The organism is Streptomyces sp. NBC_01635 (assembly GCF_045209715.1).
Classification (GTDB): Bacteria; Actinomycetota; Actinomycetes; order Streptomycetales; family Streptomycetaceae; genus Streptomyces; species Streptomyces hirsutus.
On the sequence record NZ_CP109277.1, the window covers coordinates 8,677,872 to 8,793,214 of the forward strand.

98 protein-coding genes and 2 pseudogenes (2 of these 100 cut by a window edge) are annotated in these 115,343 nt (G+C 71.2%); 67 read left to right on the forward strand and 33 right to left on the reverse strand.

Annotated features, from left to right (window positions below):
- The 4 genes and pseudogenes from OHB56_RS39515 to OHB56_RS39530 form a co-directional block, all read right to left on the reverse strand.
- Positions 1-1,423: the 5' portion of a sugar ABC transporter ATP-binding protein gene (locus OHB56_RS39515; RefSeq protein ID WP_326750955.1), read on the reverse strand. Its footprint begins 149 nt before the window's first position; only the first 1,423 of its 1,572 coding nucleotides appear in the window; the start codon lies at positions 1,421-1,423; its stop codon lies beyond the left edge, outside the window.
- 80 nt (positions 1,424-1,503) lie between these two features.
- Complete coding sequence (locus OHB56_RS39520; protein ID WP_406358723.1) at positions 1,504-2,601, reverse strand: ABC transporter substrate-binding protein; 1,098 nt, start codon at positions 2,599-2,601, stop codon at positions 1,504-1,506.
- Between the two features lie 199 nt (positions 2,602-2,800).
- Positions 2,801-3,832, reverse strand: a complete 1,032-nt coding sequence (locus OHB56_RS39525) for a LacI family DNA-binding transcriptional regulator (protein WP_326750953.1) — start codon at positions 3,830-3,832, stop codon at positions 2,801-2,803.
- 211 nt (positions 3,833-4,043) lie between these two features.
- Positions 4,044-4,484, reverse strand: a pseudogene (locus OHB56_RS39530) (ATP-binding protein); the annotation flags it as partial.
- A gap of 208 nt (positions 4,485-4,692) precedes the next feature.
- Between OHB56_RS39530 and OHB56_RS39535 the strand changes: the two are divergent.
- The 3 genes from OHB56_RS39535 (at position 4,693) to OHB56_RS39545 (ending at position 7,334) form a co-directional block, all read left to right on the forward strand.
- Positions 4,693-5,580 (forward strand): helix-turn-helix domain-containing protein, encoded by an 888-nt coding sequence (locus OHB56_RS39535; protein ID WP_406358725.1) that lies wholly within the window; start codon positions 4,693-4,695, stop codon positions 5,578-5,580.
- Positions 5,577-5,768 carry a DUF397 domain-containing protein gene (locus OHB56_RS39540; protein WP_406358727.1) on the forward strand — a complete coding sequence of 64 codons (192 nt, stop codon included), beginning with the start codon at positions 5,577-5,579 and terminating at the stop codon, positions 5,766-5,768. Before OHB56_RS39535 ends, OHB56_RS39540 begins: the two co-directional genes overlap by 4 nt.
- A gap of 249 nt (positions 5,769-6,017) precedes the next feature.
- Positions 6,018-7,334 (forward strand): MFS transporter, encoded by a 1,317-nt coding sequence (locus OHB56_RS39545; protein WP_388219926.1) that lies wholly within the window; start codon positions 6,018-6,020, stop codon positions 7,332-7,334.
- 46 nt (positions 7,335-7,380) lie between these two features.
- Here OHB56_RS39545 and OHB56_RS39550 read toward each other — a convergent pair whose 3' ends face one another.
- The gene (locus tag OHB56_RS39550; protein WP_406358729.1) at positions 7,381-10,389 is read right to left on the reverse strand and encodes a family 16 glycoside hydrolase; all 3,009 of its coding nucleotides are present in this window, start codon (positions 10,387-10,389) and stop codon (positions 7,381-7,383) included.
- Between the two features lie 385 nt (positions 10,390-10,774).
- Here OHB56_RS39550 and OHB56_RS39555 point away from each other — a divergent pair, with 385 nt between their 5' ends.
- From OHB56_RS39555 to OHB56_RS39565, 3 genes are all read left to right on the forward strand, one after another.
- On the forward strand, positions 10,775-10,948 hold the full coding sequence (locus OHB56_RS39555) for an ATP-binding protein (RefSeq protein WP_326750948.1): 174 nt from the start codon (positions 10,775-10,777) through the stop codon (positions 10,946-10,948).
- 270 nt (positions 10,949-11,218) lie between these two features.
- The gene (locus OHB56_RS39560; RefSeq protein ID WP_406358731.1) at positions 11,219-13,147 is read left to right on the forward strand and encodes a lectin; all 1,929 of its coding nucleotides are present in this window, start codon (positions 11,219-11,221) and stop codon (positions 13,145-13,147) included.
- 93 nt (positions 13,148-13,240) lie between these two features.
- Entirely contained in the window at positions 13,241-13,813 is a 573-nt protein-coding gene (locus tag OHB56_RS39565; protein WP_326750944.1) for a phosphotransferase-like protein, read from the forward strand.
- Between the two features lie 10 nt (positions 13,814-13,823).
- Here OHB56_RS39565 and OHB56_RS39570 read toward each other — a convergent pair whose 3' ends face one another.
- Positions 13,824-14,837, reverse strand: a complete 1,014-nt coding sequence (locus OHB56_RS39570; RefSeq protein WP_326756880.1) for a LacI family DNA-binding transcriptional regulator — start codon at positions 14,835-14,837, stop codon at positions 13,824-13,826.
- A 304-nt stretch (positions 14,838-15,141) separates the two neighbouring features.
- Between OHB56_RS39570 and OHB56_RS39575 the strand changes: the two genes are divergently transcribed.
- The 4 genes from OHB56_RS39575 (at position 15,142) to OHB56_RS39590 (ending at position 20,000) form a co-directional block, all read left to right on the forward strand.
- Positions 15,142-16,452 carry an ABC transporter substrate-binding protein gene (locus OHB56_RS39575; RefSeq protein WP_326750943.1) on the forward strand — a complete coding sequence of 437 codons (1,311 nt, stop codon included), beginning with the start codon at positions 15,142-15,144 and terminating at the stop codon, positions 16,450-16,452.
- A gap of 92 nt (positions 16,453-16,544) precedes the next feature.
- The gene (locus OHB56_RS39580) at positions 16,545-17,540 is read left to right on the forward strand and encodes a sugar ABC transporter permease (RefSeq protein WP_326750942.1); all 996 of its coding nucleotides are present in this window, start codon (positions 16,545-16,547) and stop codon (positions 17,538-17,540) included.
- Positions 17,541-17,552: 12 nt separating this feature from the next.
- On the forward strand, positions 17,553-18,476 hold the full coding sequence (locus OHB56_RS39585) for a carbohydrate ABC transporter permease (protein WP_326750941.1): 924 nt from the start codon (positions 17,553-17,555) through the stop codon (positions 18,474-18,476).
- Between the two features lie 84 nt (positions 18,477-18,560).
- Complete coding sequence (locus OHB56_RS39590; protein ID WP_326750940.1) at positions 18,561-20,000, forward strand: GH1 family beta-glucosidase; 1,440 nt, start codon at positions 18,561-18,563, stop codon at positions 19,998-20,000.
- 149 nt (positions 20,001-20,149) lie between these two features.
- Here the strand turns inward: OHB56_RS39590 and OHB56_RS39595 are convergent, their stop codons facing one another.
- The 4 genes from OHB56_RS39595 to OHB56_RS39610 all read right to left on the reverse strand — a co-directional run bounded on the left by OHB56_RS39595 (position 20,150) and on the right by OHB56_RS39610 (position 25,906).
- Positions 20,150-21,493 (reverse strand): chloride channel protein, encoded by a 1,344-nt coding sequence (locus tag OHB56_RS39595; protein WP_406358734.1) that lies wholly within the window; start codon positions 21,491-21,493, stop codon positions 20,150-20,152.
- Positions 21,494-21,749: 256 nt separating this feature from the next.
- Positions 21,750-23,528: a cation:proton antiporter gene (locus tag OHB56_RS39600; RefSeq protein WP_406358736.1), complete on the reverse strand. Its 1,779-nt coding sequence runs from the start codon at positions 23,526-23,528 to the stop codon at positions 21,750-21,752.
- Positions 23,529-23,785: 257 nt separating this feature from the next.
- Positions 23,786-24,706 carry an aldose 1-epimerase family protein gene (locus OHB56_RS39605; RefSeq protein ID WP_406358738.1) on the reverse strand — a complete coding sequence of 307 codons (921 nt, stop codon included), beginning with the start codon at positions 24,704-24,706 and terminating at the stop codon, positions 23,786-23,788.
- 246 nt (positions 24,707-24,952) lie between these two features.
- Positions 24,953-25,906, reverse strand: a complete 954-nt coding sequence (locus OHB56_RS39610; RefSeq protein WP_326750936.1) for a DUF389 domain-containing protein — start codon at positions 25,904-25,906, stop codon at positions 24,953-24,955.
- A gap of 354 nt (positions 25,907-26,260) precedes the next feature.
- On the opposite strand from OHB56_RS39610, the gene OHB56_RS39615 reads away from it, so the two are divergent.
- The gene (locus OHB56_RS39615; RefSeq protein ID WP_406358740.1) at positions 26,261-28,081 is read left to right on the forward strand and encodes a glycoside hydrolase family 15 protein; all 1,821 of its coding nucleotides are present in this window, start codon (positions 26,261-26,263) and stop codon (positions 28,079-28,081) included.
- A gap of 39 nt (positions 28,082-28,120) precedes the next feature.
- Positions 28,121-29,029, forward strand: coding sequence for a cyclase family protein (locus tag OHB56_RS39620; protein WP_326750934.1), 909 nt, complete (start codon positions 28,121-28,123; stop codon positions 29,027-29,029).
- 22 nt (positions 29,030-29,051) lie between these two features.
- Here the strand turns inward: OHB56_RS39620 and OHB56_RS39625 are convergent, their stop codons facing one another.
- The gene (locus tag OHB56_RS39625; protein ID WP_406358742.1) at positions 29,052-29,255 is read right to left on the reverse strand and encodes a hypothetical protein; all 204 of its coding nucleotides are present in this window, start codon (positions 29,253-29,255) and stop codon (positions 29,052-29,054) included.
- Positions 29,256-29,360: 105 nt separating this feature from the next.
- Here OHB56_RS39625 and OHB56_RS39630 point away from each other — a divergent pair, with 105 nt between their 5' ends.
- Both OHB56_RS39630 and OHB56_RS39635 read left to right on the forward strand, forming a co-directional pair.
- Positions 29,361-29,843, forward strand: coding sequence for a gluconokinase (locus OHB56_RS39630; RefSeq protein ID WP_360032389.1), 483 nt, complete (start codon positions 29,361-29,363; stop codon positions 29,841-29,843).
- A gap of 174 nt (positions 29,844-30,017) precedes the next feature.
- Positions 30,018-31,598 carry a GMC oxidoreductase gene (locus tag OHB56_RS39635; RefSeq protein WP_406358744.1) on the forward strand — a complete coding sequence of 527 codons (1,581 nt, stop codon included), beginning with the start codon at positions 30,018-30,020 and terminating at the stop codon, positions 31,596-31,598.
- A gap of 95 nt (positions 31,599-31,693) precedes the next feature.
- On the opposite strand, the gene OHB56_RS39640 is transcribed toward OHB56_RS39635, so the two are convergent.
- The 6 genes and pseudogenes from OHB56_RS39640 to mftG form a co-directional block, all read right to left on the reverse strand.
- Positions 31,694-32,734 carry a cytochrome d ubiquinol oxidase subunit II gene (locus tag OHB56_RS39640; RefSeq protein ID WP_406358746.1) on the reverse strand — a complete coding sequence of 347 codons (1,041 nt, stop codon included), beginning with the start codon at positions 32,732-32,734 and terminating at the stop codon, positions 31,694-31,696.
- A gap of 2 nt (positions 32,735-32,736) precedes the next feature.
- Complete coding sequence (locus OHB56_RS39645; protein ID WP_406358748.1) at positions 32,737-34,215, reverse strand: cytochrome ubiquinol oxidase subunit I; 1,479 nt, start codon at positions 34,213-34,215, stop codon at positions 32,737-32,739.
- Between the two features lie 72 nt (positions 34,216-34,287).
- The gene (locus tag OHB56_RS39650; RefSeq protein WP_406358749.1) at positions 34,288-35,628 is read right to left on the reverse strand and encodes an NAD(P)/FAD-dependent oxidoreductase; all 1,341 of its coding nucleotides are present in this window, start codon (positions 35,626-35,628) and stop codon (positions 34,288-34,290) included.
- Between the two features lie 6 nt (positions 35,629-35,634).
- Positions 35,635-36,474: an SDR family oxidoreductase gene (locus tag OHB56_RS39655; protein WP_055631106.1), complete on the reverse strand. Its 840-nt coding sequence runs from the start codon at positions 36,472-36,474 to the stop codon at positions 35,635-35,637.
- 620 nt (positions 36,475-37,094) lie between these two features.
- Positions 37,095-37,277: pseudogene (locus OHB56_RS39660) on the reverse strand (VOC family protein); the annotation flags it as partial.
- 24 nt (positions 37,278-37,301) lie between these two features.
- Positions 37,302-38,930, reverse strand: coding sequence for a mycofactocin system GMC family oxidoreductase MftG (gene mftG, locus OHB56_RS39665; protein ID WP_326750928.1), 1,629 nt, complete (start codon positions 38,928-38,930; stop codon positions 37,302-37,304).
- Between the two features lie 429 nt (positions 38,931-39,359).
- Between mftG and mftA the strand changes: the two genes are divergently transcribed.
- From mftA to OHB56_RS39715, 10 genes are all read left to right on the forward strand, one after another.
- Positions 39,360-39,488, forward strand: coding sequence for a mycofactocin precursor MftA (gene mftA, locus OHB56_RS39670; protein ID WP_063793569.1), 129 nt, complete (start codon positions 39,360-39,362; stop codon positions 39,486-39,488).
- Positions 39,489-39,497: 9 nt separating this feature from the next.
- On the forward strand, positions 39,498-39,779 hold the full coding sequence (gene mftB / locus OHB56_RS39675) for a mycofactocin biosynthesis chaperone MftB (protein WP_055597778.1): 282 nt from the start codon (positions 39,498-39,500) through the stop codon (positions 39,777-39,779).
- Positions 39,776-41,038, forward strand: a complete 1,263-nt coding sequence (mftC, locus tag OHB56_RS39680; protein ID WP_406358751.1) for a mycofactocin radical SAM maturase — start codon at positions 39,776-39,778, stop codon at positions 41,036-41,038. Before mftB ends, mftC begins: the two co-directional genes overlap by 4 nt.
- Positions 41,039-41,112: 74 nt before the next feature.
- Positions 41,113-42,315, forward strand: coding sequence for a pre-mycofactocin synthase MftD (gene mftD / locus OHB56_RS39685; protein ID WP_406358753.1), 1,203 nt, complete (start codon positions 41,113-41,115; stop codon positions 42,313-42,315).
- Positions 42,315-43,172, forward strand: coding sequence for a mycofactocin biosynthesis peptidyl-dipeptidase MftE (gene mftE / locus OHB56_RS39690; protein WP_406359308.1), 858 nt, complete (start codon positions 42,315-42,317; stop codon positions 43,170-43,172). Before mftD ends, mftE begins: the two co-directional genes overlap by 1 nt.
- Positions 43,169-44,626 (forward strand): mycofactocin biosynthesis glycosyltransferase MftF, encoded by a 1,458-nt coding sequence (mftF, locus tag OHB56_RS39695; protein ID WP_406358755.1) that lies wholly within the window; start codon positions 43,169-43,171, stop codon positions 44,624-44,626. The genes mftE and mftF overlap by 4 nt, the downstream gene beginning before the upstream one ends.
- Before the next feature lie 120 nt (positions 44,627-44,746).
- Positions 44,747-45,364, forward strand: a complete 618-nt coding sequence (mftR, locus tag OHB56_RS39700) for a mycofactocin system transcriptional regulator (protein ID WP_406358757.1) — start codon at positions 44,747-44,749, stop codon at positions 45,362-45,364.
- Positions 45,365-45,523: 159 nt separating this feature from the next.
- Positions 45,524-46,297 (forward strand): enoyl-CoA hydratase-related protein, encoded by a 774-nt coding sequence (locus tag OHB56_RS39705; RefSeq protein ID WP_406358759.1) that lies wholly within the window; start codon positions 45,524-45,526, stop codon positions 46,295-46,297.
- Positions 46,298-46,305: 8 nt separating this feature from the next.
- Complete coding sequence (locus OHB56_RS39710) at positions 46,306-47,481, forward strand: acyl-CoA dehydrogenase family protein (RefSeq protein WP_406358760.1); 1,176 nt, start codon at positions 46,306-46,308, stop codon at positions 47,479-47,481.
- On the forward strand, positions 47,474-48,577 hold the full coding sequence (locus OHB56_RS39715) for an acyl-CoA dehydrogenase family protein (protein WP_326750922.1): 1,104 nt from the start codon (positions 47,474-47,476) through the stop codon (positions 48,575-48,577). Before OHB56_RS39710 ends, OHB56_RS39715 begins: the two co-directional genes overlap by 8 nt.
- Before the next feature lie 203 nt (positions 48,578-48,780).
- On the opposite strand, the gene OHB56_RS39720 is transcribed toward OHB56_RS39715, so the two are convergent.
- On the reverse strand, positions 48,781-49,416 hold the full coding sequence (locus OHB56_RS39720; protein ID WP_326750921.1) for a TetR/AcrR family transcriptional regulator: 636 nt from the start codon (positions 49,414-49,416) through the stop codon (positions 48,781-48,783).
- A gap of 140 nt (positions 49,417-49,556) precedes the next feature.
- On the opposite strand from OHB56_RS39720, the gene OHB56_RS39725 reads away from it, so the two are divergent.
- Positions 49,557-50,459, forward strand: a complete 903-nt coding sequence (locus tag OHB56_RS39725; RefSeq protein ID WP_326750920.1) for a crotonase/enoyl-CoA hydratase family protein — start codon at positions 49,557-49,559, stop codon at positions 50,457-50,459.
- Between the two features lie 81 nt (positions 50,460-50,540).
- Here OHB56_RS39725 and OHB56_RS39730 read toward each other — a convergent pair whose 3' ends face one another.
- Complete coding sequence (locus tag OHB56_RS39730) at positions 50,541-51,725, reverse strand: FAD-dependent oxidoreductase (protein ID WP_326750919.1); 1,185 nt, start codon at positions 51,723-51,725, stop codon at positions 50,541-50,543.
- Positions 51,726-51,913: 188 nt separating this feature from the next.
- On the opposite strand from OHB56_RS39730, the gene OHB56_RS39735 reads away from it, so the two are divergent.
- The 4 genes from OHB56_RS39735 to OHB56_RS39750 all read left to right on the forward strand — a co-directional run bounded on the left by OHB56_RS39735 (position 51,914) and on the right by OHB56_RS39750 (position 56,491).
- On the forward strand, positions 51,914-53,314 hold the full coding sequence (locus tag OHB56_RS39735) for an aldehyde dehydrogenase family protein (RefSeq protein ID WP_406358763.1): 1,401 nt from the start codon (positions 51,914-51,916) through the stop codon (positions 53,312-53,314).
- A 7-nt stretch (positions 53,315-53,321) separates the two neighbouring features.
- Positions 53,322-54,500, forward strand: a complete 1,179-nt coding sequence (locus tag OHB56_RS39740; protein WP_406358765.1) for an ABC transporter substrate-binding protein — start codon at positions 53,322-53,324, stop codon at positions 54,498-54,500.
- 66 nt (positions 54,501-54,566) lie between these two features.
- Positions 54,567-55,994, forward strand: coding sequence for an FAD-dependent oxidoreductase (locus tag OHB56_RS39745; protein WP_406358767.1), 1,428 nt, complete (start codon positions 54,567-54,569; stop codon positions 55,992-55,994).
- On the forward strand, positions 55,991-56,491 hold the full coding sequence (locus tag OHB56_RS39750; protein WP_326750915.1) for a nuclear transport factor 2 family protein: 501 nt from the start codon (positions 55,991-55,993) through the stop codon (positions 56,489-56,491). The genes OHB56_RS39745 and OHB56_RS39750 overlap by 4 nt, the downstream gene beginning before the upstream one ends.
- Positions 56,492-56,587: 96 nt before the next feature.
- On the opposite strand, the gene OHB56_RS39755 is transcribed toward OHB56_RS39750, so the two are convergent.
- From OHB56_RS39755 to OHB56_RS39765, 3 genes are all read right to left on the reverse strand, one after another.
- On the reverse strand, positions 56,588-57,784 hold the full coding sequence (locus tag OHB56_RS39755) for a cytochrome P450 (protein WP_406358769.1): 1,197 nt from the start codon (positions 57,782-57,784) through the stop codon (positions 56,588-56,590).
- Positions 57,785-57,887: 103 nt separating this feature from the next.
- On the reverse strand, positions 57,888-58,904 hold the full coding sequence (locus OHB56_RS39760; protein ID WP_326750913.1) for a TIGR03617 family F420-dependent LLM class oxidoreductase: 1,017 nt from the start codon (positions 58,902-58,904) through the stop codon (positions 57,888-57,890).
- Entirely contained in the window at positions 58,901-60,094 is a 1,194-nt protein-coding gene (locus OHB56_RS39765) for a flavin reductase (RefSeq protein ID WP_326750912.1), read from the reverse strand. The genes OHB56_RS39760 and OHB56_RS39765 overlap by 4 nt, the downstream gene beginning before the upstream one ends.
- A 197-nt stretch (positions 60,095-60,291) precedes the next feature.
- On the opposite strand from OHB56_RS39765, the gene OHB56_RS39770 reads away from it, so the two are divergent.
- On the forward strand, positions 60,292-61,335 hold the full coding sequence (locus tag OHB56_RS39770) for a nitronate monooxygenase family protein (protein WP_326750911.1): 1,044 nt from the start codon (positions 60,292-60,294) through the stop codon (positions 61,333-61,335).
- A gap of 192 nt (positions 61,336-61,527) precedes the next feature.
- Here OHB56_RS39770 and OHB56_RS39775 read toward each other — a convergent pair whose 3' ends face one another.
- Together OHB56_RS39775 and OHB56_RS39780 are read right to left on the reverse strand one after the other, a co-directional pair.
- A complete protein-coding gene (locus OHB56_RS39775) occupies positions 61,528-62,817 on the reverse strand; it encodes a cytochrome P450 (RefSeq protein ID WP_406358772.1) in 1,290 nt (429 codons plus the stop codon).
- A complete protein-coding gene (locus OHB56_RS39780; RefSeq protein WP_406358774.1) occupies positions 62,814-64,073 on the reverse strand; it encodes a cytochrome P450 in 1,260 nt (419 codons plus the stop codon). The genes OHB56_RS39775 and OHB56_RS39780 overlap by 4 nt, the downstream gene beginning before the upstream one ends.
- 46 nt (positions 64,074-64,119) lie before the next feature.
- On the opposite strand from OHB56_RS39780, the gene OHB56_RS39785 reads away from it, so the two are divergent.
- Together OHB56_RS39785 and OHB56_RS39790 are read left to right on the forward strand one after the other, a co-directional pair.
- Positions 64,120-64,935: an SDR family oxidoreductase gene (locus tag OHB56_RS39785; RefSeq protein WP_406358776.1), complete on the forward strand. Its 816-nt coding sequence runs from the start codon at positions 64,120-64,122 to the stop codon at positions 64,933-64,935.
- Positions 64,935-65,738: an enoyl-CoA hydratase-related protein gene (locus OHB56_RS39790; RefSeq protein WP_326750907.1), complete on the forward strand. Its 804-nt coding sequence runs from the start codon at positions 64,935-64,937 to the stop codon at positions 65,736-65,738. The genes OHB56_RS39785 and OHB56_RS39790 overlap by 1 nt, the downstream gene beginning before the upstream one ends.
- Positions 65,739-65,877: 139 nt before the next feature.
- Here the strand turns inward: OHB56_RS39790 and OHB56_RS39795 are convergent, their stop codons facing one another.
- From OHB56_RS39795 to OHB56_RS39805, 3 genes are read right to left on the reverse strand one after another with little or no spacing between them, the layout of a single operon-like run.
- Positions 65,878-66,762 (reverse strand): LLM class F420-dependent oxidoreductase, encoded by an 885-nt coding sequence (locus OHB56_RS39795; RefSeq protein ID WP_326750906.1) that lies wholly within the window; start codon positions 66,760-66,762, stop codon positions 65,878-65,880.
- The gene (locus OHB56_RS39800; protein WP_326750905.1) at positions 66,759-67,361 is read right to left on the reverse strand and encodes an NADPH-dependent FMN reductase; all 603 of its coding nucleotides are present in this window, start codon (positions 67,359-67,361) and stop codon (positions 66,759-66,761) included. The genes OHB56_RS39795 and OHB56_RS39800 overlap by 4 nt, the downstream gene beginning before the upstream one ends.
- A gap of 40 nt (positions 67,362-67,401) precedes the next feature.
- A complete protein-coding gene (locus tag OHB56_RS39805; protein ID WP_326750904.1) occupies positions 67,402-68,673 on the reverse strand; it encodes a multidrug effflux MFS transporter in 1,272 nt (423 codons plus the stop codon).
- Between the two features lie 185 nt (positions 68,674-68,858).
- Between OHB56_RS39805 and OHB56_RS39810 the strand changes: the two genes are divergently transcribed.
- Positions 68,859-69,506, forward strand: a complete 648-nt coding sequence (locus tag OHB56_RS39810) for a helix-turn-helix domain-containing protein (RefSeq protein WP_326750903.1) — start codon at positions 68,859-68,861, stop codon at positions 69,504-69,506.
- 118 nt (positions 69,507-69,624) lie between these two features.
- On the opposite strand, the gene OHB56_RS39815 is transcribed toward OHB56_RS39810, so the two are convergent.
- Both OHB56_RS39815 and OHB56_RS39820 read right to left on the reverse strand, forming a co-directional pair.
- Entirely contained in the window at positions 69,625-70,002 is a 378-nt protein-coding gene (locus OHB56_RS39815; RefSeq protein ID WP_326750902.1) for a hypothetical protein, read from the reverse strand.
- 198 nt (positions 70,003-70,200) lie between these two features.
- Positions 70,201-70,764 carry a VOC family protein gene (locus OHB56_RS39820; protein WP_206188816.1) on the reverse strand — a complete coding sequence of 188 codons (564 nt, stop codon included), beginning with the start codon at positions 70,762-70,764 and terminating at the stop codon, positions 70,201-70,203.
- A gap of 147 nt (positions 70,765-70,911) precedes the next feature.
- Between OHB56_RS39820 and OHB56_RS39825 the strand changes: the two genes are divergently transcribed.
- From OHB56_RS39825 to OHB56_RS39850, 6 genes are all read left to right on the forward strand, one after another.
- The gene (locus tag OHB56_RS39825; RefSeq protein ID WP_406358781.1) at positions 70,912-71,619 is read left to right on the forward strand and encodes an EthD domain-containing protein; all 708 of its coding nucleotides are present in this window, start codon (positions 70,912-70,914) and stop codon (positions 71,617-71,619) included.
- A gap of 153 nt (positions 71,620-71,772) precedes the next feature.
- Positions 71,773-73,293 carry an AMP-binding protein gene (locus tag OHB56_RS39830; protein ID WP_326750900.1) on the forward strand — a complete coding sequence of 507 codons (1,521 nt, stop codon included), beginning with the start codon at positions 71,773-71,775 and terminating at the stop codon, positions 73,291-73,293.
- A gap of 156 nt (positions 73,294-73,449) precedes the next feature.
- Complete coding sequence (locus tag OHB56_RS39835; RefSeq protein WP_406358783.1) at positions 73,450-75,510, forward strand: FAD-dependent oxidoreductase; 2,061 nt, start codon at positions 73,450-73,452, stop codon at positions 75,508-75,510.
- Between the two features lie 12 nt (positions 75,511-75,522).
- Positions 75,523-77,538 (forward strand): FAD-dependent oxidoreductase, encoded by a 2,016-nt coding sequence (locus OHB56_RS39840; protein ID WP_326750898.1) that lies wholly within the window; start codon positions 75,523-75,525, stop codon positions 77,536-77,538.
- Complete coding sequence (locus OHB56_RS39845) at positions 77,535-78,479, forward strand: hydroxymethylglutaryl-CoA lyase (protein ID WP_406358785.1); 945 nt, start codon at positions 77,535-77,537, stop codon at positions 78,477-78,479. Before OHB56_RS39840 ends, OHB56_RS39845 begins: the two co-directional genes overlap by 4 nt.
- Positions 78,476-78,892 carry a TIGR03618 family F420-dependent PPOX class oxidoreductase gene (locus OHB56_RS39850; protein ID WP_055630020.1) on the forward strand — a complete coding sequence of 139 codons (417 nt, stop codon included), beginning with the start codon at positions 78,476-78,478 and terminating at the stop codon, positions 78,890-78,892. Before OHB56_RS39845 ends, OHB56_RS39850 begins: the two co-directional genes overlap by 4 nt.
- Positions 78,893-79,135: 243 nt before the next feature.
- On the opposite strand, the gene OHB56_RS39855 is transcribed toward OHB56_RS39850, so the two are convergent.
- Positions 79,136-80,257 (reverse strand): NAD-dependent epimerase/dehydratase family protein, encoded by a 1,122-nt coding sequence (locus tag OHB56_RS39855; RefSeq protein ID WP_406358787.1) that lies wholly within the window; start codon positions 80,255-80,257, stop codon positions 79,136-79,138.
- A gap of 72 nt (positions 80,258-80,329) precedes the next feature.
- Here OHB56_RS39855 and OHB56_RS39860 point away from each other — a divergent pair, with 72 nt between their 5' ends.
- The 6 genes from OHB56_RS39860 (at position 80,330) to OHB56_RS39885 (ending at position 87,888) form a co-directional block, all read left to right on the forward strand.
- Positions 80,330-81,508 carry a CaiB/BaiF CoA-transferase family protein gene (locus OHB56_RS39860; protein ID WP_326750895.1) on the forward strand — a complete coding sequence of 393 codons (1,179 nt, stop codon included), beginning with the start codon at positions 80,330-80,332 and terminating at the stop codon, positions 81,506-81,508.
- Positions 81,505-81,699: a ferredoxin gene (locus OHB56_RS39865; protein ID WP_326750894.1), complete on the forward strand. Its 195-nt coding sequence runs from the start codon at positions 81,505-81,507 to the stop codon at positions 81,697-81,699. The genes OHB56_RS39860 and OHB56_RS39865 overlap by 4 nt, the downstream gene beginning before the upstream one ends.
- Before the next feature lie 21 nt (positions 81,700-81,720).
- Positions 81,721-82,230 (forward strand): MarR family transcriptional regulator, encoded by a 510-nt coding sequence (locus OHB56_RS39870; RefSeq protein WP_351127760.1) that lies wholly within the window; start codon positions 81,721-81,723, stop codon positions 82,228-82,230.
- A 276-nt stretch (positions 82,231-82,506) separates the two neighbouring features.
- Entirely contained in the window at positions 82,507-84,507 is a 2,001-nt protein-coding gene (locus OHB56_RS39875; RefSeq protein WP_351127759.1) for a dehydrogenase E1 component subunit alpha/beta, read from the forward strand.
- A 56-nt stretch (positions 84,508-84,563) separates the two neighbouring features.
- Positions 84,564-86,531: an NAD(P)-binding protein gene (locus OHB56_RS39880; protein WP_351127757.1), complete on the forward strand. Its 1,968-nt coding sequence runs from the start codon at positions 84,564-84,566 to the stop codon at positions 86,529-86,531.
- A 166-nt stretch (positions 86,532-86,697) separates the two neighbouring features.
- On the forward strand, positions 86,698-87,888 hold the full coding sequence (locus tag OHB56_RS39885; protein ID WP_326750890.1) for an ABC transporter substrate-binding protein: 1,191 nt from the start codon (positions 86,698-86,700) through the stop codon (positions 87,886-87,888).
- Positions 87,889-88,266: 378 nt separating this feature from the next.
- Here the strand turns inward: OHB56_RS39885 and OHB56_RS39890 are convergent, their stop codons facing one another.
- Positions 88,267-89,001, reverse strand: coding sequence for an SDR family NAD(P)-dependent oxidoreductase (locus OHB56_RS39890; protein ID WP_326750889.1), 735 nt, complete (start codon positions 88,999-89,001; stop codon positions 88,267-88,269).
- Positions 88,998-90,182, reverse strand: a complete 1,185-nt coding sequence (locus OHB56_RS39895) for an ABC transporter substrate-binding protein (protein WP_406358790.1) — start codon at positions 90,180-90,182, stop codon at positions 88,998-89,000. Before OHB56_RS39895 ends, OHB56_RS39890 begins: the two co-directional genes overlap by 4 nt.
- Before the next feature lie 245 nt (positions 90,183-90,427).
- On the opposite strand from OHB56_RS39895, the gene OHB56_RS39900 reads away from it, so the two are divergent.
- The 17 genes from OHB56_RS39900 (at position 90,428) to OHB56_RS39980 (ending at position 109,054) form a co-directional block, all read left to right on the forward strand.
- The gene (locus OHB56_RS39900) at positions 90,428-91,156 is read left to right on the forward strand and encodes an ATP-binding cassette domain-containing protein (protein ID WP_326750887.1); all 729 of its coding nucleotides are present in this window, start codon (positions 90,428-90,430) and stop codon (positions 91,154-91,156) included.
- 37 nt (positions 91,157-91,193) lie between these two features.
- Entirely contained in the window at positions 91,194-93,983 is a 2,790-nt protein-coding gene (locus OHB56_RS39905; RefSeq protein ID WP_326750886.1) for a branched-chain amino acid ABC transporter permease/ATP-binding protein, read from the forward strand.
- Positions 93,983-94,588 (forward strand): VOC family protein, encoded by a 606-nt coding sequence (locus tag OHB56_RS39910; RefSeq protein ID WP_326750885.1) that lies wholly within the window; start codon positions 93,983-93,985, stop codon positions 94,586-94,588. The genes OHB56_RS39905 and OHB56_RS39910 overlap by 1 nt, the downstream gene beginning before the upstream one ends.
- On the forward strand, positions 94,585-95,046 hold the full coding sequence (locus tag OHB56_RS39915; protein ID WP_326750884.1) for a limonene-1,2-epoxide hydrolase family protein: 462 nt from the start codon (positions 94,585-94,587) through the stop codon (positions 95,044-95,046). Before OHB56_RS39910 ends, OHB56_RS39915 begins: the two co-directional genes overlap by 4 nt.
- A gap of 75 nt (positions 95,047-95,121) precedes the next feature.
- Entirely contained in the window at positions 95,122-95,934 is an 813-nt protein-coding gene (locus OHB56_RS39920) for an SDR family NAD(P)-dependent oxidoreductase (protein ID WP_326750883.1), read from the forward strand.
- Positions 95,935-95,937: 3 nt separating this feature from the next.
- Entirely contained in the window at positions 95,938-97,056 is a 1,119-nt protein-coding gene (locus OHB56_RS39925; protein ID WP_406358793.1) for a hypothetical protein, read from the forward strand.
- Between the two features lie 15 nt (positions 97,057-97,071).
- A complete protein-coding gene (locus OHB56_RS39930; RefSeq protein ID WP_326750881.1) occupies positions 97,072-97,848 on the forward strand; it encodes an enoyl-CoA hydratase-related protein in 777 nt (258 codons plus the stop codon).
- A gap of 262 nt (positions 97,849-98,110) precedes the next feature.
- A complete protein-coding gene (locus OHB56_RS39935; RefSeq protein ID WP_326750880.1) occupies positions 98,111-99,280 on the forward strand; it encodes a hypothetical protein in 1,170 nt (389 codons plus the stop codon).
- Positions 99,277-100,476: a CoA transferase gene (locus tag OHB56_RS39940; protein ID WP_326750879.1), complete on the forward strand. Its 1,200-nt coding sequence runs from the start codon at positions 99,277-99,279 to the stop codon at positions 100,474-100,476. The genes OHB56_RS39935 and OHB56_RS39940 overlap by 4 nt, the downstream gene beginning before the upstream one ends.
- A 2-nt stretch (positions 100,477-100,478) precedes the next feature.
- The gene (locus tag OHB56_RS39945; protein ID WP_095534160.1) at positions 100,479-101,327 is read left to right on the forward strand and encodes an alpha/beta fold hydrolase; all 849 of its coding nucleotides are present in this window, start codon (positions 100,479-100,481) and stop codon (positions 101,325-101,327) included.
- An 81-nt stretch (positions 101,328-101,408) separates the two neighbouring features.
- Positions 101,409-102,455, forward strand: a complete 1,047-nt coding sequence (locus OHB56_RS39950) for an LLM class flavin-dependent oxidoreductase (protein ID WP_055626469.1) — start codon at positions 101,409-101,411, stop codon at positions 102,453-102,455.
- 61 nt (positions 102,456-102,516) lie between these two features.
- Positions 102,517-103,680 carry a thiolase family protein gene (locus OHB56_RS39955; protein WP_326756877.1) on the forward strand — a complete coding sequence of 388 codons (1,164 nt, stop codon included), beginning with the start codon at positions 102,517-102,519 and terminating at the stop codon, positions 103,678-103,680.
- The gene (locus tag OHB56_RS39960; protein ID WP_326750877.1) at positions 103,680-104,468 is read left to right on the forward strand and encodes a glucose 1-dehydrogenase; all 789 of its coding nucleotides are present in this window, start codon (positions 103,680-103,682) and stop codon (positions 104,466-104,468) included. The genes OHB56_RS39955 and OHB56_RS39960 overlap by 1 nt, the downstream gene beginning before the upstream one ends.
- A gap of 11 nt (positions 104,469-104,479) precedes the next feature.
- Positions 104,480-105,664 (forward strand): acyl-CoA dehydrogenase family protein, encoded by a 1,185-nt coding sequence (locus tag OHB56_RS39965; protein WP_351127738.1) that lies wholly within the window; start codon positions 104,480-104,482, stop codon positions 105,662-105,664.
- Between the two features lie 25 nt (positions 105,665-105,689).
- Positions 105,690-108,053, forward strand: a complete 2,364-nt coding sequence (locus OHB56_RS39970; RefSeq protein WP_406358797.1) for a transketolase-like TK C-terminal-containing protein — start codon at positions 105,690-105,692, stop codon at positions 108,051-108,053.
- Positions 108,054-108,069: 16 nt separating this feature from the next.
- Positions 108,070-108,555 carry a nuclear transport factor 2 family protein gene (locus OHB56_RS39975; RefSeq protein WP_326750875.1) on the forward strand — a complete coding sequence of 162 codons (486 nt, stop codon included), beginning with the start codon at positions 108,070-108,072 and terminating at the stop codon, positions 108,553-108,555.
- Between the two features lie 40 nt (positions 108,556-108,595).
- On the forward strand, positions 108,596-109,054 hold the full coding sequence (locus OHB56_RS39980; protein ID WP_326750874.1) for an SRPBCC family protein: 459 nt from the start codon (positions 108,596-108,598) through the stop codon (positions 109,052-109,054).
- Between the two features lie 82 nt (positions 109,055-109,136).
- On the opposite strand, the gene OHB56_RS39985 is transcribed toward OHB56_RS39980, so the two are convergent.
- A complete protein-coding gene (locus tag OHB56_RS39985; RefSeq protein WP_326750873.1) occupies positions 109,137-109,916 on the reverse strand; it encodes an enoyl-CoA hydratase in 780 nt (259 codons plus the stop codon).
- 122 nt (positions 109,917-110,038) lie between these two features.
- Between OHB56_RS39985 and OHB56_RS39990 the strand changes: the two genes are divergently transcribed.
- From OHB56_RS39990 to OHB56_RS40010, 5 genes are all read left to right on the forward strand, one after another.
- Positions 110,039-111,274 carry a cytochrome P450 gene (locus tag OHB56_RS39990; RefSeq protein WP_406358799.1) on the forward strand — a complete coding sequence of 412 codons (1,236 nt, stop codon included), beginning with the start codon at positions 110,039-110,041 and terminating at the stop codon, positions 111,272-111,274.
- Positions 111,267-112,193, forward strand: coding sequence for an SDR family NAD(P)-dependent oxidoreductase (locus OHB56_RS39995; protein ID WP_326750871.1), 927 nt, complete (start codon positions 111,267-111,269; stop codon positions 112,191-112,193). Before OHB56_RS39990 ends, OHB56_RS39995 begins: the two co-directional genes overlap by 8 nt.
- 115 nt (positions 112,194-112,308) lie before the next feature.
- Positions 112,309-112,623: a hypothetical protein gene (locus OHB56_RS40000; protein ID WP_406358801.1), complete on the forward strand. Its 315-nt coding sequence runs from the start codon at positions 112,309-112,311 to the stop codon at positions 112,621-112,623.
- The gene (locus OHB56_RS40005; protein WP_326750869.1) at positions 112,620-114,482 is read left to right on the forward strand and encodes a 2-oxoacid:acceptor oxidoreductase subunit alpha; all 1,863 of its coding nucleotides are present in this window, start codon (positions 112,620-112,622) and stop codon (positions 114,480-114,482) included. Before OHB56_RS40000 ends, OHB56_RS40005 begins: the two co-directional genes overlap by 4 nt.
- Positions 114,479-115,343 carry the 5' portion of a 2-oxoacid:ferredoxin oxidoreductase subunit beta gene (locus OHB56_RS40010; protein ID WP_326750868.1) on the forward strand. Its footprint extends 233 nt past the window's final position, so the window shows 865 of its 1,098 coding nt (coding positions 1-865); the start codon lies at positions 114,479-114,481; the stop codon falls past the right edge of the window. The genes OHB56_RS40005 and OHB56_RS40010 overlap by 4 nt, the downstream gene beginning before the upstream one ends.

Genomic DNA, 115,343 nt, shown 5'->3' on the forward strand with positions numbered 1-115,343 from the left:
GGTCGGACCCTTCGATCAGTTCCTCCAGATCGGAGGAGATGAGCAGGACGGCCAGGCCGTCCTCGGCCAGTTCGTCCACGAGCTTCTGCACCTCGGCCTTGGCCCCGACGTCGATGCCCCGGGTGGGCTCGTCCAGCAGCAGCACCTTGGGGTTCATCGCCAGCCAGCGGGCGAGCAGCACCTTCTGCTGGTTGCCGCCGGACAGTTCACCGACCTTCTGGTGCGGCGAGGACGCCTTGATGCGCAGCCGCTCGATGAACGTGTCGACGACACGGTCGACGCGTGCCTCGGAGACCAGACCGAAGCGGGACAGCCGGGGCAGCACGGCCAGCGCGATGTTCTCGCGGACCGAGAGACCGGGCACGATGCCCTCGCTCTTGCGGTCCTCGGGCAGCAGACTGACACCGGCCCGAATGGCGGCGGGCGTGGACCCGCCGCGCAGCGGCACACCGGCCACCACGACCCGGCCCGAACTCGTCGCCAGCGCACCCGAGATGGCCTTGGCCGTCTCGGTCCGCCCGGACCCGAGCAGCCCGCCGAGCCCCACGACCTCGCCGGGCCGGATCGTCACGGACACGCCCCGCAGGCGGTGCGGGACCGTCAGATCCCTTGCCTCCAGCACAGGTTGGGCGCCGGCGGCGTGGTGGTCGCCGGTGAACTTGGTCAGGCCCTCCTCGCGGACCTCGCCCAGCTCCCGGCCCAGCATGGTCGACACCAGGGAGAGACGGCCGAGGTCGGCGAGCCGGCCGTGATGGACCCGGCGCCCGTCGCGCAGCACGGTGACCGTGTCGCACACGGCGTACAGCTCGTCCAGCCGGTGACTGACGTAGACGACCGCGATGCCGTCGTCGCGCAGCCGCCGGATCACCGAGAACAGCGTCTCGACCTCGCGCGGTTCGAGGGAGGAGGTCGGTTCGTCCATGATGACCACGCGTGCCTCGGTGGCCACCGCACGGGCCAGGGCGACCATCTGCTGGGCGCCGACGCCGAGGGCGCGCAGCGGCAGACGGACGTCCACCCGGACGCCGTAGGCGCGCAGCGTCTCCTCCGCCTCCTGGTGCATGCGGGCGAAGTCCAGCAGGCCGAGGCGGGTGCGCGGCTCGCGGCCGAGGAAGAGGTTGCGGGCCACGCTCAGCAGCGGGATGAGGTTGACCTCTTGGTAGATGGTCGAGATCCCGGCCTTCTGCGCCTCCAGCGGAGTGGCGAACGAGACGTCACGGCCCTGGAAAACGATGTCACCGGCGTCGGGCCGGTGGACCCCGGTGAGCAGCTTGATGAGGGTCGACTTGCCGGCGCCGTTCTCGCCGATCAGGGCGTGGACCTCGCCCGGGTGCAGGGTCAGGTCCACGTCGTCCAGGGCCCGGACGCCGGGGAAGGTCTTGCTCAGTCCGCGGACGGCGAGGACTTCGGCGGGGGGAGCCACCTGTGCCTCCAGGAAGTGGGTCAGGAAGTGAGGGGTGACGTGGTGGCGGGGCCCGCCGGGCAGGCCGGGCCCCGCGGGGCTCAGTAGGCCCTGCCGAGGTCCTTCTCGGCGTTCGAGGGGTCGTAGGCGCCGTCCTCGATGATGATGTCCTGGGCCACTTCCTTGCCCTGCGTGAAGGTGTCCAGCGTCTCGAACGCCAGCGGGCCGAACCGCGGGTTGGACTCGACCACACCGGTGATCCAGCCGTCGACGATGCCCTGCACGGCGTTGCGGGTGCCGTCGACCGTGACGATCTCGACGTCGCCGGCCTTCTTGCCCGCGCCCTTGAGCGCGGCCACCGCGCCCAGGCCCATCTCGTCGTTCTCCGCGTAGATGCCCTTGATGCCGGGCTTGGACTGGATGAGCTGCTCGGTGACCTGCTGGCCCTTCTCCCGGGCGAAGTCGCCGGTCTGCTCGAAGACGACCTTCAGGCCGGGGGCCTTCTCGGCCACGCGGTCCTTGAAGCCCTTGGTGCGTTCGGTGGTGACGTTGTTCCCGGCCGCGCCCAGCAGGATCGCGACCTCACCCTTGCCTCCCGTGGCCTCGATCATCTGATCGGCGGCCCGCCGGCCCTGCTCGACGAAGTCCGAGGCGATGAAGGAGACGTAGTCCTTGCAGGCCGTCGCGTTGATCTTGCGGTCGATCGTGACGATCGGGACCTTCTTGGCGGCGGCGGCCTGCAGCACCGGGTCCCAGCCGTCGGAGTTGAGCGGCGCGATGACCAGCAGGTCGGCGCCCTTGGCGAGCAGGTCCTGGACGTCGCTGATCTGCTTGGAGAACTGCGACTGGGCGTTGGCCGTCAGCAGCTTGACGCCCCGCTTGGCCGCCTCGTCCTTGATGGACTGCGTCTCGGCGATGCGGAACGGGTTGGCCTCCTTCTCCGACTGGGAGAAGCCGACGGTCGCACCCTCGAGGTCGAGCTTCTCGCCGCCGTACGCGTCGATGGTGCAGGTCTTGCCGCCCGGCTTCGGCGAGGCGACCTTCTGGTCCGCGTCGGCCGCGGCGGACGGGGACTTCTTGCCGGCCGACGCGTCGTCCTCCGACTTCGCGCAGGAGGTGGCGGTGAGGGCCACCGCGGCGGCCATGGCCACGATCACGGGACGGGCGAGGAGAGGAGAGCGGTGGGTGGTGCGCTGCATGGTGACCCCGATCCGGGTGACGCTGAAAGGGAACTGGGGAGCTGTAGGGCGCGCGGAACTGGTGGTGCTCCCGGTGTGCGAGGCGGCGTCCGGTTCGCCGCCATCAGGTTTTTACATCGTTGGAAGGATGCTGTAAACCCCTTGCGCACAAGGCGGGACGGGAGGAATGCGGCGGAGGGAGGGGGCGGGTGAGCGGGAATCAGGTGCCCGTGCCGTCGACGCCCGAGGGCCGGCCCAGCGTGCTCTCCCGTTCGACCAGCCGGTAGTCCGCCCGGATGCGGCGCGGCTCCGGAGCCGCGTCGTGGAGCCGGGCGAGCACCGACTCGACGGCGAGCCGGCCGATGGCGGCCTTGTCCGGTGACACGGAGGTCAGCGTCACCGCGCTGAAGCGCCCTTCGAGCACGTCGTCGAATCCGACGACCGCGATGTCCTCGGGAACCCGCAGACCACGCTCGTGGAGGACCCGCATCGCCCCGATGGCCATCGGGTCGTTGTAGGCGAACACCGCGTCGGGGCGCTCCCCGGCGTCCAGGATGTGGGCCATCGCCGCGGCTCCGTCCGCGTGTCCCCAGCCGTCGGTGGCGGCGACCAGGCTCCCGTCGGCCGGGAGCCCGGCGGCGGTGAGCTCCTCGCGCCAGCCCTGCACGCGCAGTTGGGCGGGCTGGCTGCGTCCCCGGCGCGCTCCGATGAACGCCACCCTCCGGCGGCCCAGCGAGACCAGGTGCCGGACGGCGGCGCGCGCGGCGGCGACGTTGTCGATGGCGATGTGGTCGTACGGCAGGTCGTACTCCCGTTCGCCGAGCAGGACCAGCGGCACGGGCTCCTCGCGGTCCCGGAAGTCCTTGGCCTCCAGCTCGATCGGGCTGAGGATGAGTCCGTCGATGACCCTGGCCCGGAACCCCTGGCTGACCAGGATCTCCTGCTCGCGCCGACCCCCGGTGTGGTCGAGCAGCACGATGTAGTCGTGCTCGGCCGCGGTGTCGATGACGGCGGCGGCGAGTTCGGCGAAGTAGGGGTTGCCCAGCTCTGGCAGGGCGAGCGCGATGATGCCCGTACGCCCCTTGCGCAGGTGGCGGGCGGCCAGGTTGGGCCGGTAGCCCAGAGCGTCGATGGACCTCTGGACGCGCTCGCGCATGGCGGGGGTGACGTGCTGGTAGTTGTTCACCACGTTGGAGACGGTCTTGATGGAGACCCCCGCGTGCGCGGCGACGTCCTTGAGGCTGACCCGCACGGCAATCCCTTCGTGAGCGGCCCGAACCGGGAACCGGTGCAGATGCGGGTGCCGTCACCGTGAGCCGGGCGCCGAGCCGCCGGGCTCGAGTTTTACAACGTTATACATCCGTATCCGGGACACTGACAAGGCTATGAGCAGGGGTGGGCCGCGGGCATCCTCGCGGTGGCGCCGAAACCGCTTCCTTCCCCGGCGGCATCCTCGTGGACCGGGGCTCGTCCGTGACGGTCGCGCACTCGGCCCAGACGGTCTTGCCGGGGCCGGTACGGCCCGTCACGCCCCAGCGTGCGGCGAGCGCGTCGACGAGGGTCAGACCGCGGCCGTGTTCCTCGTCCGCCGCGGCCACCGTGAGGGCCGGACGGTCGGGGTGCGTGTCGGACGCCTCGACACGGATGACGCCCCGGCTCTCGTCGTGGGACAAGGACAGGGCGAAGTCCCGTCCGGGGACACGGCCGTGGAGGACGGCGTTCGCCGCGAGTTCGGCGACGACGAGAACGACGGTGTCGTGCGCCTCGGTGCCGTGCGGGTGGCCCCACTCGGTGAGCTGGTGCGCGGCGAGCAGCCGGGCGAGGCGGGCGCCACGGCGGGTGGCGGAGAAGCGCTGGGTGAACGTACGGGCCGGGGTTGGGCTCTGGGTGCGGGGGACTGACATGGCGGCCACCCTGCCGGGAAGTGACGGCCCCTCGGCAGGTCCGGCACCGATACAGATCGCGTTGTACTGGTCGACCCGCTGGATCGGGTCGGTCGCTGTAAGTGACGATGACTGTGCCGAGCGTGGCGCAGCGCGTGCGGCAGACGGTACGGCAAGCGTCCGGGCACGGCACTGCTACGGCTCGGCGGCACAGGGGAAGGTGGCTGCGATGACGACGGGCAACGGCGGCGGGACGGGCGGGAACGCCGGGCAGGGTGGAGGCGGAAGCGGTGGCGGCAACTGCGAGCCGGAACTCTCCGACAGCTTGAAGACCTTCGGCGCGGTCCTCAAGGCCCTGCGGGAGGAAGCCCGCCTGACGCAGGAGCAGTTCGCGCCGCGGGTGCGGTACTCGGTCGCGTACGTCGCCAAGATCGAACAAGGTAAGCGGTTCCCGCCACGGGACTTGCTGGAGCGGTCGGAGGAGGTGCTGGGGGCGGTTGCGGGGCGGGTACTGCGGGCGGCGGCGAAGAGTCTGACGCGGAAGGCGGGGCTGGCGTCGTGGTTCCGGCAGTGGGCGGGGATCGAGGAGGAGGCGGTCTCGCTTTACGCGTACGAGTGCGCGGTGATTCCGGGACTGCTCCAGCCCGAACCGTATATTCGCGCCCTCTTCGACCGGCGACTTCCGCCTCTGTCGGAGGACCAGTTCGAGCAGCAGGTTACGGCTCGCCTCGAACGCCAGCGCCTCCTGACCGAGCGGCCGAACAGCACGTTCAGCTTCATCATCGAGCAGGCCCTGCTGGATCGCCGCTTGGCCGGTGAGGGCGTCACGCACGCGCTGCTCAGCAGCCTGCTCGATGTGGGCCGTCTCCGGAACGTAGAGATTCAGATCATGCCTCGGATCCAGGAGGACCACTCTGGTTTCGAGGGCCCTCTCTACCTCGCCGAGACGGTAGAGAATCGGTGGGTGGGCTACGTCGAAGCGCACGACTGCAGCATGCTTGTCACCGACACAAAAGCCGCAAGCGCCATGCTTCAGCGCTATGGCAAGATGCGCTCGCAGGCTCTGAGTCATCAAGCCACCGCGAGCCTGCTGGAGCAGATGCGAGGAGCGCTATGAGCACCACCGAACTTGCTTGGTTCAAGAGCAGCTACAGCGGCGGTGGAGGCGGTAACTGCGTCGAGGTCGCCGTGCGTGCTGAGGCCGTCCACGTCCGGGACTCGAAGGACACCCGGCGTCCGGCGCTGGCCGTTTCCCGCCGCGCCTGGTCGGCGTTCACGGCGCTGGCGTCCGACGTGCGCGTCTGAACCACCGGAACGATCATTTGCGGTAATCGGGCCGTACGCTTACCGTACCGAAAGCAAAGGCAAGGCTTGCCTAAGTTCTTGCTTCTGGTGCGGTGCACAAACTCCATGACGGCATCCCGGGCTCCGGGCGTGGGTGGGCCGGCGCCTCCCTCATCCGGAACCGTGGAGTTCGACCATGTGCTCAACCCGCCTGCGACTGCTCATCGAGGCTGTCGCGTCCGCCTCCGAGCCAGTGGCGTGGAGCGGAACGTGACCTCCGGACTCTCCGCGATCCTGCCCGATCTCTCGCCCTGGCGGTCCTCCCGCGACTTCCGGCTCCTGTGGGTGCAGGGACTGGTCACGACCTTCGGCAGCTTCATGGCCCTGGTCGCCCTGCCGCTCCAGATCAAGGAACTGACCGGATCACCCCTCGCCGTGGGCGCCATGGGCGCGGTCGAACTCGTGCCCCTCGTGGTCTTCGGACTGTACGGCGGCGCCCTCGCCGACGCCGCGGACCGACGCAGGGTCATCCTGCTCACCGAGGCCGGGCTGGGTGTGCTCGCGGTCGTGCTCCTGGTCAACGCGATGCTGCCGGAACCGATGCTGTGGCCGCTGTACGTGGTCGCGGCCGGGGTGGCGGCCCTGGCAGGGCTCCAACGGCCCGCGCTGGATTCGCTGATGGCCCGGATCGTGCCGCACGACCAGCTCCCGGCGGCGGCCGCCCTGAACGCGCTGCGCTGGCAGATCGGGGCGATCGCCGGACCCGCCCTGGCCGGCCTGGTCGTGGCGTACGCGGGCAACGCCCCGGCCTACGCCACGACGGCGGCCGGCTTCGCCGTCTCGCTGCTGCTGTGCCTGCGGCTGTCCCCCATGCCCGCGGCCGAGAACGCCGGGAAGCCGTCGCTGCGCGGCATCGCCGAGGGGGCACGGTACGCCTGGTCACGGCCGGTGCTCCTGGGCACGTACGCGGTGGACCTGGCGGCGATGTTCTTCGCCTTCCCGAACACGATCTTCCCGTTCCTCGCCGACGAACTGGACGCCGACTGGTCGCTGGGGCTGATGTACGCGGCGGGCTCGATCGGCTCGGTGGCGGTGAGCCTGACCAGTGGCTGGGTGTCCCGGGTACGGCGGCACGGACTGCTGGTGGTGTGCGGCGCGGCCGGCTGGGGAGTGGCCATCGCGGCGGCCGGATGGCTGTCGGACATCTGGCTGGTGCTGGTCTGCCTGGCCCTGGCCGGGGCCGGGGACATGCTCAGCGGGCTGGGCCGGTCCACCATCTGGAACCAGACCATCCCCGACGAACTGCGCGGTCGGCTCGCGGGCATCGAGGTGCTGTCGTACAGCGTCGGCCCGCAGCTCGGACAGGTCCGCGCGGGCGCCATGGCCGGCTGGACCGGAACCCGTCCCGCCTTCTGGACCGGCGGCCTCGCCTGCGTGGCCTCGGTGGGTCTGCTCGCCGCCGTGCTGCCGAAGCTGCTCAGCTACGACGCGCTGACCGACGAGGACGCCCTCCGCCGCCGCGCCGCCCACACGGCCGCGACCGGTGGGCCGGACCCGGCCGGGACGGTGGAGAAGGCGGACACGTGACAGCCGTGCCGGGCGGCCGCGAGGACCGCCCGGCACGACGGGGGGATCACGTCAGCGGAGTGATCCTGATGTTGCGGAACCTCACCTTGTTCCCGTGGTCCTGCAGCCGGATCGCCCCGGCGGCGGGAGTCTCGGACCGGCCCGACGCGGTCGGTCCGTCGAGGACGATGTCGTCGTGGACCTTCTTCCCGTTCCACACCACCGTGACCCGGGCGTCGGCGGTCTTGCGGCCGCCGTCGTCGAAGCGCGCCGCGCGGAAGTCGATGTCGTAGCTCTGCCAGGTCTCGGGCGCCGTGGCCGCGTTGACGTCCGGTGCCCGCTTCAGATAGAACGCTCCCGCTTCGTTGGTGTCGAGCGTGGTGTCACCGTAGGAGTCGAGGATCTGGAGCTCGTAGCGGTCCTGGAGGAAGATGCCGCTGTTCCCGCGGTCCTGCCCGGTGACATCGGGCGGAAGCAGCGGTACCCGGAACTCCACGTGCAGCCTGAAGTCCTGGTACGCGTCCTTGGTGCGGATGTCGCCGCAGCACACCTCCATCGACTTCTCGTCACTGAGCGGCCAGCGCGGATTCCGGCCGTCCGTGTGCTGCCACTGCGCTTGTGAGGCGGCCGTGCCGTCGAAGAGCGGGACGCGGGCTCCGCTCGGATGGACGCTGAGCAGGTCGAGATTGACATGACCGGTGTCGCCCGCGTCGAACCGGTAGGAGACCGTGTTGCTCCCGGCACGCAGCGCCAGCCGTTCGGTCCGCGTCGACCACGAGTCCCAGTCGTCGGTGGGAGGCAACTGCGTCTGCCGCAGCTTCTTCCCGTTGACGTACAGGGACAGGGACTTGGTGCCCCGGAACGGGTTCGGCCCGTTGGAATAGCGCAGCCCCACGTCGTAGGTGCCCGACTTCGGGACCGTCACGTCGAACGTCGTGCCGGCCTTGCCCTCGGTGGCGTAACGGTCCACGAAGCCGCTGCCGGAGTAGCCGACGTGGTCCGTGTTCACCCCGGCCGTGCCCGTCAGGCGCGCCTCCTCGGCCTCGTACCGGGTCGCGGGAGGCGGCTGCTCGCCGGGAATCCGGTTGAGGGTGTACCAGGCCTCGGTGCTCCACAACGGCTCACCGGAGTCCGACGTGAAGGGACGCGGGGAACGGATGTGGACGACACGGCCCGGCTTGAGGTCGTCCAGCCGGAGCTTGACGGTACGCCGGTCCTTCGAGAGCGTCGCCGAGCGCACCGCCAGCCGCTCCTCGGCGATCTTCGGGCCGCCGTAGTCCGCGGTCGGCGTGTAGCGCCACTGCTCCGCACGGTAATGGGTCGCCAACTGCTCGGCGGTGGCGTCGGACACCGGCTGGGTGTACGTCAGGTCGAAGCCACCGGGCACGGCACGCATGGTGCGGACGTCGAACGTGTTCTTGCCGTTCGGCGTCAGCTTCTGCAGACCGAACTTGAGCTTGCCCTCCTGGCCCCAGTTGCCGTCGGCCCCCAGCCCGCCGACGTAGATCGCGCCGTCGGGCCCCTGGGTAACCCGGTTGACGCCGGCCTCCAGGCCCTGGGTGTAGCGGAAGACGGCCCCCTGGTACTGGCCCTTCACCTTCTCCAGGTAGGCGCGCTGCAGACCGCCGTAGGTGACGTCGCCCAGCAGCATCTGGCCGGCGAACGCGCCCTTCTTCAGATACAGCGGAGTGGAGGGCGAGTTGGCGATCTCGTTCTGCGGCAGCCACAGCACCGGCTCGGTGACGGGGGAGTCGTCGAAGGGGCCGGCGGGCTCGGTGTAGTGGTTGAAGAAGCGGTCCTGCTTGATCTGCACGAGCTTCGACGAGGGAAGCCATCCGCCCTGGTTGTCGGTGGCGAAGATGCTGCCGTCGGGTCCCCAGCCGATGCCGTTGGGCGTCCGCAGCCCTCCCGCCACCGGGCTGATCTTCCCCGTCTTCTTGCTGACCTTGTATGTGGCCCCGCGGCCCGGTGCCGGCTGCGGCACGGTGGTCGCGCCGCCGAGGTTGATGGCGACGGAGAGGTTCACGTAGAAGTGGCCGTCCCGGTAGAGCAGGCCGAAGGCGAACTCGTGGAAGTTGCCTCCGTAGGGCCAGGTCGCGACCGTCCGGTACTCGTCGGTCACCCCGTCGCCGTCGCGGTCGACGAGCCGTGTCAGCTCGTGCTTCTGCGAGACGTACAGGGCTCCGTCGACGTACTTGATCCCCATGGGCTCGCGCAGCCCGCTCGCCACCTTCGTGACGGTGACCTTGTCGCGGCTGGTGGCGCCGGTGACGTTGTCGAGCAGGTACACCTCTCCGGCAACGTTGTCGGTGCCGCCCCAGGTGCTGATCGCCAGACGCCCGTCGGGCAGCCAGTCCATGCCGCTGACCTGCGGCTCGAAGCCCTTCGGGCGCAGATCGGTGAGGGTCAGGTCGGGGCGTACGTCGGTGAGCGGCAGGCCGTCACCGGGGGAGTCGCCGCTCGCCTCGCACTCCTTGCGGCCCGGCGCCGTGACCCGGACGACCCCGGCGTCGGTGCTCAGCACTTCCCGGGGCACGATCGTGAAGTCGCTTGCTCCCGGCGGCCTCCAGGCCAGCTGGAGCTGCTGCCCGCCGTCGCGCTCGAAGTGGTCGATGCGCAACGGATGCGCCCCGGCGGTGAGATGGACCGTGCCGTCCTTCGGCTCGGCACCGTGCAGCCCGTCGTGGTCGATCACCGTGTCGCCGTCGATCGCCAGCCGCGAGCCGTCGTCACTGGTCAGGCGGAACACGTACGAGCCGTCGCTCGGCACGTTCAGGTAGCCCGACGCCTCGGTGACGAAGCGGTCGGCCAGCCCGCCGAAGTCGGCCTCCGTGGACCAGTCGACCGTCGGCATCAGCTTGTCGTGGTTGGGGGTCTGACCCGGTTTCAGGGTGCACAGCTTGCTCAGCGGCGTCTGCACGTCGAACACGCGCAGCGTGATGCCGGGTTCCTGGGGCGGAATGTCCGCGGGAGCCGCGGCGGCCGGCGGCGCGGAGCACAGCCCCGCGGCCAGGGCCCCCGTGAACAACAGGGGAATGAGGTGTCTTCGAGCGCGCGGAAACAGACGGTTGCGCAAGGGCCCTCCACGATTTGGGGACCGGACCGTGCCGGATTTCGCTCCGGTCTGCTGCGGTGGCGCTGTACTTGAGCCGTCAAGCTAGAGGACTTCCGCTTGGCATGTCCATACTTTGTCATCGGAGAGTTCAAAGTCCGGGGCCGCGCGTGGGGGAGGAGCCTCCCCGTTCCTGAGAGTTCTGTGGGAGTCCGGCAGGACTCCGCCCGCCGGAAGCCGGGGATGCGCGGAACCACACACCCTGATCAGGACATTTCCGTCCCCGCACCGACCATCGCTCCCATCCGGCGCACAGAATCGCCCATCCCGCTCCCAGCCGCTCCGGCCAGCCTTGGTCCCGGCGCACCGGACGGTGCGCGTATCCCGGCGACCTGCTTCTGGAGAGCCGATGATCGAGGTGCGTGGTCTCACCAAGCGCTACGGAGAAGTCCTGGCCATCGTCGACTCGCTCGTCCGTGCGCACGGTGGCCGCGTCGAGGTCCGTACGGCTCCTGACCAGGGCGCGACCTTCCGCGTCCTGCTGCCCCTGAACTCCGGTGTCCGAACGGAGAAATGGCCGTAGCCAAGAAGTGACGGCACGAAGACGGCGGCCCTTCCGGGTCCACCAGATTCCATAGACCTTTGTATTGACGAGGACATGCCTTAAGAGTTCAATCATGCCTTGAGATAAGACGGCCGGTCCGCCGGCATGGCACACCCCCACAGAGACACCCCACCGTTTTCGCCCTGTCTCTCACCTCACCCTCACGGTGGGCGCGCACGTTCGCCCATGGTTCCGCTCCGCCGTGCGTTCACCTCTTGAAGGTGAGGCCCCCACCGAGAGGTCACCCCCATGACTCCCCTGCGCAGAGGCGTCACGCTCCGCCGCACACCTCCCTTCCGCCGCCTCCCCGCGATGCTCGCCCTCGCCCTTGTCCTCGCCCTCGCCCTGACACTCGCCCCCGGCGCCACGCAGCAGGCCGTGGCCGCGGGTGAGCGCGTCGACGTATGGCTCACCACGACCTCCGACACGGGCGGCCGCAACGTCACCCGCGGCTTGGCCCCACAGACACCGGTGCACTTCGGCCCCGCCGGAGGCGGCGCCGACCAGACGATCACCGTCGACGAGACGACGACCTACCAGCAGTTCGAGGGAGGCGGCGCCTCGATCACCGACACCACCGCCCATCTACTGCGCGGCGGCGCCGTCAGTGCCTCGACCCGCGACGCGGTGATGCGCAAACTGTTCTCACCGACGGACGGCATCGGGCTGTCCTTCGTCCGCAACCCGATCGGCGCCTCCGACCTGTCCCGGCCGGGCCATGTCTCGCTCGACGACACCTGCTGCGACCTGTCCGACTTCGGCGCCAACGGCTACGACACGAACGTCCGGCTCCTCACCGCACAGGCCCGGCAGCTCAACCCGGCGCTGCGGGTCAAGGGCGTGCCCTGGAGCGCGCCGGGCTGGATGAAGGACAACGGCCGCATGGACCAGATGGGCTGGTTGAAGTGGGAGTACTACCCCCTGTACGCCCAGTACCTGGTCAAGTACGTCCAGAGCTACCGGGCCGCCGGCGTGGACATCGACTACCTGTCCGTCCAGAACGAACCGAACTGCTGCCAGGCCGGCAACCCCACCGCCATGAACTACCCCGGCATGAGCTGGAATCCCTCCGGGCTGGTCGAGTTCACCAAGAACCACCTCTACCCGGCCTTCCGCGCCGCCGGTATCGACACCAAGGTCCTCGTCCACGACTGGAACTACGGCGACTACGCGGGCTTCGGCGCTCCCATCCTGGCGGACGCCGGGGTGCGCAACGACCCGCTCTTCGGCGGCATCGCCTGGCACGGCTACGCCGGTGACCCCGCGGTGGGCAGCCAGGTGCACGGCCAGTACCCGAACGTCCGTCAGTTCAGCACCGAGCACTCCGGCGGCACCTGGATCGGCAACCAGCACAACGAGGACCTGGCCGACATCGTGGGCTACACCCGCAACTGGAGCAGCAGCCTGGTCAAATGGAGCCTGGCGCTCAACCAGAACATGGGGCCGCACAACGGCGGCTGCGGTACCTGCACCGGACTGATCACCGTGCAGGAGGGCGGCCCGCGGGCAGGACAGGTCGACTACACGGTCGAGTACTACACCACCGGTCACCTGACCAAGTTCGTCAGGCCCGGCGCCTTCCGGATCGCCTCCACCGCCGGCAGCACGGTGTCCAACGTGGCCTGGCGCAACCCCGACGGCTCCAAGGCCCTGATCGCCCACAATGGGGGCACCTCCGCCCGTTCGGTCCGCGTCGACTGGGGCGGCCAGTCCTTCACCTACAGCCTCCCCGCCCGCACCACCGCCACCTTCACCTGGTCCGGCGCCCCGTCGGGCAACCCGGGCGGCGGCGCCGGCACCCTCACCGGGCTCGCGGGCAAGTGCCTCGACGTCGCGGGCGGGGCCACGGCCGACGGCACCGCGGTGCAGCTGCACACCTGCAACGGGACGGCGGCCCAGCGCTGGACCGTGAGCGCCGACGGCAGCGTGCGGGCGCTCGGCAAGTGCCTGGACGTGAGCGGCGCCTCGACGGCCGACGGCGCACGCGTGCAGCTCTACGCGTGCAACGGCAGTACGGCACAGCGATGGTCGTACAACGCCACGACCCGTGATGTGGTCAACACCGGCGCAGACAAGTGCCTCGACATCACCGGCAACAACTCCGCGAACGGCACCCCCGCCCAGATCTGGACCTGCACCGGCGCCGCGAACCAGAAATGGACCCTGAACACCACCTGACTCCACCCGGCCGTCCTCCCGGGTCCGGCCCCACCCGGGCCCGGCATCCAGAGGGACGGCCGGTACCGGGGGCAGTCATGTGATCATGCCCGTATGGCAACCGGTCGGATCATCTTCCTCAACGGCACGTCCAGTTCGGGGAAGTCGAGCATCGCCCGTGAACTGCTGGGCATCCTGGACGACGGTGTCTTCTCCCACCTGGCGGTGGACGGCTTCAACGCGATGCGTACGAATCGGCCCCTCGCACCGGAGGACCTCGACACCGCTCTGCGCCGGACGAGGAGGGGCTTCCACCGCTCGATCGCGGCCATGGCCGAGGTGGGCAACGATGTCGTCGTCGACCATGTCCTCAGTGAGCCCTGGCGGCTGGCCGACTGCCTGGCCGTACTGCGCCCCGAGGACGTGCTGTTCGTCGGCGTCCACTGCTCACCGGACGAACTGGTTCGCCGCGAGAAGGCCCGGGGCGACCGCCCCCCGGGCCTCGCCGCGCTCCAGTACGAGCTGGTCCATCAGCACGGTGACTACGACATCGAATGCGACACCAGTACGGCGAGCCCGCGCGAGTGCGCCGAACTGATCAAGGATTTCCTCCCGGTCCGGCCGACGCCGACCGCCTTCACCCGCCTCCGCGCCCGCTGTCCGGAGGACAGCGGGCCGACGAGCTGAGAACGCCGGTTCAGGTCGACTCGCGCACCACCAGCTCCGTCGGCAGTGTCACCTGCTGGCGGGGCGCGCCGTGCCGGGTGATGTCGGTGAGGATGCGGGCCATCGTGCGGCCCAACTCCTCCACCGGCTGACGCACCGTCGTCAGGGGCGGGTCGGTGTGGCGGGCGAGGACGGAGTCCTCGAACCCGACGACGGCGACATCGCCGGGCACCTGCCGCTTCTGGCGGCGCAGTTCGGCCAGCGCGCCGACCGCCATCAGGTCGGAGGCGGCGAACACGGCGTCCAGGTCCGGGGCGCGTTCAAGAAGTGAACGCATCGCGCGGGTGCCGCCCTCCTCGGTGAAGTCACCCGTCTCGGCCAGGAGTTCACTCGCGGGCACTCCCGCCTCCCGGTGGGCGTCACGCCAGCCGGCGAGCCGGCTGCGGCCGACGTCCATGTCCAGCGGCCCGGTGATCGTGGCGATCCTGGTCCTGCCCCCGCGCAGCAGGTGCCGGACCGCCTCGGAGGCGCCACCGGCGTTGTCGGAGTTGACGTAGCTCAGCCGCTCGCCCGCGTCGCGGCGGCCGGCCAGCACGGTGGGCAGACCCATCTCCTCCAGCATGCCCGGCAGCCGGTCTTCGGAGTGGACCGAGACCAGCAGGACGCCGTCCACGCGGCGCGTCGCCACCGATTCGGTCAGCTGGTCCCGCTCGGCCTGGTCACGGACCAGCATGAGCTGCAGCTGGGTCCGGCTTTCGGCGAGGGCGCCGCTGACGCCCCTGATCAGTGCGGCGAAGAACGGTTCCGAACCGAGCCGGCTCTCCGATTCCGGGATCACCAGCGCCACGGCGTCGGTCCGGTTGGTGACCAGGCCGCGGGCGACCGAGTTGGGGACGTAGTTCAGCTCCTTGATCGCTGCCAGGACCCTGGACCGCGCGTCGGTGCTGACCAGATCCGAGCCGTTGACGACGCGGGACACCGTGGTCCGGCCCACGCCGGCCCGGGCGGCGACGGTTTTGATCGTGGGACGGCGGTCCCCGGCCATGTGCTCCCCCTCTTCGGCGGTCGCGGCGACACCGGCCGCGGAGTTGACCTGCGGCAATTCTTGCAGACGGCGCAAGAGCGGAAGTGCGTCGAGCCCGAGGACCGAACGGCGGAAATCGGTCCCGGACTACGAGTTGTGTTCAAGTCATTGACAGACCGGCTGCGCTGCCAGGAGTCTTCGGTTCATCGATGGGAACGTGCCCACCTTGAATTGGGCACGTTCCCACCCCCCATTGCCAGAGCCGCTGTGGTCATCGCAGAACACGTCGCTCCGGTGCGTCAGCGCCGTCGCTAGGAGGAGTTCCATGGGCAGTCCCGGTTCGTTGCGTACGAGGGTGGCGGCAGCGGTCGCGGTCGCCGGCGCGCTGACGCTCGTCGTCGGCTGCAGCAGCGGTGACGATTCGGCCACAGGTGGTGGCAAAAAGGACGGCAAGGTCGTCATCACCATGGGCATGTACGGGGTGATGGGCATCAAGGAGACCGGGCTTCTCGAGCAGTACGAGAAGGAGAACCCGGACGTCGAGATCAAGGCCGAGATCGCAGGCGACGAGCAGACCTACTACACCGCGCTGCAGACCAGGCTCGCGGCCGGCAAGGGCCTGAAGGACATCCAGGGCATCGAGATCGGGCGGGCCAAGGAGATCACCGAGACCCAGTCGGACAAGTTCGTGGACTTCTCCGGCGTGCCCGGCACCGACCACTTCCTGCCGTGGAAGGACTCCCAGATCAGCACCGAGGACGGCAAGGTGCTGGGCCTGGGCACCGACATCGGCCCGATGGCCGTCTGTTACCGCAAGGACTACTTCGAGCAGGCCGGTCTGCCCACCGACCGCGAGGAGGTCGCCAAGCTGTGGGAGGGCGACTGGCAGAAGTACGTCGAGGCCGGCCGCACCTTCAAGAAGGGCTTCAAGGGCGGCGACGTGTCCTACATGGACGCGGCCAGCGGCCTGTTCAACGCCATGGTCTACGGCTACCCCGAGCAGTACTACGACGACAAGGGCGAGCTGATCTACGACAAGAACCCGGTCGTCAAGGAAGCGTGGAACCTGGCCGCCGACGCCGCGGACGACGGCCTGACGGCCAAGCTCCGCCAGTTCCAGCCGGGCTGGGACCCGGGCCTGGCCAACGGCACGTTCGCCACCGCCGTGTGCCCCGCGTGGATGCTCAGCCACATCAGCGAGAAGGCTGGTGAGGCGAACAAGGGCAAGTGGGACGTCGCCAAGGCCCCCAAGGGCGCCAACTGGGGCGGGTCCTTCCTCGGCGTGGTCGAGCAGAGCCCGGTGAAGGAGGAGGCCAAGAAGCTCGTCGCCTGGCTGACCGCGCCGGAGCAGCAGGCCCACATCTTCAAGGAGATCGGCAACATTCCGTCCTCGGAAGAGGCGCTGAAGAGCGACCAGGTGAAGGACGCCAAGTCGGAGTACTTCAGCGACGCGCCGATCGGCCAGATCTTCGGCGCCGCGGCCCAGGAGATCCCCGACAAGCAGGTCCTGGGCCGCAAGGACGGCACGATCAAGGACACCTTCTCCCAGGGCCTGACCCTGATAGAGCAGCAGGACACCCCGCGTGACGAGGCGTGGAAGACCACCGCGGAGCGCATCGAGAAGGCCGTCGGCTGATCCGTCGCCCCCATCGGCCCCCCGGGCCCGTCCGCGACCTGCCGGCGGGCCCGGGGCGGCTCACACATCCGCTCCCAGGAAGGAAAAGTCGGGTGGCCACCTCCACCACCAAGGCCCTGGCCGGCGGGGAGCCCTCGGGCCCGCCGCCGAAGACGGACGGCGGGGGCGCCGCCCGGCAGCGCGGCGCGCTGCTGCACCGGCTGGACGTCAGAGGCGCCCCGTACGCGTTCGTCGCCCCGTTCTTCGTCGTCTTCGCCGCCTTCAGTTTCTATCCCCTCGTCTACACGTCGTGGATCTCCCTGCACCGGGTGGAACTGGCCACCCTCGACGTCATGGAATGGGTGGCGTTCGACAACTACGTCGACCTCTGGAACGACTCACGGTTCTGGAACGCGCTGGCGAACACCCTCACCATCGGCGTCATCTCCACGGTGCCGCAGCTGCTGATGGCGCTCGGGCTGGCGCACCTGCTCAACTACCGGATGCGCGCCTCGTTGTTCTTCCGCGTCGCCTCGCTGGTCCCGTACGCCACCTCGGTCGCCGCCGCCGCCCTCGTCTTCACCATGATCTTCGAACGCGACTTCGGCATGATCAACTGGGCGCTCGGCGCGGTCGGCGTCGACCCGGTGAACTGGGAGGCCGACAAGTGGCCCGCCCAGGTCGCGATCTCCACCATCGTCATCTGGCGCTGGACCGGTTACAACGCGCTGCTCTACCTGGCCGCCATGCAGGCGATCCCCGCCGAACGGTACGAGGCCGCGGCCATCGACGGCGCCTCCCGGTGGAAGCAGTTCACCCACGTCACCGTGCCCGGCATCCGCTCCACCATCGTCTTCACCATCGTGCTCTCCACGATCGGCGCCACCCAGCTGTTCGGCGAACCGCTGATCTTCGGCCAGGGACCCAACGGCGTCACCGGCGGCGCGGACAACCAGTACCAGACGTTGGGCCTGCTGCTGTACGAGGAGGGCTGGAAGAACTACCAGATGGGCCGCTCGGCCACCGTCGCGTGGGCGATGTTCCTGCTGCTCGTCCTCGTCTTCGTGGCGCAGCGCCTGATCAAGCGCCTGCGCTCCCGTACGTCCTGACCTGGAGTCGCCATGACCACCCACAGTCTCCCGGCCCGGACGGACACCCCGGCCGGGACCCCCGCCGAGAAGCCGGGCCGCGGCGGCGGACGCCGGCTGATGCGCCCGCGCGCCGGCCGCCAGCACCACGCGGGCCCGCTCGCCTACGTCCTGCTCGCCGTCATGGCGGTGCTGTCGATCTTCCCGCTGTACTGGACGATGGTGGCGGCCTCCACCGACAACACCCGCGTCAGCCAGACACCGCCGCCGTTCCTGCCCGGCCCGAACCTGTTCGGCAACCTCGCCCGCGCCTGGGACGAGGCGGCCATGGGCAAGGCCATGATCAACAGCCTGATCGTGGCCGGAGTGATCGCCCTGTCCACGGTGATGTTCGCGACCCTGGCGGGCTTCGCCTTCGCCAAGCTGCGGTTCAAGGGGCGCAACGCCCTGCTCATGCTGGTGATCGGCACCATGCTGGTGCCGCCGCAGCTCGGCGTCGTGCCCCTGTTCATGATGATGTCCGAGCTGGGCTGGTCCCAGCAGCTGCCCGCCGTCATCTTCCCCACCCTGGTGAGCGCGGTCGGCGTCTTCTTCATGCGGCAGTACCTCTCGGAGGCGCTGCCGGACGAACTCGTCGAGGCCGGACGCGTGGACGGGGCGCACTCGCTGCGGATCTTCTGGAGCATCGTGCTGCCCGTCGCACGGCCCGCGATGGCGGTCCTGTTCATGATCACGTTCGTGCACGCGTGGAACGACTTCTTCTGGCCGTTCGTGGTGCTCGACATGACCAATCCGACGGTCCCCGTCGCCCTCACCCAGCTCAGCGCGGGTTATGTCCGCGACCAGTCGCTGATCATGGCCGGCGCGCTGCTCGGCACCCTGCCGCTGCTGGTGATGTTCATCGTCTTCGGCCGTCAGATCGTCAGCGGCATCATGGCGGGCGCCGTCAAGGGCTGACCCGCCGCACCCGGCCCGGCCGCCTCGCCGCCCGGTCCGGTACGCGCGCCCGCGAACCACCCCCACCACCCCGAAAGGACTTACGTGGTCACCGCAGCACAGCAGACCGCGTCCGCCCCGGACGCCGCCCTCACCTTCCCCAAGGGCTTCCTCTGGGGCTCCGCGACCGCCTCCTACCAGATCGAGGGGGCCGCCGCCGAGGACGGCCGGACACCGTCCATCTGGGACACCTACGCCCGCACCCCCGGCCGGGTCCGCAACGGCGACACCGGTGACACCGCCACCGACCACTACCACCGCTGGCGCGAGGACGTCGCCCTCATGGCCGAACTCGGCCTGGGCGCCTACCGCTTCTCCCTCGCCTGGCCCCGGATCCAGCCCACCGGCCGAGGCCCCGCCGTCCAGAAGGGCCTGGACTTCTACCGGCGCCTCGTCGACGACCTGCTGGACAAGGGCATCCAGCCCGTCGCCACCCTCTACCACTGGGACCTGCCACAGGAGTTGGAGGACGCCGGAGGCTGGCCCGAGCGCGCCACGGCCGAGCGGTTCGCCGCGTACGCGGCCCTCGCCGCGGACGCCCTGGGTGACCGGGTGAAGACCTGGACCACCCTGAACGAGCCCTGGTGCAGCGCCTTCCTCGGCTACGGCTCCGGCGTGCACGCCCCCGGCCGCACCGACCCGGTCGCCGCCCTGCGCGCCGCCCACCACCTCAACCTGGCCCACGGTCTGGCCGTCCAGGCACTGCGCGACCGCCTTCCCGCCGACGCCCGGTGCTCGGTCACCCTCAACATCCACCAGGTCCGCCCGCTCACCGCCGGCGACGCCGACACCGACGCGGTCCGGCGCATCGACGCGCTCGCCAACCGGGTCTTCACCGGTCCGATGCTCCGGGGCGCCTACCCGGAGGACCTGTTCAAGGACACAGCGGAACTGACCGACTGGTCCTTCGTGCGCGACGGCGACCTGCGGCAGATCCAGCAGCCGCTGGACTTCCTCGGCGTGAACTACTACACCCCCACCGTCGTCTCCGCGACCGACGGCAGCGGCACCCACACCTCCGACGGACACGGCAGGAGCGCCCACAGCCCCTGGCCGGGCGCGGACAAGGTCGCCTTCCACCAGCCGCCCGGCGAGACCACCGCCATGGGCTGGGCCGTCGACCCCACCGGCCTGTACGACCTGCTGCGCCGCCTGGCCGCCGACTTCCCGCGGCTGCCGCTGTACATCACCGAGAACGGCGCGGCGTTCGACGACTACGCCGACCCTTCCGGCCAGGTCAACGACCCCGCGCGGATCGCCTACGTACGCGGCCACCTGGCCGCCGTCCACCGGGCCATCGTGGACGGCGCGGACGTACGCGGCTACTTCCTGTGGTCCCTGCTGGACAACTTCGAGTGGGCGCACGGCTACAGCAAGCGCTTCGGCGCCGTCTACGTGGACTACCCGACCGGTACCCGCATCCCGAAGGCCAGTGCCCGCTGGTACGCCGAGGTGGCCCGCAGCGGCGTCCTCCCCGGAGCCTGACCCGGGGCCGACCCGGTGCGGCACCCTCGCGGGTGCCGCACCGGAGGCGGGGCCGCCCACGTGGACGGAGAACACGCAGGCGGGCCATACCGTCCGTGAAGGCGGGCGCGTCGCCGGCCTGCCCGGCACAAAACTGCCCAGGACTGCTGTCAGCTTGGCCTCGGTGCGCCTTTTGGCTCCGGGGGAGGAGGAGGTGTGAGCCTGGCGGACGCGACATGCGCGACCACGACCGAGACGATCACCAACGGCATGACCGTGAGCCCCTGTGACCCGAGCAGCAGGGTGGCAAGCAGGACTGAGACCAACGGAAGTCTGAGCATCGCGGTACTCATCGCGCCGACGCCCATGGCGAACCCCGCGACGAGGGACAGCCCCGGGGCGTGGGAGAGCAGGATGCCTCCCGCAGCGCCCACGAACATCGCGGGGAAGACGGGGCCTCCCCGGAAACTGCTGAGCGAAGCGCAGTAGGCCAGGCTCTTGCACAACACCAGCAGCGACAGTGCCCCGATCGAATACGCGGTGCTCTGCGAGAGGAGTGGGCCCAGCGCCGACTGGCCCGAATACAACACGTCGGTCGCGGGCTTGCCGGTGCCCTCCGCATAGCTGATCGCCAATCCCGCCACGACCAGGCCCAGGACCACCGTGGCCGGCACACGTCGACGTTCGACCCGCGTCTTCAGGCGAACGGCGAGCCCTCGGAGTCCCACGCCCACGAAGGCGGCCGACAGTCCGATGACCAGCGCCCAGCCGAACTCCGCGACGGTCGGTGTCGCGGCCTGGGGCAAGTCGGTCAGTGCCAGCGAGTAGGTGCCCAGCCCGGTCCAGGATCCCAGGCCGATGAAGATGAGTGCGCCGATGCCCGCGGCGAGCAGGCCGGGCACCAGCACCAGGGCCAGCATCGCCCCACCGAGCCCCGAAGCCTCCATCAGGAGGAACGCGCCGAGCAGGGGGGACCCCAGCAGAGAGCTGATCGCCGCGAAACTGCCCGCCGCGCCCATCATCGCGCTCACCCGTTCCGGGACGTCACGTTTGACGAGGCGCACGGCGCCCGCGGCCAGTCCGCCGCCGAGAGCGATGAGAGGCGCTTCCGGTCCGAGGACCGCGCCGAAGGCCAGAGTCGCCAGGGCGGCGAACAGGATGCCGGGAAGCTCGACAGGCGTGGGCGTGCCGGAGGCCTTGAGCCCGCCCGACGGTTCGTGGCCTCCGCGCCCCGGCAGATACTGCACAGTAAGCCCCACGAGCAGTCCCCCGACGGCGAGCAGGGGGAGCGGCCACCACGGCGGCGTGCCCTGGAAGCCCAGCGCCTCGGGCAGATCGGTGTAGAGGATCGGCTGGAGTTTGTTGACCAGCGCGAGGAAGCAGAACGCCATCGTGGACACCGGTACGCCGACCAGCGCGGCCATCAGCAGAAGCACCAGGTAACTGCGGCTCCGGAGGATCGTGAACGGATCCGGCGGTGACGCGTTCGCGAGTCCTGCCCTGGCGTCCGGCATGCGCCTTGCCTCCTTGTGACGCGGACCCGATAAGAGGTCTCACCGGCTGCCCTCAGCGAACCGCTACCGCCCCGTCACCCGCTCCGGGCGCGTTTTCACGCTGGCACACGGTCCTGACGTCGGCATGCCGAGGCCGTCCATGCGGGAAGCACGGAGCCCGCCGGGCCGACGCCGACGGAGGACGCACCCACTGACGGTGCGCCACCTCATCCGGGCAAGGCGCGTTCGTCCGGCAACTGCCTGAGCAGCGGCCTGCCTACTCCGGCGGACGCGCGGCACCCCGCCCGCCCGGGGCCAGCAGGACGACCGTGTCCCCCGGATCCGGCAGCGGTGTGCCGGCTTCCGTGACCGGATCGAGGCGGCCGTCCGGCCGTACGAGGAACAGCAGATCGCTGCCGGACGGCCGCGCACTGCCGGCGGGCTGCGCCAGCAGGATCGCCCCGTGCTCGTATCTGCGGGAGAGGCTCTGCCAGGTCAGATCCGCGCCGAACAGGACCTCGCCACCGATGAACGGCGCCATCACGCCGTGGCTCTCGGGCGGTGCGCCGAGGCGGTGGACCGCCCCTTCCACGCTGCCCCGCAGAATCGTTGCCGCCAGTGCGTTGAAGTCGTCCTCGGCGGTGAGGAAGAACACCGCGGTGATGCCCTCGAGTTCCGGGCCCCGGCCCGTGACGGCGGCCAGTAGTTCACCGGGCGCAAGCTCGATCCCGGCCCGGCTGATGCGTTCGCGCTGCTGCTCCTGCCCTGCCCACATCAAGACCTCCAGACCCGCTGACTTCAGGGCCACACCGAGGTCGACCACCCACGGGTCGCCGCCGACCAGCAGCGGACGCGATCGGGAGGGGCGCACGACACCCAGGAGCCGGGCCACGGGGGATGCGGTCAGGCCGTAGAGCGTCACGGTCGCGACGATGACCACGAACGTGGCGGGGAGGATCTTCGACGCGCCGCCGATCCCGTCGGCGGCGAGGCCGGCCGAGAACGTCGACGCGGTGGCGGCCGCGACGATGCCGCGGGGCGCCATCCAGCCGATGAACGACCTTTCGCCGCGCGTCAGATCCGTGCCGAGGGTGGACACGGCCGCGACCAGAGGTCTGACGACCAGCACCAGAAACGCGGCGAGCCCGAGCGCGGGCAGGGCCACATGGCGCAGCGACTGTGGTGTGACGGTGGCCGAGATGGAGATGAAGAGCAGGCCGAGGACCAGGCTGATCAGGGTCTCGAAGAACGGGCGGCGCGCCGGGACGTCGATGCCGGGGAGGTTGGCGACGGCCAGGCCCATCATCACGGCGGCGATGAGTCCGGTGTCGTCGCGCAGCACATCGCAGAGCGCCGCTACCCCGATCACCGCGGCGAGCTGAGCCGTGGTGCCGAGCACCTCGCCGAGACGCATCATCCGGAACAGCCCCCACAGCAGAGCCGCCCCGGCCACTCCGCCGGCCACTCCGATGCCCACGCTGGCGAGGAAGTCCGCCGCTACGGTGCCGGGTCGGTGGTGGATGCCGGCCGTGACCGCATGGAAGACCAGAGCTCCCAGAATGCCTCCGACCGGGTCGATGAGGGAGCCTTCCCAGACGAGGAGGTGCTGGAGCCGGTCCTTGGGCCGCACGAAGCCGAGGAGCGGTCCGACGACCGTCGGCCCCGAGACCACGAGGATCGCGCCGATCATGATGGCCGCCTGCTGGGACATGCCCAGCAACGGTGCGGCGAGGAGTGCGGCGAGGATCCAGGTGACCAGTACTCCGATCCAGATCAGCCTGACGACGACGCGGCGGGTGTGTCCCTTCAGCCTTTCCAGGTTCAGCCCGAGCCCCGCGTCGTAGAGGATCACGGCGACGGCCAGCGACACCAGCGGTGAGAACGCCGGCCCCAGGAGCCGCTCGGGGTCGACGTCGTCGATCAGTGCTCCGGCGGCGAAGCCGACGGGCAGCAGGACGATGAGGGAGGGGATGCGCAGGCGGCCGGCCAGGATCTGCGATCCGACGGCGAGGACCAGGATCAGGCCCACTCCGGTGAGTACCTGATCCGTCGTCACGGGTGGCCCCTACGGTGCGTGGTGATGAGTCGGCTCGGTGCTCTTGCCGGCAGCCGGAGGCGGGGAGCGGGGACAGCCCGGCGCCACGAGACGGCGGTGGCGATCTTGGCCTGTATGACCACGGCGGCGGCTACGGCGGCTGCGGCGGCTGCGGCGACCGGCCCCAGGGCTGTACGTGTGCGGTGAATCCCTCGGGGGCCCACGCCGAAGGGCGCTCCTCGACCTCATGAGGGTCAGGTCCTGCCATGACGGTGCCGTCATTTCCCCCATGGCGTGATTCCGCACCGGACGGTGTGCTGCTCGCCCGGGCCGAGGCCGACGAGCCCCGTGCCGCTGCGGAAGGCGTCCGGCGGGCAGCTCATCGGTTCGACGGCGATCGCGCGGCGGCGCTCCCCCGGTGGGAGGGTGTCGCCGGTGTAGAGCTGCAGGTAGTCGGCTCCCTCACCGAGCCACACATCCGTACCGACAGCGCCCGACGGGTGGGCCAGGCGGACCACGGCCCGCCCGTCCGCGTCCCGGTCGAGGTCGCCGAACGGGGTGTCCAGCCGGCGCGCTCCGACAGTCTGTGGCGTACGCAGGTCGTACGGCGTCCCGGCAACCGGCTCGGCGGCCACGGGCAGGCCGCGCTCATCGGTGCGCAGCCACGTCCGGGCGGGCACGGTCAGCACCGACTGGTCGACGTCAGCGGTGCCCGCCATGACATAGGGATGCTGGCCGAAGCCGTAGGGCGCGGCGCTCGTGTCGAGGTTGCGCGCGGTGACGGCGACTTCAAGTCCGCTCTCGCTCAGGGCGTACTCGGCGCGGACGTGGAGATGGAACGGGTAGCCCGGCTGCGGCCAGAGCGAAACGTCCAGGACGGCCCGGTCGTCGCTCGCCTCCACGACCTGCCACGAGGTCCACCGGAGCAGTCCGTGGATGGCGTTGCCGCCCTCCGGCTCGGTGAGCGGCAGTCGGAGGTCCTGCCCGTCCCAGCGGTACCGGCCGTCTCGGATCCGGTTGGGCCACGGCACCAGGATCTGGCCGCGCCCGCCGGTGATCCGGCCCTGTGCGGCGAAACCGTCGACCACGACGCGTTCACCCATCGCGTACGACCGGAGCGCCGCGCCGAGCTCGACGACGACTGCACTGTGTGCGCCATGGCGCAGGGTCAGCTGCCGTCCGGTGCGGCTCTCCTGCACGTGTGGCCTCCTCGGTCCGCCCGGCCGGCGTTCTCGGTCGTGGGCGTCATGGTGGCCTGTGGTCCCGGCCTCCTCGTCGGGAGCGTGCGGCCCGTCACCGGCCCGGTCAAGCGCGACACGTTCCCGCGGGCGGAATCGCCCCGCATGTTCGCTCACTGGAGCCACAGGCAGCGGAGCCGCCGCTTTGCCCGGCAGCAGAACGGTCGGCGCATCGGTGAGGTGCCGCTCCCGGACGGGGTGGCGGCTTCATCCGCCGCCGGAGTGCCTGCCGCGTCGGCCGATGTACTGCCAGACAGCGCGCTGGAATCTGAGCATCAGCACACCCACCACGATCAGCAGCACGATGTTGAGCAGGAGTTGGATCAGGGATCCGCGCGCCTGGCTCCAGCTGGAGAACGCGCAGGAGACGCCGATGTCGGCGGCGGCGGGGATGGTGGTGACCGAGATGAAGACGCCCAGCAGCGCGCTCGTCCTGGCCTGCGTCAGCGACATGATCCCGACGATGCCGGCCAGGACCGCGACGATGACCGAGAAGGCGTTGGGGGCGTCGATCAGTGTGGAGACCGGTCTGATGCCCAGCTCGAATGCCCTGGGCTGAAGGCCGAGGCCCCGGATCACCCACGAGAACAGGAAGGTCACGAGGATGGCCAGCAGGAATCCCACGGTCAGGGCGAAGAGGCCCTGCCGGATCCTGGCGCGGTTCCCATGGCTGATGCCCAGCGCGACGCTGGTGATGGCGCCGTACTCCGGTCCGACGACCATCGCCGCGACGATCAGGATCTGGGAGTTGGTGATGATGCCCACCGCCCCGATGACGCCCGCGATGACCAGGTAGACGTAGAAGCTCGGCAGATAGGTGCCCTCGGCGCGGATGCGCGCTTCGACCTCCTCCCAGACGGGCGCGTGCGCGAGCGCTCCGAGCTGCTGCTGCTCCGCCTCGGCCGCGGCGCCGGAGAAGGCCATCTCGACCGGCTCGATGACGATGGACCCGCGGCGGTCGAGTTCCAGCTCGCGCAGACCGCGCAGCACGGCGTTGGCCGCACCCGCCAGGATGTCGCACTCGATCGCATGGCCGTCGGGGTTCTGCGCCAGTCCGGGAAGGACAACCAGGTTGAACACATAGCGGTCACCGGTGAGCAGACCGATCACCCGAGGGGTGAGATCGACTGGACTCACCAGTCGGACATGAATCAGCTCCATCCACAGCCTCCGTCGCTCGGCCGACGGCCGAACGGGAGTGCCGCAGTGCCCGTACGCCGGGGTCGGACCGTCCTGCGCCCGGCCGACCACAGTCAGTAACACTCCCAGGAGGGTGAACGGCAAGCCGAAGGGCGGTGCTCGGCTTTGGCGGCCGAGGCGGCTTCGGCCCCGACGCGGGGCCGGCCACGGCACCACGTGCGGCCGGTCGCCGTTGCGCCGTACGAGTGGCGGCCCGCGGGCTGTCGTCGTCAGTGGCCCCTTGGGGCAGGTGGCCTTCGACCATGTCGACATGGCAGGGGCGACAGGGATGCCGGATAGTGGACTGAGGGGTATTTCCGAGACTTCGGAGCAGCAATGGACCGCTACCCTCCCATCGCCGAACACGGCCTGGTGGGCGACCTGCAGACCGCCGCGCTCGTCTCGTCGCAAGGAGTCGTCGACTGGTTCGCCGCTCCCCGGTTCGATTCGCCCAGCATCTTCGCAGCCCTGCTCGACCACGACGGCGGCGGATATCTGCGGCTGGCCCCCGAGCACCCCGACGGGTCCTGCAAGCAGCTCTACTACCCCGACACCGCCATCCTGATCACCCGCTTCATGTCGCCGGACGGGGTGGGCGAGGTGGTCGACTTCATGCCCCCGGATCAGACCCGAAATGCCACTGACCGGCACACCCTGGTCCGTGTCGCCCGTGCCGTGCGGGGGACCGTCGACTTCACACTCGAGTGCCGGCCGCGCTTCGACTACGGCCGGGCCGAACACGAACTCGAACTCGGTGAGAACGGCGCTCTGTTCCAGGCCTCAGGCATCGACGGACACCTGCAGTCCACCTTCCCTCTGGAACGGGACGGCCGGGACGTGCGCGGAAAGGTGACGCTGAGCGCCGGCGAGTCCGGCGGCGTCGTGTTCACCGTCTGTGCGTCCGGCGGCGAGGCGCCCGCACCGCCCACGGTCGAAGGGCTCACCGGGCAGTTCGAGGAAGTCAGCCGGTTCTGGCGGCACTGGCTGCGCCAGTCCCGCTACCGGGGACGGTGGCCCGAGCTGGTGCACCGCTCGGCCATCACCCTCAAGCTTCTCACCTATGCCCCGACCGGTGCGCTGGTCGCGGCGGCCACGATGGGCCTGCCCGAACAGGTCGGCGGAGAGCGGAATTGGGACTACCGGTTCACCTGGGTGCGTGACGGCTCGCTCTCCGTGCGGGCCATGCTGGACCTCGGCTTCGTCGAGGAGGCCACCGCCTTCGTCCACTGGCTGGTGGACAGGCTGCGTGAGCGCGAGGGCAAGGAGGACGAGCCGCTCCAGACGATGTACCGGGTCGACGGAAGTCCGGATCTGCCGGAGGAGACGCTCGAGCACTTCGAGGGCTACCGCGGCTCCTACCCCGTCCGCATCGGCAACGGCGCCGCCGACCAGCTCCAGCTGGACATCTACGGCGAGGCCATCTACGCGGTGTCCCAGGGGCGTGAGATCGCGCAGCAGGCCAGTTACGAGGGGTGGCGGGCCCTGGCCAAGGTGCTGGACTGGTTCGCCGACGCCTGGGACCGGCCGGACGAGGGCATCTGGGAGACCCGCGGGGGCCGCAAGGACTTCACCTACAGCCGGATGATGTCGTGGGTCGCCTTCGACCACGGGCTGCGCCTGGCCGAGTACTTCCGTAGGCCCGCCGATCTGGAGCGGTGGCGCAAGGCGAGGGACGCCGTGTTCGAGCAGGTCATGGAACGCGGCTGGAGCGAGAAAGAGCGCGCCTTCGTCCAGCACTACGACGGCGACGTCCTGGACGCCTCGCTGCTGCTCATGCCTGTGGTCGGTTTCATCGCTCCCCGGGCCGAGGCGTGGTTCTCCACGCTCGACGCCATGGACCGCAAGCTCGTCTCCGACAGCCTCGTCTACCGCTACGACCCGGCGGCATCGCCGGACGGGCTGCGCGGCTCGGAGGGCACCTTCAGTCTGTGCACCTTCCTCTACGTCGACGCGCTGGTGCGGGCGGGGCGGCTGTCCCAGGCCCGTTACACCTTCGAAAAGATGCAGACCTACGCCAACCACGTCGGGCTGTTCGCCGAGGAGGTCGGTCCGGGCGGAGAGCAACTGGGCAACTTCCCACAGGCGTTCACCCACCTGTCTCTCATCATGGCCGCCATCACCCTCGACGAGGCACTCGACGCGGAGCACGGGCGCTGACCCATGGTCACGCATGCCCGTCCGCCGGGGGCGTCACGGATGACGAAGGCCGAGTTCGACGCGCTGTACCGGCGCCTGGCCTCGCGCACGGCGTGGGCCGGGGGCGACCGGGGTGCTCTGGACGCACTGACTCCTGACCGGGTGCTGGCCGCCACCCGCGAGGTGCGTGCCGGCCGGACGATCACGCTCGCCGCGCCGGTGGAGACGTCGCCGGGTCCCGACAACCCGGAGCCGGCGAGGCACCGGATGCGCCGTCAGCCGGAGGAGGACTTCTCGAGCGGGCTGCACTTCGCGAAGGACAGCTTCGCGATGAACGTGCACGGTGACGCCGACAGCCACATCGACGCGCTGTGCCACGTGATCTACGACGGCACGCTGCACGGCGGTGTGGCCACGGACAGCGTCGGGCCGGACGGCGCCACGGCGCTCTCCGTCGAGGTGGCTCGCGACGGGATCGTCGGACGCGGCGTGCTGCTCGACATCCCGCGGCTGCGCGGCGTGCCGTGGCTCGAACCGGGTGATGACGTCACCGCCGACGACCTCGGCTTCGCCGAGACCGCCCAGCAGGTGCGTGTGACCGAGGGCGACCTCCTGTTCGTCCGGGTCGGTCACCGCCGACGCCGCGCCGAGCTGGGCGCCTGGCACGCGGCGGAGGCGCGCGCGGGGCTCCATCCGTCCGCGCTGGAGTTCCTGGCGGAGCGGCGGGTCGCCGTGCTCGGCGGTGACGGGAACAATGACACCGCCCCGAGTTCCGCAGAGGGCATCGACTTCCCCGTGCATGTGCTGGCCGTCCACGCCATGGGCCTTCATCTGCTGGACTACCTGCAGTTCGAGGGCCTGGCACCGGTCTGCGAGGCGGAGGGGCGCTGGTCGTTCCTCTGCGTGATCGCCCCACTGAGGCTGCCGGACGCCACCGGTTCACCGGTCAATCCGATCGCCGTCCTCTGAGGTCCACGGATCCGGGGCGGGTTCAGGGCTTGCGGGGCAGCGCGATGTCCTCCAGTGGCTCCCCGGCCAGGCAGCGCACCGTCGTGGCTGTCGGAGGCGCCTGGCAGACATGGGTGGCGCGGCAGATCCCGGCCGCCGCCGGCGCGCGGCCCGTTCCCGGAATCACGCGTTCGACCAGCAGGTCCCCCCCGGTCGCGTCGCCGCACCTCACGTAATGTGCGGTCAAGACGGTGTTCGGATCCGCCGCCGCACACAGGTATCGGCCGGACGGGGTCCACCTCGGAGGAACGTCGTGCGAACAACCCCACAGGCGGCCACGGTCGTCGTGGTCATGGGTGTCTCCGGCTCGGGGAAGTCCACCGTGGGCGGACTGCTCGCGCAGCGGCTCATGGTGCCCTTCCTGGAGGCGGACGACCTCCATCCGGCCGCGAACCGCGCGAAGATGGCCGCGGGCCATCCGCTCGACGACGAGGATCGCCGGCCGTGGCTGCTGTCCCTCGCCGACTGGATCCGGCAGGCGACCGCGGCCCAAGGCGGCGTGATGGCCTGTTCGGCCCTCAAGTCGGACTACCGGGACCTGCTCCGCCAGGCAGGCGCCGGCGTGTGGTTCCTGCACCTCGCGATCGACCGGGCGTCCGCCGAACGACGGGTCGCCGGACGCGTGGGCCATTTCATGCCGGCCCGGATGGAGGCCTCCCAGTACGCCGCCCTCGAACCGCTGCGGCCGGACGAGCCGGGGCTGACCGTCGACGCGGCAGCCGACCCGCAGTCCATCGTCGACCGGGCGGCGGACGCCGTGCGGGCCCTCAGGTGAACGCCCACCCGTTCGGCTCCCGGCGGGTCGCCGCTCACGGGACCGCCCCCTAGCTTCGAAGGGGCACGCATGTCTCCACGGCGAGGCTGCGTGTCCGGCACGGTGCAGCACGGGGGCCTGCTGGGCGTCGCTGCAGCCAGCGCAGCAAACGACTCCTGAGAACGGGACCTCGACATGGCCGACGATCAGCACTACGACGTCATCGTCATCGGTACGGGAGCAGGCGGCGGCACGCTCGCCCACCGACTGGCCCCCACCGGCAAACGGATCCTGATCCTGGAGCGCGGCGACTACCTGCCGCGGGAGCGGGACAACTGGGAGTCCACAGCCGTCTTCGTCAAGGGCAAGTACCGCGCCCCCGAGTTCTGGTACGACAAGCACGGCAACGCGTTCCCCCCGGAAGTGAACTACTACGTCGGGGGCAACACCAAGTTCTACGGCGCCGCGCTCTTCCGCCTCCGTCCGGAGGACTTCGGCGAGCTCCGCCACCACGACGGCATCTCGCCGGCCTGGCCGATCCGCTACGAGGACCTGGAGCCGTACTACACCCAGGCGGAACAGCTCTATCTCGTCCACGGACGACACGGCGAGGACCCGACGGAAGGCCCGGCCGGCGGCCAGTATCCGTACCCCCCGGTGGAGCACGAGCCGCGCATCCAGCAGCTCAGCGACGACCTGGAGAGGAAGGGGCTGAACCCCTTCCACCTTCCCATCGGGGTGAACCTGACCCAGGACGAGAACGGCCGGGCCACCCATGACAGCGTGTGCATCCGCTGCGACCGGGTGGACGGCTTCCCGTGTCTGATCGGCGCGAAGTCCGACGCCCAGGTGATCTGCGTCGACCCGGCGCTGAGGTACGACAACGTCACGATGGTGACGGGCGCCAACGTCCGGCGTCTGGAGACCGATCCGACCGGGCGCACCGTCACGAGTGTCGTCGCCGAACTCGGCGACGGGTCGACGGAGGGGTTCAGCGCCGACATCGTCGTCGTCGCCTGCGGGGCGGTCAACTCCGCCGCGCTGCTGCTGCGTTCAGCGAACGACAAGCACCCCGGCGGCCTGGCCAACAGCTCGGACGTGGTGGGGCGCCACTACATGCGGCACAACAACCTGGCGCTGATGGCCGTGTCGAAGGAACCGAACCCCACCAAGTTCCAGAAGACACTGGCGCTGAACGACTGGTACCTCGGGGCGGACGACTGGGACTTCCCGCTCGGCGGCATCCAGATGCTGGGCAAGTCGGACGCCGATCAGATCCATGGCGAGGCACCGCGCTGGGCCGGCGCGGTCGCCCCGGACATGCCGTTCGAGATGCTCGCGCACCACGCCGTCGACTTCTGGCTCTGTGGGGAGGACCTGCCGCTGGCCGACAGCCGCGTCACCCTCGACAGGAACGGCGACATCCACCTGGCCCTCGACGAGAAGAACAACATCGCCGGGCTCGAGCGCCTCCGGCACAAGCTCAAAGGGATGCTCGGGCACCTGGGCATGCACGAACACCACCTGCTGCCGCACAGCATCTACCTCCACAAGGGCATGCCCATCGGGGCCACCGCCCACCAGGCCGGCACGGTCCGGTTCGGCACCGACCCCGGCAGCTCGGCCCTGGACGTCGACTGCAAAGCCCACGACCTCGACAACCTCTACGTCGTGGACACGAGCTTCTTCCCCAGCATCGGCGCGGTGAACCCGTCCCTGACCGCGATCGCCAACGCCCTGCGGGTCGGCGACCACATCGCCGCGCGGCTGCGCTGAAGAGTGCTGAAGGGCGGGGAACGCCACGAAGAAGCCGGTAGCGGGTGGCGAGTCCACCCGCCGCCGGCTCCGTCCTCTCCCGAACCGGAGCTCCGCTACAGGTTGTCCCCGGGTGTTCCGGCGGCCCGGGTGTCGGCGTCGGTGAGCGGCTCCAGCTCTCCGAGTGTGTCGAGTCGGTAGAGGAGCACCAGCGCGGGGCCGACGAGGACGATCGCGATGACCGTGACGATCGCCAGCCAGCGCATGGTGTGAGTGGCGCCGGCCGCCTCGGCCACCGTCAGTGAGGTGGGCAGCATGTAGGGCCGCTGTGCGAAGCCCCAGGCGCCGACGGTCAGGGCGACGCTTGCCACCGAGGTGTAGCGGGTCCAGCCGTAGGACCGGCGTACCAGAAGCAGCACCGTGGCCAGACCGCAGAATGCGGCCAGGACGATCAGCAGCAGGCCCAGGCCACCGGTGAGCCCCTCCCAGACGTGCCGGGCGTCGTCGTGGGTGACGGGCAGGGCGATGAGCGCGAGGACGACGACCGCGGCGAAAGCGGACAGCGCCCTCAGGCGGAAGTAGTCGACGAGGTCGTCGGCGTCGAACCGTCGGGCGTCGGAGCAGAGGAACACCGCCCCGAGGAACGCGGTGGCGGCAATCGCCAGCAGGCCCGTGAGGACGGAGGTCGGGTTGGCCCAGGCGTCCGCGGAGGCGGTCGTCCCGACCGCAACCCGACCGGCGGCAATGCCGCCGAGCACCGCCCCGAGGAAGAAGGGCGTGAGCAGCGATGAGATGGCGAACGCTGCCCCGTAGACACGCCGTTGGGCAAGTCGCCGGGTCGGCTTGCGCAGGGCGAATCCGGCGCCGCGGAGCACCAGGCCGACGGCGGCCAGAGCGAGCGGCAGCCACATCGCCTCGAAGACGGCCTGGAACATCGTCGGGAAGCCGGTCCACATGATGATGAAGACAAAGATCAACCAGACGTTGTTGGCCTCCCAGACCGGTGCCATGGCGTGGTCGATCAGCCAGCGGGCCCGCTTGCCCCGCTCCGCGTCGCCGGCCAGGAGGTCCCAGAAGCCCGCGCCGTAGTCCGTGCCCCCGGCACAGGCGTAGGCGGCGATCGCGAGCACCAGGACCCAGGCGATGACCTCGGCCATCTTCACTCACCCCCGGGGGCGCGGTCGGAGACGCCACCAGGCGCGCCGGCGGCTGTGGGCTCGGGAGCGCTTCTGGGCCCGTAGGGGGTGTCGGTCTCAGGGGGCAGTGCGGTGCGCGCGGCGGCCGAGCCCTCGTCGGCGATGCGCCAGCGGGTGCGCATCTTCAGGATGACCGCGAGAAACGCGCCGAACACCATCACGTACACGACGATGACGAGGCCCAGCATCGTCCACAGCGAACTGGCCCGGGTATCGGTCACCGCCTCGGAGACCCTCATGTGGTTGTAGACGATCCAGGGCTGGCGGCCGACCTCGGTGGTGATCCACCCGCACTCGACGGTGACCAGGCAGGCGGCCCCCGCGAGCGCGGCGCAGCGGTAGAACCAGCGGCTGCGGGGGTTGTCCCGATGGCGCCACCAGGACCAGGCGTACCAGAGCGCGAGCAGGATCAGCAGGCTGCCGATGGTGACCATGATGTCGAAGGCCCAGTGGGCGATGGTGGCCTGAGTCGCCGTCGGGCGGTCGCTCGCGGCGACCGACAACAGGCCCGTCACCTTGGTGTCGGGCCTGAATCCGGCGAGGATCGAGTCCAGCTGGGGGATCTTGATCCCGCCGGAGATCGTCCCGTCGGGGTGCAGTCGTCCGAACAGGTACTCCGGCACATGGGTGTCGGTCTCCCAGACGATCTCCATGGCGGCGAACTTGATCGGTTGCTTGTGGAAGACGGCGCGAGCGGCGGAGTCACCGATCATGAACTGGACCGGGGTGAGGATCGCGGCAACGGTGAACGGCAGCGTGAAGCCGAGCCGGTGGTATCGGTCGCGGCGTCCACGTAGCCAGCCGACGGCGTACACCCCGGCGACCAGGTACCCGGCGGTCAGGAACATCGCGACCACGAAGTGCCAGTACTCCGGGCCGAACATCGGCGTGAAGATCGCCTGGCGTACGTCGACGTCGACGGGATTGCCCTGGGCGTCGAGCCTGAACCCCTGCGGTGTGTTCATCCAGGAGTTGGCCGCGATGATGCCGAACGCCCCCATCAGGGCGGTCAGCGGCAGCGGTACGGCGAGCCAGAAGTGGGTCCAGGGCTTCAGGCGGCGCCATCCGTAGAGGTAGATCGCGATCAGGACGGCTTCGAGGAAGAAGGCCCATGCCTCAATGCCGAAACCGAGTCCGAAGACGTCACCCCAGCGCCCCATCATGCCGGGCCACAGCAGTCCGAGTTCGAACGACAACACCGTGCCGGTGACGACGCCGATGGCGAATTGAACGGCCATCACCGCAGACCAGCGCCGGGCGAGTTTGAGGGCGACGGGGTCGTTGCGGCGCAGCCCCCGGTGATGCATCAACAACGTGATGAACGGCAGCGCCACTCCGAAGGGGACCAGCAGGATGTGGGAGGCCAGGGTGAAGGCCATCAGCTGGCGAGCCGGCAGGAGTTGGGGCGGGGCGTCCGCCAGAAGGGCCACTGTGCTGAGCATGTGCGCCTCGATGGTTCTGCCCCGCGGGGCGCGGGGGCTGAGAAACGACAGGGTGCGAAGGGGGTGCCGTGGTCAGGGAGGCGGCGGGGGTGTCTTCTGTCCGAACCCCGGGCCGGCCGGCGCGTCGACGTCGGACATCGTGAATGCGCGCTCGCGTCGCGAGCTGGTGGCGAAAGCGACCGACCAGCTGAGCACCGCTCCCAGCCTGCTGCGGAATCCGGTGAGGAAGGCCAGGTGGACGAAGAGCCAGGCCAGCCAGCCGATCGTGCCCGAAAGGTGCAGCGGACCCACCTTGACGACGGCCCGGCCGCGCGAGATGTAGGCGGCGCTGCCGAGGTCCCAGTACTTGAAGGGATTCGGCTTTTTCGCCCTGCCCTCCACCGCGTGGCGCACGACCCGGCCCGCGTAGGCGCCCGACTGCATGGCGACCTCGGCCAGGCCCGGCAGCCGGTTCAGGCTCATGACGTCGCCCGTGACGTGGATCTCCGGATGGCCGGGGATGGTGAGGTCGGGTTCGACGGCGATGCGTCCGGCCCGGTCCTGGGTGGCGCCGGTTGCCCGGGCCAGCGCGGCGGCGATGGGCGGGGCGTCGACGCCCGCTGTCCACAGCACGGTGCGTGCCTCGAACCGGGTCGTCGTGCCGTCATGGTCTTGTACCGTCAGGCCGTGCGCGTCGATGTCGGTGACCAGCGTGCCCAGATGGAGCTCCACACCGAGGCTCTGCAGGGTGCGGGCCGCACGGCGGGCCAGTCGGGGGCCGAACGCGCCCAGTACCGCGTCGGACCCCTCGAAGAGCAGCACCCGGGCCCGGGCCGGATCGATCTTCTGGAACTCCCGGTCGAGTGTGTGGCCGGCGATCTCCCGGATCTGTCCCGCGAGTTCGACACCGGTCGGCCCACCGCCGACGAGCGCGAAGGTGAGCCACTGCTGCCGTTCCCGGTCGTCTGCGGCCGTTTCGGCCATCTCGAACGCCCGGTAGATCCGCCGGCGGATGTCCAGCGCGTCATCCAGGGTCTTCATTCCGGGAGCGTGCGCGGCGAAGTCGTCGTGCCCGAAATAGGACTGACGCAGGCCGACCGCGACGATCAGATCGTCGTAGGGCAGCCGAAGGACTCCGCCCTCGGGTCCTTGGGCGTGGACCATCCTGGCTTTGACATCCACGTCCGTGGCTTCGGCGAGCACGCAGCTCACGTTGTGATGCCGCCGCAGGACCGCGCGGAGCGGTTGTGCGATCTGGCCCTCGGACAGAATTCCGGAGGCGCACTGGTAGAGCAACGGTTGGAAGAGGTGGTGGGCACGGCGGTCGACCACGGTCACCGCGACCGGTGAGTGCCGCAGGGCACGGGCTGCGAACAGCCCGGCGAACCCCCCACCCAGGATCACCACCCGGCGGGGCGTGACATGATCCTGCATCGGAGATCAGCCTCCGGTGGCGAAGCCGGGGAAGAGCGTCATTCCGCCGTCGACGTAGAGCGTGGTGCCGACGACGTAGTCGAGCAGATCGGACGACAGGGCGACGACAGCGTTGGCGATGTCGTCCGGGTCGCCCACGCGGCGGTACGGAATGAGGCGCAGCAGGTCGGCCTCGGCCTCGGGGGTGGACCAGGCGTCGCGGTTGATCGGTGTGCGGATGGCGCCGGGTGCGACCGCGTTGACCCTGATCCGCTGAGGGGCCAGTTCCTGGGCCAGCGTCTGCATCAGCATGCCCACACCCCCCTTGGAGGAGGCGTAGTTCACGTGCCCCGACCACGGGATGATCTGGTGGACCGAGCTCATACAGATGATCTTCCCGGCCGACCGGGACACCTCCGGCACCACACCGCGCCGCACGAACTCCTTGGCGGCCTCCCGAGCGCAGAGGAACTGGCCGGTCAGGTTGACGTCGATGACCTTCTGCCAATGGGCGAGCGTCATCTCCGTCACGGCCGCGTCCCGCTGAAGGCCCGCGTTGGCCACCATGATGTCGATCGTGCCGAACTCCTCGACCATCCGCGCGACCATGGCGACCACCTGGTCCTCGTCGGACACGTCGGCCTCGTGGGCGTAAGCGCGGACACCGAAGCCCTCGATCTTCTTGACGACCTCCTCGGCCTCGCCCGCGCCAACGACGTAGTTCACCACGACGTCCGCTCCCGCCCGGCCCAAGGCAACGGCCGTCGCCAGGCCGATACCCGAGTTGGCGCCCGTTACCAGCGCCTTCTGGCCCCTGAGAAGCTGCGCGGTCTTCGCCCCGCGGTTCTCGTCGACACTCCTTGCCACCACGATCTCTCCTTCGGCGTTTCGGACGGCACGCCCGCCGGGGAAGGGCGACGCGCATGAAGCCGGGAGTCGGTCGGCCCCGGGACGGGCCCAGGAGCCGTCGCATGCCCGCACCCAGACGAAAGCACCCGATGTCGCGGGCGGGCGGACCGGCGCGCCACGCGTCCCTGTCTCAACCAGCCAGGTCACTCGGCCGGGCTACGCCCGAACGTGCGGGACGCCCGCAGCTTCTGATACACCGCAACACGCCCTTCGCGGTGAACGGTTCAAGGCCGTGTTGGCGAGCCCCGTTCGTCAAGAACGGGGCTCGCTTCGTCGAGCTTCCGTCCGTCACCCGACCGAAGCCGCTCGTCCGGACAGACGAGCGCGTCGAGCGCCAACGCTCTTTCAGCTTCGCCGCGGTGCGCTCGCCGAGCGCTCGGACGTGTCTGAGCAGTGTGTTTCGCATGCGGGTGTCGACGTGGAGGGCCTGCTCGGAGCGGCCCCGTGATCGTGCGGGGTGGTCGCGGACACGGGGAGCATGCAGGGAAGGGGAGAGGAGGGAGGGTCGATGGTGTGTCCGGAGGGAGGGTTCACGGCGGCCGACGGGACGACCGGATCGAACCCGCCGAGCGCCGGTCTCAGGACGCGGGCGGAGTGAGTACCACGAAGTCCGCGTTCCACGGGTCGAGACAGACGGCGAGCCGGCCGACTCCTTCCGCGTCCTCGGGCCCCATCTGCACGCTGCCTCCGTTGCCGGTGGCCGCGGCGACCGCGGCGTCGCAGTCGGCGAAGACCGGATGCCAGTACGGGTGCCCGCCGGCCGGGGATGCCGGATATCGATGCCGTCACCGCGGATCACGGGGGCATGGCTCGCTCGGGTCGTTCCGGATCGCCCGGGCGATGACCTCACCGATGAGGACGGCGGTGGCGGCGGGCCCTCGGTGCGGCGCGTCCGGAAGGATCGAGGTGTCGGCCACACGCAGTCCCCGTACGCCGTGGACGCGTCCGAACTGGTCCACGGCGGCGTGCCGGGGCTCGTCGGCGGGTCCCATCGGCACCGTCCCGCAGGTGTGCTGGGCCGTGCCGAGGTGCTCGCGGATCCACTGATCGAGGGCGTCGTCATGGTCCAGGACCTCGGGGCCCGGACCGAGCGGGCCGTGGGCGACGCCGGCGAAGGGTGGGCTTTCGAGGAGAGCCGCGGTGACGCGGACACCGTCCCGGAGGCGGCCTTGGTCCTCACGGCTGCCCAGGTAGCCGTAGTCGATGCTCAACGGGGTGGTGGGGTCGGCCGAGCGGATACGCAGCCGGCCGGTGCGGCGGGGAGCCACGGCGGACACGAGGAACGGCAGGGGGCCACCGGCGGTAACCGCGCCACCGGTCACGAGGTGGGACAGGGGAACCAGGGACTGGAGGATCTCCAGATCACCCGGGCCGCCTCCGCTGCCGGTCCCCGCGAGCGTGCCGCCCGTGGAGGTGAGGTGCAGACAGCCACCGAGCCACGAGCCGGACGGTTCGCGCCAGACGTCGCGAGGGGCCCACTCCAGGACCACCTGAGGGTGGTCGCTGAAGCCGGAGCCCACGGCCGGGGCGTCCCGGACCACGGGGATGCCGACGCGTTCGAGGTCGGCGCGCGGTCCGATCCCGGACAGCTGCAGCAGATGCGGGGTGACGAGGGCGCCGGCGCTGAGCACCACGGTGCCGGCATCGAGGGCGAAGCGACGGCCGCCGTGCTCGACGACGACGCCGGTGGCACGGCCGTTCTCGACCACGACCCGGCGGGCCGTACGGCCGCCGAGGGCGGTGAGGTTGGGGCGGTCGAGCACCTCGGGTGGCAGATAGCTGAGCCCGGCGTTGCGGCGGACTCCGTCGATCACGTTGGAGGGCACCGGCCCGAACCCCGGTGGTGCCTGATCGTTCTTGTCGGGGTCGTCCGGGAATCCGAGGGCGTGGGCCGCGTCGCGGAACGCCGCGGCGGCCGGATGGTCCGGGCGGCCTCGCCGGATACGCATCGGGCCCCGGTCGCCGTGCAGAGGGCCGTCACCGTGGTCGAGGTCGTTCTCCAGCGCGCGCAGGAACGGCAGCACTCTCTCGTAGGACCAGGCAGGATTGCCCGCGGCGGCCCAGCGGTCGAAGTCCTCGCGGCGGGCACGGACGAAGTAGCCGCCGTTGACGGTGGACGAGCCGCCGAGGACGCGTCCGCGGGGCACCAGCCACGGCCGCGTCGGCGTGAGGCGCACGGGGTGTGCGCTCGTGGCGGGGTGGTTGGGCTGCGCGCCCGGGACCAGAAGCCCGTCCAGCAGCGCCGGGCCGAAACCGGCCGGACCGCGCGGCAGGGGGCCGGCGTCCACCACGAGCACGTCGCGGTCGGGGTCCTCGGACAGCCGGGCCGCGAGAACCGAACCCGCCGTTCCGGCGCCCACCACGACGACGTCGTAGCGACGCCGTACCGGGGCAGTGCCGTGGCGAGGGGGCACGGGGGACGGAACTGTTCCATGGACACCGGGTCTCATGTCCCTCTGCTCTCCTCCCTGTTCCTCGCGACGGCAGGCACGCCGACGGCTGCGAGACATCGATTCCGCGGTCGGCCGCAGACCGGGACGGCTCACGTTCACGCAGGCCGGGCGCCGGGCGGGCTTCCGCGGGGCGGACGCAGAGCGGGTCCGGCGGAAATACCCGTCACCAGTACCTTCCTTTTGGCACCGCATGTCAATACTCTCTGGTGCTCAAGGTACGGCCGGCGGTTGTGATGATCCCCGAAGTGTTCCGCCGTCCAGTACGTCGTTCGCCCGCGCACGCGATCAGGCCCGCACACGGCGCCGCGTGCCGGCGCAATTCCCGTCCTTGTCACCCCCCTTGACGGCCGCAGCCGTGCGACCGCACCCGATCCGATGAGGGAGAGCCGCATGAACGACCTCGACTCCAGCCAGGCCCAGCACATTCACCCCGACGGGATCCCGTCGCCCGATGAGCTCATCGAGGCCGACGACCTGATCGAGGAAATCTCGATCGACGGCATGTGCGGCGTCTACTAGGCCTCGCGGATGACCGCCCCGCATCTGGACCGTGCCTGGGACCTGCACCCGCAGGTCTCGGTGCGGCCGGAACCCTTCGGTGCGCTGCTGTACCACTTCGGCACGCGCAAGCTCACCTTCCTCAAGGACCGCGTGCTGCTCGCCGTCGTCCAAGCGCTGGCGGCGGCCCCCACGGCACGGGCCGCCTGCGCGGCGGCCGGTGTGGACGACAAGGACATGCCCCGGTACGAGAAGGCCCTGGCCGCACTCCACCGCTCGTCGATGGTCGTCGAAAGGAACCGGCTCCCATGACCGCAAGCACGCCGCAGACGTCGAGGCCCGCGCCCGGCGCCGCACGCCTGGTGGACCTCTTCGAATACGGTCTCGACGCCCCGATCTGCCTCACCTGGGAACTCACGTACGCCTGCAATCTGTCCTGCGCGCACTGCCTGTCCAGCTCGGGTCGGCGCGACCCGCGAGAGCTGACCACGCAGGAGGCAAAGGCCGTCATCGACGAACTGGAGGCCATGCAGGTCTTCTACGTCAACATCGGCGGGGGAGAACCCACGGTCCGCGCGGACTTCTGGGAGCTGCTCGACTACGCCACCGCACACCACGTGGGCGTGAAGTTCTCCACGAACGGTGTGCGCATCACCCCCGAGATCGCCCGGCGGCTGGCCGGCAACGACTACGTGGACGTGCAGATCTCACTCGACGGCGCGACCGCCGAGGTCAACGACGCCGTGCGCGGGCCCGGTTCCTACGACACGGCGTTTCGCGCGATGCGCAACCTGTCCGACGCCGGGATGACCGACTTCAAACTGTCGGTGGTCTGCACCCGCCACAACATCCCGCAGATGGACGAGTTCAAGGCCCTCGCCGACCGCTACGGCGCGCAGCTGCGGCTGACCCGGCTGCGTCCCTCCGGGCGCGGCGCGGACGTGTGGGACGAACTGCATCCGCTGCCCGAACAACAACGCCTCCTGTACGACTGGCTGGTCGCCCACGGGGACAGCGTGCTCACCGGCGACTCCTTCTTCCACCTGTCCGCCTACGGGCAGGCACTGCCGGGCCTGAACCTGTGCGGCGCCGGACGTGTGGTGTGCCTCATCGACCCGGTCGGTGACGTGTACGCGTGTCCGTTCGCGATCCACGACGAGTTCCTCGCCGGGAACATTCGCAGGCCGGGCGGCTTCGCCGAGGTGTGGCGGGAGTCCGAGCTGTTCCAGAACCTGCGCGAGCCGCAGAACGGCGGGGCGTGCGCTTCCTGCGCCTTCTACGACACCTGCAAGGGCGGCTGCATGGCCGCGAAGTTCTTCACCGGGCTTCCGCTCGACGGCCCCGACCCCGAATGCGTACAGGGGTACGGAGAGCAGTTGCTGGCCGGACGGTCCAAGGACCGCGACCTCATCCCGAAGCCGTCCGGCGACCACTCCCACCGCACCTCGCCCGCACGGGGGCCGGGACCCGTGGACCTCGTCCTCACCCGCCGTCCGGACAGGGACCGGCCACCCGTCGGCGACTGCGACGAACACCCACTGGCCGGCATGAGCCTCCCCCGCGGCGGCTGACGACGCCGTCGCCGCACCCCTGATCCCCGAGTCCCGGTTCCGGTCACCGCCCCTACCGCAGGAGAGAGCCGTACATGCGCAGCAATCCCTGGTTCGAAACGGTCGCGGAGGCCCAGCGCCGCGCCAAGAAGTACCTGCCGAGCACTGTCTACGGTGCTCTCGTGGCCGGTTCCGAGCGGGGCCGCACGCTCGACGACAACACCGGTGCGTTCGCCGAACTGGGCTTCGCCCCGAGGGTCGTGGGTCACCACGCGGAACGTGACCTCTCCACGACCGTGCTCGGCGTCCCCTCCGCCCTCCCGGTGGTGATCTCACCGACGGGCGTGCAGGCCGTTCACCCCGACGGCGAGGTGGCGGTCGCCCGAGCGGCGGCGAACCGAGGCGTGATCATGGGGCTGAGCTCGTTCGCCGCCAAGCCGGTGGAAGAGGTCACCGGGGCCAACCCGAACGTTTTCTACCAGATGTACTGGTCCGGCACGCGCGAGGCCATGGCGCAGCGCATGGAGCGTGCCCGCACCGCGGGAGCCAAGGCGCTCATCGCCACGCTGGACTGGTCCTTCTCCCACGGCCGGGACTGGGGCAGCCCGACCATTCCCGAGACGATCGACCTCAGGACGGCGGTCAGGTTCGCACCGAACGTGCTGCCGCACCCGCGCTGGCTGTGGGCCTTCATCAGATCCGGCCGGATTCCCGACCTGACCACCCCCAACCTCCAGCCTCCGGGCGGGAAGGCCCCCACGTTCTTCGGCGCCTACGGCGAATGGATGCAGACCGCACCGCCGACCTGGGACGACATCGAGTGGATGCGCACGGAATGGGGCGGCCCCTTTCTGCTCAAGGGCGTGACGCGGGTCGACGACGCGCTGCGGGCCGTCGACGCCGGAGTGTCGGCGATCTCGGTCTCCAACCACGGCGGCAACAACCTGGACACCACGCCCGCCACCGTCCGGCTGCTGCCCGCGATCGCCGACGCCGTCGGCGACGACATCGAGGTCCTCCTCGACGGTGGCATCCGCCGCGGCGGCGACGTCGCGAAGGCCCTCGCGCTCGGGGCGCGCGCGGTCCTGGTGGGCCGCGCCTACCTGTGGGGCCTGGCCGCCAACGGGCAGGTGGGCGTGGAGAACGTCCTGGACATCCTGCGGGGAGGACTCGACTCGGCGGTGCTGGGCCTCGGGCACTCCTCGTCCCGTGACCTGTCACCGGACGACCTGGTCGTCCCGGACGGCTTCACCCGCGTCGCCGGTGCCCCGCGCGCCGCCGGCACGGCCGGCCGGTGATGTCACCCCACCCCCGGCGTCCGTCCGGAGCCCGGGACCTGGAGCGCTCCGTCTGGCCGACCATACCGGCCGGCGCCCTGGTGCTCGTACCCGTCGGCTCGACCGAACAACACGGGCCGCACCTGCCGTTGAACACGGACAGCGTCATCGCCGAGTCGGTGGCACGCGCGGCCGGGGAACACCTCACGGCACAGGGCGCGGACCGCCCCGTACTGCTGGCGCCCACCATCGCCTACGGCGCGAGCGGCGAGCACGCGGGCTTCCCCGGGACGGTCTCCCTCGGCCACGACGCGCTGCGCGTCGTTCTGGTGGAGACCGTACGGTCGCTGTCGCTGTGGGCCGGTCGCATCGTCTTCGTCAACGGCCACGGGGGCAATGTGCCCACGCTCGACGCGGCGGTCGGCCGACTCCGCGGCGAAGGCCACGATGTGGCATGGCTCGGCTGCGACACTCCCGGCGGTGACGCGCACGCCGGCCGTGCCGAGACGTCCCTGATGCTGCACCTGGCACCCGCCGACGTCCGCCTGTCCGAGGCGGTCGCCGGCGATACGCGGCCACTGGCTTGCCTCATGCCGGAACTGATCGCCCGCGGTGTGCGCGCGGTGTCTCCCACAGGAGTACTCGGCGACCCGACCGGGGCGACGGCCGAGGAGGGCCGGGCGGCACTGGAATCGATGGTGCCGGTCGCCGCACGCCGCATCGCCGCGGACCGTCCGGACCCCCGGGGCCGCCTCCTCGACCCGGCAGCGCACCCCGCACCGAAGCACCCCACGGCCGTGCCGTCCGGACCGGCGCACCCCACGGCCGCGTCCACCACCCCCTCCGTCGTCGCCCGCACGAAGGCAGCCGCCCCATGACGCTTCCCCGTGGCTTCGAGGTCACCCTCGACCGGTCCACCCGCGTCCTCGACGGCGGCCGGGCCCTCCTCGGCGGAAACCCGGTCCGCCTCGTCCGACTCGGCGCCCGGGCCCGGCCGTTGCTCTCCGGGCGTACGGTACGCGTGCGCGACGCGGCCGGTGCCGTCCTGGCCGACCGCCTCCTGGAGACCGGACTGGCCCACCCCGCCGTCCACGCCCTGCCCCCACCCCCCGGGGCCGACGGCGGGGCGGGCCCGGACTGCACGTACGTGATCCCGGTGCGCGACCGCCCCCGGGAACTCGCCCGCCTCCTGGCCGGCCTGCCCGTCGGCAGCCCGGTCGTCGTCGTGGACGACGCCTCCCACCGCCCAGGCCCCGTCGCGGCGGTCGCCGCCGAACACGGCGCGCGTCTGCTGACGCTCACCGTCAACGGGGGACCGGCGGGGGCGCGCAACGCCGGTCTGCGCCTCGTCACCACGCCCTACGTCGCCTTCGTCGACTCCGACGTCGTCCTGCCGCCCGACGCCGTGCCCACCCTGCTGCGGCACTTCGCCGACCCTCGTGTCGCCATGGCCGTGCCCAGGATCACCGGCCTGGTCACCCCGGCTTCCGCCGGCTGGCTCGGCCGCTACGAACGGATCCGGTCCTCCCTCGACCTGGGGACGGACCCGGCCTCGGTCCGCCCCGGAACACCGGTGTCCTGGGTGCCCAGCGCCTGCGTCGTCGCACGCGTCGACGCGCTCGCGGACGGGTTCGACCCCCGTCTGAGGGTGGGTGAGGACGTCGATCTGTGCTGGCGCCTGGCACGGAGCGGTTTGCGCGTGCGCTATGAACCGTCCGTCGAGGCCGCCCACGAACACCGGGTCACCCTGCGCGACTGGTTCCGGCGCAAGGCGGAGTACGGCACCGGCGCCCACCCCCTCGCCGAGCGCCATCCCCACAACATCGCCCCCGCCGTACTCGCCCCCTGGAACGCCGCCCTGGTCCTCGCCCTGGTCGCGCAGCGCCGCTGGTCCCTGCCGGTCGCCGCAGGCCTGTGCGCCGTCGCCACGGCACGGATCGCCCGCACCCTGCGCAGCACCGGGCAGCCCGTCCGGCACGCGGTCCGGCTCACGGGCGGTGGCGCCGTGTCCGCCGTGGCACAGGGTTCGGCACTGCTCACCCGCCACTGGTGGCCCCTCACCGTCCTCGGCTGTCTGGTCTCCTCTCGCATACGCCGCGCCACGGCCGTCGCGGCCGTGGCGGACATCGCCCTCGAATACCGGCGCGACAGAGCCGGGCTGGACCCCGTCCGGTACGGCATCGCCCGCCGCCTCGACGACCTCGCGTACGGCACCGGGGTGTGGATCTCCGCCCTCAAGGGCCGTTCCACGGCCGCCCTCCGTCCCCGCATCGTCCCGGCCCGGGCGTCCGCGCGGCGAAAGCCAGGCAGTAGGGGGCGGCCCGGGGGGTGAGGCCGAGGCTTCGGCTTCGGACGGCGCACCGCACCCCTGGCGGCGTATGTTGTCAGGGCAGAGCCGTATGCGCGGTGCGGCACGGGAATCGGAGCCGGCCGACGGGGAAGGGTCACGTCTGTGGAGTCGCCTACGAAAGGCGTGATCGCCGGCACGCCGGCCAGGAGCGGGCGCCCGCGCGCCACCTCGCGGGCCGACCTGGAGCGGTTGGGCTTCGAACTGTTCGCCCGGCAGGGCTTCGACGCCACCACGGTGGACGACATCGCCGGGGCGGCGGGCATCGGCCGGCGGACGTTCTTCCGCTACTTCTCGTCGAAGAACGACCTCGTCTGGGGCGACTTCGCGCAGCAACTCACCGGGCTTCGCGACCTGTTGAACGCGACCGATCCGAGCACCCCGATCATGGACGCCCTGCGTCACGCGGTCGTCGAGTTCAACCGGCACGACGACGTGTCGGTGCCGTGGCACCGGCAGCGCATGGAACTCATCCTGACCGTTCCCACTCTCCAGGCCGATGCCACCCTGCGCTACGCGGCGTGGCGCGCGATCGTCACCGAGTACGTGGCGCTGCGCAAGGGCCTGTCGCCCTCCGACATGGTGCCCCGCATGTTCGGGTACGCCCTCCTCGCCGCGGCGATCGCCGCGTACGAGCACTGGCTGGCGGAGGGCGAGACCGAGCTGGGCGACCTGCTCGACGCGGCGATCCGGCAGCTCGAACGCGGCCTCGGAGAGGCGTAGCCGGACCCGGCCCCGTCCCGTCGGCCGGGCACTGGAGCACCCCTGAATGCTTGCGCCCGGGGTGAGGTGCTGTCACCATTCTACCGCTCGGTCGATTTTTCTCGACCGAGCAGTCGACCCGGACCGGCGGGCAGAAGTCGGCAGAAGGTGAGTGCACACATGTCGGAGTTCCAGTTCCTGGACGTGCGGACGACGGACCACGTCGCGACCGTCACGATGGACCGGCCGCCCGTCAACGCCGTCGGCCTGCCGATGTACGCCGAGATCAAGGCCTTGTTCAGCGAGATCGAACGGCATGCCCCGGACGCGCGGGTCGTCATCCTGACCGGGGCCGGCAAGCACTTCTGCGGCGGCAACGACCTCGACGAATTCCTGACCATGAACCCGGAGAACGCCGACGGGCGCATGAAACACGTGCGTGAGGCCTTCTGGTCGATCTACGAATGCCCCGTGCCCGTGATCGCGGCCGTCCACGGCGTCGCGGTGGGGACGGGACTGGCGCTGGCCGGCTCGTGCGACATGGTCGTGGCCGCCGAGGGCGCCAGATTCAGCCTCCCCGAGATCCAGGTCGGCGCGATGGGCGGCGCCAAGCACGCCTCGCGCCTGGTCCCGCAGGCGCTGGTGCGCCGCATGCACTTCACCGGTGACATGGTCCCGGTGGAGGAGCTGGCCCAGTACGGCGGCATCGACCGCGTGGTGCCCGGCGATCAACTGCTCGCCGCCGCCACCGAACTGGCCCGACGGATCGCCCGGCACAGCCCCGTCGCCATCAGGATGGCCAAGCGCAGCCTGAACCGCATCGAGTACATGGAGCTCAAGGACGGCTACGCGTTCGAGCAGAGCCTCACCGGCGAACTCTCCGGATACGACGACGCCAAGGAGGCCGTCGCCGCCTTCTTCGAGCGGCGCGAGCCGCAGTACACGGGGAAGTGATCCGGAGGATGACCCACACGGCACAGGACACCGCAGACCTGGAGGCCTACCGCGGGCAGGTCCGAGCCTGGCTCGCGCAGGCGGCTGTCCCCGAGGTCCCTCTCGACCTGGAGGGCCGCTTCGCCGTCCTGCGGGAATGGCAGAAGACCCTCTACGAGGCCGGGTTCGTCGGAATCTCCTGGACCAGGGCGGCCGGAGGGCAGGGCCTGAGTCCCTCGCACCAACTGGTCTTCTCGGAGGAACTCGCCCGGGCCGGCGCCCCGCAGCCCATCGGCCTGATCGGCGTGGACGTCGTCGGCAAGTCGATCGAGACGTACGGACTCGACTGGCAACGGCAGCAGCTGCTGCCCCGCCTGCTGTCCGGCGAGGACATCTGGTGCCAGGGATTCTCCGAGCCGGAGTCCGGATCCGACCTGGCCTCGCTGCGTACCCGCGCCCGGATCGAGGGTGACGAGTTCGTCATCAACGGTCAGAAAGTGTGGACCAGTTGGGCTCACAAGGCGCAATGGTGCGCGCTGCTGGCGCGCACGGACGCGGGTGCTCCGAAGCACCGGGGCATCAGCTACATCCTCGTCGACATGAGTACCCCCGGCGTCACCGCACGACCGCTGGTGCAGATGACCGGAGACGACGAGTTCTGCGAGGTTTTCCTCGAGGACGTCCGCGTGCCGGTGCGCAATCTGGTCGGACAGCTCAATGAGGGGTGGGCCATCGCCCAGGACACCCTGAGCCATGAGCGCGGTTCGTACACGCTCCGCCGGCGCGTGGAGTACGAGGTGGCGGTAGAGGAGGCCGTGCAAAACCTCCGCGGCCACGTCGGCGCGACCGGGACCGAGCCCCCGGACCGGGTCCTGGAGCAGCTCGGCCGGTCCTACGCGGCGGTACGGGCACTGGAGGCGCTGACCCGCCGGACCATCGACCGGCAGCTCACCGGTGACATCCCCAGCCCTTACGACTCGGTGGACAAGCTCAGCCTCAATGAGGTGGAGCAACTGCTCTACACGTCCATCACCGACCTGCTCGGACCGTTCCGTCTGGCGGCCGACCGGGCACCGTTCGGTCTCGACGGCCCGCGGTGGGTCAAGGAGCACTACTACTCCCGGGCGGCGTCCATCTACGGAGGGACGTCCCAGATCCAGAAGAACATCATCGGCGAGAGACTGTTGGGACTGCCCCGTGGCTGACGACGAGATCCTGCAGGCGGTCAGGACGTTCCTGGACCGTGACTACGCCGACGAGCGCAGGCTCGCCGCACTGCTGACCCAGGGCGAGGACCGGCTCCTGCTCGAAGAAGCGGCGGCACAGGGCTGGTTCGGGCTGGTCGCGCCCGAGGCGGACGACGGCCTCGGACTGCACCCCGCCGCTCTCGTGCCGCTGTTCCGGCTGTTCGGGCGGCGTCTGGTGACCGGCCCCCTGCTGGAGCAGATGCTGCTGCCGGGACTGCTGCTCCGCACGGCCTGCGCCGACGACGCGCGAACCCGGCTGGCGGCCACGCTGACCGGTGGACGACGGGTGGCTGTCCTGGACCCCGGTGTCACCCTCGACTGGCGCGCGGCCAACGGCTCGCCGGCCCTGGACTCCGGCCTGCTGGCCGGATCGGTGGACCTGGTGCGCTTCGGCGCGGTCTCGGACCTGTTCGTCGCGATCGTCGACGGCGGACCGGACGGCACGGCGGCGGTCCTGGTCCTCGACCGCGAGCGGCCCGGCATCACCGTCACCGGGCACCGGAGTACGGACCCCGGGGCGAGCTACGCCCGCGTGGCCCTCGACGGGGTCACGGCCGGGCCGGGCGACGTCATCGCGCGGGGCGAGGCGGCGGCGGGACTCGTGGCCGCACTGCGGAGCTGGCAGCGGGTCCTGGTCGCCGCTGAACTCGCCGGCATCGCTCGCCACGTACTCGACCTGAGCGTCGAATTCGCCAAACGGCGCGAGCAGTTCGGCCGTCCCATCGGCGGCTTCCAGGCGGTCAAGCACATCGCGGCTTCGGCCGCCCAGCGCGTGATCATGCTCGAGAGCCTCGTCGAGGCCGTGGCCGCCGACTCGACGACGCTCTCCCCGGGGGCCTTCGAGCTCGCGGCCCTGTCACTCAAGGCCGCCGCCGCCGAGGTCGGCCGCTCGACGTGCGAGGACGCCCTGCAGATCCACGGCGGCATCGGATTCACCCACGAACACGAACTGCACTGGTACTACAAGCGCGCGCTGTCCCTGCGCACCTGGTACGGGGACGAGCGGGAGGCCGCGACCGAGGTCGGACGGCGCCTGGTGTCCGCCCCGCTGTAGGGCTTGTCCGGCGGACCATGCCGCAGACGCGGGGGCTGGTGCGCCCTCCCCCAAGCTCTTCGAGCAGGGGGACCCCCATGCGCGGGGGCACCCCCGTCGCCCCCGCTCACCCGTACTGATGAGGTGCCGCCGATGTCCCGCGGCCTGATCCGCCGGACAGGCCCCAGCATGCGGGAGTCGCGCGGCCGGCCGCCCCACCACGCTCAATCCGTATGGGTGCGCGGCAGCAGGGACCGGACGGCCTGCCGGCTCAGCGTCGCCGCGATCTCGGCCGGCGACAGCGACCCTCCCGGGCGGTACCACTGGTGGATCCAGTTGATCATCCCCAGCACACCGAACACCGCGAGCCGGGGATCCAGGTCCGCGGCGATCTCGCCGGACTCCTGGCCGCTCCTCACGAGCCCGCGCAGGGACGCCTCGTAGGCGTCGCGGGTGGCGACGATGCGCTCCTGGTACTCGTCGGACAGGGCCGACCGTTCGTTGTAGAAGGCGGCCGTCACATGGAAGTGCTCCGCGGCGAACCTGGCGTGCTGGAGCAGCATGCGTTCCAGCGTCTGCAGGGGCGTGCCGCCTTCGGCCTTGGCGTTCTCGGTGAGCTCGACGAAGAACGTGTGCGCGTAGTCGGTGATGGCGAAGAGCAGGTCCTTCTTGGAGTCGATGTAGTAATAGAGGCTGCCCTTCTGCAGGCCCACCGCGTTGGCCAGGTCCTGCAGGGACGTGGCCGCGTACCCCTTCTCGTAGAACAGCCGGGCGGCCGTCTCGAAGATCTGATCGTTCTTCAACTCGGCCTTACGGGGCCGGATCTTGGGGCGAGGCCATTCCCTGCTCGTCTCGCTCATGTGACTCTTCCTCGTCCCTGGGAGTCTCTGGGGGCCTGGCGAACCCTTGCACGGTGCACGCGTTCACCATCATAATCCCGGCGGTAGATTAATTTCTGACGCTCGGTAGAACACGCGGATCGAGGAATCATATGCGGGGCATGAGCGCGGGAGCGGACGTCGAGGGGTTCCGGACCCTGTCGACCGACCTGGACGACGGGGTTCTCACCGTCACCCTCGACCGCCCGGACCGGCTGAACGCCTTCACCGTCGAGATGGCGGACGAACTCGTGACGCTGTTCACCGGGGTGAACACGCGGGACGAGGTCCGTGCCGTGGTGGTGACGGGAGCCGGCCGGGCCTTCTGTGCCGGCATGGAACTCGCCTCGGAGGGCAACGTGTTCGGGCTGGACGAGTCCCAGCGGCCGACCCTGTCCGACATGGACGACCTCGACGATCCGCGGATCCTGCGAGGCGTGCGCGACACCGGCGGCCGGGTGGTCCTGGCGATCTTCGACTGCCGCAAGCCCGTGATCGCGGCGATCAACGGCCCGGCCGTGGGCATCGGGGCGACGATGACCCTGGCCATGGACATCCGGCTGGCCTCGGAGAAGGCGCGCATCGGCTTCGTCTTCGGCAAACTCGGCATCGTCCCCGAAGCGGCGTCGACGTGGTTCCTGCCGCGGATCGTCGGCATGGCCCGCGCACTGGAATGGGTGTACTCGGCCGAGGTCCTCTCGGCGGAGGAGGCCGGGGAGGGCGGACTGGTGAGCCGTGTCGTCCCCGCCGCATCGCTGCTCGAGGAGGCACAGGACCTGGCACGCCGCATCTCGCGGAACCGGTCGCCGGTCGCCGTCGCGCTCACGCGGCAGATGATGTACCGCAACAGCGCCCTGCCGCACCCCAGGGAGGCACACCGGGTCGACTCCCTGGCGATGTTCTACACCAGCACGGCAGACGGCAAGGAAGGCGTCGAGGCGTTCCGCGAGAAGCGGGAACCCCGCTTCACCGGCAGCGCGCACACGGGGATGCCACCGTTCTACCCGTGGTGGGACGACGAGTGAGGAGCCCTGCACGGGTGGACGTGGGCGGCCGCAGGAGTGGCCGCCCACGCATGAGCGTGTGTCACCGACCCCCGTGACCGGTCACGGCCGGGACGGCGCGGTGGTGAACTCCTCCTGGAGTTCGCGGCGCAGCCGCAGGAAGCGGCGCGGGTTGTGGAAGGCGGCGACCGCGACGCGACGGCCCGCGGTGTCGGTGAAGGCGAACACGGTGCCGCGGTCGGCCCCGCCCTCCCCCGCTTCGAGCACCTCGACCGAGGACGCGAGGTCGGGGCGGCCCACCAGCTGGAAGTTCACGTCGTACTGCATGCTCCAGAAGTAGGGTGGCGCCGGCGGGCGGGCCGACTCCCGGCCGAGGACCGCCGCCGCCACCACGGCCGCCTGGTCGACCGCCGTCGTCCAGTGCTCGTGGCGTGCGGAGTCGCCGTACGCCGGCTGCTCCCACCGCGCGACGTCGCCGAGCGCCCACACCCGGTCGCCGGCCCGGCCGCGGGCGTCGCACGGCACGCCCGCGGCGTCATCGAGGCCGAGGCCGGTCAGCCAGTCGTTGTTGGGTTCGGCGCCGATACCGACGACGACGTGGGCGGCGGCGAGTTCGGTGCCGTCGGCGAGCCGGACGGCCACCGTGTCGGCCGCCTCCTGGACCGAAGTGATGGGGACGCCGGTCAGCACCCGTACGCCCCGGGCCCGGTGCAGCCGGGTGAAGCAGGCGCCGATCTCTGGACCGAGAACGGGTTCGAGAGGCGTGCCCGCGGCCTCGACGACGGTGACGTCCAGGCCTGCCCCGCACGCGGCGGCCGCCACCTCGAGCCCGATGAAACCGCCGCCCACGACGACCAGCGGGCCGCCGTCCGCCAGCGCGGTGCGCAGCCGGACGCTGTCGGCGAGCGTGCGCAGCCGGTGGACCCGCCCGTCGGGAGCGGCTCCCGGCCAGGTCCGGGCGGCGGCGCCGGTGGCCACGACGAGTTGGTCGTAGTCGAGCCGCTCGCCGTCGGCCAGGGTGACGGCTTCGGTGTCCACCGCGACGGCCCGTGCTCCGAGCACGGTCTCGATGCCGGCCTCGGAGAGCTTCGCGGGAGTGGTCAGCGCGGTGCGCGCGGTCTCCCACTCGCCGGTCAGCACCTGCTTGGACAACGGCGGGCGGTCGTAGGGGAGGTGGTGCTCGTCGCCCACCAGCCGCAGCCGGCCCGTGTACCCGCCTGCGCGCAGCGCTTCGGCGACCCGCAGCCCGGCGAGTGAAGCGCCGACGACGACGATTCCGTCGCTCATGGTCATCGATCTCCTTGGACGGCACGGTCGGGAAAGAACGGAACCAGGTGTGAAGTCATTGCCTAAGAAACCAAGCACTGTCAGAATACTGTGTCAATGATCACGGTCGGCGCAACTCCTGGCACGTGAGCTGCCTGCCGCATGCCCGACGTGGCTCATCCCTCGTGGCCCGGACGTGGAGGACACCCATGCTGAGCATGACGATCGACGGCAAACCCGTCGACACGCGCGACACCTTCGATGTCGTGAATCCGGCGACCGGTGCCGTCGAAGCGCAGGCACCCGAGTGCACGCCGGAGCAGCTCGACCAGGCGATGACGTCGGCCGCCCGCGCCCAGACGAGCTGGAAGCGGGACGACGAAGCGCGCCGGCAGACCTTGCGTGACCTGGCCGACGCCGTCGACGCCCACCAGGAGGAACTGACCGGTCTCCTGGTCCAGGAGACCGGCAAGCCGCGGGCCGTCGCCGCGGCCGAAGTCGCCTCCTCCGCACCCTGGATCCGCTACTACGCCGACCTGGACTGGCCGAAGCGGGTCATCCAGGACGACTCCACCGCCAGGATCGAGGTGGCCCACCGGCCGATGGGCGTGGTCGCCGCGATCACGCCGTGGAACGGCCCGGTCGGCATGTGGACCTGGAAGATCGCCCCGGCCCTGCGCGGCGGCAACACCGTCGTGCTCAAGCCCTCGCCGTTCACTCCGCTTTCGACCCTGCTGCTGGGCCGGATCGGCGCCGAGGTGCTGCCGCCCGGTGTCATCAACATCGTCACCGGCGGCGACGAACTCGGCAAGGCCATGACCTCGCACCCGACGCCACGCAAGATCAGTTTCACCGGCTCGATCCCCGCCGGACGGTCCGTGGCCGTCAATGCCGCCCACGACCTCAAGCGGGTCACCCTCGAACTCGGGGGCAACGACGCGGCGATCGTTCTCGACGACACGGACCTGGAGAAGACCGCCGGCACCCTGTTCGCGTTCTCAATGTTCAACTGCGGCCAGATCTGCTGCATCCCCAAGCGCATCTTCGTTCCGGCGAACCGCTACGAGGAGTTCGTCGACGCGTTCGGCGCGGCCGCGCGGGCGACGGCCGTCGGCGATCCGACCGACCCCGCCACCGCGATGGGCCCGCTGACCACCCGACCGCAGTTCGACCGGGTCTCGGAGCTGGTGTCCGACGCCGTCGCACGCGGCGCCCGGGTCGTGTCCGGCGGGAAGCCCATCGAGGGCGGCGGCTACTTCTTCGAGCCGACGGTCTTCGCCGACGTGGCGGAAGGCGTGCGGATCGTCGACGAGGAGCAGTTCGGCCCGGTGATCCCGCTGCTGAAGTACGACACCGTCGACGAAGCGGTGACACGTGCCAACGCCACCGACTACGGCCTGTCCGGCTCGGTCTGGTCCGCCGACGAGGAGAAGGCCCGGGCCGTCGCCGAACAGCTCGAGTGCGGCACCGCCTGGGTCAACTGCCACGCCATGCTGCCCTCCCACGCGCCCTTCTCCGGCGCCAAGCACAGCGGCCTCGGGGTCGCCAACGGCGAGGACGGACTGCGGTCCTTCACCGAGCAGCAGGTCATCCACACCGCGAAGGGCTGAACACGACATGCGCAAGAGAACGCTCGCCGGACTCGCGGTGCTCCCGCTGCTGCTCACCGCGTGCGGCGACGGCGGCACCGAAGGAACCTCCGACGGTCCCGTCAAGATCATGACGATCGCGTCGTTCGAGAGCCAGGTCTACTCCGTCCCGTGGCTCAAGACGGCCGTGACCGCCGCGGTGGCACGGGTCAACGACGACGGCGGCATCGACGGCCGCAAGATCGAGCTGCTGACCTGCAACGACAAGTTCGACCCCAACGAGGCGACGGCCTGCGCCCAGCGCGCCGTCTCCGAGAAGGTCGTCGCGGTCGTCGGCCCGCTCTCGCCCAACATCGGCGCCATCGCGGCCGTGATGGAGCAGGCGAAGATCCCGATCATCGGCCCGGGCGGGGCCGACGGCCAGAACGAGGCGACCAGCCCGGTGTCCTACCCCATCAACGCGACCCCGGTCGGCATGGGCGTCGGCGCCGGAAAGCTCGCGGTCGAGCGCGGCGGCTCGAACGTCGTCGTGATCGGCGGGGACAACGAGACCGCCCGCGCCGGCGCCGAATGGGCCAGGCAGGGCGTCGAGGAGGCCGGCGGCAAGGCGACCATGATCTACGCCCCGATCGGCTCGGCCGACTACTCGACGGTGGCGGCCAAGGCGATCGGCCACGACCCCGACGGGGTGTCCCTGCAGGGTTCAGGCGCCGACGCCGGCCGGATCGCGACCGCGCTGCGGTCCGCCGGCTACGAGGGCCTGATCACCGGCATCTCCTCGATGGTCACTCCGGGCGTGCTGAAGATCCTCGGCCCGGACGCCGGGAACATCGTGCTCACCTCCCGCGGCCACGCCGCGTCCGACACCTCCAACGCGGAGATCGCGGCGTTCAACAAGGCGATGAAGGCCGCCGATCCCAAGGTCAACATCGACGACATCGGCCTGAACGGCTGGCTGGCGGTCAAGCTGTTCGCCGCGGTCGCGAAGGGACACGAGAACACCGACGGCGCCTCCGTCATCAAGGCCCTCGACGCCATCGAGGAGCCGGTCGGCCTGGGTGACGCCTACCCGGACTACCGGGGTGTTCAGGATCCCCCTCCGCTGCCGGAGTACCCGCGGGTCGCCTCGTTCGAGGTCGGCACCAGCGCCGTGAAGGACGGCCGGATCGTGCCGGACGGCGGCTTCTTCGACCCGTTCGCCAAGTAGCCGCGTGCCGGCGAGGGCCGACGACGGGGCGGCTCTCGCCGGCACCCTGTGCAGAAAGGTTCATTCATGGCAGCAACCCGCAGGATCGTCGTGGTCGGGGCCGGGGGTGCCGGCCTCGCCGCCGCCCTCGAGGCCGGCCGGGCCGGAGCCGAGGTGATCCTCCTCGAAACGGCCGAGCAGGTCGGTGGCGCCACCGCCCGGGCCGGCGGCGTCGTCTACGCCGCCGACACCCCGGTCCAGAAGGCCCGCGGCGTCGAGGACTCGGTCGACGAGCTCATCAACTACTACATGACGGTCAGCCGGCACGAACTGGAGCCGCGACTCCTGCGCGCCTCGGCCGAAGGCACCCGCGAAGTGATCGGTTGGCTGGAAGAGCTGGGCATCACCTGGGAGCCTGACCGCCTGTACATCGCCGGTCTCGAGTACAAGCCGCGCGGCCACCTGCCCACCGGCGACACGCGCGGGCTCGGCCCGGCGGGCGGCGCGATGATCGTCGCCGCGCTGCTCACCGCGGTCGAGGGAAGGGACAACGTCGAGATCCGCACCGGCACCCGGTGCACCGGGCTGCTCACCGGGGACGACGGTGCCGTCACCGGCGTACGCACCGAGTCCGGCGAGGAGATTGCCGCGGACGCCGTCATCCTCACCACCGGCGGCTTCGGCGCCGCCCCCGACCTGCTCGGCGAGCACTGGCCCGAGGCCGTCGAGCACGGCGACTGGCACTGGTACCTCGGCCCCGACACCAACATCGGCGACGGCGTCCGCATGGGGCTGGCCGTCGGCGGCGAACTGCGCGGATACGGCGGCACCCTGCTCGAGACGCCGAACTTCGGCCGGCTGAACGACGCCTTCACCCCGCCCTGGGTGATCTACGTCAACAAGAACGGTCACCGCTTCGTCGACGAGACCGACACCTACTGCGTGATGCCGCACGTCATCGCCAAGCAGCCCGGGGGCACGTGCTGGGCCGTCTTCGACGAGGCCGCACTGCGGCAGGTCGCCGACAGCGGCCACGTCGACCCCTACTGCCTCGGCGTCGACCTGGAGTCGAACTGGACCGCCGCCATGCTGCGCAAGCAGATCGAGGCCGGCGTCGTGAAGTCCGGCGCCACGCTGGCGGAGCTGGGCGAGCGGACCGGCATCACCGCCGCCGGTCTCGAGGCGACCGCCGAGCACTGGAACGCCGACGTAGCCAGGGGCCACGACACGGCCTTCGAGAAGAAGGGGACGCTGGCGCCGGTCTCGACCGCGCCGTTCTACGCGGTGGAACTGCGGCCGGCCATCATCGGCATCACCTTCGCCGGTCTGCGCATCGACGACGAGGCCCGGGTGCTGGACACCGCGGGCCGCCCGATACCGGGCCTGTTCGCCGGCGGCGAGGTGGCCGGCGGTCTCGACGCCGACGTGTACGCCGGCGGCGGCACCTCCATCGGCAACGCCCTCGTCTTCGGCCGCACCGCCGCCCGCAGCGCCACCGCCGGGGCCGTGCAGTGACGCCGCCGGCGGTCCCGTCCGGCGACCGCGCCCTGCGGGAGGTCGCCGACCGCCTGGCGATCTACGAGCTCTACGCCCGTTACGCCCAGGCGGCCGACCTCGCGGACGGCGCCGCCTACGCCGACTGCTTCACCGAAGACGGCTGGACCGACATCTCCTCCTTCGGCCACACCGCCGAGTCCTTCCGGACGAGGGGACTGGACCTCCTCGACGAGACCGGCAAGGTGCGCGGCCGGGCCCGTCTGCGGGCCATTGCCACGAAGACCCCGGGCGCGCCGCTCTACCACCACCTCACCGTCAACGCCGTCGTCACCTCCTACGAGGGCGACCGGGCGACCGGCTCGGCATACTTCGTCGTGCTCGCGCCCGACGGCCGCGTCCACCAGTTCGGCCGCTACGAGGACGTCGTCGTCCGCGACACGGACGGACAGTGGCGGTTCGCCGAGCGCAGGGACCTTGCCGCGTTCAACTCAGGCACCACCCTGCCCCAGGGCTGACCCCGGCCCCCTGGAATCAGGTACAGGCACCACGACCACCGGCCCACACCCCGCGCGGGGTGTGGGCCGGTGGTCGTGTGCGGGGGAGACGGGCCGTCAGGCCGTTGCGGCGGCGGCGCCGTGGCGGACGGGGAGCGCGGTGAAGCCGTAGGTCGTGAAGTAGGTCCGGGCGGTGACCTTGCCGTCCAGGGCCAGGTCGGGCAGCCCGTCGAGGATGTACTCCAGCACGATGGTGATCTCCAGCTTCGCCAGCGCCTCACCGATGCAGCGGTGACGCCCGAAGCCGAAGGTCAGGTGACCGTGCACGCCCGGCCGGTCGGGGTCGAAGCGGTCCGGCTCCTCGAACTTCTCCGGGTCGTAGTTGCCGGCGCCGAAGGTCAGCATCACCTTCTCGCCGGGACAAATGCCCACGCCGCGCACCTCGGCGTCCTTGCGGGCGGTGCGCCCCATGTTCCACACGGGCGGGTTGATGCGCAGCGACTCGTCGATGACCTTGCCCAGCCGGGAGCGGTCGGCCTGCAGCGCGGCCATCAGACCCGGCTCGGCGAGCACCCGGTGCACGGTGTTGGTGATGCCGTCGACGGTGGTGCCGTGACCGGCCACGATGAAGACGATGCACAGGCCGAGCAGTTCGTCGTCGGTCAGCGGCGCGCCCTCGATCTCGCCCTCCATGATCCTGCCGAGCACGTCCTCGGCGGGCTTCCCGCGGCGCTTGCCGATCTCCTCCTTGACGACGGTCTCGACGGCGGCCGCGGCGCTGCGTGCGCGCTCCGGGTCGCCCGTGGAGGCCATCCACTCGTCGACGATGTCGGAGATGTGGTTCCCGTCCTGGTCGAAGCCCAGGATCGCGGAGATCGTGGAGGTGGGCACCTTGCGGGCGACGTCGAAGACGAGGTCGCCGCGCCCCCTCGCGGCCAGATCCGAGAAGGCGTCCTCGACGATCCGCTCGATCACCGGCCGGTAGCTCTCGACGGTCTTCGGGGTGAAGTACGGCACGAGGAACCGCCGCCACGGGGTGTGCAGCGGCGGGTCGACCTCTGCGAGCGGCAGCATCACCGACTTCCCGGTCGACGGGATGGTGTGGCCCTCTTCGACGGTGTAGGTCTCCCAATCGTTGGCCGCGGCGGTGATGTCGGCGTACTTCGTCAGCATCCAGAACCCGTCGCCCGCGTCGCTCCACGCGACGGGACACTTCCTCTGCACGTCCTTCAACGTCTCGAACAGGTGCGGGGCGAGGGACGGATCGGTGTTGTCCAGGTGGTACGCGTGCTCGGACTTACGGCTCTCGGTCATGGCGGATCCTTGTCGTGCGCGCTTTAACCAAACGCTGTTAGCGTAAAGTGGCGGGTGCCTTCCGACAAGAGCGGAAGGCACCCGGTACGGCGTCGGCCGCAGGTCAGGTGAGTTCCCGCAGGCGGGCCGCGACCCGGGCGCGGGCGGTCTCGTCGAGGTCGTACGGCGTGACGAGGGTGAACCGGTCGAACACGTCGGTGTAGCGCGCGGCGAGGATGTCCGCCGCTTCCTCCGGGGTGCCGACGGCGGCGAACTCGTGCAGCACCTCGTCGTCCACCGCGGCGGTCATCGCCTTCCAGTCGCCCGCACGGGACAGCGCGTGCAGCCGTTCGCCGAGCCCGCCCCAGCCGTGCGCCTCCAGCACCGGCCGGTAGGACGGGGTCGAGGCGTAGAACGCGATCTGGCTCCGGGTGGCTTCCGCCGCGGCGGAGATCTGCTCCGGTGTCGTGCCGGTGGCCACGAACGGTCCGCCGACCCGCTGGAAGCCGGGACGCGAGGACTTCTCGCGGCCCCGCCGCAGCGCCGCGAGGGTGTGCTCGCGCAGATAGCGCTCGGTGAGGAAGCTGTGGAACAGGACGCCGTCCCCGACCTCCCCGGCCACCTCGGTCATCAGGTCCCCGACGGCCGCGACGACGACCGGCGGTGTGCCGTGGCCGTGCGGGGTCGGTGTGAACATCGGCGTCATCAGCGTGTGCGTGTAGAACCGGCCCTCGAAGGCGAGGCGTTCGCCGGTCTCCCAAGCGGACCAGATGGCCCGCAGGGCGAGAACGTACTCGCGCATCCGGGCAGCCGGTTCGGACCAGGGCATCGAGAAGCGCCGGGTGATGTGCGCGCGCACCTGAGTGCCGAGTCCCAGCATGAAGCGGCCCTGCGAAAGGCGTTGCAGGTCGTGCGCCATCGAGGCGACGTTCATCGGGCTGCGGGCGAAGGCCACCGCGATGCCGGTGCCCAGGCCGATCCGCTCGGTCGCGGCGCTCGCGACGGCCAGCTGGAGGAACGGGTCGCGGTCGAGCTCGCTGGCCCAGACGGCGTCGTAGCCGGCCTCCTCGGCCGTGCGCGCCGCCGCAGCCGGATCGGCGCCCCCTTTGATGGGAAGGGCGGTGTCCACGGGCACGCTCATGCTCCTGCCTCCCTGCTGATCGCCGCGGCCAGGGCGTCCGCCCCGCCGATCCTGCTGCTCACTTCGTCGGCGACCTCGACCAGCCGGGCCGCGACCTGCTCGACCTCGGCGCCGTTCAGATGGCGGCGGAAGCCCCGCACGGCGAGGCCGAGTTCGACCTTCCGGGGGCCGAAGACGGGCGCCACGAGCATCCGGACGTCGTACGACGTGTGCGGGTCGAGCTCGGGGTCGAACTGCTCCCCGCGCAGTCCCCGCATCACGCCGTCGAGTTCGTCCACCGAGGGATGGCGCAGTTGCAGGCCGACCGCGCGTTCGAGCTGGTCGTAGTGGTCGTCGCCGATCGCCACCGACCAGCGCCGCCGCCGGGTGCGGCGCAGCGCGGCCTCACCCGCCGCGGCCCGGACCGGGTCCTCGGGGAGCCAGGCGCCGGTGCCGGCCGGGTCCCAGGCGACGAAGGCCGAGCCGACCGGGAACACGAACGGGGTGCGGTAGCCGACCCGCGAGGAGGTGTAGTCGGGGTTCGGGGAGTCGGCGATGGCGAGGCAGACCGACTGCCGGCCGGCCGTCCCGACGGCGAGGCATTCGAGGTCGAGTTCCCCGGCGAGCCGCTCCATGTGCGGCCGGGCGCGCCCGGCCAGCTCGATGAGCTCGACCAGATCGCGCTCGGGCGCGGCCATCAGCGACGGGGTCGTGAACCCCCCGTACCCGCCGCGGAAGAACACCAGCGGCGGACCCGGCCGGAGCTCGGAGAGCCGGTCGACCTCGCCGACGACGATGTAGTGGTCGCCCGCCTCGTAGCGCTGGGCGAGCGTGCAGTCGATCCAGGCGAGGGCTCCGTCGATGACGGGTGCGCCGGAGGGCGCCGGGAACCACGGGATCCCGTTGAACTTGTCGGCGCCCCTGGTTGCCATGGCACGGCACACGTCCTCCTGGTCCGCGCCGAGGATGCTGACGCAGAACCGCCCGGTGGCCTCGATCCTGGGGTAGGTGCTTGACGTGCGCGCCGGCATGAAGCCCACCAAGGGCGGATCGAGCGAGACCGAACTGAAGGACCCCACCGCCATGCCGTGGGGCCGGCCCTCCGCGTCGAGCGCCGTGATGACCGCGACGCCGGTGGGAAATTGTCCGAGGACGTCACGGAAGTAGCGCGAGTCCTGTACCGGGATGGTCGCCTGGCCGTTGCTGCTCACATCGCACCTCACTGGGACGGCAATGAGCATTAAACTAACAGCATTTGGTTCTGGGGCCAAGAGTGAGGGGGGTGCGGGGTTGGAACGGCGCCGGCCCGCAGGGCGGGAGGAGGGCCCTTGGCGTAATAACCAAATGGCGTTAGGCTGAGTTGATCCGGCCGGACCGGGCCGTTTGCGCACTCAGCGAAGGGATCGACGTGGGAGCGGTATGGCAGGCCCTGTGCGGCCGACTCGGAACGAAGTACCCGATCATGCAGGACGGCATGGGTCCGTCACCCACCACCGCGCTGGCGACCGCCGTGTCCGCGGCAGGAGGGCTCGGCTCGGTCTCCACCCCGGGCCTGCTCACCCCTGAGGCGGAACTGCGCAAGAAGCTGCGTGACCGGATGGAGCAGGTGGCGGTCGGCGCGCGGGGCGCCTTCGCGGTCAACATCCCGGTGGGAACCCTCGCCTCGGGCGAGCTGCTGCCGGCCTCCGAGACCTGCATCGACGAGGCGATCCGCATCAAGCTCGCCGGCGGTCCGGTCGGCGAGCACTTCGCCGCCATCACCACCTCGGCGGGCTTCCCCGGCGGCTTCACCGAGCGCATCAAGGAGGCCGGCCTGCTCCACTTCCACAAGGTCGGCTCCGTGCGCCACGCGGTGAAGGCGGCCGAGGCCGGTGTGGACGTCGTCATCGCCTCGGGTTACGAGATGGGCGGTCACACCCACCTCAAGCCCGTCTCCACCATGGTGCTCGCCCCGCAGGTGATCGCCGAGGTCGACATCCCGGTCATCGTCTCCGGCGGCATCCACGACGGGTACGGGCTCGCCGCGATGCTCGCCATGGGCGCCGCCGGCGTCGCCATGGGCACCCGGTTCATCGCGACCGAAGAGCACGAGTGGCACCAGAACTACAAGCAGTACATCGTCGACTCACGCGAGTGGGACGACATGACCTACCAGGGCTACTACGCGCCCAGCCGCGGTCTCAGGAACAAGGCCCTGCTGGAGGACCTGCCGGCCCTCAAGGCCACGGGCATCTCCGTCGACGAGCTCAACCAGTGGAAGGAGGACCGGGGGTACCTGGCCCAGATGGAGGGCGACACGGAGACCGGCATCGTCGTCGCCGGCCAGGTCTCGGCCGCCGTCCAGGACATCGTGCCGGTCAAGGTGCTCCTGGACCGGATGATGGACCAGGCCCTCGGTCTGCTGGAGACCACCGCCGCCTCGCTGCCGGCCCTCAAGGCCACCCGCGCCTGAGCCTGCGAGCGGTACGCCGATGGCCCGGCCCCGACGGGGGGACCGGGCCATCGGCGTCGCCGCCGCGGGCGGTCCCGCCGCCCGTGGCGGCCAGGGGGCAGCGGAACCGGGTCGGCGGGCTCGGAGCGGTGCAGCCGGGCCGGCCGCGCAGGGTCGGGTGGAATCGGGTGGGATCCGGACAGCGCAGCCGGATCAGCCGTGCCGGTCCCCTGTACCGGCCGCCGCCGTCTCCGGCAGCGGGGCGGCGCGCTCCGGGACCACCCGCGGGCCGGGGGTGAACCGGACGGGCATCGAGGTCCAGCCGTTGACCAGGGGGATCACCGGCCGGTGGACGAGACCCTCGCGGTCGACGGCGAAGTCCGGCATCCGGCGGAGCAGGGCGCGGACCACCTCGACCAGTTCGGCCTTGGCGAGGTATGCGCCGACGCAGCGGTGCACACCGAGCCCGAAGGCCACGTGCTGGTGCGCGTTCGCACGGTCGGGATCGACGGTCTCCGGATCGGGGAACACCGCCTCGTCGCGATTGGCGGAGCCGATGCCGAGGAAGAGCCGGTCGCCCGGCCGCAGCGCGACGCCGCCGAGCGTGGCCGGAGCGACGACGGTGCGGGCCGCGCCGGTGCCCGGACTGTAGAGCCGCAGAAGTTCGTCCGTGGCACCCGGGACGGCGTCGGGGTCCTCGATCAGCCGGCGGCGCAGCTCCGGATGGGCGTCGAGATGTCCGACGACGTTGGATATCTGTGCCGTCGTGGTGTCGACGCCCCCGGTGAGCAGCATGAACACCAGCTCGGCGATCAGGTCGTCGTCGATGGGCCGCCCGTCGACCTCGGCCTCCAGGAGGGCGGTGCAGACGCCCGGCGGACCGGCCCCGCGCTCCCGCCACTCGGTGACCAGCTCCCGCATCTCCCGCATCACGCCGATGATCGCCCGCGCCGAGCCCTTCCGGTGGCCGACTCCCTGGTGCAGGGCGTGCGCGTAGTGCTGCCAGCGGTCGATGGGCAGGCCCAGCAGATCGACGATGACCAGCGGCGGAAGCATGGCGCCGAGGTCGCCGACGACGTCCATCCGGCCCGACTCGATGGTGCGGTCGAGGACCCAGTCGACGATCGTGGTGAGGCGCGGGGTGTACTCGCGGACCGTGCGGGCGGAGAAGAACGGCGCGATCAGCCGTCGGTAGGCGAGGGAGGCCGGCGGGTCCATCTCCATCATCCCTAGCCGTGACGCCGTGACCGGCACGGTCGCCCCGCCCACGGTCCTGCCGTCGAACTCCAGCTCGCGCCCGGACGCGAACGTCTTCGGTTCGCGCAGTATGCGGCGGATGTCCTCGTAGCGGGTGACGGCGTAGAACCCGCCGTGCCGCGGGGAGTGCGCGACCGGACAGCCCGCGCGCAGGTCCGCGTAGATCTCCGGCCAGTGCTCGGCGAAGGCGGGGGAGTGGTGGTCGAACGGCTCGGGGGTACCGGCCGGGGCCGAGGAGTCGCTCATCGTTCCGTTCCTTCGGCCGGGCGGACCCGCTCGCCGGTCAGCAGGGGCAGTTCGCCGGTGTCGGTGCCCTCGCGCGGACCGGGGCGGTAGGTCATCGTCATCGAGTAGAAGCCGTTGGTCAGCGGGATCCGCTCGTAGGCCTCGACGGCGGTGATCCCGTACTCCGGGATGCGACGCAGCAGTTCGCCGAGGAACACCTCGGCGTTGGCGGAGGCCAGCAGCGCCCCGGGGCAGCGGTGGACGCCGCCGCCGAAGGCGAGGTGCGGGTTGGGCGAGCGGGTGATGTCAGGGGTCGCGGCGTCCGGGAAGACGTCCTCGTCGAAGTTGCCCGACGCGTAGGACAGGAGCACCCGGTCGCCGGTGCGGAACGTGTGGCCGCCGACCTCGACCGTCCGGGTGACGGTACGGGCCAGGCCGGGCGACGGCGCGTGGTAGCGCATCATCTCGTCGACCGCGGTCGGTAGCAGCGACGGGTCGGCCGCGATCCGTGCCCGGTCCTCAGGCCGGTCGTGCAGATGCTTGAGCATGTGGGCGATGGTCGCGATCGTGGTGCCCTCGCCGCCGAGCAGCATCATGTTGACGAGTTCGGTGGCCCACTCGACGCTGAGCGGCTCGCCGTCGACCACCGCGTTGTTGAGGCCGCTGATCATCCCCGGCCGGGGTTCGGCGCGCTGGCGCTCCACCTCCCTGCGGACGTCCTCCCGCATCCAGAGGGCACCCTCGGCGCGGTCCTCGGTCTGCCGGACCATCCGTTCGGCGACGTCGGCGTAGGCCGACCACCGCTCCAGCGGGATGCCCAGGATGTCGAGGATGACGATGGCCTGGAACGGCCCGGCGAGATCGGTGACGATGTCACACTCACCCTTCTCGACGATCCGGTCGATGGCCCAGGTCGCCGTGTGCCGGATCCGCTCGCGGCCCCGGGCGATGGCCTGACGGGTGAACCACGGGGTGAGCAGCCTGCGGTACTTCGTGTGCTCGGGCGGGTCCATCTCCAGGATGCCGACCCGTACGGGCTGGTGCGGGATGGCGACGCCGAGGCCCTTGTCGGTGCCGTCGGCGTGCCAGGACCGTTCCGAGGAGAATGCCTGGTGGTTGCGGAGCGCCTCGGTGATGTCGGCGTGCCGGGTCAGTACGTGGTAGCCGCCGTGGCGGTCGGAGGAGATGACCGGGCAGCCGCGGCGGGCCTTTGCGTAGATGTCCCGCCAGTGCGCGGCGTGGTCCTCGGTGGTGTGGTCGAACTGATCGGGCGTCATGTGTGCACCCCTATTAATCAATCAGTATTGGATTTAGGATGCTGGCATGCCACACAAAGGGTGTCAACGAGAAGCGACGGCGCAGGACGGGCCCATGAAGGGCCGGGTCGCCGTGATCACCGGAGGCTCGCGAGGGATCGGCCTCGGCATCGCGCGCCGTTTCCACGAACGGGGCGCACGGGTCGTGCTGTGCGCCCGCAACGCCGACGACGCGACGGCCGCGGCACAGACCCTGGACCCCACGGGTGGGACCGCGCTCGGCGCGGGCGTGCACGTCAGTGACGAGGACGCCGCCCGGACCCTGCTGGCGGACGTGCGCGAGCGCTGGGGCGCACTCGACGTGCTGGTCAACAACGCCGCCGCCAACCCGCACTTCGGGCCGACCCACACCGTGGACCACGGCCGGTGGCAGAAGATCATGGAGGTCAACCTCTGGGCCCCGCTGCGTTGGACGCAGCTGGCGCTGGAAGCGGGCCTGGGGGAGAACCGGCCCGGCTCCGTCCTGATGGTCTCCTCCAACGTCGCCGAGACCCCGGGCAGTCCGTCCGGCGTCTACGGCATGAGCAAGGCGGCCCTCAACTACCTGACCGCCCAGCTCGCGGTCGAACTCGGCCCGCGGGTACGGGTGAACGGCATCGCACCCGGCGTCGTGAACACCCGGTTCTCCGGGCCGCTCATCGCCGGGGGCGAGAAGGTCTACGGCCGCTGGCCGCTGCCGCGCTTCGGCGAGCCCGAGGACGTCGCGGACGCCGCGGAGTTCCTCGCCGGCGAGGCCGCGTCGTGGGTCACCGGGCAGGTGCTGACCGTCGACGGAGGTGCGCTGCTCGGCGGCGACGAGTTCTCCGCGCTGGAGAGTGCCTGATGCCCTCGGTGAGCACCGTCGACCACGGCGGCGGCGTCCTCGAGGTCCGGCTCGACGAGCCCGAGCGGTTCAACACCCTGGAATCGGTGATCGTCCAGGAGCTGCACGACGCGCTCGGCGCCCTGGCGCCCCGCACCGACGTCCGCGTGGTGGTGCTGACCGGGGCGGGCAAGCATTTCTGCGCCGGTGCCCACCTCCAGGGGCACGGCACCGCGCCCGGCGGCGACGGGTCGCGGGCGGTCCCGGACTGGATGTCGGTGCAGGAGCACATCGCGACGCTGGTGACCCGGCTGCGCTCGCTGAGGATGCCGGTCGTGGCGGCGGTGCAGGGCGCCGCGTCGGGCGGCGGGTTCGCCCTGGCGCTCGCCTCCGATGTCCGGGTCTGCGCCGACGACGCCCGGTTCAACGCGGCGTTCGTCAAGGTGGGCCTCTCGGCCTGCGACATCGGGGTGAGCTGGCTGCTGCCCCGGCTGATCGGCGCCTCGCGCGCCTTCGAACTGCTGCTCACCGGCCGCTTCGTGGAGGCGGAGGAGGCCGAACGGATCGGGCTGGTCTCCCGGCTGGTACCCCGGGCGGAGCTGATGGACACCGCCCTGGAGGTGGCCCGCGCTATTGCCGCGCACGCGCCGTACGGCGTCCGGATGACCAAGCAGGTGATGTGGTCGCAGCTGGAGATCTCCAGCCAGGCCGCCGGCCTCGACCTGGAGAACCGCACCCAGGTCTCCGCCGCGCTCACCGAGGACCACCGGGAAGCGGTCGCGGCCTTCCTCGGTAAACGCGCCCCGGTGTTCCACAACAGGTAGGCGTGTTCCACCACAGACAGGCGCGGGGCCCTCGGTGACGAAGTTTCCGAACCGGAGGGCCCGGTCCTTCCGCGACCACGGCCCCGGACGGGGCAGACAGGCCCTGGCCCTTCCGTGACGAAGGGCCAGGGCCTGCGTATCAGTCGAGCAGGGCGGCGGCCAGGCTGCGCGCCGTGCCCAGGGGCAGCTCGCCCGGGGCGCCGAGGATCTGCAGGCACACATGGTCCGCACCCGCGTCATGATGGGCGCGGACCCGGGCGGCGATCTGTTCGGGGGTTCCCCAGGCGATCAGGGCGTCGACCAGGCGGTCGCTGCCGCCGTTCGCGACGTCGTCCTCGGTGAAGCCCAGACGCAGCCAGTTGTTCACGTAGTTGGGCAGCTCGAGGTACATGGCGAGCGCCTCCCGTGCGGTGGCGCGGGCCGAGACCGGATCGGAGTCGAGGACGACCCCCTGCTCCGGCATCACCCGGGCGCCGGCGCCGACGGCCGAGCGGATCCGCGCCGTGTGCTCGGGCGTGACGAGGTAGGGATGCGTGCCGAGGGAGCGCTCTGCGGAGAGGGCGAGCATCTTCGGGCCCAGGGCGCCGATGATCCGGTCCTCCGGTGGCACCGGGGTGGCCGAGGCGTCCAGCTCGTCGAGGTAGCCCCGCATCTTGGCCAGCGGCCGTTCGTACCGGCCGAGACCGGACCGTTCGACCATCGGCCCGTGGCTCGCCCCGAGGCCGAGCAGGAACCGTCCGGGATGCGCCGCGTCGAGGCGGGCGAACGCCTCCGCGGACTCCGCGGGCGGGTTGACCCAGATGTTGGCGATGCCGGTCGCGACGACGGCCCGCGAGGTCGCCTCGAGGAGCACGGCGGCCGTCTCGAACGTACGGCGCAGGCCGCCCGGGTACCACAGCGCCGTGTAGCCCATGTCCTCCAGGGCGGCGGCCGCGTCGGCGACGAGAGCGCGGTCGTCGAGGCGGAACGCTCCGGCCCAGATGCCGACGGTCCGCCCCGGGGCGCGCAGTGGACGGGCACTCATGCGACGGGCTCGAACGCGGCGGCGGCGGTCCGGACGGCGCCGGCGAACGCCGCCACCTGGGCCCCGACCCGGGCGAACTGCTCGTCCAGCGCGGGGTCGACGCACCGGCCGTCGCGGAAGGCGCCGCGCTGGGCGACGACCGCCGCGCCGTACGGCGTCGGGAAGCCGCGCAGCGCGTGTGCGACGGTGCGCAGCTGGTCGATGACCGCCACGGCGGCCTGCTTGCCGTAGGCGACACCGATGCAGCCGACCGGAATCCCGTCGAGGTAGGGGCGCGGGTCGCCGGCGAGGTCCTCGGCGTAGTCGAGGGCGTTCTTGACCAGGCCCGAGACCGCTCCGTGGTAGCCGGGGCTCGAGACGATCAGGCCGTCGGCCGAGCGCAGCGCCTCCACCAGTCTCGCCGCCTGGGGCGAGCGCGGGACGCGCTGCTCGTAGAAGGGCAGCGCGATGTCGTGGGCGGTCAGGCAGAGCGTGCGGGCACCGGCGGCCGAGGCAGCCGCGAGTGCGGAGCGCAGCCCCGCCTCGGAGCTGGACTCGCCCCGCACCGTGCCACCGATGCCGACGACCAGCGGTCGTTCGTCGAGCGCATGTTCAGGCATACTCAATAAACTAACAGCGGTTGGTTCGAGCTGGCAAGAATCAGCGCACGGCCATCGCCTCCGGGTTCCGCCGGACGGCGCGCCACATCACGCCCGAGGCACAGGCGGTGGCCGTCAGCATGGCGCCGGCCATCGCGGTGCCGTCGGCCCCGCCAAGACCCACGACGGGCGCCACGAGGCTGGCGACGGAGAACTGCGTGAACCCCATCAGCGCGGCCGCGGTGCCCGCCCGGTGGCCCTGCCCGTTCAGCGCAAGCGCCTGACTGTTCGGCATGCTCAGCCCGTACCCGGCGACCGACAGCGCGAGCACCGCGACGACGGCGCCGAGCGGCGCCTCGCCGAAGGCCAGCAGCGGCAGCAGCAGCGCCGAACTGAACAGCCCCAGCACGGTGGCGAAGGTGAGTACGTTCGCCGGTCCGAAGCGCCGGATGAGCAACGGGTTCACCTGGGCGAGCAGCGTCAGCCCGACCGCGTTGGCGGCGAAGAGCAGGGCGAACTGCTGCTCGCTCAGCCCGAACCGGCCCTGCAGGACGAACGACGCCCCCGACACGTAGCTGAAAAGGGTCGAGAACATCAGCCCTCCGACCAGGATCAGCGCGAGGTACGTCCGGTCGCCCAGCAGCGCCCGGTACGACGCGCGGACGGCCGTGAAGGTGGGCCGGCCGCGCCGCTCGGGCGGCAGTGTCTCGGGCAGCGAGGTCGCGGCCACCACGAGCAGGACCGTGCCGAGACCGGCGAGCGCCAGGAAGATGAACGGCCACTCGGCGACCGCGAGCACACCGCCGCCGATGGTGGGCGCGAGCACCGGGGCCACACCGATCACGAGGAACATCCGCGACATCACCCGCGCGTAGGCCGAACCCGCGAACAGATCGCGCACGGTGGCCATGGACACGACCGCGACCGCCGCGCACGACAGCCCCTGAAGCAGCCGGGTACCGGCGAGCAGATACGGGTCGTGGGCGGCGAAGCACAGCAGCGAGGCGACGATGTGGCCGGTGAGCCCCACCAGCACCGGGCGGCGGCGGCCGAAGACGTCGGCCAGCGGCCCGGCGACCAGCTGGCCCAGGGCCAGTCCCACCAGCACACCGGTGAGGGAGAGCTGGATCTGCGACGGCGCCGCGTCCAGGTCGCGGGCCATCTCGGGCATGGCCGGGAGGTACATGTCCATCGTGAAGGGCGACACCGACATCAGGAGCGCGATGACCACCACCACACGGGTCGCGCCCGCCTCCGAGAGGGCCGACGCGACCGGCGCCGGGCCCGGGCCGGGAGGAGCCCCCGCTGAGGGGGTGGTGTTGTCGTCGGTCACTGGGCACGGTCCTCTCCGTACGATGGGATGATGGTCGGGAACGAACGGGGCCGAGGGGGTCGCCGGAACTGACGTAGAATCAGAAACGGACAAAGAGGGCCCCCCGCGCCTGGTGGCAAACAGCCGAACGTCGATGGATTAAGGTGCATTGAGGACGTGGAGCCCGGAGACGAGGAGAGCCCCCCATGGCCCGACCGAAGATCCCGCTGATCTCGCGCCGCAAGGCACTCGAAGCGGCGCTCGAGATCGTTGACGGCGAGGGTCTCGACGCTCTGAGCATCCGGCGCCTGGGTGAGGCCCTCAAGGTCAACGGCGCCTCGCTGTACCACCACTTCCGCAACAAGGACGAGATCCTGGTCGGCGTCACCCAGCTCGCGCTGGCCGACGTGGCCGCCCCGCGCACCGAGAACGAGAACTGGCGGGTCTGGCTGCCGCTCAACGCCTACCGCACCCGCCAGGCGCTGATCTCGCACCCGGAGCTGATCCCCGTGATGCTGCGCCGCGCGCCGCTGGGCATCGGTCTGACGGAGGTCGAGGCGAGTGTGCAGCGGCTGCAGGCCGAGGGCGTGCCGCTGCCGATGATCGCCCCGCTGATGGAGAGTCTGGAACTGCTGGCGATCACCAGCGCGTTGCAGGAGACCGGCATGACCGGGTCCATGGAGGACGAGGACGGCGACGTCGCCACCCCGTCGCTGCACGCGGCCCACGAGGCGCGCGGTATGAGCTCCGAGGAGCTCTTCCAGGTGGCGGCCTCCTCGATGCTCTCGATCATCGAGAGCACGATCCAGCTGAAGGAGACGCGGCTCGCGGCCGAGCGGCTCTCCGAGGCCTGAGCGCCCGGAAAGCCGCCGGCGGGGACGATGGGTGTGGGCACGAGGACATCCCGTCCCCGCTGTGCGCGGGGCGGCGTCCGCGCCCTCCTCCAGGGGTGCGCCGTACATCCGGCGGACGTCAGCCGACGAGATGGAGACCGTCCCGGCCGGGGACCGTTCCAGCGGGCTCCGTGGCGGAGTCGGGTGAGGCCCCGACCCCGAGGGGCAGACCGGCCTCGACGGTGAGCAGGTGCAGCGGCCAGTTGCCGACCTGCCACACGCCGGCGGTGTGGAGGGCCGACTTGTAGCTGCCGCGCAGATGCGCGAGCGCCGCCTCGGCGGAGGGCGCGTTCATGGACAGGCGCACCGTGGCGGTGTCGGCGGTGATGACGACTTCGGGAAACATCCAGTCCAGGCCCGCGCGCACGAACTCGGTGACGGCCTCGGGATCCGCCACGGCCGGCAGGAAGGCCGGCTTCGTCGCTCCGAACCTGGCGGTGTACATCGACCAGCCCATGAGCCTGACCTCTCGTGTGTGGTGCCCCGCGGCAGCGGGCGGGGGAAGAACCGGCAACGTGCTGAGGGGGCCGCGCCGCCGCAGGGCGGCGGATGCGGCCGGCCGCATCCGTGCTGGGGTCCGTCGTCCGGGTCGGGCCCGATCCGAACGGAATCGGGCCCGACCCGGACGACGGACGCCGGACGCGGCCGGGGAGGGTCACTCCGAGGACGCCGCCTCGATGATGCGTCCGTCCGGGAGGTAGATGACCCCCGGGTAGTCGGGCATGGAAGCGGGCTCGTCGTCGGCGAGCAGTTCCAGCGCCTCTGCCTTGTCGTCGTCGTTCAGCGGACGGGTGTTGGTCGTGAACTCGACCATGTTGCCGTCCGGGTCGCGGGTGTAGATCGATGTGATGAACTCGTGGACGACCTCGCTCACCTTCTGGCCGTGGGACAGCCAGTGCTGCTTCTTCTCCTCCAGCTCGGTGAGGTCCTTGACCTCGAAGGCGATGTGGTTGATCCACCAGGGCAGGCCGAGTCCGACGGAGATCGAGGGGTCCCAGCCCTCGGGCAGCTCGACACCGTTCAGGTGGAGGTCCCAGAGCACGAAGTACGAGCCGGAACCCTTGGCGGTCTCGTAGAACACGTGCTTGGTCCAGCCGGCCTTGGATCCGCCCATGGCCTGGCGCTTGACGATCTTCACGAGCTCAAAGCCCATGACCTCGGTGTAGAACCTGTGCGACACGTCGAAGTTCTTCGGGGTGATGGCCAGGTGGTGAATCACGGCCCCTCCTCGTGGTGGAAGACGTTCCCGAAACCGGGGGGTGCGCTTCCACGGTGGCTCACCCAACGGTGATTGTCAAAGGCTTGACGTGTGAACGCTGCTTGTTGAAGCCTTGACGTGTGTCGCGAGTCACGTCAGCATCTGCCCATGTCTGACCAGATGACGGCCGATCCGGCCGGTACCACCGCTTCCGTGATCAGATCCGTGGCTCTCGTGCGTCGGAGTAAAACCCTCGACTGGGCGGAGTTCTCCCGCCACTGGCGCGAGGAGCACGCAGCGATCGCCCGCGGGCTGCCCGGCATGGTGGGCTACACGCAGGGCCACGCGATTCCCGGGGAGCAGCCCGTCGATCGCCCGCCGGCCTGGGGGTACGACGGCGTTCCGCTGGCCTCCTTCCCGGACCTCGCGGCCATCGGGGCGCTCAGGGCGCACCCGGACTACCACGGCCGCGCCGTGCCGGACGAGGCGCGGTTCACCGACCGGTCCAGCATGGCGGCGGTCCTGCTGGCGCACTGCTTCGGCGAGGCGCCGGCCCCGGCGCCCGAAGGGCGCACGCTGATGGTGTTCGCGCGCACGGGCGGTGCCGACGAACGGGCCGGCCGGGCGTTGGCCGGGGCCCTGAGTGCCGTACCGGGGGCGGGCTCGGCCCTCGGGCGCCGCTGGAGCACGGCGCTGGACGCCGACCCCGGGCTCTCGCCGCGGGGTGCGGCCGACCGGCCGTACGACGGCCTGCTGGAGGTCTGGTTCCCTTCCGCCGCCCCGGCCACCCGGACCGCGCAGGCGGTGGCGGCAGATCCGGCGCTCCTGCCGGTCGAGGTGTTCTGTCTGGTGGTGCGGGAGAACCGGGTCGTCTGACCTGCGGATCCTGCGGACGGTGGAAGTGCTGTCACAGTCGTTGACCCCATAACCAGATGCTGTTAGGTTTTCGCCCGTTCGGCCACGTGACCGAGGGCGTACGACGGCTCGAGATGCCGCACCCCCACTTCGATCACCAGCGAGGGAGCACGAGTGGTCACTCATCTGACGGACTGGGTCACTTACAACGCACGCCGCCACGGGCCCGAGATCGCGGTAGAAAGCCTCGACTCCGGCCGGCAGCTCACCTGGAGCCAATTCGAGGACCGGGTCGCCCGGCTCAGTTCGGTCCTGGTCGACCTCGGCATTCGGCGTGGTGACCGGGTAGGACTGATCGCGGACGACGACTGGCGCGTCCTGGCCCTGCAGTTCGCCTGCATCCGGACCGGCGCGGTCTTCGTGCCGTTCAACTGGCGGCTGACGGTCAACGAGATCGCCGTGCTCTGCGAGGACGCCGAGCTCGGACTGCTCATCCACGACGTGACCTGGCAGGACACCGCCACCAAACTCGGTGAGCAACTGGGCGTGCCGCTGGCGGGCTGGTCGTGCACCGATGTCCGCAACGACATCGACGCCCTGATGGACCGGGCGGCTCCGATCCGCGGCACCGGCCCGTATTCGGGCGAGCAGACCGCCCAGATTCTCTACACCTCCGGCACCACCGGCCTGCCCAAGGGTGCCCTCATCACGCTCGGCGGACTGGCCTGGCACGCGCTGAACGTCCAGCACGACATGTGCATCGGCAGCCCGCCCGCCCGCTACCTCAGCGCGCTGCCGCTCTTCCACGCGGCCGGCCTCAACGCGATCGTCAACCCGACGCTCATGGCCGGCGGCCGGATCAGCGTCCTGCGCCGCTTCGACCCGGCCCGGGTCGCCGAACTGCTCGGCGACAGCAGCCACGGATTCACCAACTTCAACGCCGCCCCGGTGATGTACCGGATGGTGATGGAGCACGCCTCCGACTCGGCCGACTTCTCCCACATCCGGGCCGGCATGGTCGGTGGTGGCGCGATCCCGGCCGACGTCGGCGCCTACTTCAGCGAGCACGGCCTCGAACTGCAGGCCGGCTGGGGCGCCACCGAGATGGGGCCCAGTATGACCCTGATGCCGAAGACGTCGCGGGTGGAGAAGGCGCACACGGTCGGGATGCCCGTCCAGCACGTCCAGATCCGCGTCGTCGACCCCGCCACCAACGAGGACGTCACCCCGGGAGAGGTCGGCGAGGCATGGGTCCGGGGCCCCTCCGTCTCGCCCGGCTACTGGCGCCGTGACCCCGAGGCCGACGAGGCCACCGCGGCGGGCTGGTTCAAGAGCGGCGACGCCGTCTCGGTCGACGAGGACGGCTTCGTCGCCCTGCGGGGCCGCTTCAAGGACATGTACAAGTCCGGCGGCGAGAACGTCTTCTGCGCCGAGGTCGAGCGGGTCATCACCAGCCACGGCAGTGTGCAGGACGCGGCGGTCGTCGGGATGCCGCACGAGAAGTGGGGCGAGGTCGGATACGCCGTGGTGGTCCCCGAAGCGGGCCGCACGGTCGACGAGTCCGACCTGATCGCACACGTGGCCTCGCGCCTGGCCAAGTACAAGGTGCCGACGAAGGTCGTCGTCGTCGACGACTTCCCGCGCAACGTCACCGGCAAGATCCAGAAGAACGTGCTGCGCGACATGCTCGGCTGACACCACGCACCGCGGCACCACCGCACCCGCCCCTCCGAGGCGCGACCTGGACCGCGGAACCGCAGGAACTCAGAAGCCGCAGGAATTCAGAAACCACAGGAACCCAGAAACCACACGCACCACACCACAGCAGGACCCGGCACGAGAGGGACGTACGTGAGCGCCAAGCATCTTCATGAACAGGCCGAGCAGGCCGAGCGGGAGCTGGACCTGGTCTGGCAGCCGCTCACGATCAAGAACGTCACGCTGCGCAACCGCATCGTCCGGTCCGCGCACGGCACCGGTTTCGCCCGCGGCCCGGTGACGGAGACCCTGAAGGCCTACCACATGGAGCGCGCCCGGGGCGGCGTCGCCCTCAGCTTCGGCGAAGGCGGTCAGGTCCACTGGAGCTCACCGGGCTTCCTGGACCTGACCACCGATGACATCATCGAGGGCCTCGCCGACCTGGCGTCGTCCGTGCGGGCCGAGGGCATGAAGCTGTTCCAGCAGCTCATGCACGGCGGCCCCACGCTCTACGCGCACGACGGCTCGGCCCCCTGGGCGGCCTCCGCAGTGCCGGACCCGGTTCTGGGCCTGGTGCCGCACCCGATGACCAAGAACATGATCGACGAGGTCGTCGAGGGCTTCGCCGCCGCGGCGGGCCGGGTCCGGCAGGCCAGCCTCGACGGCGTCGAACTGCACGGCGGGCACAGCTACCTCTTCAGCTCCTTCCTCTCCCCGGCCACGAACCACCGCACCGACGAGTACGGCGGATCCCTGGAGAACCGTTCGCGGATCCTCGTCGAGGCACTGCGCGCGGTCCGGGACCGGGTCGGCCCCGACTTCGTCGTCGGGGTACGGCTCTCGCCCGACGGCGCCGACCACATGACCACGGGCGACGACATCCGGCAGGTGATCGGGCGGCTGGAGGCCGAGGGCCTGGTCGACTACCTCAACGTCTCCTACGGCAGCCACTACCGCCGGTCAAAGCTGATCGGCGTCACCCGCGAACCGCGGAACTACATGGTCAGGCAGGCCACCGGGGAGATCACCAAGCAGGCCACGCTCCCCACCATGGTCACCGGCCGCGTCCTGTCCCTGCACGACGCCGAGGAGATCCTGCGCAACGGGGAGGCCGACATGGTCTCCATGGTGCGCGCGCTCATCGCCGACCCGCACCTGGTCAAGAAGACGCAGGAGGGACGCGCCGAGGAGATCCGCCCCTGCATCTCCTGCAACCAGGCGTGCGCCGGCGGTCTCACCAGCCGCGGCCTGATGGGCTGTGTCGTCAACCCCGCCTGCGGTCACGAGAGCAAGCGCGGCGACCACGTGCTCACCATCAGCCCGCGCCGCCGCACCGTCCTGGTTATCGGCGGCGGCCCGGCCGGCCTGGAGGCCGCCCGCTCCTGCGCGCTGGCCGGTCACCGGGTCGTCCTGCACGAGCGCGCCGACCGGCTGGGCGGCCAGCTCAGGCTGATCGAGAAGTCCCCGTCCCGTTCCGACGTGGCCTCGCTGTTGCCCTACTACGAGTCGGAGCTGGCCCGCCTCGGCGTCGAGGTCGTCCTGAACTCCGCGCTCGACTCCCGCGAGGCGGTGGACGCCATCGGCGCCGACCGCGTGGTTGTCGCGACCGGAGCCACCCCACGCCGGGACGGTTTCCAGGCATGGCGGCCCGCGGACGCCCCGGCGAGTCAGGCCGGCGTCGACGTGCTGACCGGCTGGGACGTCCTGAACGGCGCCGAGATCACCGGTCCGGTACTCCTCGTCGACGAACTCGGGCACTACGAGGGCATCGACGTCGCCGACACCCTCGTCCTGGCCGGCCACCAGGTGCACCACGTCACCCGCTTCTCGAACCTCGCCGCCAACATCCCGGTGGCCTACGACTACGCCGCCGGCCCGCACGCCGAGGAGCTGTACAAGGGCGACTACGAGCTGCACACGCGCACCCTCGTGCATGCCGTCGAACCGGGCAGGGCCACCGTCGCACCGATCGCCGCCCCGAACCGGATCCAGGAACTGCAGGTGAACACCTTCGTGTTCATGTCCGGCGCGGTGCCCGCCCACGCCCTGACGGCCGAACTCGAGGACATCCCCGAGCTGTACGTCATCGGCGACGCGCTCGGTCCGCGCACCCTGGAACCGGCGATCACCGAGGGCTCCCTGGCGGCGGCCCGGTTCGAGGAGGGCTGGCAGCGCGCGACGTGGGTGCGCTACTCCGGCGGAAGCTCCGTCTGACGAAAGGGCATCATGGCACTCGAGCACGTGCTCTCGCCGCTCCGCCTGGGGCCGCTGACGGTCCGCAACCGGGTCGCGACGACCGCCCACATGACCGGGTACGCCGAGAACGGGCTGGTCTCCGACACCCTTGTCGAGTACCTGACCGCCCGGGCGCGCGGCGGCGTCGGCCTGCTGATCACCGAGGCCGGCGCCGTGCACCCGACGTACCGGCCCGCGTCGTACCGGCTCTACCGGGACGACGTCGGGCCCGGTCTGGCCCGGCTTGCCGCGGCCGTGCACGCGGAGGGGGCCGTGCTGATCGGGCAGGCCAACCACGGCGGGGCGGCCTCACCGCCGCTGCCCGACGGCCGTCCGGCGTTCTCCGCCTCCGACAACGACGGTCTCAACGGGGCCCCGGCCCGGGCCATGACGCACGCCGAGATCGAGGAGATCCAGGACGCTTTCGTGCGTGCCACGCGGGTGATGTCGGACGCCGGGCTCGACGGCTGCGAGGTGCACGGCGCCCACCACTACCTGGTCAACCATTTCCTCTCGCCGCTCTACAACCGGCGCGAGGACCGGTACGGCGGGAGCTTCGGCAACCGCCTGCGGTTCCTCGCCGAGATCCTGGAGGGGATGCGGGCCGCGACACGGCCGGGATTCGTGCTGGGCGTGCGGCTGAGCGCGGACATCGGTCCGGGCGGCATCGACTCCGAGGCGATGCTCGCGATCGGCCGGGCTCTGCAGGACCGGGGCCTGGTCGACTTCGTCGGGTTCTCGCTCGGCGGCCGGACCCCCGAGGCCTTCCCGCTGATGACCGGCGGCATGGAACGGCCCGCCGGTTACGAGCTGCCCTGGAACGAGCTGCCGTCGCGCGGTCTGACGCTGCCCACCCTGGTCACCGGGCGCTACCGCACTCTGGAGGAGGCCGACGAGGCCGTCGCCTCGGGCACTGCCGACCTGATCGGCATGACCCGGGCCCACATCGCCGACCCCGAGCTGGTCCGCAAGACGATGTCCGGCCGGGCCGCCCGGGTACGGCCCTGTATCGGCTGCAACGAGTGCCAGCGCTCGATCATCACCGAGGGCTCGGTCCGGTGCGCCGTCAACCCGTCCCTGCCCGGCGCCGGCACCACGACCGACCTGCCGCATCCCACCCGGCGGGCCCGCCGGGTCACCGTCGTCGGCGGCGGCCCGGCCGGTCTGGAGGCCGCCCGCGCTGCGGCCCTGGCCGGGCACACCGTGACCCTGTTCGAGGAGACCGAGGAGCTGGGCGGCATCGCCCGCCGCGCGGCGCGTGCGATGCCGAACGCGCCGGGCATGCTCGACGCGATCGCCTGGTCCGAACGGGAGGTGCGCGGCGCGGGCGTCGACGTACGGCTCGGCACGCGCGCGAGTGCGGAGACGGTGCTCGCCACCGTGCCCGACGTGGTCGTCGCGGCCACCGGATCGGTGCCGCGGCAGGGGGCCCGCCAGACGGCGCGGCCCGGTGCGACCGTGGCGGGCGCGGACCTGCCGCACGTGGTGTCCTCGCGGGACGTCCTCGCGCTGACCACCGTCCCCGAGACGGCGGTCGTGGTCGACGAGATCGGTGAGTACGAGGCGCTCGGCGTGGCCGAGCTGCTCGTCGAGGCGGGTGCGCACGTCACCTTCGTCACGCCGTTCGCCTCGGTCGGACTGCCGGTGGACGCCACCGGACGCGCGTCGACGGCGCTCGGCCGGCTGCGCGCCCACGGCCGGTTCACGGCGCTGCCGCTGTCGATGGTCGTCGCGATCACCACGGCCTCCGTCGACATCGAGGACCTCCTCGGGCACACCGTGTCCACGCACGATGCGGGCCTGGTGGTGATGGTGACCCGCGCGACGCCGTCCCGGCCCTCCTGGGCGGAGGATCTGGGGGTCCCGGTGGAGTACGCCGGCGACGCGGTCCTCCCGCGGTCCTACCGGACCGCCGTGCGGGAGGGGTACCTGGCGGCGACGCGGATCGAGGAGCTCTGCGGCACGGCACGTCCGGCGCGGGGCGCGACAGCGGAGGTAAGGGCATGACGAAGCCGTCGGGCACGATGAGTGCGCCGGAGGAGGCGGCCGGGCCGGTCCAGGTGGTCGAGGTCGGCCCCCGCGACGGCCTGCAGAACGAGGCGACGATCCTCGCCACCGAGGACAAGGTCCGCTTCATCGAACTGGCGATCGCGGCCGGGGTGCGCCGGATGGAGGCGGTCTCCTTCGTCCGCCCGGACGCCGTGCCGCAGATGGCCGACGCCGAGAAGGTGATGGACCAGGTGCCCCGGCGTGACGACGTGTCGTACATCGGGCTGGTGCTCAACCGGCGCGGCTTCCTGCGCGCCCTGGACTCCGGCGTCGACGAGATCAACCTGGTCGTCGCCGCCAGCAACTCCTTCAACCTGCGCAACCAGAACGCCACCACCGACGCCCTCGCCGCGATGGTGGAGGAGGTGCTCGGGCTCGCCGGCTCGGCCGGGATGCCGGCGTCGGTGACGATCGCGACCGCGTTCGGCTGCCCCTTCGAGGGCGAGGTGGCGCCCGACACGGTCGCGGCTCTCGTCGCGCGGGCGTCGGCCGCCGGCGCCCGCGAGATCGCGCTGGCCGACACCATCGGGGTGGGCGTGCCGCATCAGGTGCGCGAACTCTTCGGCACCGCCCGCACATTGACCGACGTGCCCCTGCGCGCGCACTTCCACAACACTCGCAACACGGGCTACGCCAACGCCGTGACCGCCCTGGACCTCGGTGTGAACATCCTCGACTCGAGCATCGGCGGCATCGGCGGCTGCCCCTTCGCGCCGCGGGCGACGGGCAACATCGCCACCGAGGACCTCGTCTACCTCCTCGACCGCTCGGGGGTCACCACCGGCCTGTCCGTCCCGGCGCTGGTCGACGCCGCCGGGTTCATCGGCGGGAAGCTCGGCAAGGAGGTCCCCTCGATGGTGTCGAAGGCGGGCGGTTTCCCGCAGAAGGAGGCGTCATGACGTCCGAGCGGCCCCGGGTCCCGGCCAGTCACCTCGACCTGACGAAGGCGATGACCGCCACCCTGTCCACGATCGGCCCGGGTGGGGTCCCGCAGGTCACGGCCATCGCGTTCCACTACGACGAGAGTGACGGACTCTTCCGCATCTCGCTCAACGACGCCCGGCAGAAGGCCCGCAACCTGCGGCGGACCCCGCTGGCCACGCTGTTCGTCATCGACCCGGAGAACAGGTTCCGGACGCTGGAGGTCCGTGCGGACGTCGAGCTCGAACCCGACGCCGACTTCTCGTTCGCGGCCGAGGCGGGGGCGAAGTACGGCCATGACTTCCACGACCTGGATGCGCCGGGCGAGACCCGCAGCAAGGTCACCTTCCGCCCGCGGCGGATCGTCGCGACGGATCTGACGCCGGGCTGAGACCGGCCCGGCCGGCGTCTGCCGGGCCCCGGGGTGACGCGGAGTCCAGCCCGCGGTCACCCCGGGGCCCGGTTCCCTTCGTGCGTCGCCCGCCCAGGGCGTGCGGTCCTGCCTGTCGCCGGACCGGCTACGGAGTTCAGCCTGTCGCCGACCGGGCGCGGAGCCCTGCCCGCAGCCGCCCCGGGAAGTCGCCGGCGTCCTGCGCGTCACTGGCGACTCCCCGGGGCACCGGAACGGCCCCGGTCAGCGACCGCGGGCGTCCGCCTGAAGCGACGGCATCCTGGGGTGCGGCATCGGGTGCGCCATGTCGACGGGGGTGTCCGGCGCCTGCCGGCGGACGAGGTCCCGGGCCTGGTCCCACGCGGCCAGCAGCCGGTCCTCCATGGCGTAGTCGAACCGGGCGTTGTACGTCGGGTAGTCCTCGGCGGTGACGGGGTTCTCGGTCAGCCAGGCGACGGTCTCGGCGAGGGCGTCGGCGGCCGTGACGACCTCGCGGTAGCCGAGCAGCCGCTTGGCGCGCGAGGCGTCGACGAGGACGTGCGGCCGGGCGGTGGGGGAGAGCAGCTCACCCATGGCGGAGGGGGCGAGTTCGGACGGGATGCCGACGAACTCCATCTCCGCGCCGAGCAGCATGGCGATGCTCTCGGCCCACTGGCGGGTGGTCTGCTGGTCGTCGTCGGCGACGTTGAACGCCTCGCCCGCGGCGGCCGGGTCGCCGACCGCGCACAGCAGCACCTCGGCGGCATTGCGGGCGGCGCACCGGGTCACGATCCACAGTCCGGCGTCGGGGAGGATCATCCGGCGCCGGCCGTCCGCGATCCGCTTCATGACGGCCCACTCCCACGGCACGATGTTGCGGGGCCCGTAGATCTGGGAGTAGCGGACCATGGTGGCGGCGTAGGCGCCCTTGGCGCCGAGCCGGAACACCTCCCGCTCGGCGGCCACCATCTTCGCCGCGAAGGGCGCCACCGGCTCGTAGGCGTCGGCGAGGGTGCCGTCCTCGCGGGCGAGCAGCCGCATCCCGTAGGGCCGGGTGGCGTCCGGTTCGAAGAAGCCGCGGTAGACGGGGACGCCGCCGACCCCGATGAACTGCCCGCACTTCCCGGCGAACGCCTGCGCGACCGTCCTGAGCCGTCCGTACGTGGCCAGGACGACGTCCCAGGTGCGGGTGCCGATCGCCGCGTCGAGGGTCTCGCGGAAGTGCGGGTCGGCGTGGATGTGGCGGACGTCGGGCAGCCCCGGCGGTTCGTGGACCCCGCGGTGGAGGATCTCGACGTCGTACCCGCGCTCCAGCAAGCCCGAGATCAGGTGCGGCCCGGTCGGACCGGTGCCGCCGATGACGAGTGCGGTAGGGGAGGACTTCATAACCATACGCTAATTGGTTTACGCTGTGGGCGCCACTGATCCCCCGCATCGGTGCAGACCGCAGGAGGAGCCATGCCAGGACCGCTGAGCGGGTTGTCGATCGTCGAACTCGGCGGTCTCGGCCCGAGCGCCTTCGCCACCATGCTGATGGCCGACCTCGGCGCGGACGTGATCCGCGTCGACCGGGCGCGGGCCGCGCACGGCGGGGTCGAGGCCGCTGCCGAGCCCAGGTTCGACCTGCTCAACCGTGGCAAGCGGTCCCTCGCCCTGGACCTGAAGAAGTCCGAGGCGGTGGAGATCGTCCTCCGGCTCGTCGAACGGGCCGACGCGCTGACCGAGCCCTTCCGGCCCGGCGTTGCCGAACGGCTCGGACTCGGCCCGGACGAGTGCCTGGCCCGCAACCCCAAGCTGGTCTACGCCCGGATGACTGGCTGGGGCCAGGAGGGACCGCTCTCCGCGACCGCCGGCCACGACATCAACTACCTCGCCCTCACCGGAGCCCTGCACGGCATCGGCAGCGCCGGCGGGCCGCCGCAGATTCCGGTCAACTACGTGGGCGACTTCGGCGGCGGCGCCACCTACCTCGTCATCGGACTCCTCGCCGCGCTGCGGGAGGCCGCGGTCAGCGGTACCGGACAGGTCGTCGACGCCGCGATCGTCGACGGCGTCTCCCACCTGCTGTCCAGCACCCACGCGATGTACGCCGGAGGCATGTGGCAGGACCGCCGCGGGGTGAACGTCCTCGACGGCGGCGCGCCCTTCTACTCCGTCTACGAGTGCGCTGACGGCGGGTACGTCGCCGTCGGCGCGGGCGAGGGGAAGTTCTACGCCGAACTGCTGCGCCGGCTCGGCCTCGACGACGACCCGCGTCACCAGCTCGACGAGTCCCGCTGGCCGGACCTGCGCCGCCGGATGGCCGCGGTCTTCGCCACCCGCACCCGCGACGCGTGGGCGGCGGAGTTCGAGCAGACCGACTGCTGCGTGACCCCGGTACTCGGCCTCACCGAGGCCGCCGACCACCCGCACATCCGGTCCCGGCGGTCGCTGCGCAGGCACGACGGCGTCCTCCAGGCCGGTACGGCACCCCGATTCTCGGGCTCCGAGCCGCACGACCCGACGCCGCCGCCGCTGCCGGGACAGCACAGCCACGACATCCTCACCTCCCTCGGGCTCGACGCCGGCCGGCTCGTCGAGACGGGTGTGGTGAGTGCAGGCCCCGCACCGCAGGACCCGACGAAGGAGCACCGATGACCAGAGCAGTGATCGACACGAGCAAGTGCGTGGGCCACGGCCAGTGCGCGATGATGGCGCCCGACGTCTTCGACCTCGACGCCGGCGGCTACGCCGAGACCCTCGTCGACGAGCTCACCGGCGACCAGCGCCGGGACGCCGAGACCGCGGCCATGGCCTGTCCCGAGCAGGCCATCCGTCTCGAGGACTGAGTGGGTTCTATCCTTCTCGGCGTGAACTCCCCCGACGGCCAGGCGCAGCCCACCTTCCGCGACGTCCTCCGGGCCCGGCTCGTCGAGCAGGACACCGTCCCGCCCGACGCCGCCGACCGCACCGACCTGGTCTTCAACCTGACCAAGTTCTTCAACCGGCTCGGACAGGACGCCGAGTCGGTGCACCGTCGGCTGGGCTGGAGCTGGGCGGGGTTCCGCTTCATGAACCTGCTGTGGGCTGCCGGACCCCTCGAGGCCCGGCAGCTCACCCGGCTCTCCGGGGCCTCGCGGGCCGCCACCTCGGCCGTCCTGAACACCCTGGAGCGCGACGGCCTGATCCGCCGCGACCGCAGCGAGACCGACCGCCGCCAGGTGCTCGTCTCGCTCACCGACGAGGGTGCCTCCCGGCTCCTGGAGGGCCTGCGCGCCCAGGCCGAGCGGGACAGGGCCTGGTTCGCCGTGCTCTCCCCCGAGGAGCAGCGGCAGCTCGGCCACCTCCTGATGCGCCTGGCCGACCAGCCCACGCCGTGACGCGGAGCCGGTCCACGGCGTGAGGCGGGGTCGGTTCGCACTGTGACGGACGCAGGGCCCGTCCACGCGGTCACGCCGTCATGCCGGCCCGCTCACGCGAACCGGTACGACCGACCGTCGCGCGTGCGCCGGAAAAGCCCGCCGAAACCTACGCACACCAGTAACCAATCAATGCTTGTTTAAGCCCCTCGTCCTGTGTCACAGTGAGCCCGATCGCGACTGCGGTCCGCAACGGACGGACGCCGCGATTCGATTCCCGCGAGGACAGGGAGCACGATGACACACGTCCAGGAGAAGCTCCGTTCGCACCCGAGCCCCGGACACCGGACGGACCTGGCCCACCTCCACCGCGAGATGCTGCGCATCCGGATGTTCGAGGAGCGGGCCGCCGCGTTCTACCGCGACGGCATGATCCGCGGGTTCGTGCACCTCTCGGTCGGTCAGGAGGCCGTGCCCGTCGGGACCGCGGCAGCCCTGCGGCCCGACGACGTGATCACCTCCACCCACCGGGGGCACGGGCACGTACTGGCCAAGGGACTCGACCTCTCCGGCGCCTTCGCCGAACTCTTCGGCCGGGAGACCGGGACCAACCACGGCCGCGGCGGTTCCATGCACATCGCCGACCCGGCGCTGGGCATCTTCGGTGCCAACGGCATCGTCGGCGCCGGGGTGCCGATCGCTGCCGGAGCCGCCACCGCCGCGCTGCTGCGGCGCGACGGCAAGGTCGCCGTCAGCTACTTCGGCGACGGGGCCACCAGCACCGGCGCCTTCCACGAGGGTGCCACCCTCGCCGGCGACTGGCGGCTGCCGCTGATCCTGCTCTGCGAGAACAACCAGTTCTCCGAGTTCTCCAGCACCCATCTGAAGGCGCCCGGCCTCATGGAGGCCCGTGCCGCCGCCTACGGCATGTCCTTCCACCGTCTCGACGGCAACGACGTGACGGAGATGGCGGACGCCATGGAGGACATCGTGGCGGCGGTACGCAGCGGCGATGGCCCGGCGTTCGTCGAGGCCGTGACGTTCCGCGCCCGCGGCCACTACGAGGGCGACCCGCTGAAGTACCGCGACAAGGAACTCGCCGCAGCCTGGGCCCAGCGCGACCCGATCCTGCTCGCCGAGGAACGGCTGCGGGCGGGCGGCGCGAGCGAGGCCGACATCGCGGCCGTGCACGCGTCGGTGACCGAGGAGATCGAGCGGGCCGTTCAGGCCGCGAAAGCCGGTCGGGAACCGTCGGCCGACGACCTCTTCGAGTACATCCGCACGCCCACCAGGACCGTCACCGAGCCCGAGCTGCCCGCCGACGCCGAACCGGTCCGCTACAGCCGCGCGGTCAAGGCCGCCCTGCGTCACGAACTGGAGCATGACCCGTCGGTCTTCGTGGCCGGCATCGACGTGGGCGAGGGCGGCAACGTCTTCGGCCTGACCCGCGGCCTGGCCGCCGACTTCCCGGGCCGGGTGCGCGACACCCCGATCGCCGAGAGCGCCATCATCGGGGCGGGCGTGGGCGCCGCCATGGCCGGCATGCGGCCGGTGGTAGAGATCATGTACTCCGACTTCATCGCCGTCTGCCTGGACCAGATCATGAACCAGGCCGCCAAACTGCGATACATGACCGGCGGCAAGGTGAGTGTGCCGCTCACCATCCGCACCCAGTTCGGCGCCGGCCGCTCCTCGGGCGCCCAGCACTCCCAGGCGATCGAGGCGCTCCTCGCGCACATCCCCGGACTCCAGGTCGTGATGCCCTCGACCCCGGCCGACGCCTACGGACTGCTGCGCAGCGCCATCCACGAGGACAGCCCGGTCGTCGTCATCGAGCACCGGCTCCTCTACGAGAAGTCCGGCCCGGGGTTCTCGCCCGACCACGTCGTCCCGATCGGCAAGGCGAAGGTGCTCCGCGAGGGCACCGACGTGACCGTCGTCAGCGTCTCGCGCATGGTGCGCGAGAGCCTCGCCGTCGCCGAGTCGCTGGCCGCCGAAGGCATCTCGGTCGAGGTCGTCGACCTGCGCACCGTGGCCCCCATCGACTGGGAGACCGTCCTGGGCTCCCTCGGGAAGACCAACCGGCTGGTGATCGCGCACGAGGCCGTCCTCGACTTCGGCATCGGCGCCGAGATCGCCGCCCGCGCCGTCGACGAGGGGTTCTGGACGCTCGACGCCCCCGTGGTGCGGGTGGGGACTCCCTTCACCCCCGCGCCCTACGCCCCCGCCCTGGAGAAGCAGTGGGTGGTCGGGCAGCGCGACATCGAAGCCGCGATCCGCAGAATCCTCGCCGTCTAGGCCGGCCGGGCCGTTCGGGCCCTCCGGCACGGCGGGCTTTCCGACAGGAGAGACGTATGACGACCAGCCCGGCCACCGAGCCGACGTCACCCCGCACGGACGGGAAGTACGCCCGTCTGCTCAGCCCGACGACCATCCGCGGCCACGTGCTCCGCAACCGCATGATCACCACGGCGCACAGCATCATGGCGCCCTGGCACCCGGCCGGCGACGAGACCACGTACGTCGACTACTGCCGCCGCCGGGCCAGGGGCGGGGCCGCGCTGCTCATCGCGCAGCCGGTCAACGTCGAACCGTTCCACGACTGGCCGCGGCCGGTGATCGACCGGCTCAAGCGGCTGGCCGACGCCGTCCACGAGGAAGGCGCGCTGGTCACCCCGCAGGTCGTCAACTTCGGCCGCCAGATCGGCTCCCACGTGCTGCTCGACGAGCGCGCCGAATGGTCCTTCAACGGCGGCCAGGACGAGTTCGGCGAGGCCGCCCACCGGATGACCGGTGCCGAGATCCAGCTGATGGTCGACGCCTACGGCCGCACGGCCGAGGTGTTCCGCGAGGCCGGACTGGACGGGCTCGAACTGCACGGCGCCCACGGCTACCTCCTCCAGCAGTCCTACAGCCCCTGGGGCAACGGCCGCGACGACGAGTGGGGCGAGCAGCTGGCCTTCTCCACCGCGGTGCTCGAAGCGGTGCGCTCCGGGCTGGGCGAGGACGGGATCCTCGGCTGGCGCATGACGGCCGACGACCATCTGCGCGAGGACGAGCAGGGCCTCACCGTGGAGGAACTCAACGACGTCGCCAGGCGCCTGGTGGACACCGGCCACATCGACTTCATGAACCTCTCCATCGGCACCAAGGCACCGGCCTACTCCCAGCCGTCGGTGGCCTCCTTCCGCTACCCCAAGGGCTACGACCTCGAACTGGCCAAGGGCCTGCGGGACGCCATCGGCGCGCGGGTGCCGGTGGTCGGCGTCGGCGGCATCGTCGACCCGGACATGGCGGAACGGGCCCTCGAACACGGCATGTGCGACCTGATCGGCATGACCCGCGGCTTCCTCTCCGACCCGGACCTGGGCGTCAAGATCCTGCGCGGCGACGAGGGCCGCATCCGCACCTGCGTGCGGATCGCCGAGTGCAACAGCCGGCGCGTGGACGGCAAGGCCGTGCAGTGCTGGCACAACCCGGAGTTCGGCCGCGAGGCCCAGTTCGCGGCCCTGCCCGCACCGGTGCGGCGCAAGCGGGTCCTCGTCGTGGGCGCCGGGGTCGCCGGTCTCCAGGCCGCCGAGACGGCGGTCAAGCGGGGCCACGACGTACGGATCGTCGAGGCGTCCGACCGGCCGGGCGGCCGGCTGCGCACCCTGCTCGGCACCCGCGCCGCCGAACTGTTCGGCACCGTCGACCACCTGGTGGGCGAACTGCGCCACGAGGGAGTCGAGGTGGAGTACGGACGCCGGCTCACCGCGGCCGGGATCCGGGACGCGGGAGTGGACGAGGTCGTCGTGGCCACCGGCGCCGCGCACGACCTGGCCGCCCACGGGCTCGACCGGCCCGGCATCGTCACCGTCGACGACGCGATCGCGCACGGCGTGCCCGAGGGGGCGACCGTGCTGGTCGTGGACCGCACCGGCCACAACCCGGCCGGCGTGGCGGTGGAGAAGCTGGCGCTGGAGGGCCACGACGTCGTCTACGTGACGCCGTTCGACCGGCTGGTCACCAACAGCGGCTACAACCACCGCCTCGACTACCAGGACCTCTTCCGCCGGTCGTCGCACATCACGGCGACGACCTTCCGGGACCTCAGGTCGTACGAGGACGGCCGGGCCACGCTCATCGACCCCGACGGCGTCGAGAGCGTCCTGCCGGGCATCGACGTCGTCGTCGCCGCGGTGCACCCCGTGCCGCGCGACGGGCTGGTCCACGAACTTCAGGCGCTCGGCGTCACCGCGCACACCTGCGGCGACGCGATCGCACCCCGCGGCGTCACCACCGCCACCCGTGAAGCGACCCTGCTCGCACAGACCTTCTGAGTACGCCGGGCCGTGCCGCGACCCCGCGGCCCGGCCCCGCCCACCCCGCATGGATCGGACCGGTCCGGCGACCGCGGAGCCCGCTCGAGACTCCTGCCGCGCGAACGGCGTCAGTGGAGCGGCCCGTTCCTCACTCTCTCAAGTCCTGATCACCTAGGAGACATCCGTGCACCGCTCTGCGAAAATCGCCGCCGCGACACTCGCCCTGGCCCTGCCGCTCACCGCGTGCGGCGGGGGCGACTCCAGCTCCTCGGCGGGCGCCGAAGGCCCCATCAAGATCATGTCGATCGCCTCCTTCGAGAGCTCGGTCTACTCGATCCCCCAGCTCCAGACCGCCATCCAGGCCTCGGCCGACGCGGTGAACAAGGAGGGCGGGATCGACGGCCGCAAGCTCAAAGTCTCCTTCTGCAACGACAAGTTCGACCCCAACGAGGCCACCGCCTGCGCCCAGCGCGCGATCAGCGAGGGCGTCGCCGCCGTCGTCGGCGGCATGACGCCGCACACGGCCGCGCTCGCCCCCGTCCTGGAGGCGGCGAAGATCCCGTTCATCGGCCCCGGCGGCGGTGACGGCACCGCGGAGAGCGAGGAGGCGGTGTTCTACCCGATCAACGCCGGGTCCAGCGCCTTCGTCATCGCCGCCGGCCGACTGGCCGCGGAGCGCGGCGGCGACAAGGTCGTCGTCGTCCCCGGGGACAACGCCTCCAGCCGCGCCTCCGTCAAGCAGGCCGAGCTGGGCGTCAAGAAGGCCGGCGGAACCGTGAAGGAGGTGGTCGCCCCGCTCACGGCCGCCGACTACAACCCGACCGCGCTCAAGGTGCTCGACCAGAAGCCCGACGGGGTCGTCATCACCGCCTCCGGCGACACCGCGACGCGCATCGTGTCGGCCCTGCGCGAGAACGGGTTCAAGGGTCCGATCACCGGCCCGGCGTCGATCGTCAACCCGGCCTCGATCAAGGCGCTCGGCGACAAGGCGGAGGGCATCGTGCTCGCCGGGCGCGGCCTTCCCGCGGCGTACACCGAGAACAAGATGATCGCGCGGTTCAACAAGGAGGTGCGCGCCCTCGACGCCGACGCGCCCATCGACGACATCAGCCTCAACGGCTGGCTCTCCGTGCGCGCCCTGCCCGGCATCCTGAGCGGCAAGAAGGTCACCGACGGACAGTCGGTCATCGACGCCCTCTCGAAGATCGACAAGTCGGTGGACCTGTTCGGCATCTACCCCGACTACCCGGGCCTCGGCGGCGACGCGCCGCACAAGGAGTACCCGCGCGTCGCGGTCTTCGAGGTGATGCCGAGCACCGTCAACGACGGCAAGATCGTCCCGGACGGCGAGTTCTTCGACCCGCTGGCGGGCTGACCCACCAGGGCGGTACACGACGGCGGACGGCCAGTGGACCAGATGGCCACCGGCCGTCCGCATGCGCTGTGCCGGGCCGGACGGTGCGCCACGCGGTGCTCCTCGACGCGCCGGGTGGACCGGGTGCGCCGGGCGTACCGGGTGCGCCGGGCGTACCGGCGGGGGCGAAGGGGCGGCCCGGGGCGGTACGGCCTCCTCCCGGCAGGGTCCGGGAGGAGGCCGCGGGCGCATGGCTCCCCCGGGACGCGGTAGGCCTGCCGGGGAGCGGGAGAGCCCTGCTCCGCGCCGCCACCGGGCCCGGGGCGGAGGAACACGGTCGGCGGCGCACGGCCGAGGGGCCCGGGGATCTCCCCGGGCCCCTCGGCCGTGCCGGGCCTCTCAGGCCAGTGACCCCCCGTCGACGACCAGTTCGGCGCCGGTGGCGTACGAGCCGAGTTCGGAGACGAAGAAGTAGACGGCCCGGGCGATCTCCTCCGGGCGGCCCATCCGGCCCATCGGGATCGCCGCCTCCACGGACGCGACCCGTTCGGGGTCCCGTTCCGTGATGCCGGCGATCATCGGGGTGCGGACCAGCCCGGGCAGCACCGTGTTGACGCGTACGCCGTGCGGTGCGAGCCGCCGCGCGGCGACCCGGCTGATCCCGCGCACCCCCCACTTGGTGCTGACGTAGGCGACGTCCGGGCTCTGCGCCGGAGGCATCGCCGCGCCGGAGGCGATGTTGACGATGGAGCCCCGGCCCTGCTCCCGCAGGTGCTCCCCGACGATCTGGACCCCGAGGATCACTCCAAGCTGGTTGACCGTGGCGGCGCGGTGGAACAGGACCGGGTCGGGCGGGCCCTGGAGGAGGTACTCGCTCTTGACCCCGGCGGCGGCCACCAGGCCGTGCAGCGGACCGAAGCGGTCCACCGCCGCGGTCATGAGCGTCTCCCACGAGACCGGATCGCCGACGTCGTGGTGCACGAAGAGGCCGTCCAGCTCGGCTGCCAGCCGTTCACCCTCCGTGCGCTGCAGATCGGCGACGACCACCCGGTAGCCCTGCTCGGCGAGATACCGGCAGGTGGCCGCGCCGATGCCGCTGGCTCCCCCGGTGACGACGACGGTGTGCACGCTCACGCCTCGAGCGGGTTGAAGAAGTCGCCCTCGCGGACCACCTTGCCGTCCTTGACGGTGCTGCCGACCGTGTCGAACTGCGGGACACGCGGGTACTCCTCGGCGTCCGGGGTCGCGGGCACGCCCGGGTAGTCCGGGGCGGTGCCGAGCACGATCGGCTTCTCGACGGCTTCGAAGGCGGCGATCACCGAGGCGCCGTCGGTGACGTCCCGGCCCTTGAGCACCTCGGCCAGCAGGTACATGCCGGTCCAGGCGTTGAGGGCGAGGTCGTCGGTCTGGGCCTTGGGGTCCTCCTTCTTCATCTGCGCCAGGAACTCCTTGACCTGGGGGATGTCGGTGGACGTGGGCGGTACCACCCGGCTGGTCATGCGGACGCCCTCGGCGAAGTCGCCGAGCGCCTCCAGGCTGGCCGGCGGGAAGAGAGAGCCGGGAGCGGTGACCGCGCCCTCGTACCCGGACTGGCGCAGGCTCTTGACCACCTTCAGCGCGTCCTCGGTGACGACTTGCAGGGCGATGGCGTCCGGCTTCAGCTGCAGGGCACGGGCGACGGTCGCGGAGACGTCCGGGGCGCCCAGCTTCATGGTGACCTTGGTCATCTTGGCGCCGGCCGACTCGGCGCCCTTGATGCTCAGGTCGGCGCCGGTCTGCGAGCCCTCGTTGTCGGAGGCGATGACGACGGTGGAGGAACCGGCCTGGGCGGCGAGGCGCCCGGTGCCGAGCGACATGCCGGGGGCGCCCGCGTTCACAGGGAAGGAGATCTCGCTCTGCAGCTCGGCCCCGCCCGAGCTGGCGCTGCCGGCCACCAGCGGGATCTTCGCGGCCTCGAGGACCGGGAGGAACTGGGGTGAGAAGGGAGAGGCGCCGCCGATCACGGCGTGCATGCCGTCCGTCACCGCGCGCTGGGCGCAGGAGGTGGCCTCGTTGGGGTCGAACTTGTCGTTGCAGATCTTGAGCTCGATCTTGCGCCCGTCGATACCGCCGTTCTCGTTGATGTCGGCGATCTTCGCCCGCAGTGCCGTCTCGACCTGAGGGGTCGAGAAGACCGGTGTCTCGAAGGAGCCGATCGACATGAGCTTGATGGGGCCCTCGGCGGCGGCGGAATCCGCGTCGGAGCCGCCGCACGCGGCCACGGAACCGAGGGCGAGGGTGGATACGACGAGGGTGGAGAACAGTCTTCGCTTCATGAGCTTCCTTGCTCTGGGAGACGGAGTCCTTGCCACGTATAACGAAACGCAGTTAGGTTAATCACGCACAGCTCGGCATTTCAAGGGATGCGTTCACGCCATGTCTCGCGACAATCCAGCCGCGCGCAACCCTTGCGCTCCACTTGAGACGGGCGTAAAACCAAACAGCGTTTACTACGCTGTGTGTGCCGTCACCGCCACCCGGTGACGGCACGCCCGGCTCCACCACCGCTGAGGGAGATGACGTGACTGAAGTCGCCCACACCGAGCCCGGCACGGCGCGAGCCGCCGCCCTGCGGGCGACGTCGCTCGTCGCCGGCTACGGCGAACTCGCCGTCGTACGCGGGCTGGACCTCGAGGTCCACGCCGGTGAGATCGTCGCGCTGCTTGGGCCCAACGGCGCCGGCAAGTCGACCACCCTGCTGACGCTCGCCGGCGAGCTGCGCCCGCTGGGCGGGGAGATCAGCTGGTTCGGCGCACCGCTCACCGGCGGCCTGCACAAGCGCGCGGCGGCCGGCCTCGGCTTCGTTCCCGAGGAACGCTCCGTCATCATGTCGATGTCGGTACGGGACAACCTGCTCCTGGGCAGCGGCGGCCTCGAGCCCGCCGTCGAGGTCTTCCCCGAACTGGGCAAACTGCTCGACCGCCGGGCCGGACTCCTCTCCGGCGGCGAACAGCAGATGCTCACCCTCGGCCGCGCGCTCGCCCGGCGGCCGAAGGTCCTGCTCGCCGACGAGCTCTCCCTGGGCCTGGGACCGATCGTGGTCGACCGGCTCCTCGCGGCGCTCCGCGACGCCGCTACCACGCTGGACATCGGGGTGCTGCTCGTGGAGCAGCAGGCGCGCCGTGCCCTCGGCGCCTCCGACCGCTGGTACCTGATGCGCCGCGGCGAACTCGTCGCGAGCGGCGACTCCGCGGACGGCGACGAGGAGATCCGGCGCCGTTACCTCTCCGACCACGACAGCGCCGCCTGACGCGCTCCCGGCCTCACCACTCACAGGAGACACCTCCATGGACATCCTCCGGTATGTGCTCATCGGCCTGGGAGCCGGTGCGCTCTACGCGCTGATCGCCCAGGGGCTGGTACTGGTCTACCGGGGATCCGGCATCCTGAACTTCGCCCAGGGCGGCTTCGTCATGGTCGGCGGCTACGCCTACTACCAGGCGGTGGTGGGCTTCTCGCTCCCGCGCTGGCTCGGCCTGGTCTTCGCCGTCGTGGTGGGCGCGGTCCTCGGAACCCTGGTGCAGCTGTTGATCCTCAGACCGATGAAGGACGCCTCGGCCCTGCTGAAGGTCATCTCGACCCTGGCCGTGCTGATGGTGCTGACATCCGCCGCCGTCCTCATCTACGGCAGCGACCTCAAGGCGGCGCCCTCGCTGCTGCCGACCAACGGCATCCAGGTCGCCCCGGACGTCTACGTCGGCGCCGACCGTATGATCCTCTTCCTCCTCGGCGCCGCCTCCACCGTCGCGCTCTGGTTCGTCTACCGCCGGACCACGTTCGGCCGCGCCACCGGTGCGGTCGCCGAGAACGTCCGCGTCGCCGCGAGCCTCGGGCACTCCCCGGAGCGCATCGCGACCGTCAACTGGGCCCTGGGCGCCGGCCTCAGCGCCCTCGCGGGCGCGCTGATCGCGCCGATCACCTACCTGCAGCCGCAGGTCCTCGCCATGCTGGTGATCCCCGCCCTGGCCGTCGGCCTCATCGCCAACTTCAACTCGTTCCCGATCGTCTTTGCCGGAGCCGTCGGCCTCGGCGTCATCGAGTCCCTCCTGGCCCGCTACGTCAGCGCGCCCGGCTGGTCGGCCAGCGTGCCCTTCATCATCGTGGTCGTCGTCATGGTGCTGCGCGGCCGCGGCATCCCGCTGCGCAGCCACGTGCTGGACCGCATGATCGACGTCGGCTCCGGCAAGGTGCGGGTCGTCCCGACCGTCGTCGTCACCGCGGTCATGGCCTGGCTGGTCTCCTCGGTGTTCGACCTCGCCTGGACCAACGCCGTCACCGTCACCATGGGCTTCGCGATCCTGTGCGTGTCCATCGTGCTCGTCACCGGCTACGCCGGGCAGCTCTCGCTCGCCCAGTACGTGCTGGCCGGCTTCGGAGCCCTGGTCGCCGCCCGCCTGGTGGCCGACCTGAAGTGGCCCTTCCTCGCCGCCCTCGTGGGCGCCGTGGCCATCACCGCGCTGCTCGGCGTGCTGGTGGCGCTGCCCGCCCTGCGCACCCGCGGCATCAACCTGGCCATCGTCACCCTCGGCCTCGCCGTCGTCATCTACAACATCGTCCTCAACAACAGCGACTACAGCGGCGGCACCAGCGGCATCGTCGTCCCGCCCATCGAGATCTTCGGGCTGAACGTCAGCGGCCTGCTGGCACCCGGCAACTACGCCGTGATGGCGCTCGTCCTGCTGGTGCTCGTGGCGGTCGGCGTCCTCAACCTGCGCCGTGGCGCCGTCGGCCGGCGGCTGCTGGCCGTGCGGAGCAACGAGCGCGCGGCGGCCTCGCTGGGCGTCAGCGTCTTCGGAGCCAAGCTGTTCGCGTTCGGCGCGGCGGCCGGCATCGCGGCCATCGCCGGTGTGGTCCTCACCTTCCGCAGCTTCAGCGTGGTGACCGTCAACTTCGACACCTTCAACTCCATCGTGGTCGTCGCCATGACCGTGGTGGGCGGCGCCGGATACGTCGGCGGCGGTGTCATGGGCGGCACCCTGATGCCGTCCGGCGTCGGCTCGGAACTGTTCTCCGGCATCCACTCGATCGAGTCCTGGCTGCCGCTGATCAGCGGCCTGATGCTGCTGGTCATCCTGGTGCAGAACCCCTCCGGGCTGTGGCAGGTCAACGTCGAACTGGTCAAGGGCGTCGGACGCAGGCTGCGCCGCAAGAAGGCCGAGCCGGTCGCCGACGCCGCGGACGTCGAGGCGGCCGAGGCCGTCAAGGCCGAGCCGGTGCCGGCCAAGCGGCTCACCGTCTCCGGGGTGCGGGTGCGCTTCGGCAACGTGATCGCCGTCGCCGACGCCACGTTCACCGTCGAACCCGGCACCGTGCACGGCCTGATCGGCCCCAACGGCGCGGGCAAGACCACCGTCATCGACGCCGTCACCGGCTTCGTCCGGACCGAGACGGGCACGGTCGACCTCGACGGCACCGACCTCACCCGCCTGACGCCCCAGAAGCGGCTGAAGGCCGGCCTGGGACGCTCCTTCCAGTCCCTGGAGCTGTTCGAGGACCTCACCCTGCGCGAGAACCTCGCCATCGCGAGCGAGCAGTGGAGCCCGTTGAAGTACGGTGCCGACTTCGTGCGGCCGGGCCGCATCCAGCTCAACGGCGTCGCCCTCGCGGCGGCCCGCGAGTTCAACCTGCTGGACGAGCTCGACCTGAAGCCCGGCGAGCTCTCCATGGGCCACCGCCGCCTCGCGGCGATCGCCCGGGCCGTCGCCAGCACCCCCTCGGTGCTCTGCCTCGACGAGCCCGCCGCCGGCCTCAGCGACCCCGAGGCCCAATACCTGGCCGCGCTGCTGCGCCGCCTGGCCAAGGACTGGGGCATGGGCATCCTGCTGGTCGAGCACAACATCGACATGGTGCTCGCCGCCTGCGACGAGGTGACCGTGCTGACCGCCGGCGCCGTCCTCGTCAACGGCAGCCCCGACGAGGTCCGCAACGACCCGCGGGTGCTCAGCGCCTACCTCGGCGGAGGCGACGAATCCGACGAGCCCGACGAGCCCGCTGCGTCCGGCGAGTCCGACGGCCCGCAGGACACCGCGGAGCCCGCCGGCCGGCGCGACGGCGATCTGGTCGGGGAGCACAGCTGATGAGCGGGGACGGGGGCACGGCCCGCCGGGTCGTGCCCGCCCGCCTCGCCCACGTGGTGCTCCGCACCCGGCGCTTCCGGCCGGTGCTCGACTGGTGGGCCGGCCTGCTCCAGGCGGAGGTGGTGTTCGAGAACGAGTTCATCGGATTCCTGACCTTCGACGACGAGCACCACCGGATCGCGGTCGTCGCGCCGCCCGGCCTCGGCGGCCCCGCCGAGCGGGCGGCGGGCCTGGACCACATCGCGTTCACCTACGCGAGCCTGGCCGACCTGGTCGCCACCTACGAGCGCCTCAAGGCCGGTGGCACCGTCCCCACCTGGGCGGTCAACCACGGCCCGACGCTGTCGCTCTACTACCAGGACCCGGACGGGAACCGGGCCGAGCTGCAGATCGACCGCTTCGTCGACAACGAGGAGGCGACCGCGTTCCTGCGCTCGCCCGCCTTCGCCAGGCACCCGGTGGGCCACAGCGTGGACTTCGACGACCTGGTCCGCCGCTTCCACGCGGGCGAGGACGAGTCCGTGCTCACGGCCTACCGCTACGACCACGAGAACGAACGGTCCGCGACCGGCCCACCGGCCGGAGAGAGGGAGGAGGGGACGTGAGCACCGATCCGCTGACCGTGGTGCGCGACTTCTTCGCACACTTCGGGCCGACCCACGACGACATGGTGGCGACCGCCCGGCGGCTGTGCCACGACGACCTGTGGTGGGCCTCCGCCGGCTTCGACCCGCCCCGGGTGACCAGCCTGGAGCAGCTGGTGGCGGACCTGGAGAAGGCGAAGGCCAGTAAGGGGGTGGCGGGCTTCCGGTTCGAGCTGGTGCACGCCGCCGCCGAGGGCCCCTACGTCCTCACCGAGCGGTACGACGACTCCGTCGACGCCGACGGCAGGCTGCTCCACTCGTTCAAGGTGATGGGCACGCTCAAGGTCGAGGACGGCCGCATCCGTTGGGTGCGCGACTACTTCTACGACACCCGCGAGTTCGCCGAGCGGTATCTGCCCGAGGACTTCGCGACCGACCGGCCGCCCCTCCTGGACGACCACATGCGCGCCGGGGACTGACCCTCCTTCCCCCGCGCCGCCGACCCTGATAGAACACTGTTTGGTTTTGCGCCGAGGTGAACGGAGAACACGACGATGGGTTCCCTGGATGAGAGGGTCGCGCTGGTCACCGGCGCCGGCTCCGGAATGGGCCGGGCCTCCGCGGAGGCCCTCGCCGCGGCGGGCGCGAAGGTGCTGGTGACCGACGTGAACGGCGACACCGCCACCGCCACCGCCGCCGCGATCGCCGCGGCGGGCGGCTCGGCCACCGCGGCGGTCCTGGACATCGCCGACGAGGCGTCCTGGGAGGAGGCGGTGGCAGCGGCCCGCCGCGTGTTCTCCGCGCCGGTCACCGTGCTGCACAACAACGCCGCCCTCACCGGCGGGCCCGTGATGGACCTCGACCGCGATCCGCTCCATCTCGACCTGGACGCGTGGAACACCAGCCTGTCGATCACCCTGACCGGCGCGGCACTCGGCTGCAAGCACGTGCTGCCCGGGATGCTCGAAGCCGGGAACGGCAGCATCGTCAACATGTCCTCCACCCGCGGCGTCACAGGCGCCACCTGGCGGATGAGTTACAACACCGCCAAGGCCGGCATCATCGGGCTGACCCGCACGGTGGCGGTGCACTACGGGGCGCAGGGCGTCCGCTGCAACGCGATCGTGCCCGGCGTCTTCGACACCCCCGCGCTGCGCAGCGGCCTGCCCGCGGAGCGGCTGCGCGAGGTCGAGCGCTCCCATCTGCTGAACCGGGTCGGCCGGCCCGAGGAGATGGCGCAGGCGGTGGTGTTCCTCGCCTCCGACCTCTCCAGCTTCATCACCGGCGCGGTCATCCCGGTCGACGGCGGACAGACCGCCTTCAGCGAAGGGCTGGCCCCCGCGGTCAGCCGCGGAATCGAGGACTGAGCCATGAGTAAGAGGACACTGGTCATCGGCGGCACCGGTCCGACCGGCCCGCACATCCTGCAGGGGCTGCTCGACCGGGGCCACGACGTCACCATGCTGCACCGCGGCGCCCACGAGCCGCCCGGTCTGCCTGACGTCCGGCACCTGCACGCCGACCCGCACTTCGCCGAGACGCTGGAAGAGGTCGTCGGCGGCCAGGAGTGGGACCTCGTGGTCGCGACCTACGGCCGGATGCGGGTGACCGGGGAGTTCTTCGCCGGCAAGACCGACCAGCTCGTCTGCGTCGGCGGCGTGCCGGTCTACCGGGGCTTCATCGAGCCGCAGGGCTCCAAGCCGTGGGGCATGGAGATCAACGCCCGTGAGAACAGCCCGCTCGCCGACACGGCCGAGGCGCCCGCGAAGTTCGCGATGCAGATCCTCAACGCCGAGCGCTCGGTGATGGAGCGGGCCGCGAACGGCGCCTACAAGGCGTCCTACGTCCGGTATCCGCAGATCTACGGCCCGCGCAACATCGTGCCGTGGGAGTGGGCGGTGCTGAAGCGGATCCAGGACGGCCGGAAGTACATGATCCTGCCCGACGACGGCCTCTGGCTGATCTTCCGCTGCGCCGCCCGCAACGCGGCCGCGGGCATCATGGCGATCGTCGACCAGCCCGAGCTGGCCGACGGCGAGTCCTACAACGTCGCCGACGACGACCAGTTCAGCATGCGGCAGTGGGCCGAGACGGTCGCCGGTATCTGCGGTGCGGACCTGGAGTTCATCGGCATCCCCTCCCTCATCGCGCCGTCCGCCGTCAACGAGTTCCTGGCCCCGGCCTCCCGGCCGCACATGACGGTCGACGCCTCCAAGATCCGTACCCAGCTCGGGCACAAGGACGTCATCACGGCGTACGACGCGCTGGTGGAGACCGTCGAGTGGCTGCGGGAGAACCCGCCCACCCCCGAGGCGTACCCGATGTACACCGGCAAGTTCGACTACGAGCTGGAGGACCGGCAGGTCGCCGCCTACGCCAAGGCGGTCGAGATGTGCCGGGCCGAGGCGCCCGATGAGGCCCCGCCCCTGGCCCACCCCATGCCGCACCCGAAGGTCCCGTCGCTGACCGGCGACGAACGCGGACGCTGAGCGAAGGACGACACCGTGCCCATCCAGCAGAAGCTGTCCGAGGACGGCGTCCTCGAGCTGGTCGTCGACGCCCCGCCGGTCAACGCCGTGGGGATCGAGGACCTCGCCGCGCTGGCAGCCGTCGTGGAGGGCGTCGCCGCGCGCCCCGAGGTGCGTGCGGTGGTCCTGCGCGGCGAGGGCCGGGGCTTCATCGGGGGCGGTGACGTCAAGGAGGTCCAGCGGCTGCCCGGCTTCGAGGGCATCCTCGGGCAGGTCACCGGCTCCACCGACCTGACCGTGGCCCTGCACGAGTGCGCCGCCCCCGTCATCGCCGCCGTGCACCGCTACTGCATCGGACTGGGCGTCCTGGTCGCCGGGGCCTGCGACATCGTGGTCGCCGACGAGGAGTGCCGCTTCGTGCTCGCCGAGGTCGACAACGGTGCCACCGGCGGCGCGGTCCAGGCGATGGGCCTGATGCCGGACAAGCGGCTGCGCCAGGCCATGCTCACCTGCGAGCCGGTCCTGGGGCGGGAGCTGGCCTCGTACGGGACCGTGGTCGCGGTGCCCGACGAGGAGTCGGTGCCGGTGGAGGCCCGGCGGCTGGCCGGAGTCATCGCGGCCAAGAGGCCCTCGGTGGTCAGGGCGGCCAAGAAGGCCATCAACGGCAGCGCCCGGCGGGACATCGGCCCGCTGTACCGCCAGGAGACCGCGTTGACCCTCGAACTCAACATGCGCGGTGACGCGCGCGAGGCCCGCGAGACCTTCGTGTCCGGCGAGCGCCGGGGCTACCTGTCGCGGGACACCCCTTCGTAGGGGACCGCTCGTACGGTTCCCGCCGGGCTCGTGGGGGCCGGCACCGCGGTCCGCCGCGGTGCCGGCGGTTCCCCGCGAGCTCTCGGCTTCGCGCGGGCAGTCGGTCTCCGACGGGCCCCGCCCCACCCTGCTCCGGCCCGGGACCGCGTGGAAGAACCCCGGCCCCGGGACGGAGCTGCACATCAGGATCCAAACACTGTATGGTTTTGTGGACGGCATCTGACGGCCGGCCCGCACGACGTCGAGCACTGGAGGAACGCCCATGCCCGCGGACACGTCCGTGAAGTACACCCGCACCCCCTACCTCGTGGTGCAACGGGACAACTCCACCCGCAAGGACGTCTACGGCACGATCGGTGACTCGGTGGTGCTGCAGGCCCAGTTGCTCCGTGGTGAGAACCCGTCCACCACCTGCGTGGTCGCCATGCACCCCATCGGCTCACCCGGCTACCTGCCGATGTTCTCGGCGCTGGCCCGCGCCGGATTCCACGTGCTCGCCGCCGGCACCCGCTACAGCAACGGCGACGCCGCGCTGATCATGGAGAACGTCCTCCTCGACCTCGGCGCCGTGGTGAAGGACGCCAAGGAGCGCCTCGGCTACGAGCGGGTCGTCCTGGCCGGCTGGAGCGGCGGCGGCTCGCTGATGATGGGCTATCAGGCCGAGGCCGAGAAGCCGGTCATCAAGCTCACCGGCGCGGGGGAGCACACCCCGCTCGCCGACACCCGGCTCACCCCGGCCGACGGGGTGATGATCCTCGCGGCGCACCGCAGCCGCCACCACCTGCTGACCGACTTCCTGGACGCCTCGATCCTGGACGAGTCGCGCCCCGACGAGCGCGACCCCCACCTGAACCTTTACTCCCCCGAGAACCCCGACCAGCCCCCGTACACAGCGGAGTTCCTGGCCGAGTACCGCGCGGCCCAGGTGGCCCGCAGCCGCCGTATCACCGCGTACGCCCAGGAACGGCTGGCCGGCCTCAAGGCGGCCGGACGCCACCAGGAGGAGCACTGCTTCGTGGTGCAGGGCACCATGGCCGACCCCCGCTGGCTGGACCTCGCCGTCGACCCCAACGACCGGGCCCCCGGCTCCTACCTCGGCGATCCCCGCCTGGTCAACGACGGCCCCTCGGCGCTGGGCCGCTTCACCACCACCCGCAGCTGGCTCTCCCAGTGGTCCTACGACACCGCCCAGGTCGACGCCGCCGACGCGGCGTCCCGGGTCACCGTCCCGGTGCTTCTGCTGGAGAACTCCCGCGACGACGCGTGCCCGCCGGCCCACCCCCGGGCCATCTACGAGGGCATCGCCCACGAGAACAAGCAACTCAGCGTGATCGAGGGCGCGAACCACTACTACAGCGGTCAGAAGGAACACCTCCAGTCCGCGGTCGACCACATCGACGGCTGGCTGACGCAGAACGGGTTCGACCGATGACCGCCCGGGCGGCGTCGGCCGACGGCGGCGCGCTCGCCGGCCTCCGCGTCCTCGAGGTCGGACACATCATCAGCGGGCCTTTCTGCGCGCACCTGTTCGCCGATCACGGCGCCGAGGTCATCAAGGTCGAACCCCCGGCCGGTGACGACATGCGCCGCTGGGGCGGGCTCTACAAGGGCGTGGGGCTGTACTGGCCGATCATCGGCCGAGGCAAGAAGTCGGTCACCCTCGACCTCCGCGACGCCGAGGGGCAGGCCGCCTTCCGCGAACTGGCCCGTACGGCCGACGTGGTCATCGAGAACTTCCGTCCCGGCACCATGGAGCGCTGGGGCCTCGGCCCCGAGGACCTGCACGCCGACAACCCGGACCTGGTCATGGTCCGCATCACCGGCTACGGGCAGACGGGCCCCCTGCGCGACCGCGCCGGATTCGGCTCCATCGCCGAGGCGATGAGCGGCTTCCGGCATCTGTCCGGCGAGCCGGACCGGCCTCCCGTGCGGGTCGGCATCTCCATCGGGGACGCCCTCGCGGGCACCCAGGGCTTCATCGGCGCGCTGCTCGCCCTGCTGTCGGGCCATCTGCGCACGGGGCCCCGGGGCCAGGTGATCGACGTGGCGCTCTACGAGGCGACGTGGATGTACATGGAGTCGATCCTTCCCGAGTTCGTGAAACTGGGGAAGGTGCGCGGACCCTCCGGACCCCTGCTGCCGGGCATCGCGCCCTCCAGTGTCTACCCCACGTCCGACGGACGGTGGATCGTCATGGGGGCCAACAAGGACACCGTGTTCAGCCGGCTCGCCGCCGTGATGGAGCGCCCCGAGTGGGCCGCGCCGGACGGCCGTTACGCCACCCATCTGCTGCGCGGCGAGCACCAGCTCGAACTGGACGCCGAGATCGCGCGGTGGACGCGCGGGCAGACGGTCGACGAACTCCTCGGCGTGCTGGACAAGGCGGGGGTGCCGGCCGGCCGGATCTACACCGCGCCCGACATCCTCGGCGACCCGCACTACCGCGCGCGGGGCATGGTCGTGGAGGTGCCCGATCCGTCGTTGGACGGCGAGAGCGTCCCGATGCCCGGTGTGGTGCCCAAGCTGAGCCGGACACCGGGCACCATCCGGCGCGGTGCGCCGCTGCTCGGTGAGCACAACGACGAGATCCTGGGCGCGCTGCGGACGACGTCCGCGGGCCGGAGGTGACCGTGGATCGGGCTCCCCTGGTCCTGCGCGGCACGGCCGGGAAAATCGTGGCCGACGTGCGTGAACCGGCCGCGCCCGGCACCGGGCGCGGCCTGGTGGTGCTGCTCCACGGAGGCGGCCAGACCCGGCACTCCTGGAGCCGCGCCGCCGAGACCCTGGCGGGCGACGGCTGGACGACCGTGACCTACGACGCGCGCGGGCACGGCGACAGCGACTGGGCCGGGGACGGGGACTACTCCATCGCCCGCTACGTCGACGACCTGCAGTGCGTCCTGGACCAGGTGGGCGGGGGCCGCCCCGCCTGCCTGGCCGGCGCGTCCCTCGGCGGCATGACCGCGCTCATGGCACTGGCCCGGCGCCCCCGCCTGACCGACCGCCTGGTGCTGGTCGACATCACACCGCGGCCCCACCCGGCCGGCGTCGCACGCATCAGGCAGTTCATGACGGCGCACCTGGACGGGTTCGAGACCCTCGCGGAGGTCGCCGAGGCCGTCGCGGCCTACAACCCGGGCAGACGGCGTTCGAGTCCCGAAGGGCTGCACCGCACCGTGCGCCGCGGCGCGGACGGACGGTGGCGGTGGCACTGGGACCCGGCGATTCTGAAAAGCAACGACGGCCCGAACCCGCTGGTCCGGCCGGACGACGCGGTCGCCGCCGCGAAGTCGGTCACCGTGCCCACCCTGCTGGTCGCGGGCGGTGCCAGCGATGTCGTCCGGGAGGACGAGGTGGGCGAGTTCCTGACGGTGATGCCCACGGCCCGCGCGGTCACGCTCGACGGTGCGGGACACATGGTCGTCGGCGACCGCAACGACGCTTTCGTCGACGCCATCCGTACCTTCCTCGACGATTGACCCCTTAACCCAAGGGTGTTAGATTAATGCTCCGTAAGGCTCCTTGTGAGTGCCCTGCCGGCCTGACGCGAAAGAGGCTCCATGAAGTTCAACCTGATGTCGCTGGGTGACCTCGTCACCGACCCCGTGACCGGTGAGCGGAGCACCAACGCGCGCCGCTACAAGATGTTTCCGGAGATGGCCGTCCTCGCCGAGTCGGCCGGCTTCAACGGCATCAACATGGGCGAGCACCACGGGATCGAGTACATCTACTCGGCACCGCCCGTCGTCCTCGCCGCCATCGCGGAGCGCACCACCACCCTGCGCCTCGGCACCGCCGTCACCCTGCTCGCCAACCTGGACGGTCTGCGCATCGCCGAGGACTACGCCACGGTCGACGTGCTGTCGGACGGCCGGGTCGACGTCGTGCACGGCCGGGGCAACTTCTTCGCCTCGACCTACACCCTGTTCGGCCAGAGCCTGGACGAGTCCGCCGCCCGCTTCAAGGAGAACGCGGAGCTCGTCGACAAGCTCTGGACCGGCGAACCCCTGCACTGGTCCGGCCGGTTCCGGCCCTCGATCAACGGCGAGTCCTTGCAGCCGGCTCCGATCCAGCCCGCCCGCGACTGCATGTGGATCGGCGGCGGCAGCTCCCTGGAGTCCGTGGAACTCGCCGCCCGCCTCGGATGGAAGCTGATGCTTCCCAGCGCCTTCGGCGACCCGTCGTTCTTCACCAAGGTCGTGGACCACTACCTCGCCAAGTGGGAGGAGTGCGGCCACGGCTGGGAGCCGGAGATCGGTGCGGGCTGGCACGTCTGGGTCGGCCCCGACAGCAAGTCGGCGCGCGACCAGTGGAAACCGCGGTACGCCGCCTACCACGCCTGGATGAACGAGCTGCTCGCGCAGATCAACCCCTCCGTCCCGAAGCAGAACCAGCGTCCCTTCAACTTCGACTGGCTCACCACCAAGGGCCCGGCCATCGTCGGCAGCCCGGACGAGGTCGTCGACCGGATCTCCCGGCTGAGCGAGCAGCTCAAGGTCACCACGCATCTCGCCTACATGGACATGGGCGGCATGCCGGAGCCGGAGCTGTTCGACGCCATCGAGCTCTTCGGCAGCAAGGTGATCCCGCAGCTCGCGGACGCCTGACCCGGCCCCGACGCCCAGGCCCCGACCTGACCGTCCCACTCAGGAGAAACCCATGCCCGTGCTGTCTCCTGCCGTAGTCGTCGACGCGGTGCGCACTCCCTCCGGCCGGGGCAAGCCCGGCGGCGCCCTGTCCGGTGTGCACCCGGCCGACTTGCTGGCCACGACGCTGACGGCCCTGCTCGAACGCACCGGGATCGACCCGGCGCGGATCGACGACGTGATCGCCGGCTGTGTCGGTCAGGCCGGGGACCAGGCCACCAACGTGGCCCGGACCGCTTTGCTCACCGCCGGCTACCCGGAGTCCGTGCCGGCCACCACCGTCGACCGCCAGTGCGGATCCGCCCAGCAGGCACTGCACTTCGCCGCCCAGGGCGTGATGAGCGGTGCCTACGACGTAGTGGTCGCCGGCGGTGTGGAGTCCATGAGCAGGGTGCCGCTCGGGTTCCCGGGGCGCGACGGCAAGCCGTTCGCGCCCCTGGCGGGCCGTTACCCCGAAGGGCTGGTCGGACAGGGCGTCTCGGCCGAGATCATCGCGGGACGCTGGAAGCTCGGCCGGCGGGAGCTGGACGAGTTCGCCGCACGGTCCCACGAACTGGCCGCGGCCCGTGCCCGCGCCGGCGACTTCGCCCGGGAGATCGTGCCCGTGGGGGAGGTCGCCGCCGACGAGACCGTGCGCCCCGGCACCACCGCCGACCAACTGGCGGGACTGCGCCCGTCGTTCCAGGACGACGCGTTGGGGGAGCGCTTCCCGGAGATCGGATGGCACATCACGCCCGGCAACTCCTCACCCCTTACCGACGGGGCCTCCGCGGCCCTGGTGACGAGCGAGGCGAAGGCCGCCGAACTGGGTCTCGCACCGCGGGCCCGGCTCACCGGCTTCGCGGTGACCGGCAGCGACCCGCTGCTGATGCTCACCGGCGTCATCCCCGCCACCCAGCGCCTTCTGGACCGGACCGGCCTGACGGTCGACGACATCGACGTCTTCGAGGTCAACGAGGCGTTTGCACCCGTACCCCTGGTCTGGGCCCGCGAACTCGGCGTCGACCTGGCGAAGGTCAACCCGCGGGGCGGAGCCATCGCCCTCGGCCACCCGATGGGCGCCTCCGGCATCCGCATCCTCGCCACCCTGATCAGCCACTTGGAGGCCACCGGCGGACGGCGTGGTGTGATCACCATGTGCGAAGGCGGGGGCATGGCCAACGCGACCCTGGTCGAGCTGGTCTGATGGCGGCCCAGGACGAGACGCCCAGGACCGGCGTCGAACAGTTCTCCCTGACCGGCAGGGTCGCCGTCGTCACCGGCGCGAGCTCCGGCCTCGGTGCGGGTTTCGCCCGCGCGCTGGCCGCCGCCGGTGCGGACGTGGTCCTCGCCGCCCGCCGGGTGGACCGCCTGCACGACATCGCCCGAGAGGTCGAGAAGTACGGGGTGCGGGCGCTGCCGGTGCGCTGCGACGTCGTCTCCCCGGACGACTGCGCCGCGGTCGTCGACCGGGCCGTCGCCGAACTCGGCGCGGTCGACGTGCTCGTGAACAACGCCGGCGTCGGCACGGCCGTCCCCGCCCTGCGCGAGACACCGGAGGAGTTCCGGAGCGTCGTCGACGTGAACCTCATGGGCGCGTACTGGATGGCCCAGTCGTGCGCCCGGGTGATGCGACCCGGGTCGAGCATCATCAACGTCGCGAGCGCACTCGCACTGGTGAAGCCCTTCGCCCCGCAGGCGGCGTACGTCGCGAGCAAGGCCGGCCTGGTCGGCCTCACCCGCGACCTCGCCCAGCAGTGGTCGGGCCGCAAGGGCATCCGGGTCAACGCGATCGCCCCGGGCTACTTCGCCACGGACATGACCGAGGCGGCCCCACGCGCGGCGCTCACCGAGTTCCTGGAGCACAGCACACCGCTGAAGCGGATGGGTAAGCCGCACGAACTCGACGGCGCCGTCGTTTTCCTCGCCGGCGACGCCTCGACATACGTCACCGGCATCACGCTGCCCGTCGACGGCGGCATGTCCGGCCATTAGGAGCGCTGTTCATGAGTACTTCCCTGCAGGACCGCATGTGGGACTTCATGCGCGAGGAGGTCTTCCCGGCCGAACCGGTCTGGGCGGCCCACCTGCGCGAGCACGGCGAGCACAGCTACCCGCCGGTGATGGAGCAACTGAAGGCGTCCGCCCGCGAGCGCGGACTGTGGAACCTCTTCCTGCCCGCGGTCTCCGGCCTGACGAACGCCGAGTACGCCCCCATCGCCGAGATCACCGGATGGTCCCCGGTGATCGCGCCCGAGGCGATCAACTGCCAGGCACCGGACACCGGCAACATGGAGACACTGGCGCTCTTCGCCACCGACGAGCAGAAGAAGCGGTGGCTCGAACCCCTCCTCGCCGGGGAGATCCGCTCCGCCTTCGCGATGACCGAACCCGACGTCGCGTCCTCCGACGCCACCAACATCTCCACCACGATCGAGCGGGACGGCGACTCCTACGTCATCACCGGACGGAAGTGGTGGATCACCGGCTCGGCGGACGAACGCTGCCAGGTCTTCATCGTGATGGGCAAGACCGACCCCACCGCCCCCACCCACCGGCAGCAGTCGATGGTGCTGGTGCCGCGCGACGCGCCCGGCCTCACCATCGAGCGGCACCTGCCGATCTTCGGCTACCAGGACCAGCACGGCCATTCCGAGCTGCTGTTCGACGGCGTGCGGGTGCCCGCCGGGAACCTCCTCGCCGGCGAGGGCGACGGATTCACCATCGCCCAGGCCAGACTCGGCCCCGGCCGGATCCACCACGCGATGCGCGCGCTGGGCATGGCCGAGCGGGCCCTCGCCCTGATGGTCCGACGCGCCGGGGAACGCGTGGCGTTCGGCCAGCGGCTGGCCGACAACCCGGTGGTCCAGCAGCTGATCGCCGACTCCCGGATGGACATCGACCAGGCCCGGCTGCTGGTGCAGCACACGGCCCGGCTGATCGACGAACGCGGAGCCAAGGCGGCACGCGGCGAGATCTCCCAGATCAAGGTGGTCGCACCGGCCGCCGCCACCCGGGTGATCGACCGGGCGATCGAGGTCTTCGGGGGCGCCGGCGTGAGCGACGACCTGCCGCTGGCCTACTTCTACGCATGGGCACGGGTGCTGCGGATCGTCGACGGCCCCGATGCCGTGCACCGCCGCACCGTCGCCCGTGAGGAACTGCGCCGGGAGCGACCCTTCGTCGGCTGAGCCGACGAGTGACCGGGAGACACCGATGAACCACACCAGCACCCACCCCTCCCAGCCGACGGACGCCGCGGCCGAGCACGGCCCGGCGGACGAACTGACGGTCCTGGAATCCCTCGAGCGCCGCACCCTGTGGCTCGCGACGGCGATGATCGACCACGCCAACCGCGGACGTCCCAGCCGCTCCGGGCTCAAGGTCGGCGGCCACCAGGCCTCCAGCGCTTCGATGGTCAGCATCATGACGGCGCTCTGGTTCGGGCGGCTGACCGCCGAGGACCGGGTGTCGGTCAAGCCGCACGCCTCACCGGTCCTGCACGCCGTCAACTACCTGCTGGGGTGGCTGGACGCCTCGTACCTCACCCGGCTGCGCGAGTACGGCGGACTGCAGAGCTACCCGAGCCGCACCAAGGATCCCGACCCGGTCGACTACTCGACCGGCTCGGTCGGCATCGGGGCGACCGCGCCGGTCTGGGGCGCGGTGGCCTCCCGCTACGTCGACGACCGCACCGGGACCACCCGGCGTGGACGGCAGTACTCCCTCGTCGGCGACGCCGAACTGGACGAGGGAGCGGTCTGGGAGGCCGTCCTCGACCCCGCCACGGCCGAACTCGGCGAAGTCGTGTGGATCGTGGACCTCAACCGCCAGTCCCTGGACCGCGTGGTGCCCGACATCGCGGTCGGCCGGCTGCAGCAGATGTTCGACGCGGCCGGGTGGCAGGTACTGACCGTCAAGTACGGGCGGAGACTGCAGGCCCTCATCGATCTGCCGGGCGGCGACGCACTGGGGCGCCGGATCGACGACATGTCCAACCCGGAGTACCAGCGCCTGCTCCGCTGCGACGCCGGAGAACTGCGCCGCCGCCTGCCCGGCACGGGGCCGGACGCCGAGGCGGTGGCGGCCGTGATCGCGGACATCGACGACACCACCCTCGTCGAGGCCGTCCGCGACCTCGGCGGGCACGACCTGCCCGCCCTGCTCGACGCCTTCGACAGGATCGACGACACCCGCCCCACCGTCGTCTTCGCCTACACCGTCAAGGGATACGGGCTGGCCAGCGCGGGACACCCGCAGAACCACGCGAACCTGCTGGCCCCCGGGCAACTCCTCGAGCTGGCCGCCCGCACCGGAGCCGACCCGGCCGATCCCTGGGCCGCCTTCCCCGAGGACAGCGCCGAAGCGCGCCTGTGCGCGAAGGTCGCCGCCCGGCTCTCCCGGACCCCGCCGGCGCCCTCGGCACCTCCGCCCGTACCGGCGGACCTCGGACGGACCCCGAACGGACGCGCGTCGACGCAAGCGGCGCTCGGACGCACCCTGCTCGACCTGACCCGGTCCGCGCCGGACGTGGCGGCCCGGGTGGTCACGGTCGCACCCGACGTCGCCTCCAGCACCAACCTCGGCGGGTGGCTCAACAAGGCCGGCACCTGGTCCAGCACGGAGAAGCGCGACTGGTTCGCCGACGACGCCGAAACCCTGCTGCGCTGGTCCGAACGACCCACCGGCCAGCACATCGAACTCGGCATCGCCGAGGTCAACCTGGTCGGGCTCCTGGGCGAGCTCGGCGCGACATGGAGCCGCTGGGGACACCCGCTCTTCCCGATCGGCGTGGTCTACGACCCCTTCGTCGGGCGGGCACTGGAGCCCTGGTCCTTCGGGATGTACGCCGGCGGGCAGTCGATCCTGGTCGGTACCCCGTCGGGCATCACCCTGGGACCCGAGGGCGGCGCCCACCAGTCGATCACCACACCCTCCATCGGGCTCGAGCAACCCGGCTGCGTCGCCTTCGAGCCGGCGTTCGCCCTGGAGGCCGAATGGTGCCTGCTCGACGGCCTGTCCCGGCTGGGCCGCGAGGACGGCAGCTCGACGTACCTGCGGCTGTCCACGCGCCCCGTCGACCAAGCGCTGGCGCGGATACCGCAGGAGGCCGCCGCCAGGGAGCGGCGCCGCCGCCAGGTGGTGGCCGGCGGTTACCGGCTGCGCACCGAGCCCGGAGCCCGGGTCGCGATCGTCGCCATGGGCGCGATGGTGACCGAGGCGGTCAAGGCGGCCGACCGCCTCGCGGCCGCCGGCCACCCCGTGGACGTCGTGGTGGCCACCAGCCCGGACCGGCTGATGCGGGCCCAGCGGGCCCGCGACGGACTGGAGCCGGGCGACAGCTGGATCCTGGACCAGCTGTTCGGGCAGCGGCGACCGCAAGCCCTGGTGACCGTGCTCGACGGCCATCCGCACACCCTGGCCTTCCTGGCCGCCCACACCGGCGGGCTCGGCATCCGCGCACTCGGGGTGACGAGCTTCGGCCAGTCCGGAGACCTGCCGGACCTGTACGCAGCACACGGCATCGACGAGGACCACATCGTCCGCGCGGCACTCGACCTGCTCGACCGCCCCCACTGACGGGAGGAACACGTGCATGACGAACCATGAACTGCCGCCGCTGGAAAGGCTTCTGGCGATCGAGGAGTGCAGACGGCTGATGGTGGAGTACGGCCGCCGGCTCGACCACGGCCGCGGCGCGTCGGCCGCCGACCTCTTCACCGAGGACGGCGCCTGGCGCTCCCCGACGATCGACGCCGTCGGGCGGGAGGAGCTGCGTGCCTTCTTCGCCCGCCGGGACGCCCTGACCGACCGGACGACCCGCCACGTCGTCACCAACATCGCCGTCGACGTGCTGGACGCCGACCACGCCCGCGGCGTGTCCGTCGCCGTCGAACTCCGGGACGACCAGGGCCCCGACGGCCTCGCGGTCGACACCCGTCCGGCCATCGCCGGCGACTACGAGGACGAGTTCGTACGCGTCGACGGCCGGTGGCTGTTCCGCGAGCGCCGCGTCGTCGTGGCGTTCAAACGCGAGACGGAGGCGTTCATGCGGCCCCTTCCGACCGCGGAACAGCAGTGACACCCCCGCCCGCCCCGACACGGTCCGTACCGGAGGAGCCATGAGCCGTGCCTACGTCAGCGACGTCCTGCCCGCCCCGGTCGACACCGTCTGGGCGGTACTGGGCCGCTTCGAGGACATCGCGGACTTCGTCGAGAAACTGTCCGAGGGCGGGATGGAAGGCGAGGGGGGACCGGCCGTCGGTTCCGTACGGCGTCTCGTGCTGCGCGACGGGGGCCGGGTGGTCCGCGAGCGGCTGGTGGCCATGGACGCCGACGACCGGTCGTACTCCTACGGCTTCCCTCCGGGGGAGAACCCGTTCCCGGTGCGCAGCTACCGGGCGACCATCCGGGTCCGCCCGGTGACGCGCACGAACGGGACGTTCGTCGAGTGGTACGGCGACTTCGACTGCGACGCCGGCGTCGAGACCGAGATGCACGAGGCCTTCGCGAGCCGGTACTCGGCGTTCCTGGGGAACCTCCGCGACCACCTCGGCCTGCCGCCGGCACCACAGGAGTAGGGGCTCACCGGCGGCCCGTTCCGAGGACGGCGACGGCACCGTGTGTGCCGCCGCGCCTTCGGAACGGTCCGCCGGACGGCCCTCAGTTCTGGGCCCGCCCCCGCTCGATGAGCGCGTCCGCCCGGGCGGCGACGCTCTCCGGACGGAACATGCGCTCCGCCCAGGCCAGTGAGCGGGAACTCTCGCGCTGCGCCGCCTTCGCGAGCGTGGAGGCGGCGTTGTCGCGGTAGAGCGCCAGATACTCGGCGGCGATCTCCGGGTCGAGCTCGGCGATCTGCCGTGCCGCCTCCCGGGCGGTGGTGAGCAGGTCCTCGCCCTCCACCACCCGGTTGACCAGCCCCCAGGTGAGCGCCTCCTCAGCGCCGATCAGACGCCCGGTGAGGCTCATCTCCCGGGCCCGGCGCACGCCGACGGCCTGCGGGAGCAGGTAGGACAGGCCCCAGCCGGGCAGCACGCCGACCCGGGCGTGGGTGTCACCGAAGCGGGCCGCCTCCGAGGCGATGACGAAGTCGCAGTGCAGCACGATCTCCAGACCGCCGGTGACCGCCGGGCCGTTCACCGCGGCGACGACCGGTTTGGCCGGACGGTGCCAGGGCGCGTTGTCGCCGGCCGAGGGGCCCGCCGAGCGCATGTTGTCCCCGGTCCCGCCCAGTTCGCGCAGATCGAGTCCGGCGCAGAAGGCCTGCCCCGCGCCGGTCAGCACCACCGCGCGCACCCGCGCGTCGTCGGTGAGCCGGGCCATGGTGGCGCTCAGCTCCCGGATCAGCCGGGAGGTCAGCGCGTTGCGCCGCAGCGGGCGGTTGAGCGTGACCGTGGCGACCGCCCCGTCGTGCTCGACCAGGACACAGTCAGAGGGGTTCATGGAGGACACACCGGGCTCCTAACGGTGATGCGTTTTCTGGCCCTCAGAGTGACAGGCGTCACGCGGTCACACCAGAGCCAATCACTGTTAGATTAGCGCGGTCCGATCATCGAGGAGGATCCGTGACCGACGACCGCAGGCAGCGACACCTCGTGGACCTCGACAACCGCAGGCCGGAACTGGCCGACGAACTGTTCGGGACACTCGCGGACATGCAGGCACGGTGCCCCGTGGCCTGGAGCGAGGCGTCCGGCGGCTTCTGGGCCCTGCTCAAGCACGCCGACATCGTGACCGCCTCGGTGGACTGGCGGACGTTCACCGTCACCGAGGGCATCATGATCCCGCCGACCGGCAAGTCCATGCCGGTGATCCCGGCGGAACTGGACCCGCCCCGCCACGGCGCCTTCCGCAAACTGGTCCTTCCGCACTTCACGCCCAAGGCGCTCGGCCCCTGGGAGGCCGACATCCGCCGGATCGTCGCGGACGGCTTCGCCCCGCTCGCCGAGCGGGGCCGCGCCGACCTGGTCACCGAGTTCGCCCGCCCCGTGCCGGTCCTGGTGATCTGCCGGATCCTCGGCATCCGGTCGGACTGGGAGCGCATCCACTCCCTGGGTGAGGAGTTCATGCAGGCGTTCGCCGACACCGACCACCCCGAACGGGGCAGGGCCGCGGCCCAGCGGCTGGAGGCGTTCCTGGCGGAGGAGATCGCCGCCCGGCGCGGCCGGCCGGCCGAGGACCTGCTCGGGCAACTGGTCAACGCCGAGATCGAGGGCGAGACCCTCTCGGACGTCGAGGCGCTCGGGCTGGTGCAACTCCTGGTCGTCGCCGGCCACGGCACCACGGTCGACGGCATCGGGACGATGGTCTACCGCCTCCTCACCGAACCGGACGTCCGCGACCGGCTGCTCACCGACCGCTCCCTGGTGCCGAAGATGATCGAGGAGTGCCTGCGGCTGCACCCGCCGGTGTGGAACATGGCCCGGACCGTACGGCGCGAAACCACCCTGCGCGACGCCGAACTGTGCCCCGGCGAGAAGGTGATGCTGGCCTTCGGGGCGGCGAACCACGACCCCGACAAGTTCGACGACCCCTTCGCCTTCGACCTCGACCGCCCCGGCCTGACCCAGCACCTCACCTTCGGCAGCGGCCGGCACCGGTGCCTGGGGGAAGGCCTGGCCAGGCTGGAGCTGCGGACGGTCCTGGAGTACCTCCTGGACGAGCTTCCGGCCCTCGAACTCGACGGCCCCGTGGTCTGGGGCGGCCACACCAACTCCCACGGGCTGCGCAGCCTTCCGGTGCGCTTCGCGGCCGGCGGCGAGCCCGCGACCGTACGGATACAGGAGGGCGGCGATGTCTGAGACGGGGGAGCGGCTGACGGGTTTCGGTTTCGCGACCACCACCGACGAGGTCGTCGACGGCGTCGACCTCACCGGCCGCACGGCGATCGTGACCGGTGCCACCTCGGGCCTCGGTGTCGAGACCGCGCGCGCCCTCGCCGTGACGGGGGCCCGGGTCGTCCTCGCCGCCCGCCGCACCGGCGCCGCGGCCCGGATCGCCGCGGAGCTGACGGAGCGCACCGGCAACGGCCTGATCGAGGCCCGTGAGCTGGACCTCGCCGACCCGCGCTCGGTGCGCCGGTTCACCGACGCGTGGACCGGACCGGTGCACGTGCTCGTCAACAACGCCGGGATCATGGCGCTGCCCGAGCTGGAGCGCACGCCGTACGGCTGGGAGCGGCAGCTCGCCACCAACTTCCTCGGTCACTTCGCGCTGGTGCACGGCCTGGAAAGGCCGCTGGCCGAGGCGTCGGGCGCCCGTGTGGTGTGTCTCAGCTCCGCCGCGCACCTGCGCTCGCCGGTCGTCTTCGACGACCTGCACTTCCGCTTCCGCCCCTACGACCCGTGGCTGGCGTACGCGCAGTCGAAGACCGCCGACGTGCTGCTCGCCCTCGGGATCACACGTCGCTGGGGCGACCGGGGGGTGCGGGCCAACGCCGCTCACCCCGGCATCGTCCACACCGAACTGCAGCGGCACATCCGGTGGGACACGGAGGGGCTGCCCATGAAGTCCGTCGAGCAGGGCGCCGCGACGTCGGTCCTGCTCGCCACCGCACCCGAACTCGCGCATGCGGGAGCCGGGTACTACCAGGACTGCCGGCCGGCCGCCGTCGTCGCGGAACGCCGCCCGGACTACTCGGGGGGCGTGGCCCCTTATGCCCTGGACCCGGCCGCCGCCGAGCGGCTCTGGAAGACCGCGACGGCCGCACTGGCCCCCTGATGCCGGCTGATCACCCGTCCCCCGGCGACGGGTGATTCCACCCCACAATAATCCAACGACGTTTGATACGGTGAGGCGCCACGCACACGCCCACCCCTCGAGAAGAGGAGCCGCCATGCAGGTGCGCGTCACCGCCGAGGGGATCGACATCCTCGACCCCGCCCTGCTGACCGCGCTGTCGGTCGTCACCGAACTCGATGCCCGTACCGCGGCACGGGCGCTGGCGGCCGACGGCCTGGCCCGCGCCACCGACGAACGGGGCCCCGCACACGTGTGGCTCGACGTCGCCGAACTCGGGTGCCGCGCCCACCCGTCCGGCGACGACCAGTGGCGCACCCGCTACGACGAGATGATCGCGTACGCCGCGGGCAAGGGCTGGGCCGACGACACCCGCTCGATGGTCCGAGCCCACCTGGAGGCACCCCGATGAGCGCACGAGTGACCGAACTGGACCGGGTGGTGATCCGGTTCGCCGGCGACTCCGGCGACGGCATGCAGCTGGTGGGGGACCGGTTCACCCAGGACACGGCCGTCTTCGGCAACGACCTGTCCACCCTGCCGAACTTCCCGGCCGAGATCCGCGCACCGCAGGGCACCATCCCGGGCGTGAGCAGCTTCCAGCTGCACTTCGCCGACCACGACATCCTGACTCCCGGCGACCGGCCCGACGTCCTGGTGGCGATGAACCCGGCGGCGCTCCGGGCCAACGTCGGGGACCTGCGGCCGGGAGCGACGGTGATCGTTGACACGCACGACTTCACGGCACGGAACCTGACCAAGGCCGGGTACTCCGCCAGTCCGTTGGAGGACGACTCGCTGGCCGACTTCGCCGTCCACGCACTCGACCTGACCGGTATGACCGTGGCGGCGGTCAAGGAGTTCGGTCTCTCCCGCAAGGACGCGGCCCGTGCCAAGAACATGTTCGCGCTGGGCCTGCTGTCCTGGCTGTACGGCCGCGAGGTGGACGGTACGGTCGCCTATCTCGGCAGCAAGTTCGCCAAGAAACCCGCGATCCGCGACGCCAACGTCACCGCGCTGCGCGCGGGCTGGAACTTCGGTGAGACCACCGAGACGTTCGCCGTCTCCTACCGGGTCAAGCCCGCCACCGTGGCCCCCGGCCGCTACCGCAACATCACCGGCAACACCGCCCTGTCCTACGGCATCGTGGCCGCCGGACGCCTCTCGGGACTCCCGGTGTTCCTCGGTGCCTACCCGATCACGCCGGCCTCCGACATCCTCCACGAACTGAGCAGGCACAAGAACTTCGACGTCACCGCCTTCCAGGCAGAGGACGAGATCGCCGCCATCGGCGCGGCCCTGGGAGCGTCCTACGCCGGCCATCTCGGCGTCACCACGACGTCCGGGCCGGGCGTGGCGCTCAAGGCCGAGACCATCGGCCTCGCGGTGATGCTCGAGGTGCCGCTGGTGATCGTCGACGTCCAGCGCGGCGGACCGTCGACCGGCCTGCCGACCAAGACCGAGCAGGCGGACCTGCTGCAGGCGATGTACGGACGCAACGGCGAGGCGCCGCTGCCGGTGGTCGCGGCCCAGTCCCCCGCGGACTGTTTCGACGCCGCCGTCGAAGCGGCACGCATCGCCGTCACCCACCGCACCCCCGTGATGCTGCTCTCCGACGGCTACCTCGCCAACGGCTCCGAGCCGTGGCGACTCCCCGACGTGGCGTCGATGCCCCGCATCGAGCCGGGCTTCGCAACCCCGCCGGCCGAGGGGCAGCGCTTCCTGCCCTATACCCGCGACCCCGAGACCCTGGCCCGGCCCTGGGCGCCGCCCGGCATCGCCGGCCTGGAGCACCGTATCGGCGGCATCGAGAAGAAGGACGGCACCGGGGACATCTCCTACGACCCAGACAACCACGACCTCATGGTCCGTACCCGGCAGGCCAAGGTCGACGCGGTGGCCCGGTCGATCCCCGCCCTCGCCGTGGACGACCCGGGCTGCCGGGCCCGCGTGCTGGTCATCGGCTGGGGTTCGACGTACGGCCCGATCGGTGCCGCCGTACGCCGGGTGCGCCGCCGCGGACTCGACATCGCCCAGGTGCACCTTCGCCACCTCAACCCGTTCCCGGCAGACCTGGGTGACGTCCTGGCGGCCTACGACCGCGTGGTGTGCCCGGAGATGAACCTGGGTCAGCTCGCCACCCTGCTGCGTGACCGCTATCTGGTCGACGTACGCCGCCTCACCACCGTGCGCGGCATGCCGTTCGGCGCAGAGCAGCTCGAGCACGAGCTGCTGTCCCATCTCACCGAGATCTCGCAGGAGGCCTCATGACGGTCACCGACCTCCCCGTCCCCGTGGTCGGGGACGGGCACAGCGGCACGGCACTGGTGCCCGCTGCCGACGGCCCCCAGACCGGCAAGGACTTCACCAGCGACCAGGAGGTCCGCTGGTGCCCCGGCTGCGGCGACTACGTGGTGCTCAAGGCCGTCCAGGGCTTCCTGCCCGGTCTGGGCCTGCGCCGCGAGAACATCGTCTTCGTCTCCGGCATCGGCTGCTCCTCGAGGTTTCCCTACTACCTCGACACCTACGGGATGCACTCCATCCACGGCCGCGCTCCCGCCATCGCCACCGGCATCGCCACCGCCCGCGAGGACCTCTCGGTGTGGGTCGTCACCGGCGACGGCGACGCGCTGTCCATCGGCGGCAACCACCTCATCCACGCCCTGCGCCGCAACGTCAACATGACGATCCTGCTGTTCAACAACCGCATCTACGGGCTCACCAAGGGTCAGTACTCGCCCACCAGCGAAACCGGCAAGATCACCAAGTCCACTCCGGTGGGTTCGGTCGACCATCCCTTCAACCCGGTCTCCCTCGCCCTGGGGGCCGAGGGCACCTTCGTGGCGCGCACCGTCGACTCCGACCGCAAACACCTCACCTCGGTGCTGTCGGCCGCGGCCGCCCACCGCGGCACCTCGCTCGTGGAGATCTACCAGAACTGCCCGATCTTCAACGACGGTGCCTACGACGTTCTGAAGGACCGCGACTCCGCCGCCGACGCGATCATTCCGCTCGTCCACGGTGAACCGGTCCGCTTCGGCGTACCCGCCGAGGACGGGCAGGGACGGCTCGGTGTCTTCCGCCGGCCCACCGGCGAGGTGCACGTCGACCACGTCACGCCCGCGAACGCGG

Coding starts and splice junctions, on each gene's coding strand:
- OHB56_RS39740 (WP_406358765.1), top strand. CDS start 53,322: ATGCGCAAGAGAACGCTCGCCGGACTCGCGGTGCTCCCGCTGCTGCTC.
- OHB56_RS39575 (WP_326750943.1), top strand. CDS start 15,142: ATGGGCAGTCCCGGTTCGTTGCGTACGAGGGTGGCGGCAGCGGTCGCG.
- OHB56_RS39800 (WP_326750905.1), bottom strand. CDS start 67,361: ATGCCTGAACATGCGCTCGACGAACGACCGCTGGTCGTCGGCATCGGT.
- mftE (WP_406359308.1), top strand. CDS start 42,315: ATGTCACCCCACCCCCGGCGTCCGTCCGGAGCCCGGGACCTGGAGCGC.
- OHB56_RS39880 (WP_351127757.1), top strand. CDS start 84,564: ATGACGACCAGCCCGGCCACCGAGCCGACGTCACCCCGCACGGACGGG.
- OHB56_RS39565 (WP_326750944.1), top strand. CDS start 13,241: ATGGCAACCGGTCGGATCATCTTCCTCAACGGCACGTCCAGTTCGGGG.
- OHB56_RS39905 (WP_326750886.1), top strand. CDS start 91,194: ATGGACATCCTCCGGTATGTGCTCATCGGCCTGGGAGCCGGTGCGCTC.
- OHB56_RS39535 (WP_406358725.1), top strand. CDS start 4,693: ATGACGACGGGCAACGGCGGCGGGACGGGCGGGAACGCCGGGCAGGGT.
- OHB56_RS39630 (WP_360032389.1), top strand. CDS start 29,361: ATGGGTGTCTCCGGCTCGGGGAAGTCCACCGTGGGCGGACTGCTCGCG.
- mftF (WP_406358755.1), top strand. CDS start 43,169: ATGACGCTTCCCCGTGGCTTCGAGGTCACCCTCGACCGGTCCACCCGC.
- OHB56_RS39810 (WP_326750903.1), top strand. CDS start 68,859: ATGGCCCGACCGAAGATCCCGCTGATCTCGCGCCGCAAGGCACTCGAA.
- OHB56_RS39705 (WP_406358759.1), top strand. CDS start 45,524: ATGTCGGAGTTCCAGTTCCTGGACGTGCGGACGACGGACCACGTCGCG.
- OHB56_RS39960 (WP_326750877.1), top strand. CDS start 103,680: ATGGCGGCCCAGGACGAGACGCCCAGGACCGGCGTCGAACAGTTCTCC.
- OHB56_RS39760 (WP_326750913.1), bottom strand. CDS start 58,904: ATGAGCGTGCCCGTGGACACCGCCCTTCCCATCAAAGGGGGCGCCGAT.
- OHB56_RS39635 (WP_406358744.1), top strand. CDS start 30,018: ATGGCCGACGATCAGCACTACGACGTCATCGTCATCGGTACGGGAGCA.
- OHB56_RS39860 (WP_326750895.1), top strand. CDS start 80,330: ATGCCAGGACCGCTGAGCGGGTTGTCGATCGTCGAACTCGGCGGTCTC.
- OHB56_RS39560 (WP_406358731.1), top strand. CDS start 11,219: ATGACTCCCCTGCGCAGAGGCGTCACGCTCCGCCGCACACCTCCCTTC.
- OHB56_RS39520 (WP_406358723.1), bottom strand. CDS start 2,601: ATGCAGCGCACCACCCACCGCTCTCCTCTCCTCGCCCGTCCCGTGATC.
- OHB56_RS39980 (WP_326750874.1), top strand. CDS start 108,596: ATGAGCCGTGCCTACGTCAGCGACGTCCTGCCCGCCCCGGTCGACACC.
- OHB56_RS39875 (WP_351127759.1), top strand. CDS start 82,507: ATGACACACGTCCAGGAGAAGCTCCGTTCGCACCCGAGCCCCGGACAC.
- OHB56_RS39850 (WP_055630020.1), top strand. CDS start 78,476: ATGACGTCCGAGCGGCCCCGGGTCCCGGCCAGTCACCTCGACCTGACG.
- OHB56_RS39935 (WP_326750880.1), top strand. CDS start 98,111: ATGCCCGCGGACACGTCCGTGAAGTACACCCGCACCCCCTACCTCGTG.
- OHB56_RS39610 (WP_326750936.1), bottom strand. CDS start 25,906: ATGGAGCTGATTCATGTCCGACTGGTGAGTCCAGTCGATCTCACCCCT.
- OHB56_RS39815 (WP_326750902.1), bottom strand. CDS start 70,002: ATGGGCTGGTCGATGTACACCGCCAGGTTCGGAGCGACGAAGCCGGCC.
- OHB56_RS39650 (WP_406358749.1), bottom strand. CDS start 35,628: ATGCAGGATCATGTCACGCCCCGCCGGGTGGTGATCCTGGGTGGGGGG.
- OHB56_RS39825 (WP_406358781.1), top strand. CDS start 70,912: ATGTCTGACCAGATGACGGCCGATCCGGCCGGTACCACCGCTTCCGTG.
- OHB56_RS39910 (WP_326750885.1), top strand. CDS start 93,983: ATGAGCGGGGACGGGGGCACGGCCCGCCGGGTCGTGCCCGCCCGCCTC.
- OHB56_RS39540 (WP_406358727.1), top strand. CDS start 5,577: ATGAGCACCACCGAACTTGCTTGGTTCAAGAGCAGCTACAGCGGCGGT.
- mftD (WP_406358753.1), top strand. CDS start 41,113: ATGCGCAGCAATCCCTGGTTCGAAACGGTCGCGGAGGCCCAGCGCCGC.
- OHB56_RS39920 (WP_326750883.1), top strand. CDS start 95,122: ATGGGTTCCCTGGATGAGAGGGTCGCGCTGGTCACCGGCGCCGGCTCC.
- OHB56_RS40005 (WP_326750869.1), top strand. CDS start 112,620: ATGAGCGCACGAGTGACCGAACTGGACCGGGTGGTGATCCGGTTCGCC.
- OHB56_RS39775 (WP_406358772.1), bottom strand. CDS start 62,817: ATGAGCGACTCCTCGGCCCCGGCCGGTACCCCCGAGCCGTTCGACCAC.
- OHB56_RS39555 (WP_326750948.1), top strand. CDS start 10,775: ATGATCGAGGTGCGTGGTCTCACCAAGCGCTACGGAGAAGTCCTGGCC.
- mftB (WP_055597778.1), top strand. CDS start 39,498: ATGACCGCCCCGCATCTGGACCGTGCCTGGGACCTGCACCCGCAGGTC.
- OHB56_RS39965 (WP_351127738.1), top strand. CDS start 104,480: ATGAGTACTTCCCTGCAGGACCGCATGTGGGACTTCATGCGCGAGGAG.
- OHB56_RS39735 (WP_406358763.1), top strand. CDS start 51,914: ATGCTGAGCATGACGATCGACGGCAAACCCGTCGACACGCGCGACACC.
- OHB56_RS39720 (WP_326750921.1), bottom strand. CDS start 49,416: ATGAGCGAGACGAGCAGGGAATGGCCTCGCCCCAAGATCCGGCCCCGT.
- OHB56_RS39780 (WP_406358774.1), bottom strand. CDS start 64,073: ATGACGCCCGATCAGTTCGACCACACCACCGAGGACCACGCCGCGCAC.
- OHB56_RS39895 (WP_406358790.1), bottom strand. CDS start 90,182: ATGAAGCGAAGACTGTTCTCCACCCTCGTCGTATCCACCCTCGCCCTC.
- OHB56_RS39790 (WP_326750907.1), top strand. CDS start 64,935: ATGCCCTCGGTGAGCACCGTCGACCACGGCGGCGGCGTCCTCGAGGTC.
- OHB56_RS39730 (WP_326750919.1), bottom strand. CDS start 51,725: ATGAGCGACGGAATCGTCGTCGTCGGCGCTTCACTCGCCGGGCTGCGG.
- OHB56_RS39985 (WP_326750873.1), bottom strand. CDS start 109,916: ATGAACCCCTCTGACTGTGTCCTGGTCGAGCACGACGGGGCGGTCGCC.
- OHB56_RS39710 (WP_406358760.1), top strand. CDS start 46,306: ATGACCCACACGGCACAGGACACCGCAGACCTGGAGGCCTACCGCGGG.
- OHB56_RS39755 (WP_406358769.1), bottom strand. CDS start 57,784: ATGACCGAGAGCCGTAAGTCCGAGCACGCGTACCACCTGGACAACACC.
- OHB56_RS39940 (WP_326750879.1), top strand. CDS start 99,277: ATGACCGCCCGGGCGGCGTCGGCCGACGGCGGCGCGCTCGCCGGCCTC.
- OHB56_RS39925 (WP_406358793.1), top strand. CDS start 95,938: ATGAGTAAGAGGACACTGGTCATCGGCGGCACCGGTCCGACCGGCCCG.
- OHB56_RS39640 (WP_406358746.1), bottom strand. CDS start 32,734: ATGGCCGAGGTCATCGCCTGGGTCCTGGTGCTCGCGATCGCCGCCTAC.
- OHB56_RS39725 (WP_326750920.1), top strand. CDS start 49,557: ATGAGCGCGGGAGCGGACGTCGAGGGGTTCCGGACCCTGTCGACCGAC.
- mftC (WP_406358751.1), top strand. CDS start 39,776: ATGACCGCAAGCACGCCGCAGACGTCGAGGCCCGCGCCCGGCGCCGCA.
- OHB56_RS39795 (WP_326750906.1), bottom strand. CDS start 66,762: ATGAGTGCCCGTCCACTGCGCGCCCCGGGGCGGACCGTCGGCATCTGG.
- OHB56_RS39995 (WP_326750871.1), top strand. CDS start 111,267: ATGTCTGAGACGGGGGAGCGGCTGACGGGTTTCGGTTTCGCGACCACC.
- OHB56_RS39855 (WP_406358787.1), bottom strand. CDS start 80,257: ATGAAGTCCTCCCCTACCGCACTCGTCATCGGCGGCACCGGTCCGACC.
- OHB56_RS39570 (WP_326756880.1), bottom strand. CDS start 14,837: ATGGCCGGGGACCGCCGTCCCACGATCAAAACCGTCGCCGCCCGGGCC.
- OHB56_RS39865 (WP_326750894.1), top strand. CDS start 81,505: ATGACCAGAGCAGTGATCGACACGAGCAAGTGCGTGGGCCACGGCCAG.
- OHB56_RS39950 (WP_055626469.1), top strand. CDS start 101,409: ATGAAGTTCAACCTGATGTCGCTGGGTGACCTCGTCACCGACCCCGTG.
- OHB56_RS39595 (WP_406358734.1), bottom strand. CDS start 21,493: ATGCCGGACGCCAGGGCAGGACTCGCGAACGCGTCACCGCCGGATCCG.
- OHB56_RS39840 (WP_326750898.1), top strand. CDS start 75,523: ATGGCACTCGAGCACGTGCTCTCGCCGCTCCGCCTGGGGCCGCTGACG.
- OHB56_RS39975 (WP_326750875.1), top strand. CDS start 108,070: ATGACGAACCATGAACTGCCGCCGCTGGAAAGGCTTCTGGCGATCGAG.
- OHB56_RS39845 (WP_406358785.1), top strand. CDS start 77,535: ATGACGAAGCCGTCGGGCACGATGAGTGCGCCGGAGGAGGCGGCCGGG.
- OHB56_RS40000 (WP_406358801.1), top strand. CDS start 112,309: ATGCAGGTGCGCGTCACCGCCGAGGGGATCGACATCCTCGACCCCGCC.
- OHB56_RS39585 (WP_326750941.1), top strand. CDS start 17,553: ATGACCACCCACAGTCTCCCGGCCCGGACGGACACCCCGGCCGGGACC.
- OHB56_RS39620 (WP_326750934.1), top strand. CDS start 28,121: ATGACGAAGGCCGAGTTCGACGCGCTGTACCGGCGCCTGGCCTCGCGC.
- mftA (WP_063793569.1), top strand. CDS start 39,360: ATGAACGACCTCGACTCCAGCCAGGCCCAGCACATTCACCCCGACGGG.
- OHB56_RS39785 (WP_406358776.1), top strand. CDS start 64,120: ATGCCACACAAAGGGTGTCAACGAGAAGCGACGGCGCAGGACGGGCCC.
- OHB56_RS39645 (WP_406358748.1), bottom strand. CDS start 34,215: ATGCTCAGCACAGTGGCCCTTCTGGCGGACGCCCCGCCCCAACTCCTG.
- OHB56_RS39970 (WP_406358797.1), top strand. CDS start 105,690: ATGAACCACACCAGCACCCACCCCTCCCAGCCGACGGACGCCGCGGCC.
- OHB56_RS39615 (WP_406358740.1), top strand. CDS start 26,261: ATGGACCGCTACCCTCCCATCGCCGAACACGGCCTGGTGGGCGACCTG.
- OHB56_RS39745 (WP_406358767.1), top strand. CDS start 54,567: ATGGCAGCAACCCGCAGGATCGTCGTGGTCGGGGCCGGGGGTGCCGGC.